This window comes from Streptomyces sp. CB02056 (assembly GCF_001905545.1).
Classification (GTDB): domain Bacteria; phylum Actinomycetota; class Actinomycetes; order Streptomycetales; family Streptomycetaceae; genus Kitasatospora.
On record NZ_LIPD01000013.1, the window covers coordinates 1 to 114163 of the forward strand.

At 73.6% G+C, this 114163-nt stretch carries 98 protein-coding genes, 1 tRNA gene, 1 rRNA gene, 1 other RNA gene, 1 pseudogene and 1 riboswitch; of the genes and pseudogenes, 74 read left to right on the forward strand and 28 right to left on the reverse strand.

Translation table 11 applies throughout. From position 1 onward, the window contains the following. The first annotated feature begins 51 nt into the window (after window positions 1-51). The 3 genes from rrf to AMK13_RS30565 all read left to right on the forward strand — a co-directional run bounded on the left by rrf (window position 52) and on the right by AMK13_RS30565 (window position 1942). Window positions 52-168 (forward strand): 5S ribosomal RNA (gene rrf / locus AMK13_RS30555). Window positions 169-368: 200 nt separating this feature from the next. Continuing rightward, window positions 369-776 (forward strand): YciI family protein, encoded by a 408-nt coding sequence (locus AMK13_RS30560; protein WP_049659240.1) that lies wholly within the window; start codon window positions 369-371, stop codon window positions 774-776. An 8-nt stretch (window positions 777-784) separates the two neighbouring features. Then, window positions 785-1942 carry an RNA polymerase sigma factor gene (locus tag AMK13_RS30565; RefSeq protein ID WP_074005000.1) on the forward strand — a complete coding sequence of 386 codons (1158 nt, stop codon included), beginning with the start codon at window positions 785-787 and terminating at the stop codon, window positions 1940-1942. Window positions 1943-1963: 21 nt separating this feature from the next. Here the strand turns inward: AMK13_RS30565 and AMK13_RS30570 are convergent, their stop codons facing one another. The 5 genes from AMK13_RS30570 to AMK13_RS30590 all read right to left on the reverse strand — a co-directional run bounded on the left by AMK13_RS30570 (window position 1964) and on the right by AMK13_RS30590 (window position 7466). Then, on the reverse strand, window positions 1964-3274 hold the full coding sequence (locus AMK13_RS30570; protein WP_074005001.1) for a DUF58 domain-containing protein: 1311 nt from the start codon (window positions 3272-3274) through the stop codon (window positions 1964-1966). Between the two features lie 79 nt (window positions 3275-3353). Continuing rightward, complete coding sequence (locus AMK13_RS30575; RefSeq protein WP_049659237.1) at window positions 3354-4364, reverse strand: AAA family ATPase; 1011 nt, start codon at window positions 4362-4364, stop codon at window positions 3354-3356. Next, window positions 4361-5602, reverse strand: a complete 1242-nt coding sequence (locus AMK13_RS30580) for a DUF4350 domain-containing protein (RefSeq protein WP_241853100.1) — start codon at window positions 5600-5602, stop codon at window positions 4361-4363. The genes AMK13_RS30575 and AMK13_RS30580 overlap by 4 nt, the downstream gene beginning before the upstream one ends. Beyond that, entirely contained in the window at window positions 5599-6285 is a 687-nt protein-coding gene (locus tag AMK13_RS30585) for a DUF4129 domain-containing protein (RefSeq protein WP_074005002.1), read from the reverse strand. Before AMK13_RS30585 ends, AMK13_RS30580 begins: the two co-directional genes overlap by 4 nt. Window positions 6286-6290: 5 nt before the next feature. Further along, window positions 6291-7466 (reverse strand): hypothetical protein, encoded by a 1176-nt coding sequence (locus AMK13_RS30590; RefSeq protein WP_074005003.1) that lies wholly within the window; start codon window positions 7464-7466, stop codon window positions 6291-6293. A gap of 297 nt (window positions 7467-7763) precedes the next feature. On the opposite strand from AMK13_RS30590, the gene mtrA reads away from it, so the two are divergent. Genes mtrA through AMK13_RS30605 form a run of 3 tightly spaced genes read left to right on the forward strand, consistent with a single transcriptional unit; the run spans window position 7764 to window position 12415 of the window. Continuing rightward, the gene (gene mtrA, locus AMK13_RS30595; protein WP_030247322.1) at window positions 7764-8441 is read left to right on the forward strand and encodes an MtrAB system response regulator MtrA; all 678 of its coding nucleotides are present in this window, start codon (window positions 7764-7766) and stop codon (window positions 8439-8441) included. Window position 8442: 1 nt separating this feature from the next. Then, on the forward strand, window positions 8443-10548 hold the full coding sequence (mtrB, locus tag AMK13_RS30600; RefSeq protein ID WP_074005004.1) for an MtrAB system histidine kinase MtrB: 2106 nt from the start codon (window positions 8443-8445) through the stop codon (window positions 10546-10548). Then, window positions 10523-12415, forward strand: coding sequence for an LpqB family beta-propeller domain-containing protein (locus tag AMK13_RS30605; RefSeq protein ID WP_143204674.1), 1893 nt, complete (start codon window positions 10523-10525; stop codon window positions 12413-12415). The genes mtrB and AMK13_RS30605 overlap by 26 nt, the downstream gene beginning before the upstream one ends. A 67-nt stretch (window positions 12416-12482) precedes the next feature. Here the strand turns inward: AMK13_RS30605 and AMK13_RS30610 are convergent, their stop codons facing one another. Continuing rightward, the gene (locus tag AMK13_RS30610) at window positions 12483-13238 is read right to left on the reverse strand and encodes a ComF family protein (protein WP_074005006.1); all 756 of its coding nucleotides are present in this window, start codon (window positions 13236-13238) and stop codon (window positions 12483-12485) included. 368 nt (window positions 13239-13606) lie between these two features. On the opposite strand from AMK13_RS30610, the gene hpf reads away from it, so the two are divergent. Further along, window positions 13607-14302, forward strand: coding sequence for a ribosome hibernation-promoting factor, HPF/YfiA family (gene hpf / locus AMK13_RS30615; protein WP_049657308.1), 696 nt, complete (start codon window positions 13607-13609; stop codon window positions 14300-14302). A 270-nt stretch (window positions 14303-14572) separates the two neighbouring features. After that, on the forward strand, window positions 14573-15325 hold the full coding sequence (locus AMK13_RS30620) for a response regulator (protein ID WP_074005007.1): 753 nt from the start codon (window positions 14573-14575) through the stop codon (window positions 15323-15325). Between the two features lie 12 nt (window positions 15326-15337). On the opposite strand, the gene AMK13_RS30625 is transcribed toward AMK13_RS30620, so the two are convergent. Next, window positions 15338-16546, reverse strand: a complete 1209-nt coding sequence (locus tag AMK13_RS30625; RefSeq protein ID WP_079272631.1) for a winged helix-turn-helix domain-containing protein — start codon at window positions 16544-16546, stop codon at window positions 15338-15340. Window positions 16547-16622: 76 nt separating this feature from the next. Further along, window positions 16623-17180: a GNAT family N-acetyltransferase gene (locus tag AMK13_RS30630; RefSeq protein ID WP_049657307.1), complete on the reverse strand. Its 558-nt coding sequence runs from the start codon at window positions 17178-17180 to the stop codon at window positions 16623-16625. A 255-nt stretch (window positions 17181-17435) separates the two neighbouring features. Between AMK13_RS30630 and secA the strand changes: the two genes are divergently transcribed. Then, a complete protein-coding gene (gene secA, locus AMK13_RS30635) occupies window positions 17436-20198 on the forward strand; it encodes a preprotein translocase subunit SecA (protein ID WP_049657305.1) in 2763 nt (920 codons plus the stop codon). 122 nt (window positions 20199-20320) lie between these two features. On the opposite strand, the gene AMK13_RS30640 is transcribed toward secA, so the two are convergent. Then, window positions 20321-20785: an Rv3235 family protein gene (locus AMK13_RS30640; RefSeq protein ID WP_074005009.1), complete on the reverse strand. Its 465-nt coding sequence runs from the start codon at window positions 20783-20785 to the stop codon at window positions 20321-20323. Between the two features lie 334 nt (window positions 20786-21119). Here AMK13_RS30640 and AMK13_RS30645 point away from each other — a divergent pair, with 334 nt between their 5' ends. The 16 genes from AMK13_RS30645 to AMK13_RS30730 all read left to right on the forward strand — a co-directional run bounded on the left by AMK13_RS30645 (window position 21120) and on the right by AMK13_RS30730 (window position 41287). Next, window positions 21120-22250, forward strand: a complete 1131-nt coding sequence (locus AMK13_RS30645; protein WP_074005010.1) for a patatin-like phospholipase family protein — start codon at window positions 21120-21122, stop codon at window positions 22248-22250. Between the two features lie 185 nt (window positions 22251-22435). Beyond that, complete coding sequence (locus tag AMK13_RS30650) at window positions 22436-22945, forward strand: DUF6912 family protein (protein WP_049653861.1); 510 nt, start codon at window positions 22436-22438, stop codon at window positions 22943-22945. Window positions 22946-22992: 47 nt separating this feature from the next. Further along, entirely contained in the window at window positions 22993-23649 is a 657-nt protein-coding gene (locus tag AMK13_RS30655; RefSeq protein WP_074005011.1) for an HAD family hydrolase, read from the forward strand. 153 nt (window positions 23650-23802) lie between these two features. Beyond that, entirely contained in the window at window positions 23803-25428 is a 1626-nt protein-coding gene (pruA, locus tag AMK13_RS30660) for an L-glutamate gamma-semialdehyde dehydrogenase (RefSeq protein WP_074005131.1), read from the forward strand. A 284-nt stretch (window positions 25429-25712) separates the two neighbouring features. Beyond that, complete coding sequence (locus AMK13_RS30665) at window positions 25713-30659, forward strand: NAD-glutamate dehydrogenase (RefSeq protein WP_074005012.1); 4947 nt, start codon at window positions 25713-25715, stop codon at window positions 30657-30659. 467 nt (window positions 30660-31126) lie between these two features. Next, the gene (locus AMK13_RS30670) at window positions 31127-32410 is read left to right on the forward strand and encodes an ATP-binding protein (RefSeq protein WP_049653847.1); all 1284 of its coding nucleotides are present in this window, start codon (window positions 31127-31129) and stop codon (window positions 32408-32410) included. Then, window positions 32407-32808 (forward strand): roadblock/LC7 domain-containing protein, encoded by a 402-nt coding sequence (locus tag AMK13_RS30675; RefSeq protein WP_049653846.1) that lies wholly within the window; start codon window positions 32407-32409, stop codon window positions 32806-32808. Before AMK13_RS30670 ends, AMK13_RS30675 begins: the two co-directional genes overlap by 4 nt. Continuing rightward, window positions 32805-33179: a DUF742 domain-containing protein gene (locus tag AMK13_RS30680; protein ID WP_049653843.1), complete on the forward strand. Its 375-nt coding sequence runs from the start codon at window positions 32805-32807 to the stop codon at window positions 33177-33179. Before AMK13_RS30675 ends, AMK13_RS30680 begins: the two co-directional genes overlap by 4 nt. Then, on the forward strand, window positions 33154-33744 hold the full coding sequence (locus AMK13_RS30685; RefSeq protein ID WP_074005013.1) for a GTP-binding protein: 591 nt from the start codon (window positions 33154-33156) through the stop codon (window positions 33742-33744). The genes AMK13_RS30680 and AMK13_RS30685 overlap by 26 nt, the downstream gene beginning before the upstream one ends. Window positions 33745-33834: 90 nt before the next feature. Then, on the forward strand, window positions 33835-35223 hold the full coding sequence (locus AMK13_RS30690) for a cytochrome P450 (protein ID WP_074005014.1): 1389 nt from the start codon (window positions 33835-33837) through the stop codon (window positions 35221-35223). A gap of 278 nt (window positions 35224-35501) precedes the next feature. Further along, window positions 35502-36773 (forward strand): cytochrome P450, encoded by a 1272-nt coding sequence (locus AMK13_RS30700; protein WP_079272671.1) that lies wholly within the window; start codon window positions 35502-35504, stop codon window positions 36771-36773. Further along, window positions 36770-37744: an enoyl-CoA hydratase/isomerase family protein gene (locus tag AMK13_RS30705; RefSeq protein ID WP_241853101.1), complete on the forward strand. Its 975-nt coding sequence runs from the start codon at window positions 36770-36772 to the stop codon at window positions 37742-37744. Before AMK13_RS30700 ends, AMK13_RS30705 begins: the two co-directional genes overlap by 4 nt. Before the next feature lie 122 nt (window positions 37745-37866). Beyond that, the gene (locus tag AMK13_RS30710) at window positions 37867-38673 is read left to right on the forward strand and encodes a hypothetical protein (RefSeq protein ID WP_143204675.1); all 807 of its coding nucleotides are present in this window, start codon (window positions 37867-37869) and stop codon (window positions 38671-38673) included. Window positions 38674-38744: 71 nt separating this feature from the next. Continuing rightward, window positions 38745-39578, forward strand: a complete 834-nt coding sequence (locus tag AMK13_RS30720) for a hypothetical protein (protein ID WP_241853102.1) — start codon at window positions 38745-38747, stop codon at window positions 39576-39578. Between the two features lie 141 nt (window positions 39579-39719). Next, window positions 39720-40352 (forward strand): RNA polymerase sigma factor, encoded by a 633-nt coding sequence (locus tag AMK13_RS30725; RefSeq protein WP_074005017.1) that lies wholly within the window; start codon window positions 39720-39722, stop codon window positions 40350-40352. Continuing rightward, window positions 40349-41287 carry a CU044_5270 family protein gene (locus tag AMK13_RS30730; protein ID WP_143204676.1) on the forward strand — a complete coding sequence of 313 codons (939 nt, stop codon included), beginning with the start codon at window positions 40349-40351 and terminating at the stop codon, window positions 41285-41287. The genes AMK13_RS30725 and AMK13_RS30730 overlap by 4 nt, the downstream gene beginning before the upstream one ends. A 42-nt stretch (window positions 41288-41329) precedes the next feature. On the opposite strand, the gene AMK13_RS30735 is transcribed toward AMK13_RS30730, so the two are convergent. Both AMK13_RS30735 and AMK13_RS30740 read right to left on the reverse strand, forming a co-directional pair. Further along, entirely contained in the window at window positions 41330-42091 is a 762-nt protein-coding gene (locus AMK13_RS30735; protein ID WP_241853103.1) for a hypothetical protein, read from the reverse strand. A 357-nt stretch (window positions 42092-42448) separates the two neighbouring features. Then, a complete protein-coding gene (locus tag AMK13_RS30740; RefSeq protein WP_074005020.1) occupies window positions 42449-43774 on the reverse strand; it encodes a tetratricopeptide repeat protein in 1326 nt (441 codons plus the stop codon). A 199-nt stretch (window positions 43775-43973) separates the two neighbouring features. Here AMK13_RS30740 and AMK13_RS30745 point away from each other — a divergent pair, with 199 nt between their 5' ends. Both AMK13_RS30745 and AMK13_RS30750 read left to right on the forward strand, forming a co-directional pair. Continuing rightward, window positions 43974-44396 (forward strand): ATP-binding protein, encoded by a 423-nt coding sequence (locus AMK13_RS30745; RefSeq protein WP_063780117.1) that lies wholly within the window; start codon window positions 43974-43976, stop codon window positions 44394-44396. 14 nt (window positions 44397-44410) lie between these two features. Continuing rightward, entirely contained in the window at window positions 44411-44962 is a 552-nt protein-coding gene (locus AMK13_RS30750; RefSeq protein ID WP_049650826.1) for a hypothetical protein, read from the forward strand. Between the two features lie 324 nt (window positions 44963-45286). On the opposite strand, the gene AMK13_RS30755 is transcribed toward AMK13_RS30750, so the two are convergent. Continuing rightward, window positions 45287-48124 carry an FHA domain-containing protein gene (locus AMK13_RS30755; protein WP_074005021.1) on the reverse strand — a complete coding sequence of 946 codons (2838 nt, stop codon included), beginning with the start codon at window positions 48122-48124 and terminating at the stop codon, window positions 45287-45289. Between the two features lie 380 nt (window positions 48125-48504). Between AMK13_RS30755 and AMK13_RS30760 the strand changes: the two genes are divergently transcribed. The 3 genes from AMK13_RS30760 (at window position 48505) to prfB (ending at window position 53134) form a co-directional block, all read left to right on the forward strand. Then, entirely contained in the window at window positions 48505-50433 is a 1929-nt protein-coding gene (locus AMK13_RS30760; protein WP_074005022.1) for a serine/threonine-protein kinase, read from the forward strand. Window positions 50434-50686: 253 nt separating this feature from the next. Beyond that, complete coding sequence (locus AMK13_RS30765; RefSeq protein WP_074005023.1) at window positions 50687-51940, forward strand: serine/threonine-protein kinase; 1254 nt, start codon at window positions 50687-50689, stop codon at window positions 51938-51940. An 81-nt stretch (window positions 51941-52021) separates the two neighbouring features. Next, the gene (prfB, locus tag AMK13_RS30770; protein WP_049653430.1) at window positions 52022-53134 is read left to right on the forward strand and encodes a peptide chain release factor 2; all 1113 of its coding nucleotides are present in this window, start codon (window positions 52022-52024) and stop codon (window positions 53132-53134) included. Window positions 53135-53201: 67 nt separating this feature from the next. Here prfB and AMK13_RS30775 read toward each other — a convergent pair whose 3' ends face one another. Then, window positions 53202-53396 carry a hypothetical protein gene (locus tag AMK13_RS30775; RefSeq protein ID WP_049653432.1) on the reverse strand — a complete coding sequence of 65 codons (195 nt, stop codon included), beginning with the start codon at window positions 53394-53396 and terminating at the stop codon, window positions 53202-53204. Window positions 53397-53747: 351 nt separating this feature from the next. Between AMK13_RS30775 and ftsE the strand changes: the two genes are divergently transcribed. From ftsE to AMK13_RS30815, 8 genes are all read left to right on the forward strand, one after another. Continuing rightward, complete coding sequence (gene ftsE, locus AMK13_RS30780; protein ID WP_049653434.1) at window positions 53748-54437, forward strand: cell division ATP-binding protein FtsE; 690 nt, start codon at window positions 53748-53750, stop codon at window positions 54435-54437. Window positions 54438-54516: 79 nt separating this feature from the next. Continuing rightward, a complete protein-coding gene (gene ftsX / locus AMK13_RS30785; RefSeq protein WP_049653435.1) occupies window positions 54517-55428 on the forward strand; it encodes a permease-like cell division protein FtsX in 912 nt (303 codons plus the stop codon). Window positions 55429-55540: 112 nt separating this feature from the next. Continuing rightward, window positions 55541-56677 (forward strand): S41 family peptidase, encoded by a 1137-nt coding sequence (locus AMK13_RS30790; protein ID WP_074005024.1) that lies wholly within the window; start codon window positions 55541-55543, stop codon window positions 56675-56677. A 44-nt stretch (window positions 56678-56721) separates the two neighbouring features. Next, a complete protein-coding gene (gene smpB / locus AMK13_RS30795) occupies window positions 56722-57198 on the forward strand; it encodes an SsrA-binding protein SmpB (protein ID WP_049653438.1) in 477 nt (158 codons plus the stop codon). Between the two features lie 86 nt (window positions 57199-57284). Next, window positions 57285-57666: a transfer-messenger RNA gene (gene ssrA / locus AMK13_RS30800) on the forward strand. A gap of 150 nt (window positions 57667-57816) precedes the next feature. Further along, window positions 57817-60120, forward strand: a complete 2304-nt coding sequence (locus AMK13_RS30805; protein WP_049653441.1) for a HelD family protein — start codon at window positions 57817-57819, stop codon at window positions 60118-60120. Window positions 60121-60471: 351 nt separating this feature from the next. Then, the gene (locus AMK13_RS30810) at window positions 60472-61944 is read left to right on the forward strand and encodes an NAD-dependent malic enzyme (RefSeq protein ID WP_049653443.1); all 1473 of its coding nucleotides are present in this window, start codon (window positions 60472-60474) and stop codon (window positions 61942-61944) included. A 508-nt stretch (window positions 61945-62452) separates the two neighbouring features. Beyond that, complete coding sequence (locus tag AMK13_RS30815) at window positions 62453-62737, forward strand: HU family DNA-binding protein (protein WP_030242980.1); 285 nt, start codon at window positions 62453-62455, stop codon at window positions 62735-62737. A 75-nt stretch (window positions 62738-62812) separates the two neighbouring features. Here AMK13_RS30815 and murA read toward each other — a convergent pair whose 3' ends face one another. Beyond that, complete coding sequence (murA, locus tag AMK13_RS30820) at window positions 62813-64153, reverse strand: UDP-N-acetylglucosamine 1-carboxyvinyltransferase (RefSeq protein ID WP_049653446.1); 1341 nt, start codon at window positions 64151-64153, stop codon at window positions 62813-62815. A gap of 300 nt (window positions 64154-64453) precedes the next feature. Here murA and AMK13_RS30825 point away from each other — a divergent pair, with 300 nt between their 5' ends. The 6 genes and pseudogenes from AMK13_RS30825 (at window position 64454) to AMK13_RS30850 (ending at window position 72030) form a co-directional block, all read left to right on the forward strand. After that, window positions 64454-65038, forward strand: a complete 585-nt coding sequence (locus AMK13_RS30825; protein WP_049653449.1) for a YqgE/AlgH family protein — start codon at window positions 64454-64456, stop codon at window positions 65036-65038. Between the two features lie 63 nt (window positions 65039-65101). Further along, window positions 65102-65380 (forward strand): DUF3039 domain-containing protein, encoded by a 279-nt coding sequence (locus AMK13_RS30830; protein WP_049653451.1) that lies wholly within the window; start codon window positions 65102-65104, stop codon window positions 65378-65380. 91 nt (window positions 65381-65471) lie between these two features. After that, entirely contained in the window at window positions 65472-67082 is a 1611-nt protein-coding gene (locus AMK13_RS30835; protein ID WP_074005025.1) for a beta-N-acetylhexosaminidase, read from the forward strand. A 357-nt stretch (window positions 67083-67439) separates the two neighbouring features. Further along, window positions 67440-68306, forward strand: coding sequence for an FAD binding domain-containing protein (locus AMK13_RS42375; RefSeq protein ID WP_049659370.1), 867 nt, complete (start codon window positions 67440-67442; stop codon window positions 68304-68306). Window positions 68307-68377: 71 nt separating this feature from the next. Continuing rightward, window positions 68378-68834: pseudogene (locus AMK13_RS42380) on the forward strand ((2Fe-2S)-binding protein); the annotation flags it as partial. Between the two features lie 868 nt (window positions 68835-69702). Further along, a complete protein-coding gene (locus AMK13_RS30850) occupies window positions 69703-72030 on the forward strand; it encodes a xanthine dehydrogenase family protein molybdopterin-binding subunit (RefSeq protein WP_079272634.1) in 2328 nt (775 codons plus the stop codon). A 96-nt stretch (window positions 72031-72126) separates the two neighbouring features. Here the strand turns inward: AMK13_RS30850 and AMK13_RS30855 are convergent. Continuing rightward, window positions 72127-72198 (reverse strand) — tRNA-Cys (locus tag AMK13_RS30855). Window positions 72199-72282: 84 nt separating this feature from the next. Continuing rightward, window positions 72283-72348: riboswitch (guanidine-III (ykkC-III) riboswitch) on the forward strand. A gap of 44 nt (window positions 72349-72392) precedes the next feature. Here AMK13_RS30855 and AMK13_RS30860 point away from each other — a divergent pair. Then, entirely contained in the window at window positions 72393-72707 is a 315-nt protein-coding gene (locus AMK13_RS30860; protein ID WP_049656934.1) for a DMT family transporter, read from the forward strand. A 94-nt stretch (window positions 72708-72801) separates the two neighbouring features. Next, window positions 72802-74241, forward strand: coding sequence for an MFS transporter (locus AMK13_RS30865; RefSeq protein ID WP_074005027.1), 1440 nt, complete (start codon window positions 72802-72804; stop codon window positions 74239-74241). A 3-nt stretch (window positions 74242-74244) separates the two neighbouring features. Here AMK13_RS30865 and AMK13_RS30870 read toward each other — a convergent pair whose 3' ends face one another. Then, entirely contained in the window at window positions 74245-75534 is a 1290-nt protein-coding gene (locus AMK13_RS30870; RefSeq protein ID WP_198959474.1) for a hypothetical protein, read from the reverse strand. Between the two features lie 405 nt (window positions 75535-75939). Here AMK13_RS30870 and AMK13_RS30875 point away from each other — a divergent pair, with 405 nt between their 5' ends. The 3 genes from AMK13_RS30875 to AMK13_RS30885 are packed head-to-tail and all read left to right on the forward strand — an operon-like array spanning window position 75940 to window position 80482. Continuing rightward, a complete protein-coding gene (locus tag AMK13_RS30875) occupies window positions 75940-76581 on the forward strand; it encodes a class F sortase (RefSeq protein ID WP_049656930.1) in 642 nt (213 codons plus the stop codon). Next, the gene (locus tag AMK13_RS30880) at window positions 76578-77903 is read left to right on the forward strand and encodes an alpha/beta hydrolase (RefSeq protein WP_074005028.1); all 1326 of its coding nucleotides are present in this window, start codon (window positions 76578-76580) and stop codon (window positions 77901-77903) included. The genes AMK13_RS30875 and AMK13_RS30880 overlap by 4 nt, the downstream gene beginning before the upstream one ends. Then, window positions 77870-80482: a rhomboid family intramembrane serine protease gene (locus tag AMK13_RS30885; RefSeq protein WP_143204677.1), complete on the forward strand. Its 2613-nt coding sequence runs from the start codon at window positions 77870-77872 to the stop codon at window positions 80480-80482. Before AMK13_RS30880 ends, AMK13_RS30885 begins: the two co-directional genes overlap by 34 nt. A gap of 145 nt (window positions 80483-80627) precedes the next feature. Here the strand turns inward: AMK13_RS30885 and AMK13_RS30890 are convergent, their stop codons facing one another. After that, entirely contained in the window at window positions 80628-81053 is a 426-nt protein-coding gene (locus tag AMK13_RS30890; RefSeq protein ID WP_049654781.1) for an SsgA family sporulation/cell division regulator, read from the reverse strand. A 312-nt stretch (window positions 81054-81365) separates the two neighbouring features. Between AMK13_RS30890 and AMK13_RS30895 the strand changes: the two genes are divergently transcribed. The 3 genes from AMK13_RS30895 to AMK13_RS30905 all read left to right on the forward strand — a co-directional run bounded on the left by AMK13_RS30895 (window position 81366) and on the right by AMK13_RS30905 (window position 85061). After that, complete coding sequence (locus tag AMK13_RS30895) at window positions 81366-83198, forward strand: DEAD/DEAH box helicase (protein WP_074005029.1); 1833 nt, start codon at window positions 81366-81368, stop codon at window positions 83196-83198. A 367-nt stretch (window positions 83199-83565) separates the two neighbouring features. After that, entirely contained in the window at window positions 83566-84216 is a 651-nt protein-coding gene (locus tag AMK13_RS30900) for an IclR family transcriptional regulator (protein ID WP_049654777.1), read from the forward strand. Window positions 84217-84254: 38 nt separating this feature from the next. After that, window positions 84255-85061 (forward strand): S16 family serine protease, encoded by an 807-nt coding sequence (locus tag AMK13_RS30905; protein WP_074005030.1) that lies wholly within the window; start codon window positions 84255-84257, stop codon window positions 85059-85061. Between the two features lie 73 nt (window positions 85062-85134). Here the strand turns inward: AMK13_RS30905 and AMK13_RS30910 are convergent, their stop codons facing one another. Continuing rightward, a complete protein-coding gene (locus tag AMK13_RS30910) occupies window positions 85135-85905 on the reverse strand; it encodes a helix-turn-helix domain-containing protein (RefSeq protein WP_049654774.1) in 771 nt (256 codons plus the stop codon). Between the two features lie 152 nt (window positions 85906-86057). Beyond that, complete coding sequence (locus AMK13_RS30915; protein WP_181970601.1) at window positions 86058-86540, reverse strand: Lrp/AsnC family transcriptional regulator; 483 nt, start codon at window positions 86538-86540, stop codon at window positions 86058-86060. A 273-nt stretch (window positions 86541-86813) separates the two neighbouring features. Here AMK13_RS30915 and AMK13_RS30920 point away from each other — a divergent pair, with 273 nt between their 5' ends. Beyond that, window positions 86814-87419, forward strand: a complete 606-nt coding sequence (locus AMK13_RS30920) for a VOC family protein (protein ID WP_074005031.1) — start codon at window positions 86814-86816, stop codon at window positions 87417-87419. A gap of 48 nt (window positions 87420-87467) precedes the next feature. Here the strand turns inward: AMK13_RS30920 and AMK13_RS43085 are convergent, their stop codons facing one another. Then, window positions 87468-88034, reverse strand: a complete 567-nt coding sequence (locus AMK13_RS43085) for a hypothetical protein (RefSeq protein WP_074005032.1) — start codon at window positions 88032-88034, stop codon at window positions 87468-87470. A 134-nt stretch (window positions 88035-88168) separates the two neighbouring features. Here AMK13_RS43085 and AMK13_RS30930 point away from each other — a divergent pair, with 134 nt between their 5' ends. The 4 genes from AMK13_RS30930 to AMK13_RS30940 all read left to right on the forward strand — a co-directional run bounded on the left by AMK13_RS30930 (window position 88169) and on the right by AMK13_RS30940 (window position 92344). Beyond that, a complete protein-coding gene (locus tag AMK13_RS30930; protein WP_074005033.1) occupies window positions 88169-88873 on the forward strand; it encodes a response regulator transcription factor in 705 nt (234 codons plus the stop codon). Beyond that, a complete protein-coding gene (locus AMK13_RS30935) occupies window positions 88870-90402 on the forward strand; it encodes a sensor histidine kinase (RefSeq protein WP_074005034.1) in 1533 nt (510 codons plus the stop codon). The genes AMK13_RS30930 and AMK13_RS30935 overlap by 4 nt, the downstream gene beginning before the upstream one ends. Window positions 90403-90595: 193 nt before the next feature. Further along, window positions 90596-90769: a hypothetical protein gene (locus tag AMK13_RS43770; RefSeq protein WP_158077763.1), complete on the forward strand. Its 174-nt coding sequence runs from the start codon at window positions 90596-90598 to the stop codon at window positions 90767-90769. Between the two features lie 174 nt (window positions 90770-90943). Continuing rightward, window positions 90944-92344, forward strand: a complete 1401-nt coding sequence (locus AMK13_RS30940) for a glycosyltransferase 87 family protein (RefSeq protein WP_107418900.1) — start codon at window positions 90944-90946, stop codon at window positions 92342-92344. A 164-nt stretch (window positions 92345-92508) separates the two neighbouring features. Here AMK13_RS30940 and AMK13_RS30945 read toward each other — a convergent pair whose 3' ends face one another. After that, window positions 92509-92925 (reverse strand): SsgA family sporulation/cell division regulator, encoded by a 417-nt coding sequence (locus AMK13_RS30945; RefSeq protein WP_049658875.1) that lies wholly within the window; start codon window positions 92923-92925, stop codon window positions 92509-92511. Between the two features lie 406 nt (window positions 92926-93331). Between AMK13_RS30945 and AMK13_RS30950 the strand changes: the two genes are divergently transcribed. Together AMK13_RS30950 and AMK13_RS30955 are read left to right on the forward strand one after the other, a co-directional pair. After that, complete coding sequence (locus tag AMK13_RS30950; RefSeq protein ID WP_074005036.1) at window positions 93332-95074, forward strand: RDD family protein; 1743 nt, start codon at window positions 93332-93334, stop codon at window positions 95072-95074. Between the two features lie 74 nt (window positions 95075-95148). Beyond that, window positions 95149-95901 (forward strand): RDD family protein, encoded by a 753-nt coding sequence (locus AMK13_RS30955; RefSeq protein ID WP_074005037.1) that lies wholly within the window; start codon window positions 95149-95151, stop codon window positions 95899-95901. Between the two features lie 36 nt (window positions 95902-95937). Here AMK13_RS30955 and AMK13_RS30960 read toward each other — a convergent pair whose 3' ends face one another. After that, window positions 95938-96210, reverse strand: a complete 273-nt coding sequence (locus tag AMK13_RS30960) for a hypothetical protein (protein WP_074005038.1) — start codon at window positions 96208-96210, stop codon at window positions 95938-95940. 233 nt (window positions 96211-96443) lie between these two features. Here AMK13_RS30960 and AMK13_RS30965 point away from each other — a divergent pair, with 233 nt between their 5' ends. From AMK13_RS30965 to mycP, 4 genes are all read left to right on the forward strand, one after another. Beyond that, window positions 96444-97157 carry an endonuclease V gene (locus AMK13_RS30965; RefSeq protein WP_049657751.1) on the forward strand — a complete coding sequence of 238 codons (714 nt, stop codon included), beginning with the start codon at window positions 96444-96446 and terminating at the stop codon, window positions 97155-97157. Window positions 97158-97256: 99 nt separating this feature from the next. Then, on the forward strand, window positions 97257-97706 hold the full coding sequence (locus tag AMK13_RS30970) for a hypothetical protein (RefSeq protein WP_049657753.1): 450 nt from the start codon (window positions 97257-97259) through the stop codon (window positions 97704-97706). A gap of 115 nt (window positions 97707-97821) precedes the next feature. Then, window positions 97822-99174, forward strand: coding sequence for a hypothetical protein (locus AMK13_RS30975; RefSeq protein WP_158077764.1), 1353 nt, complete (start codon window positions 97822-97824; stop codon window positions 99172-99174). A 200-nt stretch (window positions 99175-99374) separates the two neighbouring features. After that, complete coding sequence (mycP, locus tag AMK13_RS30980; protein ID WP_206745855.1) at window positions 99375-100463, forward strand: type VII secretion-associated serine protease mycosin; 1089 nt, start codon at window positions 99375-99377, stop codon at window positions 100461-100463. Here mycP and AMK13_RS30985 read toward each other — a convergent pair. Continuing rightward, on the reverse strand, window positions 100457-101026 hold the full coding sequence (locus AMK13_RS30985) for a GNAT family N-acetyltransferase (RefSeq protein WP_074005041.1): 570 nt from the start codon (window positions 101024-101026) through the stop codon (window positions 100457-100459). The genes mycP and AMK13_RS30985 overlap by 7 nt on opposite strands. A gap of 205 nt (window positions 101027-101231) precedes the next feature. Between AMK13_RS30985 and AMK13_RS30990 the strand changes: the two genes are divergently transcribed. Then, window positions 101232-101828, forward strand: coding sequence for a DinB family protein (locus AMK13_RS30990; RefSeq protein WP_079272640.1), 597 nt, complete (start codon window positions 101232-101234; stop codon window positions 101826-101828). Window positions 101829-101918: 90 nt separating this feature from the next. Here AMK13_RS30990 and AMK13_RS30995 read toward each other — a convergent pair whose 3' ends face one another. Both AMK13_RS30995 and AMK13_RS31000 read right to left on the reverse strand, forming a co-directional pair. Beyond that, the gene (locus AMK13_RS30995; protein ID WP_049657761.1) at window positions 101919-102359 is read right to left on the reverse strand and encodes a hypothetical protein; all 441 of its coding nucleotides are present in this window, start codon (window positions 102357-102359) and stop codon (window positions 101919-101921) included. A 654-nt stretch (window positions 102360-103013) separates the two neighbouring features. Then, on the reverse strand, window positions 103014-103673 hold the full coding sequence (locus tag AMK13_RS31000) for a hypothetical protein (protein ID WP_074005042.1): 660 nt from the start codon (window positions 103671-103673) through the stop codon (window positions 103014-103016). Window positions 103674-103929: 256 nt separating this feature from the next. Between AMK13_RS31000 and AMK13_RS31005 the strand changes: the two genes are divergently transcribed. Continuing rightward, window positions 103930-104934, forward strand: coding sequence for a hypothetical protein (locus AMK13_RS31005; RefSeq protein WP_074005043.1), 1005 nt, complete (start codon window positions 103930-103932; stop codon window positions 104932-104934). An 88-nt stretch (window positions 104935-105022) separates the two neighbouring features. Here AMK13_RS31005 and AMK13_RS31010 read toward each other — a convergent pair whose 3' ends face one another. After that, window positions 105023-105613, reverse strand: coding sequence for an isochorismatase family protein (locus AMK13_RS31010; RefSeq protein ID WP_074005044.1), 591 nt, complete (start codon window positions 105611-105613; stop codon window positions 105023-105025). A gap of 248 nt (window positions 105614-105861) precedes the next feature. Next, window positions 105862-107196, reverse strand: a complete 1335-nt coding sequence (locus AMK13_RS31015) for a nicotinate phosphoribosyltransferase (protein WP_049654311.1) — start codon at window positions 107194-107196, stop codon at window positions 105862-105864. A 139-nt stretch (window positions 107197-107335) separates the two neighbouring features. On the opposite strand from AMK13_RS31015, the gene clpS reads away from it, so the two are divergent. The 7 genes from clpS to AMK13_RS31045 all read left to right on the forward strand — a co-directional run bounded on the left by clpS (window position 107336) and on the right by AMK13_RS31045 (window position 112248). Next, a complete protein-coding gene (gene clpS, locus AMK13_RS31020) occupies window positions 107336-107629 on the forward strand; it encodes an ATP-dependent Clp protease adapter ClpS (RefSeq protein WP_049654313.1) in 294 nt (97 codons plus the stop codon). A 92-nt stretch (window positions 107630-107721) separates the two neighbouring features. Then, window positions 107722-108294: a DUF2017 domain-containing protein gene (locus AMK13_RS31025; protein ID WP_074005045.1), complete on the forward strand. Its 573-nt coding sequence runs from the start codon at window positions 107722-107724 to the stop codon at window positions 108292-108294. 269 nt (window positions 108295-108563) lie between these two features. After that, window positions 108564-110063, forward strand: coding sequence for an amino acid permease (locus AMK13_RS31030; RefSeq protein ID WP_241853104.1), 1500 nt, complete (start codon window positions 108564-108566; stop codon window positions 110061-110063). 53 nt (window positions 110064-110116) lie between these two features. Beyond that, window positions 110117-110548 (forward strand): Mov34/MPN/PAD-1 family protein, encoded by a 432-nt coding sequence (locus tag AMK13_RS31035; protein ID WP_074005046.1) that lies wholly within the window; start codon window positions 110117-110119, stop codon window positions 110546-110548. A 138-nt stretch (window positions 110549-110686) separates the two neighbouring features. Beyond that, window positions 110687-110806: a putative leader peptide gene (locus AMK13_RS46345; protein ID WP_310593142.1), complete on the forward strand. Its 120-nt coding sequence runs from the start codon at window positions 110687-110689 to the stop codon at window positions 110804-110806. Between the two features lie 118 nt (window positions 110807-110924). Then, window positions 110925-111203: a MoaD/ThiS family protein gene (locus AMK13_RS31040; RefSeq protein WP_030242903.1), complete on the forward strand. Its 279-nt coding sequence runs from the start codon at window positions 110925-110927 to the stop codon at window positions 111201-111203. 76 nt (window positions 111204-111279) lie between these two features. After that, window positions 111280-112248, forward strand: a complete 969-nt coding sequence (locus AMK13_RS31045; protein ID WP_049654320.1) for a PLP-dependent cysteine synthase family protein — start codon at window positions 111280-111282, stop codon at window positions 112246-112248. A 3-nt stretch (window positions 112249-112251) separates the two neighbouring features. On the opposite strand, the gene AMK13_RS31050 is transcribed toward AMK13_RS31045, so the two are convergent. Next, window positions 112252-112701, reverse strand: coding sequence for a type II toxin-antitoxin system PemK/MazF family toxin (locus AMK13_RS31050; RefSeq protein WP_074005138.1), 450 nt, complete (start codon window positions 112699-112701; stop codon window positions 112252-112254). Window positions 112702-112899: 198 nt separating this feature from the next. On the opposite strand from AMK13_RS31050, the gene AMK13_RS31055 reads away from it, so the two are divergent. Next, window positions 112900-113091, forward strand: a complete 192-nt coding sequence (locus tag AMK13_RS31055) for a MarR family transcriptional regulator (protein WP_079272642.1) — start codon at window positions 112900-112902, stop codon at window positions 113089-113091. A gap of 246 nt (window positions 113092-113337) precedes the next feature. Continuing rightward, complete coding sequence (locus AMK13_RS31060) at window positions 113338-114084, forward strand: MBL fold metallo-hydrolase (RefSeq protein ID WP_074005047.1); 747 nt, start codon at window positions 113338-113340, stop codon at window positions 114082-114084. The last annotated feature ends 79 nt before the right edge of the window (window positions 114085-114163 follow it).

Below are 114163 nucleotides of genomic sequence, written 5' to 3' on the forward strand. Positions count from 1 at the left end.
GAAACAACGACCCGCCCGAATTCGGGTGTGCGGTTGACAGTTTCATAGTGTTTCGGTGGTCATAGCGTGAGGGAAACGCCCGGTTACATTCCGAACCCGGAAGCTAAGCCTTACAGCGCCGATGGTACTGCAGGGGGGACCCTGTGGGAGAGTAGGACGCCGCCGAACAATTCTTCAGAAGAACCCCCATCCGGGTCCCGGATGGGGGTTCTTCGCGTTTTCAGGGCCTCTTCGCGTTGTGGGCCGGTTACGGGGCGGGCCGGAAAGAATCTTGGCCGGCCGTGTCGAGAACCCGTGCCCGGCACCGTCCCCGGAGTGGACGCGGCCACAATGGGTCGCACCAGCTCCGAGGATCCGAGGAGAAGACGATGGCCAAGTACCTGTTGCTGAAGCACTACCGGGGCGCCCCGAGCGCGGTCAACTGCGTGCCGATGGACCAGTGGACGCCGGAGGAGGTCACGGCGCACATCCGGTACATGCAGGAGTTCGCGGACCGGCTGGAGAAGACCGGCGAGTTCGTCGACGGCCAGGCGCTCGCGCCCGAGGGGACGTGGGTCCGGTACGACGGCGAGGGGCGTCCGCCGGTCACCGACGGTCCGTTCGCCGAGACCAAGGACCTGATCGCCGGCTGGATGGTGATCGACGTCGACAGCTACGAGCGGGCCGTCGAGCTGGCAGGGGAGCTGTCGGCCGCGCCCGGGGCCGGGGGCGAGCCGATCCACGAGTGGCTGGAGCTGCGTCCGTTCCTGGCGATGCCGGCGACCATCACGGAGTGACGTCCCCGATGGACGAGGCCCTGCTGAGGAGTCTCACGCCGAGCGTCATCGGTGTCCTCGTCCGCCGCGGAGCTGACTTCGCGGCGGCCGAGGACGCGGTGCAGGAGGCGCTGGTCGAGGCGGTCCGGCTCTGGCCGGCCGAGCGGCCGCGCGATCCCAAGGGCTGGCTGGTCACCGTGGCCTGGCGCAAGTTCCTGGACGCGACCCGGTCGGAGGCCGCCCGCCGGCGCCGGGAGGACCTGGTCGACCAGGAGCCGGAGCCGGGGCCCGCGGCCGCCGTGGACGACACGCTGCAGCTCTACTTCCTGTGCGCCCACCCGTCGTTGACGCCCTCGTCGGCGGTGGCGCTGACCCTGCGGGCGGTGGGCGGGCTGACCACCCGCCAGATCGCCCGGGCCTACCTGGTGCCCGAGGCGACCATGGCGCAGCGGATCAGCCGGGCCAAGCGCACCGTCTCGGCCGTCAGGTTCGATCAGCCGGGGGACGTCGCGACCGTGCTCCGGGTCCTCTACCTGGTCTTCAACGAGGGGTACTCCGGCGATCTCGACCTCGCGGCCGAGGCGATCCGGCTCACCCGGCAGCTCGCCGCGGTGATCGACCACCCCGAGGTGGCCGGACTACTGGCCCTGATGCTGCTGCACCACGCCCGGCGGGCGGGCAGGACCGCGCCCGACGGCGCGCTGGTGCCGCTGGCCGAGCAGGACCGCGGCCGGTGGGACACCGGGCTGATCGCCGAGGGCATCGGCATCCTCCAGGGGGCCCTGGCCCGGGACCGGCTGGGCGAGTTCCAGGCCCAGGCGGCCATCGCGGCGCTGCACGCCGACGCGCCCACCGCGGGGGAGACGGACTGGGTGCAGATCGTCGAGTGGTACGACGAGCTCGTCCGGTTGACCGCCAGTCCGGTGGTGCGGCTCAACCGCGCGGTGGCGGTCGGCGAGGCCGACGGTCCGCGCGCGGGGCTGGCGGCGCTCGCGGAGCTGGACGACGCGCTGCCCAGGTACGCGGCGGTGGCGGCGTACCTCCACGAGCGCGACGGGGACCTGGTGGCGGCGGCCCGGTTGTACGCGGAGGCGGCGCACCGGGCGCCCGACCTTGCCGAGCGCGACCATCTGACCCGTCAGGCGGCCCGGCTCAACACGCTTCTGAAGGGTCGTCGGACGGACTGAGTCCGGCCGGGGGAGCGGGGCTCAGAGCCGGCCGGCGGCCTTCAGCGCCAGGTAGGTGTCGGCGAGGGCCGGGGCGATCCGGGTCGGCGGGGCGTCCAGGACGGTGACGCCGTGGCGGGTGAGGTGCTCGGCGGTGGCCCGGCGGTCGGCCCGGGTCTGTTCGGCGGCGGCCGCGCCGTAGACGGCCTCCAGGGTGCCCCGCCCGGCGGCGAGGGCGTCCAGCTGCGGGTCGGCGACCGAGGCGAGGACGACCTCGTGGCGCTTGGTGAGCATCGGCAGCAGCGGTCGCAGGCCGTCCTCGACCGGGGTCGCGTCGAGGCCGGTGAGCAGCACGATCAGCGAGCGCTGCGGCGCCATCTTGAGCGCGGTGGCGACCAGTGAGCGCATGTCGGTCTCGTGCAGCGCGGGTTCCAGCCCGGCCATCGCGTTGGTGAAGGCGGGCAGCACCTCGTGGGCCGAGCTGCCGGCCACCGCGACGCGCTTGCGGGAGTCGTGGGCGAGCAGGTCGACCCGGTCGCCGGCCCGGGTGGCGAGGGCGGTGAGCAGCAGCGCGGCGTCGAGGGCGGCGTCCAGGCGGGGCGCGTCGCCGACCCGGCCGGCCGAGGTGCGGCCGGTGTCGAGGACGACGAGGATGTGCCGGTCGCGTTCGGGGCGCCAGGTGCGGACGGCGACGGTGTTGCGGCGGGCGCTGGCGCGCCAGTCGATGGAGCGGACGTCGTCGCCGGGCAGGTACTCGCGCAGGGAGTCGAACTCGGTGCCCTGGCCGCGGGTCAGGACGGAGGTGCGGCCGTCGAGTTCGCGCAGCCGGGCGAGCCGGGAGGGCAGGTGCTTGCGGCTGGCGAACGGGGGCAGCGCGCGGACCGTCCAGGGGACGAGGTGCGAGCCCTGGCGGGCGGCCAGGCCGAGCGGGCCGAGCGAGCGGACCGTCACCCGGTGGGCGTGGTGGTCGCCGCGGCGGGTGGGGGTGAGCACGGTGGTGATCCGGCGCCGTTCGCCGCCGGGGAGGGCCAGGGTGTGCCGGGAGGCGGCCTCGGCGGTGCCGGGGCGCCAGGCGGACGGGGCCCAGGCGTCGCGGACCAGGCCGCGGAGCGGCCGGCCGGACGGGTTGGTGACGGTCAGTTCGACGGTGGCGGGCTCGCCGAGCCGGACGGTGGTGTCGCCGGTCCGCCCGAACCGCAGGCCGCGGACCGGGGCGGCGAGCACCAGGTCGACCGCGACGGCGACCAGCACCGCGCCGGTGACCAGGCCGATCCCGGTCCAGGACGGCAGCAGCAGGCCCACGACGAGCGCGCCGAGTGCGGCGAGCAGGGCGGTTCGCCCGGTGAGGGCCATGCGGTGCGCTCCTTCGGAAGCCCGTGCGTCGGAACCCGTGGGCCGGCGGCCGGAACGGGGGCGGTACGGCGGGGTGGGGTCAGCGGGGTGCGGGCGTCTGGGTGAGGACGGCCTGGATGACGGAGTCGGCGGTGACGCCCTCCATCTCGGCCTCGGCGCGCAGCGCGACCCGGTGCCGCAGGGTGGGCAGGGCGAGCGCCTTGACGTCGTCCGGGGTGACGTAGTCGCGGCCGGCCAGCCAGGCCCAGGCGCGGGAGGCGGCGAGCAGGGCGGTGGCGCCGCGCGGGGAGACGCCGATGGACAGCGACGGGGACTGCCGGGTGGCCCGGCAGAGGTCGACGATGTAGGCGAGGACCTCGGGGGAGACCGTCAGTTTGGCGATCTGCTCGCGGGCGGCGGCGACGTGCTCGGGGCCGGCGACCGGGCGGACGCCGGCCGCGCCGAGGTCGCGCGGGTCGAAGCCGGCGGCGTGCCGGGAGAGCACCTGGAACTCCTGGTCGCGGTCGGGCAGCGGCAGGACCAGCTTGAGCAGGAAGCGGTCCAGCTGGGCCTCGGGCAGCGGGTAGGTGCCCTCGTACTCGACCGGGTTCTGGGTCGCGGCGACCAGGAACGGGACGGGCAGCGGGCGCGCCTCGCCGTCCACCGTGACCTGGTGCTCCTCCATGGCCTCCAGCAGGGCGGCCTGGGTCTTCGGCGGGGTGCGGTTGATCTCGTCGGCGAGCAGCAGGTTGGTGAAGACCGGGCCGGGCTGGAAGGAGAACTCGGCGGTGCGGGCGTCGTAGACGAGCGAGCCGGTGACGTCGCCGGGCATCAGGTCGGGGGTGAACTGGATGCGCTTGGTGCCCAGGCTGAGCGCGGTGGACAGGGTGCGCACCAGCAGGGTCTTGGCGACGCCGGGGACGCCCTCCAGCAGCACGTGGCCGCCGCAGAGCAGGGCGACGACCAGGCCGGTGACGGCCGCGTCCTGGCCGACCACGGCCTTGCCGATCTCGGCGCGCAGGGCGGTCAGCGCGGCGCGCGGGTCGGTGGCGGGGGTGGCGGGCGCCGTGCCGGGGACGGGGCGGAGCTGGGCGGTTGCCTGGTCGGTCACGGGTTCCGTACCTGCCTTTCGAGGGCGTCGAGGTCGTCGGCGAGCCGCAGCAGTGCGGCGTCGTCGGTCGGGGGCGGGCCGTACAGCAGGGCCCGGACGTCCCCGGCGGGCCGTTCGGACAGCCGGTCGGCCAGGGCGACGCAGAGCGCGTCGGGGTCGGGTGCGCCGGCCTGGAGCGGGACGCCCAGGGCGGGGGCGAGGCGGTGCGCGGTGGCGCCGCGCAGGGCCTCGGCGGCGCGGCCGCGGGCCTTGGCGCGCCGGTAGAGGCGGGCGCGGCCCTCGGTGGTCTCGGCGGCGCGGACCACCACGGGCAGGTTCTCGCTGACCACCGGGCCGAGCCGGCGGCCGCGCCAGAGGGCGGCGAGCACGGCGGCGACGGCGAGCTGGTAGCCGGCCCAGTGCCAGCCGCTCGGCAGGAAGTCGCCGAAGCTCTTGGTGCGGGCGCCCTCGGGGAGCGGGGCGGAGTAGTCGGGCAGGTGCCAGGTGAGGCGGGGCTGCGAGCCGAGCAGGCCGAGGGCGAGGGCGGCGTCGCCGTCCTTGGCGAGTTCGCCGTTGTGCAGGAAGGTGCCGCTGCCGAGCACGACGACGTCGCGGTCGCCGTCGCCGGCCGGGAGGACGACCAGCGGGTAGCCGTGGGCGCGCGGGTAGCAGCCGGTGCCGCGGCTGCCGCTGGTGTAGAGCATGCCGCCCTGCTGGGCGCTGCCGGCCCGGACGGCCTCGGTGAGGGCGCACTCCGGGGGAGTGGAGCGGACGGAGGCGTACGGGAGCCCGCCGGCGTCGTCGGACAGCCGGATGCCGGGGGCGAGCGCGGTGAGCGCGGCCGGGCCGGGGGCGACCAGTACCAGGCGTCGGTGCCGGGCGGCGGCGACGGCGCGCAGCTGGGCGGGGTCGAGCAGGTCGGGTTCGGGCAGCACGAGGGTGTCCGGGCCGGCCGGGGCGGTGGCCGGGTCGGTGGTGAACTCGGCCTTGAGGCCCTGGCGTTCGAGCAGGGCGACGACGGCGTGGGCGCCGTCGCGGTCGTACGAGCGCGGGTCCAGCGGTGGGTAGCGGCGGTCCTGGCCGAGGGCGGACACGGCGGCGGCGCCGATCAGCAGGGCGGCGAGGACGGCCAGGTACCAGCGGGCGCGGCGCCACAGGCCGCGGGTGGTCGGGGCGAGGCTGGTCGCGGCGGCGGCGGCGGCGGGCGGCTCGGCGACGGGCGGTGCCGCGGGTGCGGGGGCGGGGACGGTACCGGTCATGCCGCTCCTCCCGAGGACGGAGCCGGTGCGGGGAGTGCGAGGACCGGGCGGGTGCGCTCCAGCGTCCGGTCGAGCTCGTGCAGCAGCCGGTACGCGCTCTGGTCGGCGGTGCGCTCGCCGTACGCGATGTCGTCGAAGGTCCGGGCGGCCGCGGCCAGTGCGGCGGCGTGCTCGGGCAGCGCCCGGCCGGCCTCGGCGGCGGCCTCGTCGGCGGTGCGGCCGGGGCGGTTGTCGAGCAGGGTGCGCTCCTCCAGGCCGCGCACCAGGGCGCGCATCTGTTCGCGGACGGCTTCGGTCCAGCGTCCGGCGGCGGCGTGCCCGGCGGCGTCCGTCCGGTACTGGTCGGCGCTGCGCGGGCCCTCGGCGCCGTACACGTCCTGGACGGTGCGGGCGGCGCGGCGGGGTGCGCCGAGGCGCCACCAGACCGCGCCGCCGATCAGCACCGCGACGATCAGGAAGAGGACCAGCCCGGTGGTGCCGGTGGTGCCGTCGCCGGAGATGCTGTCGAGCGCCTTGGCGATGTGGTCGTAGATCCAGTCCGTGACGCGTTGCAGTACGGACGGGTCGTGCTTGTGGTACTCCGCGTCGAGCAGCTCGTCGCGGGCGGCCTCGCGCGCCGGGTCACGCGGCACGGTGACGGGTGCGCCGCCCGCGGCGAGGAGCCTGTCCCCCCAGTTAGGCATCCGGTTCAGCGCCTCGCCGGTGCCGGGTCGCCCTGCGCGCCCCAGCCGGTGCCGCTCTGCTCGGGCAGGCCGGCCGCGCGGGCGAGTTCGATGTCCAGGGCCTCGCGGCGGATCCGCTGGTCGATGTAGACCAGCACGCCGACGGCGGCGATGAAGGGGGTGGTGAAGGTGCCGGCGATGATCCCGGCGACCGCCAGCAGGAGCAGCATGGCCACGCCCTGGTCGGCGGTGTCGGGCAGGCCCTGGGCGTCGAGGCTCTCGAAGCCGAGCAGCAGGCCGAGGAACTGGAACGGGACGACCACGACCATCGCGACGACGAGCGCCAGCACGTGGCCCAGCAGGTTGATGCCGAAGACCCGCCACCAGGCGCCGCGGACCAGCCGCCGCGAGCGCGACAGCGCCGTCAGCACGCCCTGCTTCTCCAGCATCAGGGCGGGCGCGGCGAGGCTGAAGCGCATCCACAGCCAGACGGCGACCGGCACGGTCAGCAGGCCGACCAGGGTGAGCAGGCCGGCGATGGCGACGGAGCCCTGGCCGGCGAGGGTGTAGCCGATCAGCGGGGTGAAGCCGAGCAGGACCACGCCGGGGCCGAGCAGGACGGTGAGCAGGGTCAGCCCGAGCAGCTGCAGCAGCCGGGGGCGGGCGTCGCGCCAGGCCTCCCCGGCGGTCGCCGACCGGCCGAGGACGGCGCGGCTGACCACGATGGTGAGCAGCGCGGTGGCGAACACGTTGAGCAGCAGTTCGAGCGGCAGTCCGGCCAGCATCCGCAGGGTCTGGGTGGCCTCGCCGGTCTTGCCCTTGACCAGCAGGTTGACCAGGAGGCTGCCGGCCTGGGCGACCACGGCGAGGCCGAGCGAGAGCGCGAGCACGGTGCGCCAGTGCCGGCGGACGGTGGTGACGGCACCGTCGAGCAGTTCGCCGAAGCTCAGCGGGCGCAGCGGGATGACGCCCGGCTTGGGGCTCGCCGGGGCGCCCCAGCCGTACGGGCGGTGGCCGCCGGGAGGCTGCTGGCCCCACTGCTGTCCGTTCCCGGGGGCGCCGGCCGGGCCGGTCCAGCCGGGGGCGGCCTGTGGTGGTGCCGACGGCCCGGGCACGGCGGCGGGCGCGTCGGCCGGGGGCCGGGCGTCGTCGCGGGGCGGCTCGGACGAGCTGGGCGAGGCCCAGCCCGGGGTGTCGGTCATCACTGCTCCTCGGAGGGCGTCACGGGCGCGACTGCGAACGGATCTTCCGCCCGCGCGCAGCGCCCATCGTGCCATGGGGCCGGAAACCGGCCCCATGGCGATCCGGTTGCTGATCGGCAACGGTCCTCCGCGGCGGGTCGGGCGGTGGTCCGGCGCGGGTTCGCGGGGGGTCCGGAGGCGTTTCCGGGGGAGCATTCGCCCGGTATGGCCGGAATGCACCGGTGGGGGAGTTGGCCGTTCTGGAGCATTGGCACTGCTGTGCGGCAGGTCACAATCCGGTAATGAGAAGATGGACGCATGAAGGGACGCGTCCTCGTCGTTGATGACGACTCCGCACTGGCCGAGATGCTCGGTATCGTGCTGCGGGGTGAGGGTTTTGAGCCGTTTTTCGTCGCGGATGGGGACAGGGCGCTAGCCGCCTTCCGGGAGACCAAGCCGGACCTGGTCCTGCTCGACCTGATGCTGCCCGGCCGGGACGGCATCGACGTGTGCCGGCAGATCCGGGCCGAGTCCGGCATCCCGATCGTGATGCTGACCGCGAAGACCGACACGGTCGACGTGGTGGTGGGCCTGGAGTCGGGGGCCGACGACTACGTCACCAAGCCGTTCAAGCCCAAGGAGCTGGTGGCCCGGGTTCGCGCCCGGCTGCGCCGCGCCGAGGAGCCGACGCCCGAGCAGCTGACCATCGGCGACCTGGTGATCGACGTGGCCGGCCACTCCGTGAAGCGGGACGGCCGGGGCATCCCGCTGACCCCGCTGGAGTTCGACCTGCTGGTCGCGCTGGCCCGCAAGCCCTGGCAGGTGTTCACCCGCGAGGTGCTGCTGGAGCAGGTCTGGGGCTACCGCCACGCGGCGGACACCCGTCTGGTCAACGTCCATGTGCAGCGCCTCCGTTCCAAGATCGAGAAGGACCCGGAGCGCCCCGAGATCGTGGTGACCGTCCGCGGCGTCGGTTACAAGGCGGGACCCAGCTGACGTGACGGAGCGGGCAGACGACACCCCGTCGGGTTCCGCGACCGACGGGGCGGGGGCCGTGCGCGGCGACGTGCTGAGTTCGACCACCCGTCGCCGACGCGGCCCTTCCGGCGTATTCGCGCTGGTGAAGCGTCAGCTGCGCCGTCCCACGCACCGGGTGGCCGCGCTGTACCGCCGGTCGATCCAGCTGCGCGTGGTCGCGGTGTCGCTGCTGGCGTCCATCGCGGTCGTCCTGGTGCTGGGCGTGGTCGTGGTGGCGCAGGTGCGCACCGGCCTGCTCGGAACCAAGACGGACGCCGCCCGCGCGCAGGCCCGGATCGGCTTCCAGGTCGAGCAGAAGAAGATCGACGAGGCCCGGGACCAGAAGCTGCGGGGCACCGCCGACCCGACCGTCGACGAGATCGGCACCTGGCTGCTGCGGCAGGTCAACGACCTGGCCGGGAGCGGGCAGACCGTCTACTCGGTGATCGCGATGTCCCCCGGCACCGGCGCCGTCGTCCCCGACGGGGGCGGCTTCGCGCCGCGCTACTCGGGCGACATCCAGCCGATCAGCATCCCGGACACCCTGCGGGCCAAGCTGGCCGCCGAGCCCGGCCAGATGTTCGACCAGCCGACCCGGATCCAGCGCTCGCCCGGGAGCAGCGTCACGTCCGAGCCCGGGCTGGCCCTCGGCATGCAGTTCCGCGGCCCGGCGGAGACCTCGTACCAGCTGTTCTACGTCTTCTCCTTCGGCCAGGAGACCGACACCCTCAACCTGGTCACCGGCACCCTGGCGACCGCCGGGGTGTTCGTGGTGATCCTCATGGGCGGCATCGCCTGGGTCGTGGTGCGCCAGGTGGTCACCCCGGTCCGGATGGCCGCCGGGATCTCCGAGCGGCTCGCCGACGGGCACCTGGAAGAGCGGATGAAGGTCACCGGGACGGACGACATCGCCCGGCTCGGGGAGTCCTTCAACCGGATGGCCAACGCCCTCCAGGCGCAGATCCGCCAGCTGGAGGAGCTGTCCCGGGTGCAGCGGCGGTTCGTCTCGGACGTCTCGCACGAGCTGCGCACCCCGCTGACCACGGTCCGGATGGCCGCCGACCTCATCTACGACAGCCGCGAGGACCTGGACCCGATGGCGGCCCGCTCGGCGGAGCTGCTGCAGGGCCAGCTGGACCGCTTCGAGTCGCTGCTCGCCGACCTGCTGGAGATCAGCCGCTTCGACGCCGGCGCCGCGATCCTGGACGCCGAGCCGGTCGACCTGCGCGAGATCGTCGCCCGGGTGGTGGAGGCCGCCGAACCGCTCGCCGAGGCCAAGGGCAGCGCCGTGGTGATCCGCGGCGACGGCGAGCCGGTGCTGGCCGAGGTGGACTCCCGCCGGATCGAGCGCATCCTGCGCAACCTGGTGGTCAACGCGCTGGAGCACGGCGAGGGCCGCGACGTGGTGGTCCGGCTGGGCTCGGCGGACGGCGCCGTCGCGGTCGGCGTGCGCGACTACGGCATCGGCCTCAAGCCGGGCGAGGCGTCCCGGGTGTTCCACCGCTTCTGGCGGGCCGACCCGTCCCGGGTGCGGACCACCGGCGGCACCGGCCTCGGCCTGTCCATCGCGGTCGAGGACGCCCACCTGCACGGCGGCTGGCTCCAGGCCTGGGGCGAGCCCGGCGGCGGCTCGCACTTCCGGCTCACCCTGCCGCGCACCCGCGGCGGCGAGATCAGCCGGGCGCCGTTCCGGCTGGAGCCGGAGGACTCCCGCAACAACCGGGGCCTGGGCGCGCAGGGCACGCCGTACCGGCGGGCGATCAGCCCGGCCGGCTCGACGGCGACGGCCGCCGTCGAGGAGCAGGCGGAGACGCCGGAGACGGTGAGCGGCGGCCTCGGCAGCGGGCTCGGCGGGGTGCTGAACATCGGCCCCGGGCTGGGCCGGCGCAAGCTGCCGGAGGGGCCGCGTGCGGACCCCTCGGGCGTGTGGACGGCCGCCGGGTACGGGGCCACCGGCGCCCAGGTGATGGTGGACCCGACGCCGGGACGGCCGTCGGTGGCACAGCGGACGGCGGAGCCGGACGCGACGGGTGGGACGACGGACGCGGAGGGGTCGCAGCGTGCGAAGGACGAGCAACAGGACTGAGCCGCGGCTCCTCGCGGTGGTCGGCGGGCTGCTCGGCGCCCTGGTGGCGAGCGGCTGCGCGGCCATGCCGGATTCCGGCGGCATCACCAGGGTGGAGCTCTCCCAGGGCTCGGCCGACAAGGACCTGCAGGCCCGGGTCTTCCCGGTGGCGCCCGCCCGGGGCGCCAAGCCGCGCGAGCTGCTGAACGGGTTCCTGGACGCGGTGACCGCCGACGAGGGGTACGACACGGCGCGCAAGTACCTCACCGAGAGCGCCGCCGCCACCTGGAACCCGGACGCCGGGACGAAGGTGCTCTCCGCCACCGGCATCCCGGTCGGCCAGGACGTCACCGACGCGGACACCACGGCGTCGTTGCAGGTGAGCGGGCAGCTGGTGGCCGGCGTCGACGAGCGGCACTCGTACGCGCGGGTCGCCGGGCAGAACAACGACTCGTCCGACTTCACCTTCGTCCGGCAGAAGGACGGCGAGTGGCGGATCGACAGGCTGGCGCCCGGCGTGATCATGAACGAGACCAACTTCCGGAACAGCTTCCGGCAGGTCGAGCGGTTCTTCTACACCGCGCCCGACCCGTCCTCGGTGGTGTCCGGGAGCACCGGCCAGGAGGTGCTGCTCGCCGACCCGGTCTACCTGCGGCGCCGGATAGACCCGCTCACCTCGGCCGTCCGGGCGCTCGTCGACGGCCCCTCCGTCTGGCTCTCGCCGGTGGTCCGCACGGCGTTCCCGGCCGGCACCACGGTCGACAAGGTGAGCATCGACGACAACCGGGTCGCCCACGTGCAGCTCGGCAAGGCGGACACCGGCGAGCCGATGGCCTGCCGGCGGATGGCGACCCAGCTCTTCTACACCGTCGCCGACCAGGGCAAGGGCCAGATCACGCGGCTGGAGCTGAAGGGGCCGCACGGCTCCTGCACGGCCGCCCGCGGTGACTCGCCGTCCACCGGCCCCGGTGCCCTGGCCGGGTCGACGACGGCGACGCAGTACTACCAGCGTGCCGACGGAGCCCTGGTGGCGACCGACGAGGTGCGCCCCGGCGATCCGGTCCGCGGGGTCCTCGGCAAGCCGCAGTCGAACACCAAGCCGCCGCTCGGCGCCTTCGCGGTCAGCCGCACCGGCTCCCAGGCCGCCGCGATCAGCGAGGACGGCCACCAGGTCTGGTCGGTGCCGCTGTCGGACAGCGCGGTGGCCATGGGCGAGCCGGTGCTCACCTCGCCGGCCAAGGGCGGCGACAAGGAGGACGGCTTCGCCTCGCCCACCTGGGACGGCCGCGGCGACCTCTGGGTGGTGGACCGCAACAAGCAGGCCCCGCGGGTGGTGATGGTGCGCGGCGCCAAGTCGTACACCGTGCCGGTCGAGGGGCTGACCGGCCAGACCGTGCAGGCGCTGAAGATCTCCTCGGACGGCGTCCGGGTCGCCGTGGTGGCCAGGACCCCGGGCTCGGCCGTCCGCTCGCTGTGGTTCGGCCTGGTCGTGCACGACGGCACCCCGCAGGCGCCGACCGTGAAGATCACCGCGCTGCACCGGGCCGCTCCCACGCTCACCGACGTCGCCTCGGTGTCCTGGGCGGAGACCGACCAGCTGCTGGTGCTCGGCAAGGAGGCCGACCGGACCCAGCAGCTGTACTTCATCAGCACGGACGGCTCGCAGAGCACCGAGACCCAGCTGCAGAGCGCCGAGAGCATGCTGACCGTCTCGGCCTCGGAGTCCCGCGGGGACAGCCTGACCCAGACGCCGCCGGTGCTCGCGATGGGCGAGGTCAAGCAGACGGACGGCAAGCCGAGCGAGATCAAGGCCTTCCGCCTGGTCAACAACCAGTGGCGGGAGACCTCGCTGATCGACAAGCCGCGGTCCTTCTTCTACGCGGGCTGACGCCGCGTCCGAGCCTCTCCGGGGCCTCCGGCCCGGCCCGGCGGGGTGTCGGCGGCCGCGGTGACGGTCAGTCGGCCGGGCGCACCGTGGCCGCGACGGTGGCGCCCGCGCGGACCGGGAGGCCGGCGTCGGCCAGCGCCCGGGCGGCCTCGGCGAGGCTGGCCCCGGTGGTCACCAGGTCGTCCACCAGCACCGGGTGACGGCCCGCCAGGCCCGCCTGGCCGCCCGGTCCCGCCAGGCCCGCGCGCCCGGTCCGGGCGCGCGGCAGCACGGTGAGCGCGCCGTGCAGGTTGCGGCGCCGTTCGGCCGCGTTCAGCCCGGCCTGGTCGGCGACCGGCCGGGCGTGCCGCAGCAGCGGCGCGGCCCGCACGTCCAGGCCGGCCCTGCGCAGCGAGCGGGCGGCCGCCCCGGCCAGCCGCAGCGTCGGATCGTGCCCGCGGGCGCGGACGGCCGAGCGCGCCGAGGGCATCGGGACCAGCAGCAGCGGCGCGGCCCCGGCGCGCGCCCCCAGGGCGGAGCGCACCGCCCGGCCGAGGGCCTCGCCGAGGGGCGCGGCCAGCCGCAGCGCGCCCCGCTCCTTGTGGGCGAGCAGCAGCTGCCGGACCGGACCGGTGTACGGCGCGGCGGCGTGCGTCCAGGGCAGCGGGGTGGGGGCGGGCCGTGCGGTGGCCAGGGCGTGCCGGCAGGCCGGGCAGAGCTGGGTGCGCTCGCTGCCGCAGCCCGCGCAGTCGGCGGGCAGCAGGACGTCCAGCAGCCCGGCCAGTGCGTGGCCGAACGGCCCCTGGGCGGACGGCGGAGGAGCGGGGGAGGGGAACGGCGGCACGGCTGCTCCTGGCGGCGGCAGGCACGGAGAGTCAGCACAGAATCGGCCGTACGGGGGGCGTTGTCCAGGTATTTACCCTTACTTCACCCGCGAGAGGGTAGACAGGGTGGACCAGCTTGACCGCCCGACCGCAGTATCGGGTCATACCCTCCTTATCGCCTGGGGAGGCGAAAAACCCGTGTGAGGTGTTCGATAAGGCCCAGGGGGTTTCAAACGTCCCTGGTGGGGAGGAAGTGAGGTGAGGGCCAGTCGTTTCCGCCGCTGGCGGCGGGGACGGGGGGCCGGCAGTGGATGGGCTGGTCCAGCTGGGTCTCAGTCCGGTCCGGTAGCACCCGGATCGGCGTCAGCACGAGGGATCGGAGTTCTGCGTGGACATCGTCGTCAAGGGCCGCAAGACCGAGGTGCCCAAGAGGTTCCGCGAGCACGTGGCCGAGAAGCTGGAGAAGGTCCAGAAGTTCGACGCCAAGGCCATCAGCCTCGACGTCGAGGTGTCCAAGGAACACAACCCGCGGCAGGCCGACCGCTCCGACCGGGTGGAGATCACTCTCCGCAGCCGCGGCCCCGTGATCCGGGCGGAAGCCGCCGCCGGTGACCCGTACGCGGCGCTCGACCTGGCTTCCGCGAAGCTCGACGCGCAGCTGCGCAAGTCCGCGGACCGGCGTCGGGTGCACAAGGGCGGCGCGAACGGCCGCACCCCGATCAGCGTCGCCGAGGCGACCGCGGCCCTGGCCGCGCTGCCGGAGACGACGGCGCCGGAGGGCGAGACGAACGGCGCCGTCCGCAAGACCATGATGGGATCCCTGGAAGTGGAGGGCGAAGGCCCGCTGGTGGTCCGGGAGAAGACGCACCCGGCCGCCCCCATGGCGCTGGACCAGGCGCTCTACGAGATGGAGCTGGTCGGCCACGATTTTTACCTCTTCGTGGAGAAGGACAGTGGCCTGCCGAGCGTGGTCTACCGCCGGCACGGTTACCACTACGGCGTCATCCACCTGCAGACCGACCTCGCGGCCGGCCCGGGTGGCGGGGCGGGCGGCGCGATCGGCGGGGCCGACGACGAGGACTGACCGTCCGAACAGCGATGGAGGGGTGACCCCGGCGGCCGTGGCCGCCGGGGTCACCGGCGTTCGGGGGCGGTTGGGTTCGAACGGCGGCACGGTTCGAACAGCGGTGCGTCGAGGGTGCGGTGCGGTTCCAACGGCGGTGCGTCGAGGGCGGTCTCGCGCCCCGGACGGACGGGTCACCCGTTGCGGGGGAATCGGCATCGGAGCGTGACCGGGGCGGCGCCGGGGCGTGGAATGATTGGCGCACGACGACCCGCGAAGGGGGAGGAGCGGATGGGGGATCACTTCGGGCTGGGGCCCGGGGTCGGGCCAGGGCTGCCGTTGGGGGCGGAGGATGAGCCCGCGTACGAGCCGCACTGGGGTGAACCGATCCGCGTGTTGGTGGTGGACGACCACGCGCTGTTCCGTCGGGGGCTGGAGATCGTCCTCGCGGAGGAGCCGGACATCAAGGTCGTCGGCGAGGCGGGGGACGGCGCCGAGGCCGTGCTGAAGGCCGCCGACCTGCTGCCCGACATCATCCTCATGGACGTCCGGATGCCGCGCCGCAGCGGGATCGAGGCCTGCACGGCGATCAAGGACGTGGCACCGAGCACCAAGATCATCATGCTGACGATAAGCGACGAGGAGGCCGACCTCTACGAGGCGATCAAGGCGGGGGCCACCGGCTACCTGCTCAAGGAGATCTCCACCGACGAGGTCGCCACCGCGATCCGCGCGGTCGCCGACGGGCAGTCGCAGATCAGCCCCTCCATGGCGTCCAAGCTGCTCACCGAGTTCAAGTCGATGATCCAGCGCCGCTCCGACGACCGGGACCTGGTGCCCGCGCCCCGGCTCACCGACCGGGAGCTGGAGGTGCTCAAGCTGGTGGCGACCGGGATGAACAACCGGGAGATCGCCAAGGAGCTGTTCATCAGCGAGAACACCGTGAAGAACCACGTGCGCAACATCCTGGAGAAGCTCCAGCTGCACTCGCGGATGGAGGCGGTGGTGTACGCGATGCGGGAGAAGATCCTCGAAATAGGGTGAGCCGGGCGGAAGTTAGCGGTCCGCCAGCAGCTTCTCCAGGGTCGGGCGCAGCCGCTCGTCGTGCAGCGTCCCGACCCGCACCGCGTCGCAGCCGACCCAGTCGGCGGCCTCGCGCAGCGCCGTCGCCAGCGCCTCGACGTGCCGGGCGCCCCGCCCCGGACCGTCCAGGGAGACCTGCCGGGCGACCAGGGAGCGCCCCTCGCGGGCCGGGTCGACCCGGCCGACCAGCCGGCCGCCGGCCAGCAGCGGCATCGCGAAGTAGCCGTGCACCCGCTTGTGCTTGGGCGTGTAGGCCTCCAGCCGGTGCGTCATGCCGAAGATCCGCTCGGTGCGGGCGCGGTCCCAGACCAGGGAGTCGAACGGCGAGAGCAGTGTGGTGCGGTGGCGCCCGCGCGGGGCGGTGGCGAGGGCGGCCGGGTCGGCCCAGGCCGGGGCCGGGGCGCCGTCCGGGCCCCAGCCGGCCACCTCGACCGGGACGAGCCCGCAGTCGGCGAGCACCGGGTCCAACTGCTCGGCGCGCAGCCGGTGGTAGTCCAGCAGGTCGGCCCGGGTGGCCACGCCGAGCGCGGCGCCGGCCTGGGCGACCAGGGTGCGCACGCACTCCCCGTCCGACCGCTCCTGCCCCAACAGGGCGTCCGGGATGGCCTGTTCGGCCAGTGCGTAGACCCGCTTCCAGCTCCGGCGCTCGGTGCAGACCACGTCGCCGAAGGCCAGCGCCCGCTCGACCGCGATCTTGGTGTCGGACCAGTCCCACCACTCGGCGGTCTTCTTGGCGCCGCCCAGCTCGGTAGAGGTCAACGGCCCCTCGGCCCGCAGCTTGTCCAGCACGGCGCGGTAGGTCTCGGGCGGGACCTGGTGGCCCCAGAGGTGGCCGCGGTCGCGGTAGCGGCGGCGTCGGAAGGCGAACAGCGGCCACTCCTCGACCGGCAGGAGGCAGGCCGCGTGCGACCAGTACTCGAAGCTCGTGCCGCCGCCCCAGTACGCCGCCTCGACGGCCGGGCGGCCGACCGCGCCGAGGCGGGCGTACGGCACCAGCTCGTGCGAGCGGGCGAGCACCGAGATGGTGTCCAGCTGGACGGCGCCCAGGTGCCGCAGCACCCCGCGCACCCCGCTGCGGCGGTCCGGCGCGCCCAGCAGGCCCTGGGCGCGCAGGGCGATCCGGCGGGCGTCGTCCGCGCTGAGGACGGCGGCGGGGGCGGGGCGGGCGGCAGCGGCGGTCATGCCGGGGAGCGTAGTCCGGGGCACCGACAGCGCGGGCCCGGGGCCCGGACGGAGCGCCCGGGTCCGGGCGGAGGGCTCAGGCCAGGTCGGAGGGCAGCAGGGAGGCGATCCAGGAGTCGTGGAAGGCGCCGCGCTGCTCGGCGTACGAGCGCAGGGTGCCCTCGAAGCGGTAGCCGGCCTTCTCGGCGACCGCGCGGGAGCCGTCGTTCCCGACGTAGGCCAGCCACTCCAGGCGGCGCAGGCCCAGCTCGCGCAGGCCGTAGTGGGAGACGGCGCGCGCGGCCTCGGTGGTGTAGCCGCGGCCGCGGAACTCCTTCACGGCCCACCAGCCGATCTCGGCGCAGCCCGGGTCCTGGGGGCGCAGGACGAGCCCCTGGGAGCCGACCAGGGTGCCGGACTCGCGCTCGAACACGCACCAGATCAGGTTCGCCCCGGTGCGCCGGCCCTCGATGGCGAGATCGCGTACGAAGAACTCGGCGTCCTCGCGGCGGTAGGGCGACGGGACGACCGTCCAGCGCTGGATCTCCGGATCCTGGCAGGCGGCGTAGACCGCGTCGATGTCCGACTCCTGCGGGGGGCGCAGGACCAGTCGGTCGGTGGTGAGGGCGGGAAGTTCGGCGCGAAGTTCGTCCATGAACGGATTATTCCGCCAGGGGAGGAAGGCGGGCATCCGATTATTCGCCCGCCTTGGCGTCCAACTCCACGACCCGCCGACCGTTTTGTCCCGGTGGACGGTGCTATCGGGCCATGTGCTCGCCAGGGTGACACGGGAATACCGTGCTGACGCACCTCCCGGGGGGTTGGACTCCTCGCATACGATGGCCCGTGCGGTGGGGTGGACCCGCCGTGCAGTCGTCCAGTGCCAATACAGGCAAGGAGCCCGCTCATCGTGTCCGTCTTCGACAAGATCCTGCGCGCCGGCGAGGGCAAGATCCTTCGCAAGCTGCAGCGGATTGCCGCCCAGGTCAACTCCATCGAAGAGGACTTCGTCAACCTCACCGACGCCGAGCTGCGCGCACTGACCGACGAGTACAAGCAGCGGCTCGCGGACGGCGAGACCCTGGACGACATCCTCCCCGAGGCGTTCGCCACCGTCCGTGAGGCCGCCAAGCGCGTGCTCGGCCAGCGGCACTACGACGTCCAGCTCATGGGCGGCGCCGCGCTGCACCACGGGTACGTCGCCGAGATGCGCACCGGTGAGGGCAAGACCCTCGTCGGCACGCTGCCCGCGTACCTGAACGCGCTGACGGGCAAGGGCGTCCACCTGATCACCGTCAACGACTACCTCGCCGAGCGCGACTCGGAGTGGATGGGCCGGGTGCACCGCTTCCTCGGCCTCGAAGTCGGCGTGATCCTGGCCAACATGACGCCCGCCGAGCGCAAGCGCCAGTACGGGATGGACATCACGTACGGCACGAACAACGAGTTCGGCTTCGACTACCTGCGCGACAACATGGCCTGGTCGCAGGACGAACTCGTCCAGCGCGGCCACTACTTCGCGGTCGTCGACGAGGTCGACTCGATCCTGATCGACGAGGCCCGTACCCCGCTGATCATCTCCGGCCCGGCCGACCAGGCGACCAAGTGGTACGCCGACTTCTCCAAGCTGGTCCTGCGCCTGAAGATCGACCGGGACTACGAGGTCGACGAGAAGAAGCGCACGGTCGGCATCCTGGAGGAGGGCGTCAGCCGGGTCGAGGACTACCTGGGCATCGACAACCTCTACGAGTCGGTGAACACCCCGCTGGTCGGCTTCCTGAACAACGCCATCAAGGCGAAGGAGCTGTACAAGCGGGACAAGGACTACGTCGTGATGAACGGCGAGGTCATGATCGTCGACGAGCACACCGGCCGCATCCTGGCCGGCCGCCGCTACAACGAGGGCATGCACCAGGCGATCGAGGCCAAGGAGGGGGTGGAGGTCCAGAACGAGAACCAGACCCTGGCCACCATCACCCTGCAGAACTTCTTCCGCCTGTACGACAAGCTCGCGGGCATGACCGGTACCGGCACCACCGAGGCCGCCGAGTTCCACCAGATCTACAAGCTCGGCGTGGTGCCGATCCCGACCAACAAGACGCCGCTGCGCATCGACCAGCCCGACCTGATCTACAAGTCGGAGCCGGCCAAGTTCGCCGCCGTGGTCGAGGACATCGCCGAGAAGCACGAGAAGGGCCAGCCGGTGCTGGTCGGCACCGTGTCGGTCGAGAAGTCCGAGTACCTGTCGCAGGAGCTGCGCAAGCGCGGCATCCCGCACGAGGTGCTGAACGCCAAGCACCACGAGCGCGAGGCGCAGATCGTCGCGCAGGCCGGCCGCAAGGGCGCCGTCACCGTCGCCACCAACATGGCCGGCCGAGGCACCGACATCATGCTGGGCGGCAACTCCGACCACCTCGCGGCGGCCGAGCTGGCGCAGCGCGGGCTCACCCCGACGGACACCCCGGAGGAGTACGAGGCCGCCTTCCCGGCCGCGCTGGAGAAGGCCAAGGCCTCGGTGAAGGCCGAGCAGGACGAGGTCAAGGAGGCCGGCGGCCTCTACGTCCTCGGCACCGAGCGGCACGAGTCCCGCCGGATCGACAACCAGCTGCGCGGCCGCTCCGGCCGTCAGGGCGACCCGGGCGAGTCCCGCTTCTACCTGTCGCTGGGCGACGACCTGATGCGCCTGTTCAAGGCCGGCATGGTCGAGCGCGTGCTCTCGATGGCCAACGTCCCCGAGGACGTGCCGATCGAGTCCAAGATGGTCACCCGCGCCATCGCCTCCGCGCAGACCCAGGTCGAGCAGCAGAACTTCGAGATCCGCAAGAACGTCCTCAAGTACGACGAGGTGCTCAACCGCCAGCGCGAGGTCATCTACGGCGAGCGCCGCCGGGTGCTGGAGGGCGAGGACCTCCAGGAGCAGGTCGGCCACTTCATGGACGACACCGTCGAGGCGTACGTCCGCGCGGCCACCGGCGAGGGCTTCGAGGACGACTGGGACCTGGACAAGCTCTGGACCGCGCTCAAGCAGCTCTACCCGGTCACCCTGGACCTGGAGGAGCTGGAGGAGGAGGCCGGCGGCCCGGCCGGGCTGACCCCCGAGTTCCTGATCAAGTCCGTCCAGGAGGACATCCAGGGCCAGTACGGCGCCCGCGAGGACCAGCTGGGCGCGGAGATCATGCGCGAGCTGGAGCGCCGGGTCGTGCTGTCGGTGCTGGACCGCCGCTGGCGCGAGCACCTCTACGAGATGGACTACCTCCAGGAGGGCATCGGCCTGCGGGCCATGGCGCAGCGCGACCCGCTGGTCGAGTACCAGCGCGAGGGCTTCGACATGTTCACCGCGATGATGGAGGGCATCAAGGAGGAGTCCGTCGGCTACCTGTTCAACCTGGAGGTCCAGGTCGAGCAGCAGGTCGAGGAGGTCCCGGTCGAGGACGCCCAGGTGGCGCTCGACAAGCTGGAGAAGGACGCCGCCCGCCCGGAGATCAAGGCCAAGGGCCTGGAGGCCCCGAAGCCGCAGCGGCTGCACTACACGGCCCCCTCGGACGAGGTCGGCGGCGGTGTCATCGAGGGCGACTTCGACGACCTCGCGCCGGAGGACGAGGGCGACGGGATGACCCGCGCCGAGCGCCGCAAGGCCGCCAAGTCGGCCAAGGGTCGCCGCCGCAAGGGCTGAGCCGGCCGCCGGCCACCAGCCAGGACGCCACGCAGGGCGCCGTTCCCGGACCGGGACGGCGCCCTGCGCCGTTCCGTACCGCCGGGCGTGTGGTCCGTACCGGCGGGTGTGCGGCGGGGCGTTCACCGGGCCTCCACGGCGGTGCACTGCCACTGCCCGGCCGGGCCGCGCTGCTCCAGCCGGAAGGCCACCATGTGGTGGCGCCGGCCGAGGTCGACCCGCACGCAGGCCTCGACCGCGTCGGGTGAGGGCGAGCGGTCGTGGACCGGGCCGAGCCGGGGCCGGTCGGCGGGGCCGCCGCGGCGCAGCGCGCCGGCCCGGACCAGCGAGGCGAGCTGCCCGTAGCCGTCCAGGCTGGTGTGCCGCATCAGCTGGCCGGAGGGCCGGGCGCCGGTGAGCACCTCGACCAGCTGGCGGGCGAACCGGGCGGCCAGCGCCCCGGAGCCCGGCCCGGCGTTCGGCCCGGGGGTATTGGTGCAGGCGGCGCGCGGGTGGCGCGGGCGGCGGCCGGCCGGCTCGCAGCCGCCGGCGTCACGCGGACGGCGGTACGGGCGGGCGGCGGGGTGGGCGCTGTACCGGACGGTCACGGGGTGGCTCCTCGGCTGGGTGGTGCGGGTACGGACGGGTCCAGGCTGGGGGCGTCCCGCGCGGGGCGGCAACGGGTTTCCGGGGCGGCCGGGACGGGTCGCCGAATTCACCTATCCGGGGGAACCGGCCTGTGCGGCGCCGGGCCGGAGGGGCGGTCCGACGGCGCCCGGTTGACGTGCGGGGACGGGCCGTACGGTCCAAAAGGGGACGCTCCGGCTGGGCGGACCGGGTGGCGGCGCCCGGCCGCCGCATTGCGCCGTACGGGCGCGGCGCGCACCATCGGAGCCTGACCGGGAGCGGACCGCCGGGCTCCCACGACGAGGGACGGCCGGTATGACGACACGGGTGGCGGCCCCGGCGGCCGCGGGCACCGCCCCGCCCGCCGGCGAAGGCGTGCCGCGGTACGGCGTGGTGCTGGGCGGCGGCGGGATGCTCGGCGCGGCCTGGACGGTCGGCGCGCTGTGCGCCGTCGAGGAGGCCACCGGGCGGCAGCCGGGCGGGGCCGACGTCCTGCTGGGCACCTCGGCGGGCGCGATCCTCGCCGCGATGCTGGCCGGCGGCGTCCGCCCCGAGCAGCTGCGCGACCACCAGCGCGGCCTGCCGATCACCGAGGGGCCGCTGTCCGGGACGGCCTTCGACTACGACACCGCCGTCGGCGGCGCGCTGCCGCCCCGCCCCCGGGCCGGGATCGGCTCGCCCGGCCTGCTGCGGGACGCCGTCCGGCACCCGCGCGAGTACCCGCTGCTGACCATGGTCTCGGCGATCGCGCCGCACGGCCGCGGTTCGCTGGCGCCGGTCGGCGAGCTGGTGCGCGGCCTGCTCGGCGACGGCGGAGGGCCGGAGCCCGGCGGCGGGGGATCGCCGCTGCGGGTGGTGGCCGTGGACTACCGCAGCGGCCGCCGGGTGGTCTTCGGCGACCCGGACGCCCCGGCCGTCCCGGTGCCCGACGCCGTGATGGCCTCCTGCGCGATCCCCGGCTGGTTCGCGCCGGTGCGGCTGGACGGCTCGGCGTACGTGGACGGCGGCTGCTGGTCCGCCACCAACGCCGACCTGATGCTCGGCCGGGGGCTGGACGAGGTGTACGTGCTCGCCCCGATGGCCCTGCGGCTGGACCCGAGGCCGGGGCGGGCCGGGCGGCGGGGCCGGGAGGACCGGGACGGGCAGGACGGCCGGGAGGGCCGGCTCGGGGGCGGCCGCGACACCCTGGCCGCCCTGCGCGAGTGGCGCGCCCGGGACCGTCCGCGCGGCGTGCTCGCCCAGCTGGTGAGCCGCTACCGCCATGCCGTCACCCGGCAGCTGCTGCGCGAGGCCGCCCAGCTGCGGGCCGAGGGCGTCCGGGTGCGGCTGCTCGCGCCGACCCTGGCGGACCTCGCGGTGATGGGCCCGAACATGATGGACCCGGCCCGCCGCGGCGCCGTCCTGGAGAGCGCCCTGCGCACCAGCCGGGAGGCGCTCCGGGCCTAGCGCGGGCCCGGCGCGGCGCCGACGCGGGCCCGGCGCGGGCACCGCCCGGCCCCAGCCGGCCCCGGCCGCGGGCGCCCGCCCCCGGACCAGGGGTGATCACGGGCGGCCCGGCGGCGCTTATTCTTGGGGCGCTGGAGACTGTGCTGCTGGACGAACCCCGCTGGACGAACCGGAGAGTGCCCCCGATGCGCGTGTACGTGCCCACCACCCTGGCCGGCCTGGCGGCGGCGCACGAGGGCGGCGCCCTGGACCAGTCCGCCGCGTACGCGGTGACGCCCGCGCTGCGCGAGTGGTACGTCAGCGACGACCTGGAGGAGCTGGAGTACGCGGCGCTGAACCGGGCCGCCCAGTCCTCGCTGCGGCTGCTGGCCGCCGACCCGGGGGCCCCGCGCCGCCGGGTGGTGGTGGCGCTGGACGTGGCGGACGGGTCGGTGCGGCCGTTCCCCGGCGACGAGTACCAGGACCAGGCCTCGCTCGGCCGGGTGGTGCTGGCCGGCCCGGTGCGGCTGGCCAAGGCGGCCGCGGTGCACGCCGACGTGTCCGACGACGAAGTGGTCACGGACGTCGCGGCGGCGGTGGCGGCGGTGGCCGCGGCCGACGCCGGCGACCAGGACGCCCAGTTCACCGTGGACGGCGCCGAGGACCACGACCTGCTCTGGTTCGCGACCCAGGAGATCCCCTCCCTGCTCGGGTGAGTTCCGCCCTACCGGCGTGTCACCCGGCCGGGTTACCGTTTCACCCCGTGCGCACTCACATCGTTTGGGACTGGAACGGCACGCTCTTCCACGACATGGAGGCCGTGCTCGGGGCGAGCAACGCCGCGTTCGCGACCATCGGCGTCGGGCCGATGACGCTCCAGGAGTACCGCGAGCAGTACGAGATCCCGATCCCCCGCTTCTACCAGCGTCTGCTCGGCCGGACGCCCTCCGCGGAGGAGTGGCTGAGGCTCGACGACGCGTTCCACGACCGCTACCGGGAGCTCAGCCCGTCCTGCGGGCTGACCGAGGGCGTGCGCGAGCTGTTGGACGGCTGGCGGGAGGCCGGGAACAGCCAGTCGCTGCTGTCGATGTACGAGCACGACAAGCTGGTGCCGCTGGTCGACACCTTCGGCCTGAGCAGCGGTTTCCTGCGGGTGGACGGCCGCAGCGGCCCGTCCGGCGGCCAGAAGGCGGAGCACCTGACCCGGCACCTGGCCGCGCTGGGCGAGCGGGTGGACCCGGCCCGTACGGTGCTGATCGGCGACGCCGCGGACGACGCCCTGGCGGCGCTGGGCGCGGGCGCCCACGCGGTGCTCTACACCGGCGGTTCGCACACCCGGGAGAAGCTGGAGCCGGTCGGCGTCCCGGTGGTGGACAGCCTGGCCGAGGCGGTCGAGCTGGCGGGCCGGATCACGGGCTGAACCCCGGGCCCGTCCGGAAGGGGCGGGACGGGATACCGGTGGACGTGGCGGGCGCCACGTCCGCCGTCCGCGTGTCTGAGCGGGCGGATCGCGCCCCGGCTGGTCAGGCTGGTGTCACACCCGACCAGCCCCAGGACGGAGCCCGCCATGCCCATCGACGCAGTCACCGAGGTGCCGGTCCCGGTCAACGAGCCGGTGCGGGCGTACGCGCCCGGCAGTCCGGAGCGGGACCGGCTGGTGCGGCGGCTGGACGACCTGGCGGCCGAGCAGGTCCCGCTGCCGATGACGATCGGCGGCGAGCAGCGCTTCGGCGGCGGCGAGCGGATCGAGGTGGTGCAGCCGCACCACCACGCCGCCAAGCTGGGCGTGCTCGGCAACGCCACCCGGGAGGACGCCCGGGCGGCGGTGGACGCGGCGCTGGCCGCCGGCCGGCAGTGGCGCTCGCTCTCCTTCGACGACCGCGCGGCGGTCTTCCTGCGCGCCGCCGACCTGTTGGCCGGTCCCTGGCGGGAGACGCTCAACGCGGCCACCATGCTCGGCCAGTCCAAGACCGCGCAGCAGGCGGAGATCGACTCCGCCTGCGAGCTGATCGACTTCTGGCGGTTCAACGTGCGGTTCGCCCGGCAGATCCTGGCGGACCAGCCGATCTCCTCGCCCGGCGTGTGGAACCGCACCGACCACCGCCCGCTGGAAGGTTTCGTCTACGCGGTCACCCCGTTCAACTTCACCGCGATCGCCGGCAACCTGCCGACCGCCCCCGCGCTGATGGGCAACACCGTGGTCTGGAAGCCCGCGCCGACCCAGACCCTGGCCGCGTACCACCTGATGCGGCTGCTGGAGGCGGCCGGCCTGCCGCCCGGGGTGATCAACCTGGTGACCGGCGACGGCCTCCAGGTCTCCCCGGTGGTGCTCGCCGACCCGGCGTTCGCCGGGCTGCACTTCACCGGCTCCACCGCCACCTTCCGCTCCCTGTGGCAGACCGTCGGCGCCAACATCGGCGGCTACCGCACGTACCCGAGGATCGTCGGCGAGACCGGCGGCAAGGACTTCCTGCTGGCCCACCGCTCGGCCGACCCGGAGATCCTGAAGACCGCGCTGATCCGCGGCGCCTTCGAGTACCAGGGCCAGAAGTGCTCGGCGCTCTCCCGCGCCTACCTGCCGCGCAGCCTCTGGCAGCGGATCAAGGACGACTTCCTGGCCGAGGTGGACGCGCTCGCGGTGGGCGACGTGACCGACCTGTCCAACTTCATGGGCGCCCTGATCGACCGGCGCGCCTTCGAGAAGAACCGGGACGCCATCGATCGGGCGAAGGCCGATCCGACGATCGAACTGGCGGCCGGAGGACAGTACGACGACGCGATCGGCTGGTTCGTCCGGCCGACCGTGCTGGTCTCCTCCGACCACCGGGGCGAGATCTTCCGGACCGAGTACTTCGGCCCGATCCTCGCCGTCCACGTCTACGAGGACTCCCGCTGGGACGACGTGCTGCGCCGGGTCGACGCCGGCGCCCCGTACGGCCTGACCGGCTCGGTGATCGCGCAGGATCGTTACGCCATCGCGCAGGCGGTCGAGGAGCTGCGGTTCACCGCGGGGAACTTCTACATCAACGACAAGCCGACCGGCGCGGTGGTCGGCCAGCAGCCCTTCGGCGGCGGCCGGGCCTCCGGCACCAACGACAAGGCGGGCGCCGCGCAGAACCTGCTGCGCTGGACCTCGGCCCGGTCGATCAAGGAGACCTTCGTCCCGCCGACCCACCACGGCCACCCGCACATGGGCTGAGAGTGAACACCGGGCTCCGGTTTGGACATGCTGTCCAGGACGGACCCGACTTCCTGCGGGTTTGCGCCGACCTGTCCCTGTCCACCTTCGATTGATCCGGTTAGGCTGGCTGGCGTCGTCGGGTGGCTGCAGGACGAACGGAACGTCCTACCCGCTGGGAGGGCGTTTCATGCGTGCCATGAGCCCCTTTCAGTCGGATGGTGCGGCAGGATTGCGGTGACCCGTCGGTGTACATCCACACACCACCGAGTCACGCAACGGCGCGCGACAGGAGCCAAGAAGTCATGCAGACCAAGCTGGACGCAGCCAAGGCCGAACTGCTCAAGAAGGCAGCCGCAGCCGCTGAGAACAGCCAGGTGGGGGGAGCGGCGCCGGGGGAGGGTCTGAGCAACGGCGCTCTGACCGCGTACCTGCACCACTACTACCTCCACACCGCGCCCGACGACCTGGTCGACAGAGACCCGGTCGACGTGTACGGCGCGGCCGCCTCCCACTACCGCCTGGGCCTCAAGCGCCCGCAGGGCACCGCCGAGGTGCGGGTCCACACCCCCTCGGTCGAGGAGAACGGCTGGTCCTGCGGCCACACCGTGGTCGAGGTCGTCACGGACGACATGCCCTTCCTGGTCGACTCCGTCACCAACGAGCTGTCCCGCCAGGACCGCGCGATCCACGTCGTGATCCACCCCCAGCTGGTCGTCCGCCGCGACATCACCGGCAAGCTGCTGGAGATCCTGGACGTCGACGCCTGCTCCCGCAGCCAGGCCGCCGGCACCGAGTGGCCCGCCGACGCGACCGTCGAGTCGTGGATGCACATCGAGGTCGACCGCGAGACCGACCGCGAGGACCTGCGCGCCATCGAGGCCGACCTGCGCCGCGTGCTCGGCGACGTCCGCGAGGTCGTCGAGGACTGGGGCAAGATGCGCGAGAGCGCCCTGCGCCTGGCCGACGAGCTGGCCGAGGAGCCCCCGGCCGGCCTGCCCGAGCAGGAGGTCGGCGAGGCCTGGGAGCTGATGCGCTGGCTCGCCGACGACCACTTCACCTTCCTCGGCTACCGCGAGTACGACCTGGTCGAGCACGAGGGCGAGGAGGTCCTCAAGGCCGTCGCCGGGACCGGCCTCGGCATCCTGCGCTCCGACCCGCACAGCCACGACGACGCCCACCACGCCGTCAGCGAGGCCTTCGGCCGGCTCTCCGCGCCGGTGCGCGCCAAGGCCCACGAGAAGAAGCTGCTCGTCCTGACCAAGGCCAACAGCCGGTCCACCGTGCACCGCCCGGCCTACCTGGACTACGTCGGCGTGAAGAAGTTCAACGCCGCCGGCGAGCCGGTCGGCGAGCGCCGCTTCCTCGGCCTGTTCTCCTCCGCCGCCTACACCGAGTCGGTCACCCGCATCCCGGTCGTGCGCCGCAAGGTCCAGGAGGTGCTGGAGGACTCCGGCTTCTCCAGCGAGAGCCACGACGGCCGCGACCTGCTCCAGATCATGGAGACCTTCCCGCGGGACGAGATCTTCCAGACCCCGGCCTCCGAGCTGCTCTCCATCGCGACGAGCGTGCTCTACCTCCAGGAGCGCCGCAAGCTGCGGCTGTTCCTGCGCCAGGACGAGTACGGGCGCTACTTCTCGGCGTTCATCTACCTGCCGCGCGACCGCTACACCACGCGCATCCGGCTGCTGATCACCGACATCCTCAAGGAGGAGCTGAACGGCGCCACCATCGACTACACGGTGTACGCCACCGAGTCGGTGCTGACCCGTCTGCACTTCGTCGTCCGGGTCGCCCCGGGCACCGCGCTGCCGCACCTCAGCGACACGGACATCGAGCGGATCGAGAACCGGCTGGCCGAGGCCGCCCGGTTCTGGATGGACGGCTTCCACGACCAGCTGCACACCGAGCTGGGCGAGGAGCGGGCCGCCGAGCTCGGCCACAAGTACGCCAACGCCTTCCCCGACGGCTACCGCGCCGACTTCCCGCCGCGCACCGCCGTCGCCGACATCAAGCAGATCGAGTCGCTGCACGGCGAGGGCGACTTCCGCCTGAACCTGTACCAGCCGGTCGGCGCCGGCGACGACGAGCGCCGCTTCAAGATCTACCGGGTCGGCGGCCCGATCTCGCTGACCGAGGTCCTGCCGGTGCTCCAGCGCCTGGGCGTCGAGGTGCTGGACGAGCACCCGTACGCGCTGCGCCGCTCCGACGGCAGCACCGCGTGGGTCTACGACTTCGGCCTGAAGCTGCGCGAGGCCACCGAGCTCACCGACGAGGCCCGCGAGCGCTTCCAGGAGACCTTCGCCGCCACCTGGACCGGCAAGGCCGAGAACGACGGCTTCAACGAGCTGGTGCTGACCGCCGGGCTGACCTGGCGCCAGGCGATGATGCTGCGCGCGTACGCCAAGTACCTGCGCCAGGCGGGCTCCACGTTCTCCCAGGACTACATGGAGGACGCGCTCCGCAACAACACCCACTCCACCCGGCTGCTGGTCAACCTGTTCGAGGCCCGGCTGAGCCCGAGCCACCGCGCGGGCGCCCTGGAGCTGACCGAGGGCATCCTGGAGGAGCTGTCCGGCGCCCTCGACGAGGTCGTCTCGCTGGACGAGGACCGCATCCTGCGCTCCTTCCTGAACCTCATCAAGGCCACCCTGCGGACGAACTTCTTCCAGCACGCCGCCTCCGGCGAGTGGCACTCCTACGTGTCGATGAAGTTCGACCCGAAGGCCATCCCGGACCTGCCGGCCCCGCGCCCGGCGTTCGAGATCTGGGTCTACTCGCCGCAGGTCGAGGGCGTCCACCTGCGCTTCGGCAAGGTCGCCCGCGGCGGTCTGCGCTGGTCCGACCGGCGCGAGGACTTCCGCACCGAGATCCTGGGCCTGGTCAAGGCGCAGATGGTCAAGAACACCGTCATCGTCCCGGTCGGCGCCAAGGGCGGCTTCGTCGCCAAGCAGCTGCCGGACCCGGCGGTCGACCGCGACGCCTGGCTGGCCGAGGGCGTCTCCTCGTACAAGACCTTCATCTCGGCGCTGCTCGACATCACCGACAACCTGGTCGGCGGCGAGGTCGTGCACCCGGCCGACGTGGTCCGCCACGACGAGGACGACACCTACCTGGTCGTCGCCGCCGACAAGGGCACCGCGACCTTCTCGGACATCGCCAACGGCGTCGCCGAGTCCTACGGCTTCTGGCTGGGCGACGCGTTCGCCTCCGGCGGCTCGGCCGGCTACGACCACAAGGGCATGGGCATCACCGCCCGCGGTGCCTGGGAGTCGGTCAAGCGCAACTTCCGCGAGCTCGGCGTCGACACCCAGACCGAGGACTTCACCGTCATCGGCATCGGCGACATGTCCGGCGACGTCTTCGGCAACGGCATGCTGCTCAGCGAGCACATCCGCCTGGTCGCCGCCTTCGACCACCGCCACATCTTCCTGGACCCGAACCCGGAGGCGGCCTCCTCGTACGCCGAGCGCCGCCGCCTGTTCGAGCTGCCGCGCAGCTCCTGGGACGACTACGACCGGTCGCTGATCTCGGCCGGCGGCGGGGTCTTCCCGCGCAGCGCCAAGTCGATCCAGCTGACCCCGCAGGTCCGCGCCGCCCTCGGCGTGTCGGCGACCAAGCTGACCCCGGCCGAGCTGATGCGGGCCGTCCTCCAGGCCCCGGTCGACCTGTTCTGGAACGGCGGCATCGGCACCTACGTCAAGGCCTCCACCGAGACCAACGCCGAGGTGGGCGACAAGTCCAACGACGCCATCCGGGTCAACGGCGAGCAGGTCCGGGCCCGGGTCATCGGCGAGGGCGGCAACCTCGGCTGCACCCAGCTCGGCCGCATCGAGTACGCGGCCACCGGCGGCCCGGAGGGCACCGGCGGCTGGATCGACACCGACGCGATCGACAACTCGGCCGGTGTGGACACCTCGGACCACGAGGTCAACATCAAGATCCTGCTCAACCAGGTGGTCGCCGAGGGCGACATGACGGTCAAGCAGCGCAACGTCCTGCTGGCCGAGATGACCGACGAGGTCGGCCACCTGGTGCTGCGCAACAACTACGCGCAGAACGTGGTGCTGGCCAACGCCGTCGCCCAGGCGCACAGCATGGTCAACGTGCACGCCCGGATGATCAGCCGCTTCGAGTCGGCCGGCCGGCTGGACCGCGGGCTGGAGTTCCTGCCCGCCGAGCGCCAGATCCGTGAGCGCCAGCAGAACGGCCGCGGCCTCTCGCAGCCCGAGATGTCCGTCCTGCTCGCCTACACCAAGATCATCCTGGCCGAGGAGCTGCTGGCCACCGAGCTGCCGGACGACCCGTTCTTCCGCACCTCGCTGCACGAGTACTTCCCGACCGCGCTGCGGGCGAGGTTCGCCGACGCGATCGACAACCACGCGCTGCGCCGCGAGATCATCACCACGCTGATCGTCAACGACACGATCAACCGCGGTGGCTGCACCTTCGCCTTCCGCCTGAAGGAGGAGACCGGCGCGACCTACGAGGAGATCGCCCGGACGCACACCGCCGCGCGGGCCGTCTTCGACCTGGAGCCGATCTGGGCCGAGATCGAGGACCTGGACAACAAGGTCCCGGCCCGGGTGCAGACCAAGATGCGGCTGCACTCGCGGCGCCTGGTCGAGCGCGCCACCCGGTGGATGCTCAACAACCGCCGCCAGCCGCTCGACATCGCCGGCACCATCGAGTTCTTCCACGACCGGGTCAACCAGGTCTGGGCGTCGCTGCCCAAGCCGCTCCGCGGCGAGGACCTGACCTGGTTCGAGTCGATCTACGGCGAGCTCGCCGCGGCCGGGGTGCCGGAGGAGCTGGCCACCCGGATCGCCGGCCTCTCCTCGGTCTTCCCGACCCTGGACGTCGCCGAGGTCGCGGACCGCTCCGGCAAGGACGTCGCCGAGGTCGCCGACCTCTACTACGACCTGGGCGACCGGCTCCAGATCTCGCACCTGCTCGACCGCATCATCGAGCTGCCCCGCACCGACCGCTGGTCGTCGATGGCCCGGGCCGCGATCCGCGAGGACCTCTTCGCGGCGCACGCGGCGCTGACCGCCGACATCCTGGCCTGCGGCCCCGAGGGCGCGACCCCGGAGGAGCGGTACACCGCCTGGGCCGAGCTCAACGCGACCCTGCTGAACCGCGCCAAGAGCACCCTCGACGACATAAGGGGTTCGGACAACTACGAGCTGTCCAGCCTCTCGGTCGCGATGCGCGTCATCCGCACCCTGCTGCGCACCGGTTCGATGCGCTGACGGACGGCTGTACCGGAGGGGCCCGCGTCCACGGACGCGGGCCCCTTCCGCATGTCCGGCCGCCCGCCCGGAGGGCCGTCCGATGGCCCTCCGGAGAAGTCGTCCGGAGGTCCGTCCTGAGGTCCGTCAATTCCGGAGCGTGACAGCGGAATCACGCTGCGCGCGAATCGAAGTGTGGTCGGGATGTGTCCCTATGGTTAACGCGGCGTCACGAATGCCGCCATTTCTTGTCAGAGTTCCCAGCAAGTCGTGGAATTTCGCCCCAACTGCCCTTTTTGCTATCTGTTCTGACATGGCATGAGGTGCAGTAGGCTGACTCCGCGATAGGCGTCGCCGCAGGTCTCGTACCGGAACGCACTTCGATGTGGTGTGACATCGGGTGCCTTTCGGAGAGGTTCAGGCCGCCAGTCCCATTCGCGTTCCGGGGCCCGGACCGGCCCCACGCGATGCCACCTGAAGAGAGTTTCATGACGTCATTTGTGCAGGAACCCTTTTTCTGGGTCTTCATCGTGGTGATGCTCGTATCCGTCGGAGCGGCCCTCCAGGCCCGCCGGACGAACCTCGCCCTGCGACGGCGCAACGCCTCGCTGGAGGAGGAGAGCGCCCTGGCACAGCGGCAGCGCGAGGAACTCGCCGTGCTGCACGACCGCCTGCAGGGCCAGCACGCCTCCGAGCTGACGGCCGTCCGCCGGGACGCCGAGGAGGACACCAAGGCCGTCCTCAAGGCGGCGATGCGGACGCTGCAGGGCTTGGCCGACGAGCAGCAGATCGTCATCGACAAGGTGCAGCGGAAGTACGGCGACAGCCCGCAGATCCTCGCCGACCTGATGACGATCGACCACACCAACAGCCAGTTCGGCCGGCGTGCCCAGGGCATCGCGGTGCTCTGCGGCGGCTGGCTGGGCCGCCGTGAGAGCGTCGCCTCGGTCTTCGACGTGGTCCGCAGCGCCCAGGGCCGGATCCGGCACTTCGACCGGGTGCGGATCCACTCCCGGGTCAGCGTCTCGCTCGCCAGCAAGGTCGTCGAGCCGGTCGCCGTCGTGCTGTCCGAGCTGCTCGCCAACGCGACCAACTACTCCGCCCCGGACACCCCGGTGGAGGTCAGCGTCCAGGCCGTCCCCACCGGCGTCTGCCTGATCATCGACGACGCCGGCCTCGGCATGGGCCAGGAGGAGAAGGACCGCGCGTCGCTGCTCCTGAACCCGGGCGCGCCGATCAGCCTCACCAGCCTGGGCAACCCCCCGAAGTTCGGCTTCGCCGTCTCCGGCATGCTGGCCGCCCGCTACGGCTTCCGGGTCTCCGTCGACTCCGTCTCCCCGTACGGGGGCGTGCGGGCCGTGGTGCTGCTGCCGGCCGAGCTGCTGAGCAGCGAGGTCGCGGCCCCGCCCGTCGCCGAGCACACCGACTACCCCGACTACCAGGCCGCGCCGGTGGAGCAGCCCGCGCAGGCCTGGGCGCCGGGGGCCGGCCAGCGGCTCGTGTCGCTGTCCGAGCCGACGGCGCCCCTGGCCCCGGTGCCGACGCCGTACGCGGCGACGGCGGGACCGGAGACGACCGCGGACGGACTGCTGCCCCGGCGCCGCCGCCAGCGTCCCGTGTCGGTCGTCCCCACCCCGCAGGAGCCCGGTCCCGGTCGGGCCGAGGATCCGCGGGGCACCGGCCAGTACACGCCGTCCCGCCTCGGCGCGTTCCAGCGCGGCACGCTGTCCGGGCGCAACACCATGACCACGGAAGGAACCGAGATCCAGTGAGCCGCGATCTTTCCTGGGTGCTCAACGACGTACTCCAGGTACCGGGCGCCCGGCACGCTATCCTCGTCTCCGCCGACGGCCTCCTGCTCGAACGGTCCAGCGAGATCGGCCGTGACGAGGCGGAGACCAACGCCGCCGCGATGAGCTCGATGCAGTCGCTGAGCCGCGCGGTCGCCCCGTTCGTCGGCGGCGGCGCCGGGGTCTGGCGCCAGACCCTCCTGGAGTACGACCACGGCTGGATCTTCCTGATCGCGGCCGGCAGCGGCGCGTACCTGGCCGCCTCCACCGCCCCCGACGTCGACATGGAGGCGATGTCCTTCCGGATGCAGCAGCAGGTGGGCGCGCTCGGACGGGCGATGTCGGCGGCGCCGCGCCAGAGCACGCTCAGCGGCTCATGACGACCGGCGGCGAGGAACAGCGGGTCTCCGGCGGCTTCATCCGCTCCTACGTCATCACCGGTGGGCGCGCGTTACCGAGTGCGGACGACCTGTCTCTGATCACCCTGGTCACCATCGCGCCCGAGCAGGACCTCCCCGCGCTGCCGAGCCCGGAGACCCGGGCGATCTGGGAGCTGTGCTCCGGCGGCTACCTCTCGGTGGCCGAGGTCGCGGCCCGGCTGGAGCTGCCGGTGGGGGTCGTGAGGCTGCTGCTGACGGACCTGATCCGTGAGGGGCGGCTGCTGCGGCGGTCGGCCCCGCCCCCGGCCCAGGCCCCGGACCCGAGACTTCTAGAGAAGGTACTGCATGGACTTCAACGCCGGTTCGCCTGAGGACATCTACGTCCCGGGCGCGGTGACGACCGCTGTCAAGATCCTGGTCGTGGGGCACTTCGCGGTCGGCAAGACGACGCTCATCGGGGCCCTGTCGGAGATCGCCCCGCTGAGCACCGAGGAGAGCATGACGCAGGCGTCCATCCGCGTCGACGACCTCCGCGGGGCGCCGGACAAGAAGACCACGACCGTCGCCCTGGACTTCGGTCGGCTGACGCTCGGCGACGACCTGGTGCTGTACCTGTTCGGTACGCCGGGCCAGCAGCGGTTCATGCAGCTCTGGGAGGACATGGCGCGGGGGGCGCTGGGGGCGCTGCTGCTGGCCGACCCGACCCGCCTCGCGGACACCTTCCCCGTCATCGACCTGATCGAGCAGTACGGCCTGGAGTACGCGGTCGCGGTCAACAGCTTCGACCGGGAGAGCGGGTACACCGAGGACCAGCTGCGCGAGGCGCTCGACCTGCTGCCGCACACGCCGGTGGTGTTCTGCGACGCGCGGGACCAGCGCTCCTCGGCCAACGCCCTGCTGACGCTCGTCCGGCACCTGCTCGACCGCGCCTCCTGACCTCCCCACGGCTCCTCCCTCCCCCACGCCTTCCTCCCCTCACGTCTCCCGGGTCCGCACCCGCCCGGGGCCTCCTCCAAGGAACGACCCATGGAATCTCTGCAGCGACCCGTACCGCAGTCGCCTCCGCCGGGCTGCCCGATGCACGCCGGCGTGAGCACGCCGCTCTACGGGGAGATGTTCTCGGCCGACCCCGGCGCGGTCTACGACAAGCTGCGCGCCAACGGCCCGGCCGCGCCGGTGGAGTTGGCGCCGGGGGTGGACGCCACCCTGGTCACCTCGCACGAGGCCGCGCTGCGGGTGCTGCAGAACCCGGGCATGTTCGCCCGGGACTCGCGGCGCTGGGCGGCGCTGAACGAGGGCCGGGTGCCGATGGACAGCCCCGTCCTGCCGATGATGTTCTACCGGCCCAACTGCCTCTTCACGGACGGCGCCGAGCACCTGCGGCTGCGCAAGGCCGTCACCGAGAGCCTGGACCGGCTCAACGACAACCGGCTCAACCGGCACGTCGAGCGGATCGCCGGCTACCTGATCGACCAGTTCAGCGCGCTGGGCCGGGCCGACCTGCTCAACGACTACGCCAAGCTGCTGCCGCTGCTGCTGTTCAACCAGCTGTTCGGCTGCCCGGCCGACATCGGCGACCGGCTGACCCGCAGCATGTCCGCGCTCTTCGACGGCCTCGACGTGATCCAGGCCAACGAGGAGCTGACCTCCTGCCTGATGGACCTGGTCGCGCTGAAGCGCCGCCAGCCGGGCGACGACATCACCTCCTGGCTCATCCAGCACCCGGCCGGGCTGCGGGACGAGGAGCTCAAGGACCAGCTGGTCATGCTGATGGGCGCCGGCGTCGAGCCCGAGCGCAACCTCATCGGCAACGCGCTGCTCCTGCTGCTGTCCGGCGAGGGCGGTGCCGGACTGCGCATCGAGGACGCCCTCGACGACGTGCTGTGGAACAACCCGCCGATCGCCAACTACGCGACGCACTACCCGATGCAGGACCTCAACCTGGGCGGCGTCCCGATGGACGCCGGCAGCCCGGTGGTGATCAGCTTCGCCGCCGCCAACAGCGACCCGGTGCTGACCGACGCCCGACTGACCCTCAGCAAGGGGGCCCACCTGGCCTGGGGCGCCGGCCCGCACGCCTGCCCGGCCAAGTCCCCGGCCCAGTTGATCGCCCTGAGCGCGATCGAGTGCCTGCTCAACGCGCTCCCGGACGTCACGCTCGCGGTGCCCGCGGAGAGCGTCGAGTGGCGGCCGGGCCCGTTCCAGCGCGGCCTGGTCTCGCTGCCGGTGCGGTTCAGCCCGGTGGCCGCCCGCACCGCGGGGCCGGCCGTGGGCGCGGACACCGCCCCCGCCCCCGCGCCCGCGCAGGCCGCCGCCGAGCAGGTGCAGGCGTACCCGCAGGCCGCCGCCGGTCCGGCCCGGGCCCCGCAGAAGAAGGGCTGGTGGAGCTCCTTCCTGGACGTCTTCCGGGTCTGAGGCGTCCAGGGCTCCGGGCTCCCGGCCCGACCCGCCGTCGTGGGCCGTCCGGCCACCGGCCGTTCGGACCGGCTGTTCGGTCACGGGCCGTCCGGTCACGGGCCGTTCGGGTACCAGCCGTTCGGTCACCGGACGTTCGGTCACCGCGAGGTGAACGGCGTGCGACGACGGTGCAGTACGTGACGGGGGCAACACGGATCGACGCTTGAGCGCGCTGGTGCTGGGTAGTACGCCGCCGTACTGCCCGCCCGCGTGTTGAAGGAGCCCGTGTGACCGCCATGTTGGAAGCCCGCCCCGCGGAGTCGGAGCACCCTGACGGCAGGGTCGACCGCCGTGCCGCCGTCCCGCTGCTGCGGAGGCTGCGGTCGGCCGAGGGGCTCGCCGACCCGAGCCCGGTCTACGACGGGCTGCGGGCGCTCGGGGACCTCGTCCCGGCGCCCTGGGGCGGCTACCTGGTCACCGGTTACGAGGCCTGCGACCAGGTCCTGCGCGGCAGGACCTGGCTCGTCCCCGACTTCGCCTGGCAGGAGCGGCAGACCGGGACGGAGCGCTGGGAGGCCGTCGCCACCCAGGAGATGAGCCGCACCCTCTCCCGCCTCAACGCCCCCGAGCACACCCGGCAGCGGCGCAGCCTCGGCAGCCTCTTCGACCGCAACACCCTCCGGGACATGACGCCGCGGATCGAGGCCGACGCCACCGAACTGCTCGACCGCCTGGCCGAGCGAATACAGGCGGACGGCGAGGCGGACTTCGCCTCCGTGGTCAGCGAGCAGCTGCCGATCGGCACCATCGGGCGCTGGCTGGACATCCCCCGCGCGGACTACCCGCACATCCTGACGATGACCCACAACCAGGTGCACGCCCAGGAACTGCTGCCCACCAAGAGCCAGCTGGCGGTCTCCGAGCAGGCCACCATGGACCTTCGCGCGTACTTCACCCGGCTCGTCCGGGAACGCCGCGACAACGACGGCGACGACGTGATCGCCGGCTGGATCCGCACCTGGGACGCGCTGGAGTCCGACCCCGAGGCCACCGACCGGATGGTCTACCAGCTCACCATGTTCGTCACCATCGCCTCGCTGGAGACCACGGCGACGCTGCTCTCCTCACTGGTGTGGCAGCTGCTGCGGTCGCCCGGGACGTGGGAGTGGCTGCGGGAGCGGCCCGAGCACATCGACGAGGCGATCGACGAGGCGCTGCGCTACGACCCGCCGATCCGCGTCAACAGCCGCGTCGCGGGCGAGGACACCGTGCTGGCCGGAACGTTCCTCCCCAAGGACACCATGGTCCACGTGATGTACGGCGCGGCCAACCGCGACCCGCGCCGCAACCCGGACCCGCACGCCTTCGACCCGCTCCGCCGGGGCACCCACCTCACCTTCGGCGGCGGCGCCCACTACTGCCTCGGCGCGGGCCTGGCCCGGCTGGAGGCGCGGGCCCTGATCGGTCAACTGCTGGAGCGCTTCCCGACGCTGCGGGCGGTGAGCCCGCCGGAGCACGCGCCCCGGATGGTCTTCCACCGGGTGACGTCCCTGAGAGTGTCCGCATGAACGTCTCCCCGCAGGCTCCCCAGTACCCCCCGTACGCGATGCAGCCGCCGCCGTACGTCCCGCACCCGTCGACGACGACCGGCTGGTACCCGCCGGCCCCGCAGTCCGCGCCGGTCCCGCAGTCCGCGCCGGTCCCCGAAGGTGCTCCCGCTCCCGAAGGCGCTCCGGTTCCCGAAGCCGCGGTGGTCCCCGAACCCGCGCCCGCCCGTACGGTCCGTTCCGAGCTCCGGGGCGCGGTGCTCCACGTCGAGCTGGACAGCCCGGGGACGGGGAACGCCGTCACCTCGGCCATGCTGGACGAACTCCTCGCCCTCCTCGCCGTCCCCGACCCGGCCGTGCGGGTGATCGTGCTCTCCGCGGCCGGCCGGGACTTCTGCCTCGGCGGCGACCGCGACGAACTCCTCGCGGGCCTGGACGAGGACCCGACCGGCGGCCGCATACGGGCCTACGGGGACAAGGCCCGCCGGGTCTGCGACGCCCTCGTCAACAGCCCCGCCGTCACCATCGCCCGGGTCCAGGGCCGGGCGACCGGCGCCGGCTTCGCCCTGGCGCTCGCCTGCGACCTGCGGGCCGGCGCCGACAACGCCGTCTTCCGGCTGCCCGAACTGGCCCTGGGCCTGCCCGTCGCCTGGGGCGGCCTGCTGCCCCGGCTGCTGCACGAGGTCGGCGCGGCCCGGGTCCGCGAGATCATCCTGACCGGCCGCCCGGTCGGCGCGGTGGAGGCGCGGGAGCTCGCCATCCTGCAGCGCGTCGTCCCCGAGCAGGAGCTGGACGAGGCGGTGGCCGAGTGGGCCCGCCCCATCACGCGCCGCTCCGAGGCCGCCCTGCGGGTCACCAAGACGCTGCTCGCCTCCCACGCGTCCGCGACCCGGCTGGCCGACGCCGCCGTGCTGGACTCCGAGCTGATGGCCTCCGTCCTGGCCGCCGCCCACTACACCCGGAGCCTGGCCGACCGGGGGCCGGCCTCCTGACCGGTGCGTGCGCGAAGGGGCCCGCGTCCTCGGACCCGGGCCCCTTCCACGCGTGGGGGAGCCGGTTGTCGATCGTGCCCGCACGTTCGCTACCGTGTGCGGTCGACGAAGGAGAGATGATCATGGTGGGGACGACGCGCGGCGGGCGCGTGGCCGGGGCCGTACTGACGACGGCGCTGGTCATGGCCGGAGCGGCGGCCTGCGGGGGAGACGGGGGCGGCGCTGCCGAGGCGGCGGCCAGTACACCGCCGCAGCCGTTCGGCGCCGCCGGCTACCGCGGGCTCCAGCTCTCGATGACCAAGGAGGAGGCGCTCACCTCCGGAGCCCTGGAGCCGTCTCCGGTCTCGCTGCTCAACGGCTGCACCGACTACGCGTACAAGGGCGGCCCGGCGCCGGACCCGGTCCGGATGGCGGCCGAGGCGGAGGTCCGTACGAAGGCAGACAAGGCCCTGGCCAGGATCGACGAGATCAAGGCGGCCAGGAAGCCGCTCGCGTCCCCGCCGTCCGGGGCCTCGTCGAAGGAACTGCAGGAGTACCTCGCGGGCCTTCGGGAGCAGCTCGACCAGACCGAGGCGGGGCGGCGGGAGATGGCCGTGCTCTACAAGGACCTGGACCTCCTCGGGCCCGCCCGCAAGAACCGGGACCAGGCCTTCCTGACCACCGGCCGGGTCAACTTCGGCACCGAGGGCCTGCGCCAGCTGGTCGCCCCGGCGGGCGCCCGCACCGCCGAGGGCATCGGCGCCGGCTCGACGGAGGAGGAGCTCAAGCGCGCCTACGAGGGCAGGGACCTCAAGCCGATCAAGGAGGGCGGTTACGAACTCCCGTCCGAGAGCGGCAGCGGCGGCCCGGACTGGTTCTACGAGTTCACCATGGCCGACGGCAAGGTCGCCGGGCTCGCCCTGGTGAAGCACAACACCTACTGCGCCTGAGAAACCGGTTGTGGATCATGGCCGCACCCTCGGTACGGTGACCCTCGAAAGATCATGTGGGGGTTTGTGACATGGGGAAGAACCGGGCCACGGTCCGCGCGGTGGGCGTGGGCATCTCGGTAGTACTGCTGGCCGCCTCGGCGGCGGCCTGCTCGTCCGACGACAAGAAGGACTCGGCGAAGGCCGGGGGCGCCGCCGCGGCACCCTCGGCGGCGCCCACGACGAAGGGCCCGGAGGCCTTCGCGGCGGCCGGGTACCAGGGGATCAAGCCGGGCATGGCCAAGGACGCCGGGCTGGCCACCGGAGCCCTGGAGGCGTCACCGGTCTCGCTGCTCGGCGGCTGCACGGACTTCGTCTACAAGGGCGGACCGGCGCCGGACCAGGCCCGGATGGCCGCCGAGGCGGCCACCGAGGCCCGCTACAAGGACCTCAGCGCCAAGGCCGACGCGGCCAGTGGGAAGGCGCCCGCCCCGGCGGGCACCCTGCCGCCGAACGCCTCCGCCAAGGACGCGGCGGCCGCCGCCGCGGGCTCCGCTGCCGGGGCCAAGGACTCGGCCGCCGCCGCCAAGCTGATCGCCGACTCGACGATGGCCCTGGTCGACCTGAGGGTGGCGCAGGAGGCCAAGGACAAGACGTACCTGACCACCGGCCGGGTCTCCTTCGCGGAGGCGGGCCTGCGCGAGCTGGCCGCCCCGGCGGAGGCCAGGACGGCCGAGGGCATCGGCGCCGGCTCCACCCTGGAGGCGCTCCAGCAGGCGTACGGCGCCAAGGGCCTCCAGCAGGACAAGAGCGGCAGGTACGTGCTGCCGGTCGAGGGGCAGCCGGGCTGGCAGTACGAGTTCACGGTGGACGCCGGGAAGGTCGCCGGGATGGCCGCGGTGAACCGCGACATCAAGTGCGCCTGACCGTCTGATCGTCCGACCGGTCGATGAGGGCCCCGCCGAACCGTCCGGTTCGGCGGGGCCCTCTGCCGTGCTCTGCCGTGCTCTGCCGTGCTCTGCCGTGCTCCGGCGGGAACCCGGCGGCCCGTGCGGACAGGTGGGGGTGTGGAACTGTCACAGCGGGCGCGATTGAGGAGCGGCGACCAGTGGGCGTTCGGGGAGCTGTTCGATGAGACGGCGGACGATCTGTACCGGTACGCGGTGCGGGTGGTGGGGGACCGGGCCGTGGCGGAGGACGTCGTCCAGCTGACGTTCCTCGAAGCGTGGCGCCTGCGCGGCAGGCTGCGGGAGGACGACGGGCCGGTGCGGCCCTGGCTGTTCGGGATAGCCGCCCAGGTCCTGCGCAACACGACCCGGGCGGCCCGGCGGCACCGGGCGGCGCTGGCGCGGCTGCCCGACCGGGGCGTCCTGCCGGACTTCGCCGAGGAGTTGGCCGGGCGGCTCGACGACGACGCCCGGCTCGCCGCCGTGCGGCGGGCGCTGGGCGGGCTGCGGAAGGCGGAGCGCGAGGTGTTCGGCCTCTGCGTCCTGGCGGGCCTGGACTACGTGAGCGCGGCCGAGGCACTCGGGGTGCCGATCGGCACGGTGCGCTCCCGGCTCTCGCGCGCCCGCACCAAGCTGCGCGCGCTGGTGGACGAGGAGCTCCGGGGCGGGCGGGAACCCGCTCCGGACACCGGACAGGTACGGGGTGGCCGCACCGAAGCGGCCAGGTCGACGACACCGGGGAGGACCCGATGAGTCCGATGAATCCGATGAACGAGGACGAACTGCTGCCACCGCCCACGGGACCGGGGCTCCCCGCCGACCGCCGGCGGCAGCTGCGGGGGCACCTGATGAGCGAGTTCGCGCGCGGGCCGGCGGCCGCGCCCCGGCGGAAGCGGCTCGGCTGGGTGGCCCTGCCCGCGCTGGCGGGCGGCCTGGCGCTGTCCCTGGTGCTAGTCGGCGGGCCGACCGAGCGGGGCGCCGACCCCACGCGGCCGGTCGCGGCCGTGGTCCTGGACCGCGCGGCGCGGGCCGCCGAACAGCAGCCCGCCCCGGCGGCGCGCGGGGACCAGTTCGTCTACGTGAAGAGCCTGGACGACTGGGCGAAGTCGCAGGGCGAGGCGCCGCAGACCCGGGAGCTCTGGACGTCCGTTGACGGCAGCAAGCGGGGACTGCTGCTCGTGGACGGGCACCTGCCGAACCCCGGAGGAAGCGACGAGCACGGGGAGGCCGAACCCGTGCCGAACGCCGGGAGGTTCGGCGGCTACGCCTACGTCGCCGCCCTGCCGACCGACCCGGATGCGCTGCTGGCCAGGATCCACGCGGACACCGAAGGCCACGGGCCCGGCCCCGACGAGGAGGCGTTCAGGACCGTCGGCGACCTCCTGCGCGACCAGATCGCCCCACCGGCCGTCAGCGCTGCGCTCTACCGGGCGGCCGCGAAGATCCCCGGCGTCAGGGTGGTCGACTCGGTGACCGACGCGGCAGGCCGCCCCGGCATCGCGGTCGCGCGCCGGGACAGCGGTGCGAGGGCCGAGGTCCAGTGGATCTTCGACAGCACCGACTACACCTACCTCGGCGAGCGCAGCGTCGCCGTCACCGACGGCGCGACCTTCAGGAAGGGCGACATCACCAGCCAGATGGCCGTCCTCGCCCGCGCCGTCGTCGACCAGCCCGGCACCCGTCCCTGAGGAGAGGCGCGCTTCTGCAGGCGGCGATGGTGCGATGGAGGGTCAGCCGCCGACCGCCACGGCGGACGGCGACTGCCACCCCCGTAGGGCGGCGCGGGCGCGGGCGACGCCTCCGGGGGTGGCGGGCGCGCCGGTGCCGACGGCGACGGTTCTCGTGCCGAGGCCCGCGCAGGCGCGGCAGATGCCGGGGCGGGGCACCGGATCGTGGCAGCGGCCGCACTCGGCGTACGGCGTCGGTGGGGGCGCGGCTCGTTCCGGCGGCAGTTTCCGTTGCAGGCGGTCCCGGAGGATCGCCACCGGGGAGTGCATCGGCTGCGGCAGTCCGGGGAGCAGGGCGTGGGCCAACTCGGCTTCGTCGCAGCCCCGTTCCAGCCACTGTGTGACGAGTGGTGCCAGCGCGCGGGCCTCGGCCTCGCCGAGGCGCAGGCGGGGTTCGGGCCGGATCACCCGGAACAGGGTGGCCACGGCGGCCCGCGTCCGTTCATCCGGGAGGGTGGGTTCTTGTCCCGGGTCCTTTACGGGAGGGGTGACAGCGCGGCCGGAACTCCCTCCACCGGAGGCCGGGCGGGGGACAGTCGGTTCGGGCTGCGGGGTGTCGAAGACGTGGGCCTCGGACCGGACCGTCCCGTCGGGCATCCGGACCCTGTCGACCCGGTAGTACCCGGCGTCCTTCAGCTCCTTGAGGGCCCGTCGGACGGCGCCCCGCCCCTGCGGACTGCTGTCCGCCATCTGCCGCCCGTCCTCCCGCCACCCGTCGGGGCGGGAGAGCAGGTCGGCGAGGAGGCCACGAGCGGTGTAACTCAACCGCCGGTCCTGCAACAGGCCGTTCGGAAGCACGCTGAACGCGCGCGAATGAACGCTACGATGAATCCGCATCTGGAGCTTCGTTCTCCTGGTGCCTGACCCCGGGGTGTTCCACCACCGCCGGGGTCTCCTATGTTCTGTTGATGATGCGGAAAGTAGCACAGCGACTACGAAGAGTGCGAACCGTTCGAGCGTGAAGCCCAAGCCCCCCGCGCCGAGTGCGCCCCCACGCCGGGCGAGGTGTTCAGGAGCACCGAGCGAGTCGATGCGGGCCGAGGTAGTAGGACAGGGCGGCGTGCGACGGCCCGTCCGGAACCCCGCCGCTCGTCAACAGCTTCACGCCCGGTTCGCCGCTGGTCATGCCCTGGTCTCCCGTACCGTTCGCGCCGGTCCTCGGCCGCCCGCCATGGGGCGGGCGCGTTCGAGGAGCCCGCGCACGTGGGGGTTGCGGCGGTGCGGCCGGGTCGCGGAGAGCATCGAGCGGAAGCGGTCGTCGGCCCGGCCGGACTGGATGGTCGGATAGTCGTCCAGGGCGAGGTGCCAGCTCTGGACAGCCTCTTCCAGCCGGCCGGCTCCGAGCTGCCACTCGGCGAGCATGGCGAGGGCGCGTACGCGGGACCCGCGGTACACCGGGGGGCGGAGCTTCTCGGAGTGCTGGAGCGCGCGGATCGCGCCATCGCGGTCGCCGAGCTCGTAGTTGACCTGGGCGACGTGGTACGCGAGGGCGGCCGGATCGTAGCGGCCGACGACCTTCGCCTTCGACTCGGCCTGATCCATCGCGACTTCCGCTGTGCGCAGGTGGAGCAGGGCTCCGATCCTGTCCCCGGTCTGGGCGAGGGCGTGGGCCTGCTGGCCGGCGAGGAAGGCCCTCATGCGGGGACCGGCCTCCGGGGAAGCGGCCGAGGCGGCGTCCGCGAGCCGCAGGGCGCTGCTGCCGTGGCCGAGATTGACGGCTTGGACGCTCATGCCGCGCAGGGTGGTGCAGTAGGTGAGGTGGTCGCCCGCGTGCCCGGCCAGCTCCAGGGCCTTCAAGTAGTAGCGCTGGGCCAGGGAGTCGTGGCGTTCGTCCACGGCCATGTAGCCGGTCAGGTAGCAGTGGTCGGCGGCGGCCGACAGCATGGCCTTGCGGACGTCCTCACCGGCGTCCGCCCGCAGGTACGGGACGATCGTGTTGACCAGGAACGAGGCGGCCATCGGACGGGTCATCCGGCCGCCGAACTGGTCGTCCAGGTCGCTGATCCGCTCGGTCATCGCCGCGACCGCCTGGACCTCCGCCATGCCGATCCGCAGGTGGGGGTCGGTCCGCAGTCTCTCGAAGCGGCCCACCACGTCGGGCCAGCCGGGGATGGTGAGGGCCACCGAGTAGAGGCCGGCCGTGAGGATTCCGCGCCGGGACGGGTCCATATCGAGGCTCCCCAGGTCGATCAGCCCTGACACCGTATCCGTCGGCTGCTCAACAGGGGTAGGTGTCCCGCGGAATCCGGCCTCGACGGCGGTGATCGGCCGCTTGAGCCTCCGCGCCAGTGTCTCCAGGACGACCGGCAGGGCCTTCGCCGTAGGCGAGGTGCCGCTGAGCCAGTGGGAGACGGCCGAGGCGTCGTACTTCAGCCGCTGCCCGGTCTCGGTGCCGGTCCGGTTGACGGCCCGAGCCAAATCGCCGTTGCCCCAGGCGGCTTCGGCCATCAGTGAGGCGAGCCTGTGGTTCGGCCCACGGTCGGTTCGCACGACAGTTCCCCCTGGCAGGTGGGTTTCAAGGGTTTCAACGTCCGGGCGCGCCCCGACCATAGCCGACCGCAGGGCATGGATGTTGACTGTTCGTCATCGGCCAATCACCAGCCGTGGTGCGAATGGTCCCGTCCGCGTTCCCCTTCGAGGTGCCCCCATGCTGATGTCCCGCCGCCCGCGCATGTTCGTCGCACGCCTCGACGCGCGGACCGAATCCGCTCCCCTGGCCCGGTACTTGCTCCGGGCTTTCCTCTCCGGGCTGCCCTCCGGGGACCGCTACCGCGACACCGCCGAACTGCTCCTCGGCGAGCTCTTCGCCAATGCCGTCCTGCATTCCGACGCCCCCGACGACCGCCACATCGAGGTCCGCTTCGCTCTCACCGGCTCCCGCTTGCGCCTCGAAGTCCACGATGCGGGCACCGGACGGCCGATCCTCCGGACCGCCGTCCCCGACGATGAGAAGGGGCGCGGTCTGTTCCTTGTCGACGAACTTGCCGAACGGTGGGGTTGCGCCGCCCGCCCTTGTGGTATCGGCAAGTTCGTCTGGGCCCATATCGCCCCCGTCACCACCCTCGCCTGAGAGCCGCTTCTTCCATGAACCTCGTCACCCTCGCCCGGCACACCCTCTCCCGTGGGGCCACCCCGGCCGCGACCTACGCCCTCCTGGCCCGCCTCGGCCACCCGCCCCTGCCCGTCGCGCGCGCCGTCTGCCTCGCCCTCGACATCCCCCACGCCGAAACCACCCGCCGCCTGGCCGAGTGCTACGACGCCCTCCTCGCCGACCCCCGCCCCGACACCGAGACCGACACCGGCGAACTCCTCGAAGCCCTCGGCGTCTTCGACGTCCCCAAGTCGCTCACCGACACCGAACTCGCCGTCGTCGAACACTTCCTCGTCGCCATCGACGCCATGGGCGGCATCCGACCGGGCCACCACCACGGCCTCCAACGCTGGTTCACCACCGGCAACCTCATCTCCGCGTACCTCTCCCTCGCCGCCGCGCATCCCCTTCCCCGCACCGGCGACCCCGCCCTCTACTGGACCACCCTCGTCACGGCCGGCGAACTCCTCGCCACCACGCTCCCCTCCGACCGCCGCATCACCTACGCCCTCACCCGCTGCCGCGCCCGCGCAACCCACCCGTAAGCGCGAGAAGTCGGCCCGGCCGACTTCTCGCGCAGGAGTGGCCCGGCGCCGCTTCGGCAAGGCCGAAGCGGCGGCGGATGACGGGGTGAAGTGAGTGCTGCTCGGCGGCGGTTCCGGCGGCCCGGCCCTTCTCGGTCGGGCCCGCCTGGGCCTTGTCGTCCTGGCGGGCGGGCGACCTGCGGCGAGGAGCGCGGCGGTTGTGGCTCTCCCCGCACAGGAAGTCGACCTGACGACTTCCGGTGCGGGGAGTGGTGCCTGATGCCGTTGCCGCTTCGGGTCGGCCGAAGCGGCAACGGGGTGCGAGGCGAGGTGGCCCCGGAGGGGTCAGCGGGCGGCGGCGCGTTGGAGGGCGCTGGCGAGGAGGGCGAGGTCGGTGGGGCCGTTGCCGAGTTCGCGGACGGGCCGGCGGGCCGGCGGGGCGCCGAGCTGGAGCGGGTCTATCGCGACGACGGTGGGCCGCAGGGTGGCGGTGCGCGGGATGCGGCCGCTGATCCGGGCGGTCTGGAAGGCGGTGACGCCGCCGTCCGGGAGGCGGAGGTAGCCGCGGCCGGGGGTGTCCTCGGGCAGGGCGGCCGCGTCGCCGAGGTGGATCAGCAGGTCGGAGTCGGCCGGGTCCTCGGTGCGCAGGGCGATCCGCAGCAGCGCGGCCTCGTCCACCTCGGTGCCGGCGCTCTCCTCCGGGCGGCCGGTGGCGACGGCGAGGTGGACGCCGAGCGGTCCGCCGCGGCGGGCGACGGCGGCCAGCGCGCGGGCGAGCGGGCGGCCGGCGGCGGAGGTGGGGGAGAGCAGGGCGTCGTAGTCGTCGACGACGACGACCAGCCGGGCGGGGGGAGCGGCGGGGCCGGTCGGGCGGGGGCCCTCCGCGCTGCGCGGCGGGATGATCCGGGGCGTGGTGGCCGCTCCGCCGCCGACGGCGGCGGGCACCGGGACCTTGGGGTGCTCGGCGTCCGCCTCCGGCCCGTCCAGGCTCTGCCCGTCCAGGATCCGGGCGGCGTGCCAGGAGGCGAAGTCCAGCCCGTCGAACAGCCGTTCCCGCAGGGTGAGTTCGTCCTCCAGCGCCTCGGCCGCGAGCAGGGCGGCGCGCGGGTCGGCGGCGGCGTTCACCCGGCCGCTGACGTGCGGCAGCTCGGTGCAGCCGTCCAGTCCGTCCTGGCCGTCCGAGGTGGCCCGGCCCTCGATGATCGTGACGGCGAGCCGCCCGGGCCGCTCGGAGACGGCGAGCGAGGCGACCAGGGTGCGCAGCAGCTCGGTCTTGCCGGAGCCGCGGGCGCCGCCGATCAGCAGGTGCGGGCCGCCCGGGTCGGGGGAGGGGACGGTGAGTTCGGGGTCGGCGAGGTCGAGGGTGCAGAGCTCGTCCCGGGTGGTGCCGAGCAGGGCGGTGGCGGCGCCGATGCCGCCGGCGTGGGCGTCCCAGCGGGCGGACAGCTTGGCCGGGGTGACGGTGTCGAGCTGCAGCAGGTCGAGCAGCCGCAGCACGTCGGGCAGCGGGCCGCGGGCGGCCGGGGTGGCCTCGCGCAGCGGGGCGAGGACCCGGGCGAGCCGTTCGGCCCAGGCGTCCGAGACGGCGTCCAGCGAGACCTCGTGGAGGGTCTCCCGGCCGCGGGCGACCGGCCGGGACAGCGACAGCTGGGTGCCGACCTCGCCGGTGATCAGGGCGGTGGCGCCGAGGCCCCGGGGGAGCAGTTCGGGCTGCTCGGCGAGGCAGATCGGGAAGATGCCGACCGCCGGGCCCTGGCGCAGCAGCAGGTCGAGCGCCTGCCGGGCGGCCTCGGTGGCCGGGCGGCCGTCGACCACGACCACGGTGGCGGGGTGGCCGCCGAGGCCGCTGGGGCCGCTGAGCCGGGCGGTGAGCTCGGTCAGCCGGGCGGTGGCCTGTTCGTCGTCGAGGCCGATCAGCAGCCGGCAGTCCTGGCCGTCGACCGGGCGCAGGTGGGGCAGCCACAGGGCCCAGGCCCAGGTGTCGACGCGGTCCTCGGCGGCGCGGGCCGGGTCGGCGTCGACCACGACCAGGCTCAGCCCGGTCGGCGGGTGCAGCGCGGCGAGCTGGGCGACGACGGCGCGGGTGAGCGCGTCCAGGCGCTCGCGCGGGCCGCTGAGGCCGAGGCTGCCGGCGGTCTGCAGGTCGAGGGTGACCGGGACGGCGGGCAGCATGGTGCCGGGCGTGGTGCCGGGGCCGCCGGGGCGGTCGGCGGTGCCGAGCCGCAGGGTGAGCGCGTCGGGGTGGCCGGGGCCGCGCTCCCAGAGCCGGGGGCCGGGGCCGACGGCGTTGAGCAGCAGGGTGGCGAGGTCGGGCCAGCGTTCGCGCTGGGCGGCGGTCTGGCGCAGCCGCACCGCGGCGTGGTGGCGCTCGGCGCTCTCCTGACCGGGCGGTTCGGCGGCGCGGCCGGGCAGCAGGGAGAACAGGCCGCGGCCGCGGCCGGGCGCGGGTTCGGGGGCGGCGGGCGGCTCGACCACGGGCGGTGCGGGCCGGACCGGCCCGGGGGCGGCGAGCTGGAGGTGGCCGTGGCCGTCCGGCAGGGCGGCGCGGACGGCTCCGGTGGCCTCGGCCGGGTCGGGGGCGGTCACCTGGAGGGTGGACTCGCCGATCCGCAGCACGGCGCCGGGCTCCAGTGGGACGGCGGCCTCCGGCGGGACGGGCGGGACGAGCCGGCCGTCCAGGGCGGTGCCGTTGGTGGAGCCGAGGTCGCGTACGGAGATCCGGCCGTCCTCGGCGAGGTGCAGGGAGAGGTGCAGCCGGGAGACGTCCGGGTCGTCGAGCGGGACGTCGGCCTCGGCGGAGCGGCCGATCCGGATCTCCCGGCCGTGCAGCCGGTGCACGCCGCCGGCGTCGGGGCCGCCGACCACCCGCAGTTCGGCGGCGGCGGGGGCGTCGTCGGGGTCGTCGGCGGTCGGGTCGGGCTCGTTCAGGCTGAGGACGGCGCCGTCGAGCAGCGGGGGGTGGCCGAGCAGGGTGTGCTCGTCGACCCGGTGCGCCCCGGCGTACAGGTGTACGTGGGTGGCGGCCCGCGGCCCGCGCACGCCCACGGCACCCGCGAGCGCGCCCGCGATGGCGCCGAGTGCGGTGCCGACGGGCGCGGTCACCAGCACGTCCACGTAGGGAATGGCGGAGCCGGCGGCGGACGGGCCGCTGCGCGGTCGGAGGACGGTCAGCCGGATCTGCATCTCGCCCGCGGGTCCCTTCTGCTGATGTGAAGCCTGGTGCCGCTGCCCGGTGCCAAGGGCACCGTTGGGCCACACGAGTGGCGAGTGTCCATCCTGCCATCCGTCGTGGACGGTCCGCGCACCGTACCGGATTTGACGATCTTGCGATCGTGGCCGTGACCGGGGCGACGGAGAGTCAGGTCGACGGTCCTCTCGCGGGGTGCCCGGGACCTTCCCTAGGGGATCTCCCCCAACCCTTCCCCAGACCGTGCGGATGGCCTACCGACCACCTCAAAAACCCGTACGGTCACCGTTAGAGTGGCCGCAGACACGGGCCCGGCAGGCTCACCGCACCGGCGGAGGAGCGCCCCGCGCGGGCGGCACGGCGAGGAGTGCGACAGGTGCGGCCAGTCGGCAGCAAGTATCTGCTGGATGAGACCCTCGGGCGGGGTGCGACCGGCACCGTCTGGCGCGGCGTGGTGCGCGAGGACGTCCAGGTGCCGGGCTGCCCGCCCGGGCAGCGGGTGGCGATCAAGGTGCTGCGCGAGGAGCTGGCCGCCGACCCCGACGTGGTGATGCGCTTCCTGCGCGAGCGCTCCCTGCTGCTGCGGCTGACCCACCCCAACATCGTCCGGGTCCGCGACCTGGTCGTCGAGGGCGAGCTGCTGGCCCTGGTGATGGACCTGGTGGACGGCCCCGACCTGGCCCGCTACCTGCGCGCCAACGGCCCGTTCAGCCCGATCGCCGGCGCCCTGCTGATGGCCCAGGTCGCGGACGCGCTGGCGGCCAGCCACGCGGACGGGATCGTCCACCGCGACCTCAAGCCGGCCAACGTGATGCTCGCCTCCACCGTGGTGGACGGCGTCGAGCGGATGCACCCGCTGCTGACCGACTTCGGCATCGCCCGGCTCGCCGACTCCCCGGGCGTCACCCGCACCCACGAGTTCGTCGGCACCCCCGCCTACGTCGCACCGGAGTCCGCCGAGGGCCGTCCGCAGACCTCCGCGGTGGACGTGTACGGCGCCGGGATCATGCTGTACGAGCTGGTCACCGGCCGCCAGCCGTTCCAGGGCGACAGCGCCCTCGCCGTGCTCCAGGCCCACCTGGCCCAGGAGCCGCAGCGGCCCAGCACCATGCCCGAGCCGCTCTGGACGGTGATCGAGCGCTGCCTGCGCAAGGACCCGGCCCAGCGGCCCGGTGCCACCTCGCTGGCGCACGCGCTGCGGGTGGTCGCGGCCGGGGTCGGCGTGCACGCCTCCCCGGCGGCGGTGGACGAGGCGCTGGCGGTCGGCGCCCTGCTGCTGCCGGACCCGCAGCCGACGGCCGTCCCCGGCAGCGTGCCGCCGCTGCCGCCCGTGACGGTGCCGGGCGCCCTGGCCCCGGGCTTCATGGTCCCCGGTACGGCCCCCGGCGCCGAGGACCACACCCAGGTGCTGCCGCCGACCAGTGGGCAGTACGACCCGGCCGCGGCGACCGCGGTGATGGGCACCCAGCCGCCGCCCCCGCAGGGCGCCCCGGACCGCACCCGGGTGATGCCGCCCGCCGCCGTGCCGCCGCCCCCGCCCGCCGGGCCGCCGCAGGAGGAGGCGCCGCACCCGTGGCAGACCCAGCTGCGCGCGGCGCGGGACCGCAACCAGCAGACCCAGGTCGGCTACTTCGGCCCGGAGGACTACGAGGACCTCCCGCAGCCGCAGGTCGCCCCGCAGCCCTACCAGGCCGGGCAGGGGGGCCCGGCCGGACCGGGCGGCCACGGCGGCCAGGGGCACCGGCCGGGCCAGGGCGCCCCGGGTGGGCGCCCCGGCGGGCAGCAGCCCGGCGGCTACCGCCAGGCCCCGCCCCCGCCCGGCTACGCCCAGCGCCCGCCGGTGGCCCCGCCGCCCTACCAGGCGGGCCAGGCCGGCCCGGGAAGCCAGGGCGGCCAGCGGGGCCAGGGCGGCCGTCCGCAGCCGCCCGGCGGCTACCGGCAGGCCCCGGGCGGGTACGGCCAGTCGCAGGGCGGCTATCCGCCGCCGCCCGCGCCCACCCCGGTGCCGCGCCGGGCCGAGCCGCCCGCGCCGCAGTACCGGGAGGCCCCGCCGCAGCGCCGCGAGGAGCCGCCGGCCCCGGCCCGCCGCGAGCCCGGGCCGGCCCGCGAGCCGCGCCCGCGCAGCCGCAACCGGATGTACATCCCGGGGCTCGGCTGCTTCAAGGGCTGTCTGATGGTGCTGCTGGTGCTGGCCGTGGCCGGGGTGGCGCTGTGGAACTTCACGCCGCTGCCGCACTACTGGGACAACGTCGTGGGCTGGTTCGACTCGGCGCGCGACTGGGCGAACAGCCTCTTCGGCAAGTAGCGCCGCCCGGGGCCGGAGCCGATCCGGAGCCGGAACCGGTCCGGGTCCGGACGGCGTTCCGGCCTCCGGCCCGCCCGGGCGGCCACATTGACGCTATGTCGACAATTATCGAGATTTCTCGGCCGGGACTCCCGCTCCGGGCCCTTCGGGCGGCCCCCGCAGGCCCTCCGGGCGCGTAGGTTGGTCGCTGTTGTCCCGCCCCACCGAGCGCGCCGGACCCCCGGAGCGCTCCCGCGCCGCCCACGGAGCAGCATTGGCACGCAAGATCGGCAGCCGGTACACCGTCCACCAGGTGATCGGCCGGGGTTCGGCCGGGACGGTCTGGCTCGGTGAAGGGCCCGACGGCCCGGTGGCGGTCAAGCTGCTGCGCGAGGACCTCGCCGCCGACCAGGTGCTGGTCGGCCGCTTCGTCCAGGAGCGCACCGCGCTGACCAGCCTCGACCACCCCCGGGTGGTCGGCGTGCGCGACATGGTGGTGGACGGCAGCGACCTCGCCCTGGTGATGGAGCTGGTCCAGGGCACCGACCTGCGCTCCCGGCTGGAGCGGGACGGCGCGCTGCCGCCGCAGACCGCCGCCTCGGTCATCGCCGACGTCGCCGACGGCCTGGCCGCCGCGCACGCGGCGGGGATCGTCCACCGCGACGTCAAGCCGGAGAACGTCCTGCTCGACCTCGCCGCCGCCCCCGGCCCCGGCGGCGCCCCGCGCGCCAAGCTCACCGACTTCGGGGTGGCCCGCCTGGTCGACGCCCCGCGCCGCACCCGGGCCACCCGGATCATCGGCACCCCGGACTACCTCGCCCCCGAGATCATCGAGGGCCTGGAGCCGCGCGCCGCCGTCGACATCTACGCCCTCGCCACCGTGCTGTACGAGCTGCTGGCCGGCTTCACCCCGTTCGGCGGCGGCCACACCGGCGCGGTGCTGCGCCGGCACGTCACCGAGCAGGTCCCGCCGATCCCCGGCCTGCCGGACGGGCTGTGGCGGATCATCTCCGAGTGCCTGGCCAAGGCCCCGGCCTCCCGGCTGCGCGCCGCCGAGCTGGCCTCGCGGCTGCGCGAGCAGCTGCCCTCGCTGGCCGGCCTGCCGGTGCTCGCCGTGCCCGGCCAGGGCCGGGCCCCGGCCGAGGAACAGCTGACCCCCGGCGAGGCCGTCTACGCCGAGATCGACGCCGGCCCCGGCATCCACAAGCGCCGCCGCGGCCCGGCCGTCCCGCTGGTGCCCGGCGCCGCCCCGGACTCCACCCGGGACACCCACACCAGCCTGCGCCGCCCGTCGGCCGACGAGCTGGCCGCGTACGCGCTCGAGTCCCGCGCCCAGCGCGCCGCCCCGGGTCACCGCCGGGACCGCCAGGCACTGCTGCGCCGCCGCCGGCTGCTGGCCGTGCTGATCGCCACCGTGCTGCTGCTGGCGGGCGCCGCCGCGGCCTGGACGGCCTTCGCGGCCACCGTCCCGGACGGCGGCCACCCGGCCCGTCCGGCGGTGTCCGGCACGGCCCCGTGGGCGCCGTAGCCGGGGCCGTGGCCGCCGTCGTGAGGCCGGGGGGACCGGGGGTGTCGTCATGACCACTCCCGGAACCATTACCCTGGGGGCGTGGCAGCCGTCGATCCTTCCGAAGAGCTCAAGAACCTCGATACGACCATGGGGTCGATCGAGGCCGTCATCGACCTGGACAAGATCCGGGCCGACATCGCGGTCCTGGAGGAGGAGGCAGCCGCCCCCACCCTGTGGGACGACGTCGCGAACGCGCAGAAGGTGACCAGCCGGCTCTCCTTCCTCCAGGGCGAACTGCGCCGGGTCGAGGGCCTGCGCAGCCGTATCGACGACCTGGGCGTGCTGTTCGAGCTCGCCGAGGCCGAGGACGACGCGGACACCCGCACCGAGGCCGAGAACGAGCTCGTCGCCCTCCAGAAGGCGGTCGAGGAGCTGGAGGTCCGTACCCTCCTGTCCGGCGAGTACGACGCCCGCGAGGCGCTGATCAACATCCGCGCCGAGGCCGGTGGCGTGGACGCCGCCGACTTCGCCGAGCAGCTCATGCGCATGTACCTGCGCTGGGCCGAGCGGCACGGGTACCCCACCGAGGTGTACGACACCTCGTACGCCGAAGAGGCCGGCATCAAGTCCGCGACCTTCACCGTGAAGGCCCCGTACGCCTACGGCACCCTCTCGGTCGAGCAGGGCACCCACCGCCTGGTCCGCATCTCGCCGTTCGACAACCAGGGCCGCCGGCAGACCTCCTTCGCCGGTGTCGAGGTGCTCCCCGTCGTCGAGCAGTCCGACCACGTCGACATCGACGAGGGCGAGCTCCGGGTGGACGTCTACCGCGCCTCCGGCCCCGGCGGTCAGGGCGTCAACACCACCGACTCGGCGGTGCGCATCACGCACATCCCGACCGGCATCGTGGTCTCCTGCCAGAACGAGCGCTCGCAGATCCAGAACAAGGCGTCCGCGATGAACGTCCTCCAGGCCAAGCTGCTGGAGCGGCGCCGCCAGGAGGAGAAGGCGGCGATGGACGCGCTCAAGGACAGCGGCAGCTCCTGGGGCAACCAGATGCGCTCCTACGTGCTGCACCCGTACCAGATGGTGAAGGACGTCCGCACCGCGTACGAGGCCGGCAACCCGCAGGCCGTGCTGGACGGCGACATCGACGGCTTCATCGAGGCCGGGATCCGCTGGCGCAAGCAGCGCGAGACCAGCGCCGAGTAGCGGCAGACGACGACGAAGGCCCCCGACCGCAGTGGTCGGGGGCCTTCGTCGTACGTCTCGTGGGTTGTCAGGCCAGAGCCTGCCGCGCGATCAGCGCCACCGCGAGCAGCCCGGCCAGCAGGGCCAGCAGCATCGCGGGGGAGAGTGCGGCGAACGGGCTCTGCTGCTCCTGGATCCGGGCCCGGTTGGCCCGGCACACCGGGCAACGCCCGTCGCTGACGCGGCCGTTGCAGTTGGCGCACACCAGATGGTCGCAGGTCATGCGATCTCCTCCTCGCTGCTACAGCCAACGCGCCGGACGGGGCTTTGGTTCCATGTGCTGCCCTGTACGGGGGAGCGGCCGTGACGCGGTCGCCCCCTCCACTCTGCCAGGTTCCGGCGGTTCCGGCTCCCGGGCTGCGAGATGACCCCCGATTTTCGGGGCATAAACGGACATTCTCTCCCAAGGGGCGGGCGTTGTCGCGGGCGGCCCCTGCGGGCCGGATGCCGATTCGCGTATGGTCCGAGTCCGGGAGCGGCCCTCCGCGCTCCCTTCGACCGCCCCCGGGCCGGGCCCCAGGGGCGGACCGACCCAAGGACTGGCGCCGCCTAGGATGGCCTCCGTGATGCAGCCGTGATCAGATTCGACAACGTCTCCAAGACCTATCCCAAGCAGAACCGTCCCGCCCTGGACAACGTCTCGCTGGAGATCGAGAAGGGTGAGTTCGTCTTCCTGGTCGGCTCGTCCGGCTCGGGCAAGTCCACCTTCCTGCGCCTGTGCCTGCGCGAGGAGCGCCCCACCACGGGGGCGGTGCACGTGCTGGGCAAGGACCTCGGCAAGCTGTCCAACTGGAAGGTGCCGCACATGCGCCGCCAGCTGGGCACCGTCTTCCAGGACTTCCGCCTGCTGCCGAACAAGACGGTCGCGCAGAACGTCGCCTTCGCGCTGGAGGTGATCGGCAAGCCCAAGAGCGCCATCAACAAGGTGGTGCCCGAGGTGCTGGAGCTGGTCGGCCTCGGCGGCAAGGAGGACCGCATGCCGGGCGAGCTGTCCGGTGGTGAGCAGCAGCGCGTGGCGATCGCCCGGGCCTTCGTGAACCGTCCGATGCTGCTCATCGCGGACGAGCCCACCGGCAACCTCGACCCGCAGAACTCGGTCGGCATCATGAAGCTGCTCGACCGCATCAACCGCACCGGCACCACGGTGCTGATGGCCACCCACGACCAGGCCATCGTCGACCAGATGCGCAAGCGCGTCATCGAGCTCGACAAGGGGCTGCTCGTCCGCGACCAGGCCCGCGGCGTCTACGGGTACCAGCACTGACCGACCAGCGCTGACCCGTAGGGCCGCCGGCCCGAACCGCCAGTCCCGGAGCAGTACCGACCCTGGAGTTGTTTCCCGCATGCGTGCCCAGTTCGTCCTGTCGGAGATCGGTGTGGGTCTCCGACGCAACTTGACCATGACCATCGCGGTCGTGGTCAGTGTCGCGCTCTCCCTCGCCCTCGCCGGTTCCTCGCTCCTGGTCCGCGACCAGGTGAACTCCATGAAGGGGTACTGGTACGACAAGGTCGAGGTGAGCATCTACTTCTGCACCAAGGCGGACGCCCGGAACTCGCCCCAGTGCGACAAGGGTGCGGCCACCGACCAGCAGGTCCAGGACATCAAGGACCAGCTGGACAAGATGACCTCGGTGGTCCAGTCGTCCACCTACGAGAGCTCCGCCGACGCGTACAAGCACTGGAAGGAGATGAACCCGGACAACCCGCTCATCTCCGTCCTGGGCGCGGACGCCATGCCGCAGTCCTGGCGGGTCAAGCTCAACGACCCGACCAAGTACGACGTGATCCAGAGCGCCTTCGCCGGCAAGCCCGGCGTCAAGTCGGTCGAGGACCAGCGGAAGATCCTGGAGAACCTGTTCGGCCTGCTGAACGGCCTCCAGACGGCGGCCTTCGTGATCATGGTGCTGATGCTGTTCGTCGCGCTGCTGCTGATCGTCAACACCGTCCGGGTGTCCGCGTACAGCCGACGGCGTGAAACCGGGATCATGCGCCTGGTCGGTGCGTCGAACTTCTACGTCCAGATGCCGTTCATCGCCGAGGCGGCCTTCTCGGCGCTGCTGGGCGCGATGATGGCCTCCGGACTGCTGATCGGCGGGCACTTCTTCGTCCAGAACTGGCTGGCCGACCGGGTGCAGTTCATCCACTTCATCGGCCTCGGCTCGGTGCTGGCGGTGATACCGCTGCTGATCGTGGTGGGTATGGGCATGGCCGGTGTGGCGGCGTTCTTCACGCTGCGCAAGTACCTCAAGGTCTGATTCCCGGACGCCCCGACGGCCCCGGACGGCACTGCGCCGTCCGGGGCCGTCGGCGTTCCGGGGCCCGTCGTTCCGGTTCGTCCCGCTCGGAGCGGTGTCTACACTCCGGTCCATGCTGCAAACTCCGCGCAGGGCCCGCCAGGTGGCCGCGCTCAGCCTGGTGTTCGGCGCCGTGCTGCTGGCCGGCGCGGCCACCGGCGCCTGGGGCGACCCGGGCGGGCCGCCGCACAGCCCGTCCGCCGACACCGCCCGGGCCACCGGCGGGCTCCCGGCGGACCCGGCCGGCGCCGCCCTGTCCGAGCAGCAGGCCGAGCACCTGCTGGCGGCCGGCGGCGACCGCTGGGGCGCGTACTACAGCGCCCAGGAGTACGCGGAGTTCAGCCAGGGCCTGGACGGCCGGTACCCGGGCGTCGGCCTCTCGGTCGGCCGCGGCCAGGACGGCGTCACCGAGGTCTCCCAGGTCGCGCCCGGCGGCCCGGCCGCCGCGGCCGGCATCGCCCCCGGCGACCGGCTCGTACGGATCGGCCAGGACCAGGCCGACCACCTGCCGGTCACCGAGGTGGTCGCGCGGCTGCGCGGCCAGGGCGAGGAGCGCCGGGCCGGCTCCGAGGTCACCCTGGCGGTCCGGCGCGGCGAGGGGGAGGAGCGCGAACTGCGGCTGCGGCGCGTGCTGCTGGACAGCCGGCAGGTCACCGCGGAGCAGCTGGGCAAGGGCGTGCTGCGGGTGACCGTGCGCGGCTTCACTAGCGGCGTGGCCGACCAGGTGCGCGCCGCGCTGCGCGCCCCGCACGCCGGCGTGGTGCTCGATCTGCGCGGCAACTCGGGCGGGTTGGTCGACGAGGCGGCCGGCACCGCCGGGATCTTCCTGGACGGCGGAACGGTCGGCTCGTACCAGGAGCGCGGCGAGACCAGGGAGTTGACCGCCCCGCCCGGCGGCGACCAGCGCACCCCGCTGGTGCTGCTGGTGGACGGCGGCACGATGAGCGCCGCCGAACTGCTGGCCGGAGCCCTCCAGGACCGCAGCCGCGCCGTGGTGGTGGGCTCGCGGACCTTCGGCAAGGGCACCGTCCAGCAGCCCAGCCGGCTCGCCGACGGCGCCGTGCTGGAGCTGACCGTCGGCCGCTACTACACCCCGGCGGGCCGCTCCCCGGACGGCACCGGCCTCACCCCCGACGTCCCGGCCGGCTCGGGCGAGGAGGCCGACGAGCTCGCCCTGCGGGTCCTCTCGGGGCTGGGCACCCGCGCCTAAAGCAGCTGCCCGATCCGGCCTCGAAGTGCGAGAATGGCCGCGTTATGGCAAAGGAAACCGGACAGAAGCTGATCGCGCAGAACAAGAAGGCGCGACACGAGTACACGATCCTCGACACCTACGAGTGCGGCCTCGTCCTCACCGGAACCGAGGTCAAGTCGCTGCGCGAGGGGCGGGCCAACCTGGTCGACGGCTACGCGTACATCCAGAACCACGAGGCGTGGATCGACAACGTCTTCATCCCCGAGTACACCCAGGGGACGTGGACCAACCACGCGGCCCGGCGCAAGCGCAAGCTGCTGCTGCACAGGATGGAGATCCACAAGATCGAGAGCAAGGTCCGCGACGCGGGCCACACCCTGGTCCCGCTCTCGCTGTACTTCAAGGACGGCCGGGTGAAGCTCGAACTGGCGCTCGCGGTCGGCAAGAAGCTCTACGACAAGCGCCAGACGCTGCGCGAGAAGCAGGACACCCGCGAGACGGCCCGTGCGGTGGCGGCGGCCCGCCGACGCCAGGGTTAATCCGCTGGACCCTCGCCCGTCGCCTCGCGTACTATGGCGCAAGCAACACGGACGATGACCGTCCGAGCTGTTTCTCAACAAAACATGGGGATGATCGGTTTCGACAGGGGATGTTGAAACAGGGGAAGCGAGCCGAGGAACGCGGCAATGATCTCGTTAACCACGTGTCGCAAAAAAATAATCGCCAACTCTAAGCGCGATTCCCAGCAGTTCGCTCTCGCTGCCTAATAAGCACCGATAGCGCTTGGGTGTCAGACCGGGGAGTTCCCGACCCGGACCCTGGCATAATCTAGGGAACTCAACCGTCCGCCCGGGCTGCGAGGGCGGATGGGAAATCAAACAGCAGCTGGGCCTGTTGGCGGCTTGTCCGTGTGACCGCCAGGGCCGAGAAAATCACAGCGGACTGCGCTCGGAGAAGCCCTGAATTAACTCCACTGGACCCGGGTTCGATTCCCGGCATCTCCACCACCCCATGTTGACACGAAGGCCGTCCTCCGCTCCGCGGAGGGCGGCCTTCGATTTTTGTACGTTCCGGAGCAGCGCGGCCGGGGGGTCGCGGCGTAGGATCATCCGTCCGCTCGTTTTCCGGAGCCGGATTCCGCCGCTACCACCGAGGCCATGCAGAGCAACACGCCCACCACCCCCGCCACCGACCACGAGACCGTCCGCGCACGCGAGATCGCCGGTGAGCAGCAGCACCTCGACACCGTCTACCACCGGTTGGAGGAGAAGCTCGCCGAGGCCGAGTACATCCTGGAGGACGCCGCCAAGCGGGTCCAGGTCGGCACCCCCGGCGCGCTCGCCGAACGCGACGCCCAGGTCTACCGGGCCGGCGCCCACCTCCAGCGTCTGAACAACGAGTTCGAGGACTTCCTGTTCGGCCGGATCGACCTCCAGCGGGCCGACGCCCCGGAGGAGCACGGCATCCCGTCGAACACCCCGCTCGACCCGGCCGACCCGGCCGTCGCCGAGACCCTCCACATCGGCCGACTGGGCGTGCTGGACGCCGAGTACGGCCCACTGGTGATCGACTGGCGCGCGCCCGCCGCCGCCCCCTTCTACCGCGCCACCCCGGTCGAACCGGGCCGGGTGATCCGCCGCCGGGTGATCCGCTCCAAGGGCCGCAAGGTGATCGGCGTCGAGGACGACCTGCTGCGCCCCGACCTCACCCCGACCCTGGACGGCGAGGAGCTGGCGGTGGTCGGCGACGGCGCGCTGATGGCCTCGCTGGGCCGCGCCCGCAGCCACTCGATGCGCGACATCGTCTCCTCCATCCAGAAGGAGCAGGACGAGGTGATCCGCGCCGCCGCCGCGGGCGCCACCCTGGTCACCGGCGGCCCCGGCACCGGCAAGACCGCCGTCGCCCTGCACCGCGCCGCCTACCTGCTCTACCAGGACCGCCGCCGCTACGCCGGGGGCATCCTGGTGGTCTCGCCGACCGCGCTGCTGGTCTCGTACACCGAGGGCGTGCTGCCCGCGCTGGGCGAGGAGGGCCAGGTCGCCATCCGGGCGGTCGGCTCGCTGGTGGACGGCATCGAGGCGGACACCTACGACACGCCCGAGGCGGCCCGGGTCAAGGGCTCGGCCCGGATGGTCCAGCTGCTGCGCCGGGCCGCCCGCGCGGCGCTGGAGCTGGGCGCGCCGCAGGAGCTCAAGGTGGTCGCCCGGGGCGAGGTGCTGAAGCTGGACGCCTCCCGGCTGAAGGCCGTGCGCGGCAACGTGGTGGGCTCCGGCGGCACCCCGCTGAACCTGCTGCGCCCGCGCGCCCGCAGGCTGCTGCTGGACGCCCTGTGGCAGCAGGCCACCAGGGACCTGCCGAAGCCCGCCGACCACTACGCCCGCGAGCAGCGCCAGGAGGAGAAGGAGTCCTTCGACGAGTACGTCTCGGACGAGGCGTCGTTCCTGGACTTCCTGGACGCCTGGTGGCCGGCGCTGACCCCGCGCCGGGTGCTCGCCACGCTGCGCCAGCACCGGCACACCAACCGGATCGCCCGCCGGGCCGTCACCCCGGACGAGGCCAGGCTGCTGGCGGCCTCCTGGCGCCACCTGTCCGGGCGGGGCGAGGGCGCGCTGTCCGCGCACGACGTCGCGCTGATCGACGAGCTCCAGGTGCTGCTCGGCGAGCCGGCCCGCCCGAAGGTCCGCGAGGTGGACGCGGTGGACCTGCTGAGCGGCCTGGACGAGGTCACCACCTTCGCCGACCGCAGCGCCCGCCAGCGCGACCGCCAGCCGGTCGAGCGCACGGAGTACGCGCACATCATCGTGGACGAGGCGCAGGACCTCACCCCGATGCAGTGGCGGATGATCGGCCGCCGGGCCCGGATGGCCACCTGGACGATCGTCGGGGACCCGGCGCAGTCCTCCTGGCCGTTCCCGCAGGAGGCCCAGGCCGCGCTGGACGAGGTGCTCTCCGGCAAGCCGCGCCGCCGCTTCACGCTGACCGTGAACTACCGCAACCCGGCCGAGATCGCCGAGGTGGCGGCCAAGGTGCTGGCGCTGGCCGCGCCGGGCACCCCGTCGCCGAGCGCGGTGCGCCACGTCGGCGTGGAGCCGCGCTTCGCGGCCACCACCGACCCCGCGCCGGAGGCCTTCGGCAAGGCCGCCCGGGCCGAGCTGGAGCGGCTGCTGGCCGAGGTGGACGGCACCGTGGCGCTCGTGGTGCCGATGGACCGCCGGGGCGAGGCGGCCGGCTGGGCCGAGGGCCTGGGCGGGCGCGTGGTGGTGCTGGGCAGCCTGGAGGCCAAGGGCTTGGAGTACGACGCGACCGTGGTGGCCGACCCGACCGGCATCGCCGGCGAGTCGGAGGCCGGCCTGCGGGTGCTGTACGTGGCGCTGACCCGCGCGACCCAGCGGCTGACCGTGCTCTCCGGTCCGGACGACCTGCCGGACGCGGCCGGCGTGCCCGCGCTGCTGCACGGCTGACGGACCCTACGGAAGAAGGCCCCTCACCGGGTGGTGAGGGGCCTTCAGACGTTTACGACACCGACCCGCCATGCTCGCCTCGCGGCAAGTGGTCCCTCGAAGGGACGAAGGTTGGGCCCGGGGGCTTGGATCGAGCCGGTGTCCCGTCCAATGTAACGCATCGGCCGGGAGAGGCAAGGAGCGAGCGGCGGGAGCCGGACGGCCATCGGGTGGGATTGTCGGGTCCGCACACTCAATGAACGTTATTTCTGGCTACCCCTTGGAAGGTGCGACGATCGACGTCTAGCATGCGCAGGCGATGCCTTCAACAAAATGTTGAGCCTGCGGGACAGACGGAAGAAGGAAGCGTCGATGGCGACGGTGCCCAGTGTCTCCAACTCGATCACGGTACGGCTGGAGGTCCCGGCCCGGGGCAACGCCGTCAGCGCGATCACCACGGCCGTGGAGTCCTCCGGCGGATCGGTGACCGGTCTCGACGTCACCGCCTCCGGGCTGGAGGCGCTGCGGATCGACGTCACGGTGGCGGCGGCCTCGGTCGCGCACGGCGAGGAGATCGTCGAGAAGCTGCGCACGATCGACGGCGTGTCGATCGGCAAGGTCTCGGACCGCACCTTCCTGATGCACCTCGGCGGCAAGATCGAGATGTCCTCCAAGCTGCCGATCCGCAACCGTGACGACCTCAGCATGATCTACACCCCGGGTGTCGCCCGGGTCTGCATGGCGATCGCGGAGAACCCCGAGGATGCCCGTCGCCTGACCATCAAGCGCAACAGCGTCGCCGTGGTCACCGACGGCTCCGCGGTGCTGGGCCTGGGCAACATCGGCCCGGAGGCCGCGCTGCCCGTCATGGAGGGCAAGGCGGCCCTGTTCAAGCGCTTCGCCGGGATCGACGCCTGGCCGATCTGCCTGGACACCCAGGACACCGACGAGATCGTCGCCATCGTCAAGGCGATCGCCCCGGGCTTCGCGGGGATCAACCTGGAGGACATCTCCGCGCCGCGCTGCTTCGAGATCGAGGCCCGGCTGCGCGAGGCCCTGGACATCCCGGTCTTCCACGACGACCAGCACGGCACCGCGATCGTGGTGCTGGCCGCCCTCACCAACGCGTTGAAGGTGGTCGGCAAGCGGATCGGCGACATCCGCGTGGTGATGTCGGGCGCCGGCGCCGCCGGCACCGCGATCCTCAAGCTGCTGATGGCGGCCGGCGTCGAGCACGCCACCGTGGCGGACGTGCACGGCGTGGTCCACCTGGGCCGCGGGGACCTCAACGAGAACCTGCGCTGGATCGCCGAGCACACCAACCGCTCGGGCCGCACCGGCAGCCTCAAGGAGGCCGTGGCGGGCGCCGACGTCTTCATCGGCGTCTCGGCCCCGAACGTCCTGGACGGCGACGACCTGGCCACCATGGCCGAGGACTCGATCGTCTTCGCGCTGGCCAACCCGGACCCGGAGGTCGACCCGGCCATCGCCCGGCAGACCGCCGCCGTGGTCGCCACCGGCCGCAGCGACTTCCCGAACCAGATCAACAACGTGTTGGTCTTCCCGGGTGTCTTCCGCGGCCTGCTGGACGCCCAGAGCCGCACCGTCAACACCGAGATGATGATCGCCGCCGCCCGTGCGCTGGCCACCACCGTGGCCGACGACGAGCTGAACGCGAACTACATCATCCCGAGCGTGTTCCACAAGGACGTGGCCAAGACCGTCGCCTCCGCGGTGCGCGAGGCGGCCCTGGCGGGGGCCCAGGAGGACCGCGCGCCGGCCCGTCCGACCCCCGGCATCGTGGGCACCCTCGACACCGCCGCGTTCCCCACCGTCAAGCTCTGACGGACGGCTCGGGCGACGTGTCGCAGATCGCTCAAATGTGCGAATAGCGGTCATACCCGCCCAGCTCGCCCCGAACCCTTGCGACACAAGGGCGAGGGGCGTGTTTGGGCTTGTCAGTCGTAGGGCGTACCGTAGCCCTGCACGGGGCAGGCGTGTCCGACAAGTACGGAACGTCCCCCTGGTCTTCCGGCGTGTCGTCCCGACCGCCGCCCGGGTCCGGTCCGCCGGAGCCGACGGAGCGTCACACCTCCGACGGGCGGGCGATGTTCGGGTGGCTCGGCCGGGGCCCGATTGGCTTTCTCGGGGCCGGTCGGGGCAGGATTCGTACCCAGGCGGGCGGGCGGGCCTTCGACGGCTCCGGCGCGCGGCATCGGGTACGGACCCGGCCTGCGACCACGCATTGCCTGCATGAGCACAGTGTGCGGACCTGCGGCCTATCCGGGTGCCCCCCGGTGGGAGCACCGATGGGCCCCCGCGCACCGCAAGCGAACAGACCACAGGAGTACACATGAACCGCAGTGAGCTGGTGGCCGCGCTGTCCGAGCGCGCCGAGGTGACCCGCAAGGACGCCGACGCCGTTCTGGCCGCCTTCGCCGAGATCGTCGGCGAGGTCGTCGCCAAGGGCGACGAGAAGGTCACCATTCCCGGTTTCCTGACCTTCGAGCGCACCCACCGCGCTGCCCGCACCGCCCGCAACCCGCAGACCGGCGAGCCGATCCAGATCGCCGCGGGTTACAGCGCCAAGGTGAGCGCCGGCTCCAAGCTGAAGGAAGCCGCCAAGGGCGCTGCCTGAGCCACCCCTTGAACGCCCGAGAGGCCGGGCTCCCCACTGGGGAGCCCGGCCTCTCGCCGTTGAGTGCTCGGACCGTCAGGCGTCGACCAGCTGCTCGCTGGGCAGCTCGACGTGGGCGCCCAGGTCGCGCAGCTTGTCCATGAAGTTCTCGTAGCCGCGGTTGATCAGGTCGATGCCGTGCACGGTCGAGGTGCCCTCGGCCGCCAGCGCCGCGATCAGGTACGAGAAGCCGCCGCGCAGGTCCGGGATGACCAGCTCGGAGCCGATCAGCTTGGACGGGCCGGAGACGACCGCGGAGTGCAGGAAGTTGCGGGCCCCGAAGCGGCACGGGGTGCCGCCCAGGCACTCGCGGTAGAGCTGGATGTGCGCGCCCATCTGGTTCAGCGCGCCGGTGAAGCCGAGCCGCGACTCGTACACCGTCTCGTGGACGATGGACAGGCCGGTGGCCTGGGTCAGCGCGACCACCAGCGGCTGCTGCCAGTCGGTCTGGAAGCCCGGGTGCACGTCGGTCTCCAGGGCGATCGCCTTGAGCTCGCCGCCCGGGTGCCAGAAGCGGATGCCCTCGTCGTCCACCTCGAAGGCGCCGCCGACCTTCCGGAAGGTGTTCAGGAAGGTCATCATCTCCAGCTGGCGGGCGCCGCGGACGTAGATGTCGCCCTTGGTCGCCAGCGCCGCGCAGGCCCAGGAGGCGGCCTCCAGGCGGTCCGGCAGCGCGCGGTGGTTGTAGCCGTTCAGCTCGTCCACACCGGTGATCAGGATCGTCCGGTCGGTGCCCAGGGTGATGATCGCGCCCATCTTCTGCAGCACGCAGATCAGGTCGACGATCTCCGGCTCGATGGCCGCGTTGCGCAGCTCGGTGACGCCCTCGGCGAGCACCGCCGTGAGCAGCACCTGCTCGGTCGCACCGACCGAGGGGTAGGGCAGCTCGATCTTGGTGCCGCGCAGCCGCTGCGGGGCCACCAGGTAGGTGCCCTGCGGGTGCTTCTCGATGCTGGCGCCGAACTGGCGCAGCACCTCGAAGTGGAAGTCGACGGGGCGGCCGCCGATGTCGCAGCCGCCCAGGCCGGGGATGAAGGCGTGGCCGAGGCGGTGCAGCAGCGGGCCGCAGAACAGGATCGGGATCCGCGAGGAGCCGGCGTGCGCGTCGATGTCCGCGACGTTGGCGCTCTCGACGTGCGAGGGGTCGAGGATCAGCTCGCCGTCCTCGTCACCGGTGCGCACGGTCACGCCGTGCAGCTGCAGCAGGCCGCGGACCACCTTGACGTCGCGGATGTCCGGGACGTTGCGCAGTCTGCTGGGGCCCTGCCCGAGGAGGGCGGCGACCATGGCCTTGGGCACCAGGTTCTTCGCTCCGCGGACGCGGATCTCGCCTTCGAGCGGGTTTCCGCCGTGGACCAGCAGGACGTCGTCGGTCATCGTTCTCGCAATCCGGGGTGCCAGAGGAGTCGGGGGGAGGGCTCCGGGAGAGAGCCGGTGGTGGACCGGTCGTACGGGCGCGTTCGGGCCCCCGGCGAAACCGAGTCGGCACCGTATAAAGGCGTCCACCAGACGTAGATGGTAGTAGGCGTGCCGTTGGTTCCCGTGAGCCTCTCCCGTGATGGTGCTCTCTCCGGGCCCGGGCCCGCCCCCCGGTACGGCCGTACGGGTGTTCGTGGGCGTGGCCGTTTCCGGGCGTTGCGGTGTCCGAGCGGTGCGGTTCTGCGGGATCATGTGGGCATGACGGCGGCCCATTCGCACGGAGGCCGGTCCCACACCGGCCGTCTGCTCGTCGCGACGCCCCTGCTCACCGACCCGAACTTCGCGCGGGCGGTGGTGCTGCTCCTCGACCACGACGTCGAGGGGGCGCTCGGCGTGGTCCTGAACCGGCCGACGCCGGTCGAGGTGGGCAGTGTGCTGGACGGCTGGAACAGACTCGTCGGACAGCCGGCCGTGGTGTTCCAGGGCGGCCCGGTGGCGCTGGACTCGGCGCTCGGCCTCGCGGTGGCGCCGGGGGAGCCGGGCACCGGCGAGCCGCTCGGCTGGCGCCGGGTGCACGGCGCGATCGGCCTGGTGGACCTGGAGGCGCCGCCCGAGGTGCTGGCCGGCGAACTGGGCAGCCTGCGGATCTTCGCCGGGTACGCCGGGTGGTCGCCGGGGCAGCTGGAGGCGGAGCTGGAGAGCGGCGCCTGGTACCTGGTGGACTGCGAGCCGGGGGACGTCTCCAGCCCCGAGCCGGAGCGGCTGTGGCGCTCGGTGCTGCGCCGCCAGCGCGGCCCGCTCGCCCTGCTGGCGACCTACCCGGACGACCCGACGATGAACTGAGCCGACCGGCCCGGAGCCGCGACACTGGCCGGGTTTCCGGAGGCGCCCATAGACTTGGCACCCATGAGCACTCTTGAGCCCGAGCGCGGCCTCGGCACCGGCACCCTGGTCGAGCCCGTCCCGCAGGTGTCCCACGGGGACGGCGACCACGAGCGCTTCGCGCACTACGTCCAGAAGGACAAGATCATGGAGAGCGCGCTCTCGGGGTCCCCCGTGGTGGCGCTCTGCGGCAAGGTGTGGGTGCCCGGCCGCGACCCGAAGAAGTACCCGGTCTGCCCGATGTGCAAGGAGATCTACGACGGCATCGGCAAGCCGCAGGGCGGCGACGGCGACAAGAAGTAGTCCGCGGCGCCCCGCACAACGCCGTTTTGCATAGCACCAGGGTTCCCCTGGTGGTCTATGCCAATCGCCGGGGCGTGGGCAGGATGTCGGAATGGACCTCATTCCCGCACCTTCGAGTGCCGCCCGCCGCCCGGACGAGGACTATCCGCTCGACGCCGCCACCACGCTGACCGCACCCCCCGCGCTGGCCGACGCCGAGCGCTGGCTGCGGGCCACGCTGTCCGCCGCCACCGGGCTGCCGCTCGGCCCGGGCCGGCCAGGCGCGGGCATCGAGCTGGTCCAGGACGGGACGCTCGCCGCCGAGGCGTACCGGATCACGGTGCGCCCCGGCCACGCCCTGCTCGCCGCGGGCGGCCCGGCCGGCGCGCTGTGGGGCGCGCAGACCCTGCGGCAGCTGCTCGGGCCGGACGCCTACCGCCGCTCGCCGCTGCGCCACGAGGGCTGGGTGCTGCCCGGCGCCGACATCGAGGACGCCCCCCGGTTCGGCTGGCGCGGCGCGCTGCTCGACGTCGCCCGGCACTTCCTGCCCAAGGCGGACGTGCTGCGCTTCGTCGACCTGCTGGCCGCGCACAAGCTCAACGTGCTGCACCTGCACCTGACCGACGACCAGGGGTGGCGGGTCGAGATCAAGCGCTACCCGAGGCTGACCGCGCGCGGTTCCTGGCGGGACCGCTCGATGGTCGGGTACCGGGCCGGACAGCGCCGCGACGACCGCCCGCACGGCGGCTTCTACACCCAGGACGACCTGCGCGAGATCGTCGCCTACGCGGCCGCCCGCGGGATCACCGTCGTCCCGGAGATCGACCTGCCCGGCCACACCCAGGCCGCCGTCGCGGCCTACCCCGAACTGGGCAACACCGACGTGGTGGACACCGCCGCGCTCGGGGTGTGGACCGACTGGGGGGTGAGCCACAACGTGCTCAACGCCTCCGAGGAGACCCTGCGCTTCTTCGAGGGCGTGCTGGAGGAGGTCCTGGAGCTCTTCCCGTCCGAGTTCGTCCACCTCGGCGGCGACGAGTGCCCCAAGGAGCAGTGGAAGGACAGCGCCGCCGCGCAGGCGCGGATCCGCGAGCTGGGCCTGGCCAACGAGGACGAACTGCAGAGCCACCTGATCCGGCACTTCGACCGCTGGCTGGCCGAGCGCGGCCGCCGGCTGATCGGCTGGGACGAGATCCTGGAGGGCGGGCTCGCGCCCGGCGCCGCGGTCTCCTCCTGGCGCGGCTTCGGCGGCGGGATCGCCGCCGCGAAGGCCGGGCACGACGTGGTGATGTGCCCCGAGCAGCACGTCTACTTCGACCACCGGCAGGCGGACGGGCCGGACGAGCCGATCCCGGTCGGCTTCGTGCGCACGCTGGAGGACGTCTACCGGTTCGAGCCCGTCCCGAAGCAGCTGGACGAGGCCGCCGCCCGGCACGTGATCGGCACCCAGGCCAACCTGTGGAGCGAGTTCATGGACAGCGCCCGGGACATCGACTACCGGGCCTTCCCCCGGCTGGTCGCCTTCGCCGAGGTCGCCTGGTCCGCGCTGCCCGCCGAGCCGGCCGAGCGGGACTTCGCCGGTTTCGAGCGGCGGCTGACGACCCACCTGAAGGCGCTGGACGCGCTCGGCGTCGAGTACCGCCCGGCCGACGGGCCGCACCCGTGGCAGCGCTGGCCCGCGCCGGCCGGCCGGCCGATCGAGGGCCCGCCGCCGGTCCGTTAGGGCGTGTCCCGGGGGCCCTTTCCGGGGCCGCCGGGACCCCCGTGACACGCCCCGGTCGTGCTGACCGGGAACTTCTGAGCGGTCATCGGACGTCAAGAACTGATGAACATCTGCCCTGGCCCGGAGCGGGTCGGGGCAGATACCGCCCGGTATCGGTCCCAATCGGGCAGCCCCGTTCACCGGCCCCGAAATGATCATCGAGCATTGTGTGCCAGAGTTGCCCAACCCGGCCCGATCGCCCGTACCCTACGGGCCAGGCCGGGCTGCTGACGCAGGACGGCACGGCCGCAGGCCGGCGGGCGGCAGGCGATCGATGAGCAAGTGGAGCACGGTGGGACCCAGGTGAACCGGACGATCATGCTGCCGGCCTCCCTCGACGAGGCCGTCGACGCGCTGGCCGCCGCTCCGGCCGCGGTACCGGTGGCCGGAGCCACCGACCTGATGGAGGCCGTCAACGCCGGCCGCTTGCGCCCCGCCGCCCTGGTCGGCCTCGGCCGGATCACCGAACTGCGGGGCTGGCGCTACGAGGACGGCGGCACCGCCGTCCTCGGCGCCGGACTCACCCACGCCCGGATGGACCGCCCCGACTTCGCCGCGCTCATCCCCGCGCTCGCCGACGCCGCCCGCACCGCCGGCCCGCCGCAGGTCCGCAACGTCGGCACCCTCGGCGGGAACATCGTCACCGCCGCCCCGGCCGGCGACACCCTCCCGGTGCTCACCGCGCTGGAGGCCGGCGTCACCCTGACCCGGGCCGGGGGCACCCGCGAGGTGCCGGTCAGTCACCTGCTCACCGGACTCGACCCGGTGCGCCCCGGCGAACTGCTCACCTGGGTGCGCGTCCCGCTGCTGCACGCCCCGCAGGTCTTCCTCAAGGCCACCGGCCGCAGCGGCCCGGCCCGCGCCACCGCCTCCGTCGCCCTCGTCCTCGACCCGGCCAGGCGCTCGGTGCGCTGCGCCGTCGGGGCCGTCGCGCCGGTGCCGCTGCGCCCGCTGGAGGCCGAGGCCTGGGTCGCCGGCTGCATCGACTGGGACGGCAGCCGGGAGATCGACCCGGCCGCGACCGCCGCCTTCGGCGAGTACGTGGCCGCCGCCTGCGTCCCCGACGACTACGGCGCCGAGGGCGCCTGGGAGGCCGTGACCGAGGGGCCGACAGCGGCCGCCGTTCGGCTGCGGCGTACCGTATCGGTGCTGGCCCGACGGGCGCTGGGAAGGGTGCTGAAGTGACCACAGACCCCATCGAGACCCTCGACGCCGACCCGCTCGGCCTCTCCCCGCAGGTCAGCCGCGAGCTGCGCCCGTGCGCCTCGTACACGCTGCGGGTCAACGGTTTCGAACGGCCCGTCACCGACGCCTGGATCGGCGAGAGCCTGCTCTACGTGCTGCGCGAGCGGCTCGGCCTGGCCGGCGCCAAGGACGGCTGCGAGCAGGGCGAGTGCGGGGCCTGCTCGGTGCAGGTGGACGGCCAGCTGGTGGCCGGCTGCCTGGTGCCCGCCGCGCTGGCCGCCGACAGCGAGATCAACACCGTCGAGGGCCTGTCGGCCGCCGGCGGTGCGAGCGCCGTCCAGCAGGCGCTGGCCGCCTCCGGCGCCGTCCAGTGCGGCTACTGCACCCCCGGCATGGCGATGGCGGTGCACGACCTGCTCCAACGCAACCACCGGCCCACCGAGGTGGAGGCCCGTCAGGCCCTGTGCGGCAACCTCTGCCGCTGCACCGGCTACCGGGGCGTGCTGGCCGCCGTCCAGACCGTCGCGGACGCCCGCGCGCTGGAGGCCGAGCAGGCGGAGGAGGCCGCCGAGGCCGCCGCCGCGCAGGCCGCCGCCGAGGCGCCGGCCGAGCCGGTCGCCGAGCCGGTCGCCGAGCCGCCCGCCGCACGGCCGGCGGAGGCGCCGATCGAGCCCGGGCAGGCCGTCGAGCCGCCGGTCTACGCCGACGCCGGGGACTGGATCGAGCACGTCCCGCAGCAGGCCGTCGAGCAGCAGCCCGTCCCGCAGCAGCCCGTCCCGCAGCAGCCCGTCGAGCAGCACGCCGTCCCGCAGCACGCCGTCGGGCAGCCGGGCGTCGGGCCGGCCCCGGCCGGAGTGCCGTACGGCGACCCCCAGGGCGGCTACGACACCGGCGTGTACGACACCACCGTGCTGGCCCCGATCCGGGACGCCATCCCCGCCCAGGCCGCCGACGAGCAGGTGTACTACCCGCCGCAGGGCTACCCCGAGCAGCCCTACCAGGCCACCCCCGCGCACGGCACCTACCTGCCCTACCCGGACGGCCACCAGCAGCAGAACGGCTACGACACCGGGTACGACGCCCCGGTCTACGAGCCCACCCCGGCGCACGGCACCCCGCTGCCCGGCGCCGGCTACGACGGCACGCCGCCGCACGGCACGCCCGCGCACGGCACCCCGCTGCCCGGCACCGGCTACGACGGCACGCCGCCGCACGGCACGCCCGCGCACGGCACCCCGCTGCCCGGCACCGTTTACGACGGCACGCCGCCGCACGGCACCCCGTACCCCGCTCCGCACCCGCACGGTGCCCCGGCCGAGGGCGGCGCCCCGGCCGGTGTCCCGTACGGGGCCACCCCCGCCCACGGCATCCGGCTCCCCGAGGACGACCACGCATCATGACGTCGCCTACCGACATCGGCGCAGCACTCCAGCAGGACGGCGGCGAGGGCGGCGCACCGGAGCCGATCGGCCTGGGCAGCTCCCCGCTGCGCGGCGACGCGCTGCCGAAGGCGCTCGGCATCTACCCGTACGCGGCCGACCTCTGGGCCGAGGGCCTGCTGTGGGGCGCGGTGCTGCGCTCGCCGCACCCGCACGCCCGGATCCGCGGCATCGACACCTCGGCCGCGCTGGCGCTGCCCGGGGTGCACGCCGTGGTCACCGCCGCCGACCTGCCGCCCGGCCCGGACGGCACCCCCGACGGCGCCCCGGCCGGGCCGATCGTCTCCGACCGGCCGGTGCTGGCCGCCGGCGTGGTGCGCCACCACGGCGAGCCGATCGCCGCGGTGGCCGCCGACCACCCGGACACCGCCCGGCTGGCGGTCGGCCTGATCGCGGTCGACTACGAGCCGCTGGAGGCCGTCACCGACCCGGAGCAGTCCTTCACCGCGCCGCCGCTGCACCCGGACGGCAACCTGTTCCGCCACCTGCCGCTGCGCACCGGCGACCCGGACGCGGTCGGCGAGATCATCGTCGAGGGCCTCTACCAGGTCGGCCGGCAGGACCCGGCCCCGCTGGGCGCCGAGGCCGGGCTGGCCGTGCCGCGCCCGGACGGCGGCGTCGAACTGCACCTGTCCTCCACCGACCCGCACGGTGACCGCGACCGCACCGCCGCCTGCCTCGGCCTGGAGCCGGACCGGGTCCGGCTGGTGGCCACCGGTGTGCCCGGCGCCACCACCGACCGCGAGGACCTCTCGTTCCAGGTCACCCTGGCCCTGCTGGCGCTGCGCACCGGCCGCCCGGTGAAGATGACGCTCACCCGCGAGGAGTCCTTCCACACCCACACCTCGCGCCACCCCGCGCTGCTGCGCTACCGCCACCACGCCGACGCCGAGGGCACGCTGGTGAAGGTCGAGGCGCAGATCCTGCTGGACGGCGGCGCCTACGCGGACGTCTCCGCCGAGGCGCTGGCCGCCGCGACGGCCTTCTCGGCCGGTCCGTACGTCTGCCCGAACGTCTTCGTGGACGCCTGGGCGGTGCGCACCAACAACCCGCCGGCCGGCCGGATGCGCGGCGAGGGCGCCCTGCAGGCCTGCTTCGCGTACGAGTCCCAGCTGGACCAGCTGGCCGCCCGGATCGGCGTGGACCCGGTGGAGATCCGCCGCCGCAACGCGATGTCCACCGGCGACCCGCTGCCCACCGGACAGGCCGTCACCTGCCCGGCGCCGGTGCGCGCCCTGCTGGACGCGGTCGCGGCCGAGCCGCTGCCGGCCCTGCCGGTGGACGACCCGGACGCCGAGTGGCTGCTGCCCGGCGGGCCCGGCGGCGCGGGCGACCCGGCGGCGGTGCGGCGCGGCATCGGCTACGCCGTCGGCATGGTGCACATGCTGGGCGCCGAGGGCGAGGACGAGGTCTCCACCGCGACGGTGCGGGTCAGCGGCGACCACGCGACGGTGATCTGCGCGGCGGTCGACGCCGGGCAGGGCTTCGCCACGCTGGCCCGGCAGATCGTGCAGACCGTGCTGGGCGTCAGCGAGGTCTACATCGCGCCGGCCGACAGCGACCAGTCGATCGCCGGGCCGTCCGCCCGCGGCCGGCACACCTGGGTCTCCGGCGGCGCCGTCGAGCGGGCCGCGCTGATGGTCCGCCACCAGCTGCTGCAGCCGATCGCGGCGAACTTCGGGATGTCGGCGGAGCTGCTCCAGATCGCCGACGGCAAGATCACCTCGTACGACGGGGTGCTCGGCATGCCGGTCGCCGAGGCGCTGGAGGGCAAGGAGCTGTGGGCGACCGCGCAGTGCCGCCCGCACCCCACCGAGCCGCTGGACGAGTCCGGGCAGGGCGACGCCTTCGTCTCTATCTCGTTCTGCGCGATGCGCGCGGTGGTGGACGTGGACATCGAGCTGGGCGCCGTCCGGGTGGTCGAGATGACCGTCGCCCAGGACGTCGGCCGGGCGCTGAACCCGCGCCAGATCGAGGACCGGATCGAGGCGGGGGTGGCCCAGGGCGTCGGTCTGGCGCTGCTGGAGGACCTGCGGACGGAGGGCGGGGTGCTGCAGAACCCCTCGCTCACGGGCTACCGGCTGCCCACCGCGCTGGACACCCCGGAGGTGCGGATCGCCGCGCTGCTGGAGGAGCGCGACGTGGTGGCCCCGTTCGGCGCGAAGGCGGTCGGCGCCGTCCCCGCGGTGGTCGCCCCGGCGGCCGTCGCCGCGGCCGTGCGCGCCGCCACCGGCCTGCCGGTCGGCCGGCTGCCGATCCGGGCGGAGGACGCCGTCACCGCCTGACCGGACGGTTCGGAAAGGCGACGGAAAGCGGTGCAAACAGCGGAAAGGAATTGCCGGCCGACTTTTCCGGGTCGACCGGCAATTCCTTTCTCCACGAGGCCATGGCGGGGATCGAACCCGCGTGTACCGCTTTGCAGACGGTTCCCTAAGCCACTCGGGCACACGGCCAGTGAATTCATAGTGGCCGATCCGGGGAGAGCGGTCAACGCTCCTTTGTAAATTCTGTATGGCAGTGTGTGCTACCGTCGGAGACCGGTGGCGGCATTTCCGCCACCCCGGACGAGCGCGTCGTACCCGGTGACGACAAGACGGCGCAGTTCAGCGGCAATCCGGCCGCTGTGGACTGCGGAGGCACCACCGTCATGGCCTGGCTCGTTCTGATCCTCTCGGGTTTCCTCGAAACCGTCTGGGCGGTCGCCCTGGAATCGTCCAAGGGCTTCACCCGCCTCGTTCCCAGCCTCGTCTTCGGCGTGGCCCTGCTGTTCAGCATGGGCGGGCTGGCGTACGCGATGCGCACCATTCCGATCGGCACCGGTTACGCGGTCTGGGTCGGCATCGGCGCGGTCGGCACCGCGGTCTACGGCATGGCCGTCCTGGGGGACGCGGTGACCATGGCCAGGATCGGCTGCCTGCTGCTGATCGTCTCTGGCGTGGTGGGCCTCAAGGTGCTGCACTGAGCCCCGGCGGGCCCGCGGCGTAGGTCCCGGGGCGGAGTCGATCACCGACCGGGGTCAGGGGTCATCGGGGCAGACGGCTCTTACGATGTTACGTATGACCACTGCCTCCCCCACCTCGGTCGACCCTGTTCCGATACCCCTCGACGACGACCCCGGTGGCGGGGTGCTCGGCGGCCGCTACCGCGCGCTGACCCTGGGGATCGTCTCGGTGGTCCTGGTGATCGCCTTCGAGGCGACGGCCGTCAACACCGCGATGCCGACCGCGGCCCGCCAGCTGAACGGGCTCGGGCTGTACGCCTTCGCCTTCTCCGGCTACTTCACCACCACCCTGTTCGCCCTGGTCGTCTCCGGCCAGTGGTGCGACCGGAGCGGCCCGCTGAGGCCGCTGTTCAGCGGCATCGCGGTGTTCGGCGTGGGGCTGGTGGTGGCCGGGACGGCGCCCGGGATGTGGGTGTTCGTGGCCGGCCGGGCGATCCAGGGCCTGGGCGGCGGGCTGGTGATCGTCGCGCTGTACGTGGTCGTCGGCCGGGCCTACCCGGAGCGGCTGCGGCCCGCGGTGTTCGCGGCCTTCTCCTCCGCCTGGGTGCTGCCCTCGATCATCGGCCCGCTGGTCTCCGGGGCCGTCACCCAGCACCTGGGCTGGCGCTGGGTGTTCCTGGCCGTGCCGGCGCTGATCCTGCTGCCGCTGGCCGTGATGGGCCCGGCGCTGGCCCGCTCGGAGCGGGAGCGCCCGGTGGTCCGGGGCGCGGCCTTCGACCGCCGTCGCACCCTGCTGGCCGCGATGGCGGCGGTCGGCGCCGGCCTGCTGCAGTACGCGGGCCAGCGGCGCGACCTGATCGGGCTGCTCCCGGGGATCGCCGGGGCGGCGCTGCTGGTGCCGGCCGTCCTGGGGCTGCTGCCGACCGGGACCCTGCGGGCCGGGCGGGGGCTGCCGGCGGTGATCCTGCTGCGCGGGATGGCGGCCGGGGCGTTCCTCGGCGCCGAGGCCTTCGTCCCGCTGATGATGACCACCCAGCGGGACCTCTCGCCGACGCTGGCCGGCCTGACCCTGACCAGCGGCGGCCTCACCTGGGCGGTCGGCTCCTGGCTCCAGGGCCGGCCCGGGGCGGAGCGCTACCGCGAGGCGATGATCCGGGGCGGCCTGGTGCTGACCGCGGTGGCGATCGGGGGCGCCGCGCTGGTGCTGTTCCCGGCGGTGCCGGCCTGGGTCGCGTCGGTGGCCTGGGGCGTCGGCGGCATCGGGATGGGGATGGCGATCGCGAGCGTCAGCGTGCTGATGATGAAGCTCTCCACGCCGGAGGACGCCGGGGCCAACTCGGCCGCCCTGCAGATGAGCGACGCGCTGGGCAACGTGCTGCTGACCGGGATGGCCGGGGTGCTGTTCGCGGCGCTGGGCGGCGGCTCGCTCGCCGCCGCCCACGAGGGCGGCGGGGCGGCCGGCTCGCCCGGCGCCTTCGCGGTGATCCTGCTGTCGATGGCCGGGGTGGCGCTGCTCGGCGCGCTGCTGGCCGGCCGGGTGCGGGCGAAGGCCTGACGGTCAGGACCCGGCGGGGGCTCCGGCCCCCGCCGGGGCGCCGAGGAAGGCCTCCCAGCCGCCGGCCGGCGCCTGGCCCGGGGCGAGGGTCTGGAGCTTGCGCAGCACCGCCGGGTCCTGGGCGTCCAGCCAGTCGACCAGCTGCCGGAAGGAGACCAGCCGGACCTCCGGCTTGCCCGCGATGGTCCGGAGGACGTCCTCGACGGCGTTCATGTAGATGCCGCCGTTCCACTCCTCGAAGTGGTTGCCGATGACGTACGGCGCCCGGTTGCCGTTGTAGGTGCGGTCGAAGCCCATCAGGTAGGCGTCGCGGGCCTGGGTCTGGAAGCCGGGGTGGAGCGCCGGGTCGGCCTTGGTGTTGGGGCCGCACTGGTTGTACATGATGTTGTAGTCCATCGAGAGCACCTGGAAGGTGTGCCCGGGGAACGGGATGGACTGCAGCGGGAGGTCCCACAGGGCGCCGCCCTGGATCTTCTGCGGCCACACCTGGGTGCCGTTGCCGCTGCTGTCGTAGCGCCAGCCGCGCTTGACCGCGGTGGGCAGCAGGTTGCGCTGGCCCTCCAGACAGGGGGTGCGGCTGCCGATCAGCTCCTTGCGGTAGTCGAAGGGCAGCGCCGGCAGGTCGGTGAAGCCGGTGTTGGTGCGCCAGTTCGTCACGAAGTCCATCGCCTGCTGGATCTCGCTGTCCCACTCCTCGGGGGACCACTTGCCGACGCCGGTGGAGCCGCAGAAGTGGCCGTTGAAGTGGGTCCCGATCTCGTGGCCCTCCAGCCAGGCCGCGTGCACGTTCTCCAGGGTGTCGCGGATGTGCTGGTCGCTCAGGTAGCCGATGTCGGAGGCGCCGGCCCTGTGCTGCGGCGGGCGGTAGAGGTCCTTCTTGGACTCCGGCAGCAGGTAGAGGCCGCTGAGGAAGAAGGTCATCTTCGCGTCGTGCTCCTGCGCCAGCCGGCGGAAGCGGGCGAACAGGCCGTTGTCGAGCTCGCCGGCGCCGTCCCAGGAGAAGACCACGAACTGCGGCGGGCGCTGGCCGGGCTGCAGCCGGTCGGGGACCGGCTGGTGCGGCTGGGCGCCGGTGTCCGAGGTGGAGCCGTCGCCGATCAGGACGGCCTGCGGCTTGGGGGCCGGGGCCGGGGCGGGGGTGTCGCCCCGCTCGTCGGCCGCGCCGGTGGCCGGGACGACGGCTCCGGGCACCCGCACTCCGCCGGTGGCGTGGTCGCTGCCGCAGCCGGCCGCCAGGGTGGCGGCGGTGGCGGCGCCCGCCGCCAGCAGGGTGCGGCGTGAGAGGGCTTCCATGGTCACTCCGTTCGTGGGGCGGTGGGGCGGCGTGCGGGAGTGCGGAGTCCGGTCGGACAAGTGGGTGATACAACCCGTGGCCGGGTCAGCATGGCACGGGGGCGGGGCCGGTCGGAGAGGCGCAGCGCGTCGTCCGGAGCGATCGCCCGAACGCCGCAACCGATCGGGTCCGTAGAACCGTCGGTAGCTCGTGTCGGGAGTGTTCCTGCGGCGATCGTATGCGGGGGGCGGCCGTCGCGCTCCGCGACCGGGTGCCCACGGGGCGCACGAAAGAGGGCGTCAGCCCTGCCGATCGGCGGGTGCCGGTACGACCGTCGTATGGACGTGCCTTACAGTCCGTTCCGGTTGAATTGTTTCCCAGGAAACTCCCAGGAAGCGGGGTTCCGTCGGCAGAGGGGAGCGCCCGTGGGCGTCCAGCAGAGCAGGGGGCCCTGGCCGGGCACCCTGGCGGCGGGTGCCGCGCTGGTGCTCGGTGCCTGGCTCGTGCACGACGGAGGCCCGTCGCTGCCGCCCGCACCGGGGGCCGGCCAGGCCCAGGCCGGGATCACGCCGGTCTCGGTCGTCCCTCCGCTGGGCCCGTCCGCGCCGACCCGGATCCGCATCCCGGCGGTGCGCCTGGACGCCCCGGTCACCGCGCTCGGACTGGACGCGGACGGCCACCTGCAGACCCCGCCCGAGGCGGACCGCAACCTGGCGGGCTGGTACCGGGGCGGGGCCAGCCCCGGCCAGCGCGGTACCGCGATCCTGGCGGGACACGTCGACAACAAGACCGGCCCCGCGGTCTTCTATCATCTGGGCGCGCTCCGTCGGGGGGACCGGATCGAGATCGCCCGGGCGGACGGCGCCACCGCCGTCTACCAGCTCTACGCCATCGAAGTGCACGACCGAAAGGACTTCCCGGACGATCGGGTCTACCGTCAGGCCACTGACGCGCAGCTGCGGGTGATCACCTGCGGCGGCTCGTACAGCGAGGAGCACGGCTACGACGGCAACGTCGTCGCCTACGGCTTCCTGGCCGACACCACCCCGCCGGGCAAAGCCGCATGAGCACGCTGACCCTTGCCTCCCGCTGGAACCCGATCGACTGGCCGCTCACCGAGGGCCTGATCCCGCACGCCGTGCTGGCGGCCGGCTGGGCGGCGCTGATCGCGCTCGCCGTCGGCCGCGGCCGGAGCTGGTGGCGGGTCCGCCTGCCCGCCGCCCTGATCACCGCCGCGGCGCTCAGCTGGCTGCTGGACGTCGTGGTCGACGGCTGGTGGCACCCCTTCCCGGAGGGCACGCCCAAGTACGTCACCTGGTGGATAGCCATCGCCCTGACCGGGCTCTGCCTGGCCGGCTACCGGCTGCGCCGGCTCACCTGGCGGCGGCGGGGGCTCGCGCTGGGCCTGTGCGGCCTGGTGGTGCTGATGGCCTCCTCCGAGGTGAACATCGGCTTCGGCCAGTTCCCGAGCGGGCGCGTGATGCTCGCGCCGTGGCTGACCAAGACCGACGGGCTGGTCGCCGACAAGGCGGGCCAGACCGTGGCCGCCCCGCCGGGCAAGACGCTGGAGGAGGTCTGGCAGCCCCCGGCGGACCTGCCCGAGAAGGGCACCGTGTCGGTGGTGCCGATCCCCGGCACCAAGTCGGGCTTCAAGGCCCGCGACGCGTACGTCTACCTCCCGCCCGCCTACCAGGCCACCCCGCGGCCGCTGCTCCCGGTGATCGTGATGATCACCGGTCAGCCCGGCGTCCCGGGGGACTGGGTGCTCTCCGCGCAGATCAACGAGGCGCTGGACGCCTACGCCGCGGACCACGGCGGCCTCGCGCCGATCGTGGTGATGCCCGACCAGCTCGGCTCCACCTGGGCCAACACGCTCTGCCTCGACTCCAAGATCGCCAAGACCCAGACCTACCTGGCGGTGGACGTCCCCGAGTGGGTGCACCAGCACCTCCAGACGGCGGCCGGCCGGAAGTCCTGGGCGATCGGGGGCGCCTCGATGGGTGGAACCTGCGCCCTCCAGCTCGGCGTCAACGCCTCCGACGTGTACGGCACCGTCCTCGACATGTCCGGGCAGGAGGAACCGACCCTGGGCAGTCGGGAACAGACCGTCAAGGCCGCCTTCGGTGGTGACGAGAAGAAGTTCGACGCGGTCGATCCGCTCCAGGTGATGGCCCGCAAGAAGTTCCCGGACACCAACGTCGCGTTGGTCGTCGGCGAGACCGACGAGGAGTTCAGACCGCAGATGGAGAAGGTCTACCAGGCCGCGCAGGCGGCCGGAATGAAGTCCAAGTTCGAACTGATGCCGGGTGGCCACGGCTGGGTCGTCTTCCGGCCCGGCATCGCCCAGCAGCTCCCGTGGCTCGCCCAGCAGACCGGGCTGACCCGGTGACCGGGGCGGGGACGGCGCTGGCCACCGTCGGCGAGCAGCGCGGGCCGGGGCCGGACGCGGAGCGCTCGGCCGAGCGCGGCACCGACCGGGCCGACCGGGCGCCGGTCACCCGGACGCCGGAGCCGCGCCCGCAGAAGGTCCGGCGGGCGGCCGGGGTGCTCGGCGCCAGGCTGCGCTCGGCGCCGCTGACGCTGGCCCTGCTGGCCGGGCTCTGGCTGCTCGGCGCGGCCACCCGCAGCCTGGGCCACGGCCCGTCGGACCGGCTGCTGGAGCGGGCCGGCATCGGCCTGTCCACGCTGGCCGAGGGCCACTGGTGGACGCCGGTCACCTCGATGTTCTGGTGCTCGGGCCGCGGCTCGTACGTGTTCACCAGCCTGCTGCTGCTCCTGGTCGGCCCGGCCGCCGAGCACCGGCTCGGGCGGCTGCGCACCCTCGCGGTGCTGGTCGGCGGGCAGGTGGTCGGCACCCTGCTGGGCACCGGGCTGGTCGCCTTCGGCTCCTCGGCGGGGGAGCAGTGGACCGCCTCGGTGGCCGACCAGATCTCGGTCGGCCCCGGCGTCGGCGTGTTCGCGCTGGCCGGGGTCCTCGGGTACCGGCTCACCGTGCTCTGGCGCCGCCGGCTGCACCTGCTGGTGCTGCTCGTCCCGCTGGTGATGACGCTGTACGTGGGCCACCTGCAGAGCGTCCAGCGGTGCGCCGCCGCGCTGGCCGGGCTCGGCCTGGGCGCGCTGGTCAGCCGGGGCCGCCCGCACCTGCGCACGCACCGCTCCTCGCACTCGGAGACCCGGGTGCTGGTGGCGCTCTGCCTGGTCGCGGCCGCCTTCGGGCCGCTGCTGGCCTCGCTGTACGACAACGCCAGCGGGCCGTTCAACACCTTCTCCGAGCTGTACTTCTCGCACCGGCTCAGCCCGGACGAGGTGGCCGACTTCTGCGCGCAGTCGGCGCACGACTGCGCCCGGGCGCACGCCGTCGTCCGGATCTTCGACACCCCGGGCCGGATGATGGCCGCGCTGATCCCGGCGCTGCTGCTGGTGCTCGCCGAGGGGCTGCGCCGGGGGCTGCGGTTCGCCTGGCTGGTCACCGTGGCCACCGAGCTGCTCTGGGCGGCGCTGCTGTGCTGGCTCTACCTGGACGCCGGGCCGGTCAGCCGGGACGTGGTGCAGTACTTCGTCGAGGCGCTGCTGCTGCCGCTGCTGACCACCGGGCTGCTGGTGGCCACCCGCAAGCGGTTCCTGCTGCGGCTGTCCGGCCGCTCGGTGCGCCGGCTGGCCCTGGTGCTCGGCGGCGCGGCGCTCGCCTCCGCGGCCACCTACGTGGGGGTCGGGCGGCTGGTGGCCGGGGAGTTCGAGCCGGGGGCCTCCGCCCGCCGGCTGGTCGCCGGGCTGCCCGCCCAGTTCCTGCCGCCCGCGTACAACGACCTGCTGCCGGACTACCCGATCGCGGTCGGGCCGGTGGCGCGCTTCCTGGAGACGTACTGCGGGCTGGCGTTCTGGGCGGTCGCGCTGGCCGTGCTGCTGTCGGTCTTCCGCCGGCCGGTGCTGCACACCGACGCGGCGGCGGCCGCCCGCGCGCGGGCGCTGCTGGCCGAGCACGGCGGCGGGACGCTCTCGTTCATCGCCACCTGGGACGGCAACCACTACTGGTTCGACGAGGGCGGCCGGGCGGCCGTCGCCTACCGGGTGGTGGGCACCGTCGCGCTGACCACCGGCGACCCGTTCGGCGCGCCGGAGGACCGGGCCCGGGCGGTGGCCGGCTTCGCCCGGTACTGCGACGCGCGCGGCTGGACGCCGTGCTTCTACAGCGTCTGCGGCGAGACCAGGGCCGCCACCGCGCAGCTCGGCTGGCGCTCGGTGCAGGTCGCCGAGGACACCGTGGTGCCGCTGCCCGAGCTGGCCTTCACCGGCCGCAAGTGGCAGGACATCCGCACCGCCCTCAACAAGGCCGGCAAGCAGGGCATCTCCGCGGAGTGGTGGGCGTACCACGAGGCGCCGCTCGCGCTGCGGGAGCAGATTCGGGCGATCTCCGAGGAGTGGGTCTCCGAGAAGGGCCTGCCGGAGATGGGCTTCACGCTCGGCGGGCTGGAGGAGCTGGACGACCCGGACGTGCGGGTGCTGATCGCGGTGGACGAGCAGCGGGTGGTGCACGGGCTGACCAGCTGGATGCCGGTGTACGAGAACGGCGTGCCGGTCGGCTGGACGCTGGACTTCATGCGCCGGCGCTCGGACGGCTTCCGCGGCGTCAGCGAGTTCCTGATCGCCTCGGCGGCGCTCGGCTTCAAGGAGGAGGGCGCGCGCTTCCTGTCGCTGTCGGGCGCGCCGCTGGCCCGGACCGGGCAGGACGAGGAGCCCACCGGCCTGCAGCGGATGCTGGACTGGATGGGCAAGGTGCTGGAGCCGGTGTACGGCTTCCGCTCGCTGCTGGCGTTCAAGGCGAAGTTCCAGCCGGAGTACCGGCCGATGTACATGGCGTACCCCGACCCGGCCGCACTGCCCGGCATCACCAGGGCGATCGGCAAGGCGTACCTGCCGCACCTGACGGCGGCCCAGGGCGTCCGGCTGATGCGCAAGCTCTCGGGCTGACCCGCCCCTGGGGGCGCGACCGTACGGGCTTCCCGGGCCCCGGACCCGGGTCGCCGCGCGACGGACGCGGACGGACGGTTCACCACGCGGGCGGGCGCGTCACGGCCCGGAAGCACGGGGGCGCTCCCGCGGGCCGGCGCCCCCGTCAGCCGAGCAGCTGGGCGAGCGCGCGGTCGGCGTCCAGGTGCAGGTGCTCCTCGCCCTCCGGGACGACCAGCCGGCTGCGCCACAGGAAGCGGCGCAGGTCGGCGGCGTCGAACTGGAGCAGCGCGGTGCCCTCGGGCGCCCGCAGCTCGACCATGGTGCGCCGGCCGACCGCGGGCCGGACGTGGACGTCCCCGGCGCCGGACGGCAGCTCCAGACCGGCCGAGAGCAGCTGGCGCGCGAAGACCCAGACGATGTCCTCGGAGCCCCGGCGCTCGGCCGGGTCGTCCAGCGAGAACTCGGCGGGGAAGGCCATCCGGACGGCCAGCGGGTCCTCCGGCAGGTAGGAGAGCCCCACCCGCAGCCGGACGGAGCGGTGGGAGGAGAGGATCAGGCGGGCCTGGACGGTCTCTTCGACGGTGCGCACGGGCGGGGTCCCTTCGGTTCGGTGCGAGGCTGCGTGACAGCAGTGAGGGTTGCTGCGGCCTCACCCTGGTGAGAGTCCCGGGACCGGTGGTGCTTACCGGGTTCCACGAGGCAATCGGTGTGATCCGGGTCACATCGATTTCCGGCCGCGCGGGCCCGGCGCGGAGCGCCGCCTGGAGGCCCGAACGGCGCCGGACCCGGTACGCTGGGCGGGTTGTCCGATTGCCGCCCGACCGCGGGGTGAGGCCGCAAAACCGCCTCTGACCTGCGATGATCCCCCTCGGAGACCGTGAGTACTGCCGCCGCCTCCTCGATGCCGCTGTTCTCCGACGTACCGGAGCCGCAGGCGCCCGTCCGATCCGTCGGCCACGCCGCGCCCGCCGGTTCGCACCACCTCTCCCCGGCCTTCCCCGGCCGCGCCCCCTGGGGCACCGCCGGCAAGCTGCGGGCCTGGCAGCAGGGCGCGCTGGACAAGTACATCGAGACCCAGCCGCGCGACTTCCTCGCGGTCGCCACCCCGGGCGCAGGCAAGACCACCTTCGCGCTCACCCTGGCCTCGTACCTGCTGCACAACCACCTGGTGCAGCAGGTGACGGTCGTCGCACCGACCGAGCACCTGAAGAAGCAGTGGGCCGAGGCCGCCGCGCGGATAGGCATCCGGCTGGACCCGGCGTACTCCTCCGGGCCGCTCTCCCGGGACTACCACGGCATCGTGGTCACCTACGCGGGCGTCGGGGTCAACCCGATGCTGCACCGCAACCGGACCGAGGCCCGCAAGACCCTCGTGATCATGGACGAGATCCACCACGCCGGTGACTCCAAGTCCTGGGGCGAGGCCTGCTTCGAGGCCTTCGAACCGGCCACCCGCCGGCTGGCGCTGACCGGTACGCCGTTCCGCTCCGACACCAACCCGATCCCGTTCGTGGCCTACGACGCGGGCAGCGACGGCATCCGCAAGTCCATCGCCGACTACACCTACGGCTACGGGCACGCGCTCGCCGACCACGTCGTCCGCCCGGTGATCTTCCTCAGCTACAGCGGCAACATGCGCTGGCGCACCAAGTCCGGCGACGAGCTGGAGGCCCGGCTCGGCGAGCCGATGACCAAGGACCTGATCGCCCAGGCCTGGCGCACCGCGCTGTCCCCGCAGGGCGAGTGGATCCCCTCCGTCCTCCAGGCCGCCGACCGGCGCCTCACCGAGGTCCGCAAGGCGATCCCGGACGCCGGCGGACTGGTCATCGCCACCGACCAGAACGTGGCCCGCGCCTACGCCAAGATGCTGCGCGAGATCAGCGGCGAGAAGGTCACCCTGGTCCTCTCCGACGAGACCGAGGCCTCCAAGCGGATCTCCGACTACGCGGAGGGGACCTCGCGCTGGATGGTCGCCGTCCGCATGGTGTCCGAGGGCGTCGACGTGCCCCGGCTGTGCGTCGGGGTCTACGCCACCTCGATCTCCACCCCGCTGTTCTTCGCCCAGGCCGTCGGCCGCTTCGTGCGCGCCCGCAAGCGCGGCGAGACGGCCTCGGTGTTCCTGCCGACCATCCCGATGCTGCTGGGCTTCGCCAACGAGATGGAGCTCCAGCGCGACCACGTGCTGGACCGGCCGAAGAAGGAGGGCGACGGCCTCTTCGACGAGGAGGACCGGCTGCTCGCCGAGGCCGAGCGGGCCAACGACGGGCCGGACGGCGCGGGCGGCGACGAGTTCTCCTACGAGGCGCTGGGCTCCGAGGCGGTCTTCGACCGGGTCCTGTACAACGCCATGGAGTTCGGCATGCAGGCCCACCCGGGGAGCGAGGAGGAGGAGGACTACCTCGGCATCCCGGGCCTGCTGGAGCCGGACCAGGTGCAGATGCTGCTCCAGAAGCGCCAGCACCGGCAGATCCAGCGCAGCAAGACCAAGCCCGCCGAGGAGGCCGACCTGCTGGAGCTGCCGGCCGAGCAGCGGCCGGTGGTCACCCACCAGGAGCTGCGGGAGCTGCGCAAGGAGCTGAACGCGCTGGTGGCCGCCTGGCACCACCGCACCAACCAGCCGCACGGCACCATCCACAACGAGCTGCGCCGCCAGTGCGGCGGGCCGCTCACCGCGCAGGCCACCGCCAACCAGCTCAAGGCGCGGATCGTGAAGATCCGGGAGTGGGCCAACTAGTCCGGGCGGCGGCCGGCCGGGGGCGGCCGGCGGAGGGGCTTCGAAGGGCGGCGCGTCCGGTCATCGGACCGGGGGCGCGTCCGGAGCCCGACGCACCCGGCGAATCGCGGGGGTTCGTCCCGAATTCGAGGCGCTGTTGGAGTTGATCACGCCCGAATTTTGGACAACCACTTCCGTCGCGTCATTTCCTTCACTACCTTTCCCCCACGCTCTTCCGTCGGGCAACCCCCGCGGGACGGCGTCGCAGGGCCGTGCGCGTCAACGACGACGCCGTACGGCCCGAGCGCGGCCACCCCCACCTGCGCGCGACACCGACCTTGGAACGGCGCCGCCCGCCCCGCGAGCGCCGCGGAAAGGATTGCCCGTCGTGACAGCCGAGACCTCCCAGACCCTGGACCGCGGCGTCCGGGTCCTCAAGCTCCTCGCCGACTCCGAGCGCGGGCTCACCGTGACCGAGCTGGCCGCCCGGCTGGCCGTCAACCGGACCGTGGTCTACCGGCTGCTGGCCACCCTGGAGCAGCACGGCCTGGTCCGCCGGGACATCGGCGGGCGCGCCCGGGTCGGCCTCGGCGTGCTGCGCCTCGCGCACCGGGTGCACCCGCTGCTGCGCGAGGCCGCGCTGCCGGCCCTGCGCAGCCTCGCCGAGGACCTCGGCGCCACCGCCCACCTGACCCTGGTGGACGGCAACGAGGCGCTGGCCGTCGCCGTGGTCGAGCCCAGCTGGACCGACTTCCACGTCGCCTACCGGACCGGCCTGCGCCACCCGCTCACCGAGAGCGCGGCCGGCCGGGCGATCCTGGAGGCGCGCACCTTCCCCAGCCAGCGCCGGCCCGAGCAGGGCTTCGTCATCACCCGGGCGGAGGAGCAGTCCGGGGCGAGCGGGGCCGCCGCCGCGCTGGTCGGACTGAGCGGCATCGAGGGCAGCGTCGGCGTGGTGATGCTGAACGGCATGGTGCCCGAGCGGGTCGGCCCCCGGGTGGTGGAGGCGGCGACCGAGGTGGCCGACGCCCTGAGGTAGCGCCCGCACCCGGTGTCGGGTGTGTTTGGATTCCCCTTGTGTCCGACACCAAGCTCTCCAAGGCCCTCACCTCCCCGCGGACCCGCGCGCTCACGCTGTGCGGGGTGCTGGTCGCCGCGCTGTTCGGGGTGGCCGCCTTCGTCCCGCTGCCGTACACGATCACCTGGCCGGGCCTGACCGCGGACACCCTGGGCTCGTACGAGGACAAGCCGGTCCTCACGATCACGGGCGCGCCGCTGCGCACCACCGAGGGCGAGCTGCGGATGGTCACCATCACGGCGACCAACCCGGGGCAGAAGAACACCTTCTGGCGCTCGATGCAGGCCTGGTTCGACCCGAAGGAGGCCGTGCGCCCGACCGAGACGGTCTACCCGGAGAGCAACCCGGTGAAGGCCGACGAGGCGACCGCCGCGCAGATGGCCGAGTCCCAGGACGCCGCCACCGCGGCCGCGCTGAACTACCTCCGCCTGTCGCCGGACCAGGTGAAGGTCAAGGTCGACCTGGGCGCGGTCGGCGGCCCGAGCGCCGGCCAGATGCTGGCGCTGGGCATCGTCGACAAGCTGGCCGGCGACGGCAAGGGCGGCGACCTCACCGGCGGGCTCACCGTGGCCGGCACCGGCACCATCGAGGCGGACGGCACCGTCGGCCCGGTCGGCGGCGTCCCCCTGAAGACGCAGGCGGCGGCCCGGGACGGCGCGACGGTGTTCCTGCTGCCCAAGGACGAGTGCTCGGACGCCAAGGTGAACACCCCGAAGTCGCTGCGGCTGGTGCCGGTCGGCACCCTCGGCGAGGCGGTCTCCGCCCTGGAGGCGCTGAAGAGCGGCGGCAGCGTCCCGTCCTGCTGACCTCCGGCCGGCCTCGTGCGGGCCTCCGGCCGGCCGGGCGTCCCCCCGCACGGGGTCGGCCCGGCCCGCGTGGTCAGATTCCGAAGGCCACCGCGGCGAAGTCCTCGCCGAGCCGGGTGCGCAGCTCGGCGGCGATCCCGGCCAGCCGGTGGGCCTGGGCCATCGGCAGGGAGACCGAGATCGCGCCGATGCCGTTGCCCGCGACGATCGGCACCGCCGCACCCGCCGAGCCGAGCGCGTACTCCTGGAACTGGGTGATCGGGACGGCCCGCCGCGGGCCCTGGCGGGGCAGCAGCGGCAGGCAGGCCGGGTCCCGCAGGGTGTACGGGGTGAACGGCACCATCGGGTAGCGGGCCAGGTGGGCCCGGCGCTCCTCGGCGGTCATCAGGGCGAGCAGGGTCTTCCCGGCCGCGTGGGCGTGGGCGCCGACCCGCCAGCTGTGCCGGTCGATCAGCGGCGCGCCGGGGGCCTCGGCGGCCTCGATCAGCTCCACCTCGCCGTGCCGGTACCAGGTGAAGTAGACGGCGGCGGACAGCTCGTCGGCGAGCAGGCCCAGCAGGGCCCTGAGCCGGGCCCGGTCGGTGGCCGGGCCGTCGTCCCGGACCAGCCCGGTGACGGCGGGGCCGGTCAGGTAGCGGCCGCTGTGGCGCTCCAGGTAGTGGTCGTGCACCAGGGTGCGCAGCAGGTGGTAGGCGGTGCCCAGGGCGAGGTCGGTGTCCCGGGCGAGCTGCTTGGCGGTGGCGCCCTTGGGGTAGCGGGCGGCCGCCGCCAGCAGGCGCAGGGCCCGCTGGGCGGAGGCGATGAGGGTGGGGGCGGTACCGTCGGCCGCGACGGCGTTCGTCATGCGGGGGCCGACCAGGGGGAGGGCGCGGCCGCCACGGGTATCAGCGGGCCGGAGAGCGGCGCCAGGATTTGTAGAACGTTCATACATAAATCTTGCGGCCCCCGACGCCTCCTGCCTATGCCGAATCGGCGCGTGGCGTGGCGCGGACCCTCCTACTCGGCGGCGGCCTGGTCCACCAGCGGCAGGATCCGGTACGGCACCGGGTTCTCCAGCACGATCGCGGTGGACGAGCGGACGATCCCGTCGAAGCCCAGCACCCGGTCGATCACCCGCTGCAGATCGGCGTTGGACCGGGCCACGATCCGCACCAGCATGTCCCCGATCCCGGTGATGGTGTGCAGCTCCAGCACCTCCGGCACGCTCGCCAGGTGCGCCCGCACGTCCGCGCCCTGCCCCTGGGAGATCTCCAGGGTGGCGAAGGCCGTCACCGGGTAGCCGATCGCCGCCGGGTCCACCTCCGGGCCGAAGCCGCCGATCACGCCCTTGGCCTGGAGCCGGTCCAGCCGGGCCTGGACGGTGCCCCGGGCGACCTGCAGCCGGCGCGAGCACTCCAGCACCCCGATCCGGGGCTCCTCGGCGAGCAGCCGGATCAGCCGGCCGTCCAGCGGGTCGATCGTGTCGTTCGTACTGCCCACGATGGAATTCCCTTGAGGGGCAGTGGAGTTGGGGGAGCCGGGGGAGCTCGGCGAGTGGGCGGGGGGCATTCGCGGCACCGTCCTGTGGTGGGCATTCTGTACAGCGGCGCGGCCGATTCTCCCGCTCCGGGGCACAGCTTGACCAGGAGGAAACGGAACAGTTGCGCGCGGGTCGGCCCGGCGACACCCTCCAGCCACACCCCCGTGCGCAGGGCCCCACCCCCGGTGCCGGGGGCGGCCACGATGGTCCGTACGCCTACCGGGAGGGCAGTCATGACCGACACCGCCGCCGAACCCGCCCTGTTCGGGGCAGACCTCCCACCGGACCCGGCGGAGGCGGGGCCGCTGCCGATGGGCCGCGCCGACGCGGTGGTCTTCGCGGTCGCCGACGCCGAGCGGGCGGCCCGCCGCTACTGCGCCGCGCTCGGGCTGCGATGTACCGCGTACGCCGGGCCGGAGACCGGCGAGCCGGAGCTGCTCTCGTACGTGCTCGCGGCGCCGGGCACGCGGATCGTGCTCACCTCCCCGGTGCCCGCCGCCCCGCCGGGGCCCGCCGCGCCGGTGCGGACCGCCTCCCGGACCGCGCCCCGGGTGCGGACCGGCGGCCCGCGCGGCCGGGAGCTGACCGCGTACCTGGACCGGTACGGGGACGGGGTGCTGGACCTCGCGGTGAGCGTGCCGGACGTCTACTACGCCTACGACTACGCGGTGGACCGGGGCGCGCTGTCGCTGGCCGAGCCGTACGAGGCGCGGGACGACTACGGCGCGGTGGTGCTCGCCACCATCGGGGTGCCGGGCGGGACCAGGCACACGCTGGTGGACCGGGCGGGGTACGTGGGGCCGTACCTGCCGGGGTACGTGCCGTGCGACGGCCTCTGACGGGGCGTCGTGCGGCGGACCGGTTCCTGACGGTCCGCCGGAAGCGCCTCAGCGGATCGCCGTCTCCACGATCGGCGGGTGGCCGTTCCAGGAGGCGAAGACGGAGTTGGCCTCGTCGCCCCGGGTGAAGTCGACCCGCAGCCACTGGCCGTCGGTCCACACCTGCATCTGCCAGCCCGGGTCCGGGGTGGCGGAGACCAGGGTGGCCCGGTCCGGCTTCAGGTCCAGCGCGACCTTGCCGCCCGGGATCGGGTAGCTCTTCACCGTGGACGTCGTGGTGGCGGTGGGGACGGGCCGGCGGGTGGGCGGCGCGGCGGCGGTGGTGGCGGGGGCCGGGCCGTGCGGGGCGGTGGCGGTGGTGGCGGCGTTGGTGGTGCCGGTGGTCGGGGAGGCCGCCGGGGAAGGGGTCGTGGACTGTGCGGCGGAGCGCGGCTGGTCCGCGGTGGCGGGCGCGGAGTGCAGCGTGCCGTCGGCCTTCGGGGAGGGCAGCGGCAGCGCCGTGGGCCGTTCGAACGCGGCGCCGGTCAGCACCGCGTGCACGCCGAGCCAGGACAGCGCCACCGCCGCCCCGGTGGCCGCCGCCCAGGCGCCGAGCTGTACCAGTCCGTTCCGCATCGTCCGCACATCCTGCCGTATTTCCATACGGATGGAGACCGGCACCCCCGGTATTCAGCAGGGCAGTTGCACAATGTCCGGACCCACCCCCGAGGTACAGACCATTGACCGGCGATGGCGTACCGTGCAGGCCCATGGCAACAGTGCTCGTGGTCGAGGACGACCCCTTCGTACGATCCGCCCTCATCCGGCACCTGACCGACACCGGTCACGCGGTCCGCAGTGTGGGCACGGCTCTGGAGGCGCTGCGGGAGGTCGCCCAGGTCGGCTGTGACCTGGTGATCCTCGACCTCGGCCTGCCGGACCTGGACGGCAGCGAGGCGCTCAAGATGATCCGGGGCCTGACCAACGTGCCGGTGATCATCTCCACCGCCCGGGACGACGAGGCCGAGATCATCCGGCTGCTCAACGACGGCGCCGACGACTACCTGGTGAAACCTTTCTCCGGGGAGCACCTCAGCGCCCGGATGACCGCCGTGCTGCGGCGGTTCGGCAGCGGCGCGGCCCCCGTCGCCCAGGTGCTGCGGGTCGGCGGACTGGCCATCGACCTCCAGCGGCGGGAGGCCGCGCTGGACGGACGGCCGCTCGACCTGACCCGCCGTGAGTTCGACCTGCTGGCCTTCCTGGCCGCCCGGCCCGGCGTGGTGGTGCCGCGCAAGGAGATCCTCGCCGAGGTCTGGCAGCAGACCTACGGCGGCGACCAGACCATCGACGTCCACCTCTCCTGGCTGCGCCGCAAGCTCGGCGAGACCGCCTCCAACCCCCGCTACCTGCACACCGTCCGGGGCGTCGGGGTCCGACTGGAGGCCGCCGGAGGACTGCCGGAGCACCGGACATGAGGCGGTTCGGGCGCTCGCTGCGCTGGGCCCTGATCAAGGCCGCGGTGGCCGGGACCACCATGGTCGCGCTGGCCTTCCTGATCCCGCTCGGGCTGATGGTCCAACAGACCGCGCGGGACCGGGCCTTCACCGCCGCCGAACGGCAGGCCGCGGCGCTCGGGCCCGCCCTGGCCATCACCACCGACGAGGACGCGGTCAACCGGGCCCTGGCCAGTACGGACGCCGGCGGGCAGGGGCGGATGGCGGTGCACCTTCCGGCGGCCGGGCAGCCCGCCGGAGCGGGCGGCGCCGAGGCGGCGGCCGTGGGGACGGGCGGGGGCGCCCCCGGGACGGTGGCCGCGGGGACGGGCGGGGGCGGCCCTGCTGCGGCGGCCGCCGGGACCGGCGAGCCCGAGGGCCCGATGCTGGGGGAGGGGCGCGCCGCCGCGGCCGACGTGGCCACGGCCGGCGGAAAGGGCCGCTCCTTCACCGTGAAGGTGGCCGGCGGGTACGCCCTGCTCCAGCCGGTCGCGGTGGACACCGGGCGGACCGCGGTGGTCGAGGTGTTCGTGGCCGAGAGCGACCTCACCCGGGGCGTGGCCACCGCCTGGCAGGTGCTCTCCGCCGTGGCGCTCGGCCTGGTCGCCATCTCGGTGCTGGTCGCCGACCGGATGGGCAGCCGCATCGTCGCCTCCGCGCGGAAGCTCGCCGCCGCCGCCCGCTCGCTCGGCGCCGGGAACCTCGCGGTGCGGGTCCCGGTGGAGGGCCGGCTGGTCGCGGGCAGCCCGGAGGAACTGCGCGAGGCCGGCCAGGCGTTCAACACCATGGCCGACCGGGTGGTCCAACTCCTCGCCGCCGAACGGGAACTGGCCGCGGACCTGTCGCACCGGCTGCGCACCCCGCTGACCGTGCTGCGGCTCAACGCCGCCTCGCTCGGCGAGGGCGACGCGGCCGACGCCACCCGGCACGCGGTCGCCCAACTGGAGCGCGAGGTCGACCAGATCATCCGCTCGGCCCGCCGCGCCCCCGAGGACGCGCCCGTCGTCGCGGTCGGCTGCGACGCCGCCGAGGTGATCCGGGAGCGGGTCGCCTTCTGGTCGGCGCTGGCCGAGGACGAGGGGCGCCGCTGGCAGCTGGCCGGCGCCGAGCGGGCGGCGCCGGTGCCCGTCCAGCGCGGCGACCTGGCGGCCGCCGTCGACGCGCTGCTCGGCAACGTCTTCCGGCACACCGCCGTCGGCACCGCCTTCTCGGTGGACGTACTGGCCACCGACTGCTCGGTGATCGTGCTGGTCGGCGACGCCGGACCGGGGTACAGCGACCCGGCCGCCGCCCTCAAGCGCGGCGAGGGGCACGGCGGCGAGGGCTCCACCGGCCTCGGCCTGGACATCGTCCGCAAGCTCGCCGAGTCCACCGGCGGGGACCTCGCGCTTGGCCGCTCCGCGGTGCTCGGCGGCGCCGAGACCCGGCTGCGGCTGCGCACCGGGCCGCAGGAGGCGGCGCCCGCGCGGGGCGGACGGCGGCGGAGCCGGGGCGCGCTGTTCCAGAAGTGACGGCGGCTCGGGGTGGCCGGGCGCCAGGTGTGGCGGTACGGCGCCCGTGCGCTCTTCCTTAACGGCGGCCTAAGGGACCTCTACCGCTCGCTCAGCCCGCCCGCCGCGCCCCCGGCCCACCGCTAGCGTCGGTCGCGCCGACCTCCACCCCGGCGCCGACCCCACCCCGGCCGTCACCCCCACGGCGACCGGTGTGCCCGTTCCCCCGGTCGGCGCCGGGGCCGGACACACCCTGTGCGTGGACACCCCGCTCCACCCGCCGTACGACCTGGTCGCAGGGGCCAAGGCCCATGCCGACGCGACGTGCTCCAGCGTCGTCCAGCAGCAGGTGGACTTCACCCGGGCCCTGGGGGCGTACAAGGGCTGAAGGTTGTGATCGCGTGATCGCCTGATTCCCGGCCCTGGCCGTCCGTGCCCCGCTCGCGGCGGAGGACGGCTGGTCAGGGCCGGTTCGTCACGCCGGGTAGTCGATCGTGTCCGGTTCCGCCCGGGCGGCATCCGGTATCGTCGCTGGTTGGCCCAGCCGTGGACGGAGTGGACAGTGACAGCGGTGCAAGACGAGCGCAGCCCGGTGCGGACCGCACCCGACCCCTCGCCCGCCCCCCTGTCGGACCGGCTGCGCCGGGCCCTCGGCGCCCCCGTCCGGGCGCTGCGCGAGGCCCCCCGCCGCCCGCTGCTGGCGGCCTCCGCCGTCGCGCTGCTGTCCCTGCTGGTGTACGCGGTGGTCCGCCACTTCGTGCACACCTCGATGGTGGACATGATCGTCTACCGGGCCGAGGGCGCCGCCGTGGCCAACGGCACCGACCTGTACGCGCTGCGCGTCACCGAGTGGAACCTGCCCGCGACCTACCCGCCGTTCGCGGCGATGCTGTTCGTCCCGACCACCTGGTTCCCGGTGCCCTTCCTCCGGGTGGCGATCACTCTCGGCAACATCGGGCTGCTCGCCCTGCTGACCCACCTGTCCTTCAAGCTGGCCGGGTGGCCGCGCCGCGAGCTGCGGCCGATCGGCGTGATCCTGGTGACCGGCCTCGGGGTCTGGCTCGAACCGGTCTTCACCACGCTCCGTTACGGCCAGATCAACCTCGCGCTGGCCTGCCTGATCCTCTGGGACCTCACCCGTCCGGACGGGCGGCGGAGCAAGGGCGTGGCGATCGGCATCGCCGCCGGCATCAAGCTCACCCCCGGCCTGTTCGCCGTCTACCTGCTGGTCACCGGACGGATCCGGGCCGCCTTCGTGGCCGGCCTCACCTTCCTCGGCACCTTCCTGCTCGGCGCCCTGGTCCTGCCCGACGCCACCTGGGGCTTCTGGACCAAGTACCTCTACGACTCCTCCCGGGTCGGCAAGACCTGGATCGTCGACAACCAGTCGATGCGCGGCGCCTTCGCCCGCCTGCTGCACAGCGCCGACCCCGGCACCGTCGCCACCCTCGGCGCCGGCCTGGTCGCGGTGGCCGGCCTCGCCGTCGCCGCCTGGGCCGCGCGCAGCGGCCGCTGGCTGCCCCGGGCCGAGGCCTGGGGCGTCTGCTGCGCGGCCGTCACCGCCGTCCTGATCTCGCCGATCAGCTGGACCCACCACTGGGTCTGGTGCGTGCCGATGCTCGTCCTGCTCGCCGCCGAGGCCTCGGTCGAGCACGCCCGCCCGGCCGGCGTCCGCCGACTGCGCTGGCGGGCCGCCTTCTGGGCCACGCTGGTCGCCTTCCTGTCCTTCGCGATGTGGGCCGCGAAGCCGGTCGGCCTGGCCGTCCTCGACATGTCACCGTGGCGCCAGCTGCCGACCTCCGTCTACCCGTGGGTCGGACTCTGCTTCCTGCTCGCCGCCGCCGTCCGGATAAGGGCCCGACGGCGCTCGGCCGGCGCGCCGCTGGTCCGGCTGCCCGGACAGCGGGAGACCGGCGGCCCGGACGCCGCCCGCGGTCGTCAGCAGGCCCCCGCGGCCCGCTGAGCCGGCGGGGGCGCCGCTCCTGCTTCCCTGTTCCCGCGCTTGCCGTTCCTGCCGAGCCCGCTGCCCGTGCTCGTGGTCGCGGCCGCGGTCGTGGCCGTGCTCTCGCGGGTGTCCGTGTTCGTGTCGCTGCTGCTGTCCGTGCCGGTGCACGCTGCGGCGCACGCCTACGCGAGCAGCTCGGCGAGCGAGCCGTCCATGTCCAGCGCGGCCAGCTCGCTGCCCGGCGGGACCAGCCGGTGCGCCCGCTCCAGCCAGGCCGCGACGATCGGCAGCGGGGCCTCCAGCAGGGCGTCCCCGGCGGGCGAGCTCAGGGCCAGACAGAGCACGCTGCGCCGGCCCGAGCGGGTCGGCCAGATCCGGACGTCGCCCTGGCCGCACGGGCGGAAGGTGCCCTCGACCAGCAGCTCGCGGGCGAACACCCAGGTCACCGGGGAACCGGTGTCCAGGTGGAAGGTGATGTACACGGCGTACGGGTCGTGGCTGCCGTAGGACAGTCGGGCCGGGACGGGGACGCTGTGCTCCGGCGAGAGCACCAGGTTGAGCTCCAGCTCGTGCTCGACGACGCTGACGGGACGCTCCATGATCGTCTTCCTCTCTGCCTTCGGGCGGTGCCCGGTTCCGGGCCCCTGTGACCTTTGAGAGGGCGGTCCGCACCGGCTCTTACACACGTTTCCGGGATTTCTTCGGGAAGTTTGGTGAGGGGTGGTGAACGGCGGGTGGCACGGCGCGCGGGCCATCGTCGTGCGCTGGGTTCCTTACCTTGAGCCACCCTCCGCTGTCCGGGGATTCGCGAACCTTCCGTCACGGCTTCGATGAGGTACTACCCTTTGTGACTGCCCGGCGACTGTCCGCCCATCGGTGGCTCCCCCACGCGCGCCGAACGCCGGGCGCGCGCCTGGTCGTGCGCGCGGGGGGACGCGTCTGCGGTGGTCGGGCCCGGTCGGCCCGCACCGTCCTCGTCAGGCCCTGCCAGGAAAGAAGACCCCCATGACGGACCGCCCCTTCGCCGCCGCCGGCGACCCGGCCGTCGCACCCGAGCCCGGCTACTACCCCGACCCCTCCATTCCCGGCTTCATCCGGTACTGGGGCGGCTCGGCCTGGGTGCCCGGCACCAGTCGGCCCGCGCCCGCCGAGGGCGAGATGCCGGCGCCGCCCCGGTACGCGACCCGCCCTCCCGTCCCGGGCGGACCGGCGGCGCGGGCGGTGCCGCCGCCGGTGGTGCTGCTGGAGGCGGTGGCGCCGGAGGCGGGGTGTGCGGGGCCGGCGGCCCCGGAACCGGCGGCTCCGGAGCCGGTGGCCCTGGGGGCGGTGCCGCTGGGGTCGGTTCCCCCGGGGTCGGCGCCTTCCGGGGTGGCGCCCCCGGGGTCCGTGGCGGAGATGCGGGGCGGGCTGCCGGCGGGTGGGGGCGACACCGGGCCGGTGTACTTCGACCAGACCTCGGGCGGGGCGTCCTTCGTGCTCGGGCCGCGGGTGGCGGAGGTGATCGGCGGGCCGGTGTTCCGGACGGTCGACGGGCCGGGGGTGCTGTCGGGGGTTTCGCCGGGGGTGCCGTTCGGGGGGTCCTCCGGGGCGCCGTCCGGGGGGCCGTCGGGTTTCGCCGGCGCCGAGCCGCCCGGGGTCGTGGACGCGCCGGTGGCCTTCGGTGCGGTGCCCGAGGCGGCCCCGGTTCCGGGGCTGGGGCTGGGCCCGGCTCCGGCCGCCGCTCCGGTCGCCGGGGATTTCGAGTCCGGCTGGCAGGCCGATCCGCGGGCGCAGCGGGGCCTGATGGAGACGGGCGACGCGCCGCGTTGGGTCTCCTGGGGGGTGCTTCCGGAGGCGCCCGACGCGGAACAGGGGCGTGCGGAGCCCGAGCGTGCTCCGATTGCCGCGGAACTGGCCGCCGCCGGCTCTCCCGCCGTGGCGGTGGCGGTGCGGGAGGCCCCGGTGCCGGCCGTCCTGGCCTCGGGCCCGGTGCCGGTGGTCGGCGAGGAGATGCTCCGGAGCCCGCTTCAGGCCCCGGTCCCGGTTCCGGCCGCGACCGCGGCCGCCTCGAAGCCCCTGGCCGCGGCGGCGGCGACCGCCTCCGCCCACGCCGCTCCGCTGCCCGCCGTACGGGCGGTCCGGGAGACCGCCGTCCAGCCCCGCCCGTCCGCCGCCACCCCCGTCCCCGCGCCCTCCCGGGCCGCCCGGACCACCCGGGACGCCCGGACCTCCCGGGCCGCCCGGACCTCCCGGGACGCCCGGACCACCCGGATCCCCGGGCCGGCCGGCCTCGGCCGCCGACTGGCGGCGCGGACGGTGGACACCGCCGTGCTGCTGGTGGTCGCGGTCGCCGCCGGGATCCCGCTCGGCAACTCGGTCTCCGACCACCTCCGGCAGAAGGTCGACCAGGCCCGGATGGCCAGCGCTCTCGCCCGGCGTCAGGTCCAGGTCTGGCTGGTGGACGACGTGGTGCTGGGGAAGATCGCCGTGCTGATCGGCATCCTGCTGTTCGTCAGCCTGCTCTACGAGGTGCTGCCGGTCGCCCGCACCGGACAGACCTTCGGCAAGCGGATCGTCCGGATCCGCGTGGTGGACGCCGCCGCCCCCGCGGCCCGCACCAGGCTGAGCCTCGGCCGCTCGCTGCTCCGCTGGGCCGTGCGGCAGCTGGGCGCGGTGCTGCTGCTCGGCCTGGTCTGGCCGGTGTTCGACCGTACGGCGCGGCGGGGCTGGCAGGACCGCGCGGCCCGGACCCGGGTGGTGCGCGGCTGAGGGCCGGTAGAGCTCGGTGCAAAACGGACAAAATGTCCCGAACATCGAGAATGTGTGATGTTCTACTCGGGGGCATGAGCACCCACGACCCCTCAGGCCCCCAGCCGGAGGGGGGCGGTACGCCCTCCTTCGACAAGCAGCCCCCGCAGCCGGGCGGCGGCACGCCGGAAGGCGAGCCGTCGGGCCCGACCCCGTCCCACGACCCGTCCGGTGACTCGTCCGGTGACCGGTCCGGCGGCCCCGGCGCCTACCAGGGCACCTACGGCGGAAGCCCGTACGGCGAACCGACCCCCGGTCAGAACCCGTACGGCCAGAACCCGTACGACCAGCCGCCGCCCGGCCACGGCACCGGCTACGGCCCCGGCGCGTACGGCACCCCCGGCGGCGGCCCCGTCCCCGGCATGCCGCCGATCGGCACCTGGCCCAAGCGGTTCCTCGCCCGGCTGATCGACTACCTCCTGATGCAGGCCGTCGGCGTGATCATCGTGGGCCCCTTCACCGACCTCAGCACGCGCAACGGCTCCACCGAGGCGTTCTGGCTCGGCTGCGCCATCTACCTCGTCTACGAGGCCCTGATGCTCAGCCGGGACGGCCAGACCCTCGGCAAGAAGGCGATGAAGATCCGCGTCGCCATGCTCGTCGACGGGAACAAGCCCACCCAGTCCGCCGCCTGGACCCGCGCCGCCGTCTTCATCCTCCCGGCCGTGCTCTGCTGCGCCGCGCTCTGGTGGATCGTCGACGGCCTCTTCGGCGTCTTCGACAAGCCCTACCGGCAGTGCCTGCACGACAAGGCCGCGAAGACCGTGGTGGTCACCACGGAGGTCTGAGCGGCGCGGCGGGACGCGCCCGCGCCCGGCGGCGGATCAGCGCTGCCGGGCGTACGCGTGCCCGGCAGCGGTCGCGGTGGGGCGCGGCGGGGCGGCCGGGGCCCCGGAGCCCGACGCCACGGTGGCGGACCTGGCCGCGGCGGCGGACATCGAAAGCACCGTCACCACGGTGCCGAGCGCCAGCGCGAACCCCACCAGCACCACGACCGCCAGGACGCCCGAGGCGCCCGAGACGGCCAGCAGTGCCACCGTGGTGGCGACGACGGTGAACGAGCCGAGGCAGGCCTGGGCGACGGAGGGGCGCGGCATGGCGGGGGTCCTTCGCACGTCGGGGGAAACGGGCGGGAGTGGAGCCGGTTCCAGTGGTGCTACCCCGCGGGGAGGACGGGTACGTCCAGGCTAGCCCCCGGAGGCGGGGGCACAGGGGGCGCACGGGCTCACCCCGGGGTCGTCCGGCCCGCTCGGTACGGTGAGACCGGCGCCTGCCACGCACTGTCGCTGAGCACGTATCACCGAGCACCACGTACCCGGGGGAACCGACCATGCCCATCCCCGCCGACTGGCCCACCACCGAGGCCGAGGCACTCGCCGAACAGGAGCGGCTGCGCCCGCTCGTCCAGCCCCACGACGACCCGGGCCGGGACCCCGCCGCCCCCGGCACCCTGATCGCCGGTGTGGACGTCGCCTACGACGACGAACACGACCTCGTCGCCGCCGCGGCCGTCCTGCTCGACCGCGACACCCTGGACGTCGTCGAACAGGCCACCGCCGTCGGCCGGATCGCCTTCCCGTACGTCCCCGGACTGCTCGCCTTCCGCGAACTCCCCGCCGTCCTCGACGCGTTGGCCGCCCTCACCCGCACCCCCGACACCGTCGTCTGCGACGGCTACGGCCTCGCCCACCCCCGCCGCCTCGGCCTCGCCAGCCACCTCGGCATCCTCACCGGACTCCGCACCCTCGGCGTCGCCAAGACCCCCTTCACCTTCGACCACCACGAACCCGACGCACCACGCGGCTCCTGGACCCCCCTCACCGACCCCGCCACCGGCGAGGAGGTCGGCCGCGCCGTCCGCACCAGGGCCGGCGTCAAACCCGTCTTCGTCTCCGTCGGCCACCGCACCGGCCTCGACACCGCCGTCCGCACCACCCTCGACCTCGCCCGCCACTACCGCCTCCCCGAAACCACCCGGCACGCCGACTCGCTCTGCCGCCGCGCCCTCGCCGACGCCCGACGCACCGGGACGAACGCGAACTGACCATGCCCCGGGCGGGATTCGGGCCCGGTGTGTTAGACATGAGACACCGGGGCCCGGCCCCGGCCGCCAGGGGGACGGACGCACGGGGGAGGCGCCGACATGGGCACAGGAACCACCGGAACCGGATCGACCGGCGGAGCCGGACAGGGCTACCGCGTCGAGGTCGAACAGCTCCGCGCCTTCGCCGGCCAAGTACGGCTGCTGCTCGCCGACTTCCAGAAACACGCCGACGGCACCGACGCCCACGGCCGCAGCGGCATCGGCAAGACCGCCTTCGGGACCTTCGCCGAGGCCGCCGAGATCCACGGCCGCTACGGCACCATGCGGGACGCGCTGCGCGACGTCCTCAACCAGCTCCAGGAAGCCGTGAACGAGGCCCAGCAGAAGGCCGACCTCACCGCCACCAACTACGAGGAGCAGGACCAGCACACCGCCACGAAGCTCAAGCTCGGCGACGACGGCTGGTCCGTCGCCCAGCCCTCCGCGAGCAGCCAGGCCGCAGCCCAGCAGAACCGCACCCCGTCCACCCGCGGCAACGCCACCGTCTGACCGCCGCCCGCCCGCCCCGAACGGAGGCCGACCGCCCGTGGTCTACACCGACTTCACCAAGTACAGCCACGCCCAGCTCCGCACCATGGCACAGGCCCTCGACCCCGGCGCGGTGATGGCCGCCGGCGACCCCTGGCGCAAGGCCGCCGACACCCTCAAGCAGATCCGCCAGACCCTCACCAAGGCCAGCACCGAAGCCGCCACCTCCTGGGAAGGCACCACCAGCGACGCCTTCCACACCCGCATGCTCACCCTGGCCGCCAGCATCAACAACGCCGCCGCCTACGCCAACGACGCGGCCAACACCCTCCACAACACCTCCGAAGCCATGGCCAAGGCCAAGCGCGACATGCCCGAGGAACCCGGCAACTGGGACAAGGTCAAGGACACCGTCGGCGACGCCCTCTTCGGCGACGACGACGAACACATCCCCCTCGCCGACCGCAAGAAGGCCGAAGCGGCCGCCATCATGCAGACCCTCGCCATGCACTACCGCGTCGCCACCCCGGCCCTGAAGCCCCCGCCGATGACGAACCAGCGTGTCGACAAGCCCGTTGAGCAGGGATCACAGGACGACCCTGGCAACGCCGCGGCGATGGCGGCGGCGGTCATGTCGGGTACCTCGCTCGGAGCCGGGGGAACGTCCGCGCGGACCGCACCCGCCCCCGGGCCGCAGCGTCCGCAGTCCTCCCAGCCTCCGATGGCGGCCGGCTCCTCGGCCAGGAACGCGGCTGTCGCGACCGACTCCGGCATCAAGGGTGGTACGGCGCAAGCCCTGTCGAAGCCGTCGAGCACGGTGGGTCGCGGTCCCGAAGCGGGTATTTCCGGCACTCCGGTGTCCCGTCCGAGCGGTAGCGTGCCGACGCCTCCCACTTCGGGCACCCAGACCTCCGGCCTGAGCACCGGCCCGGTCACGGGCCCCGTGACCGGGCCGGCCCCGACCGGAGGCGGGCAGACGGTCGTCGGCCCGGCCGGACCGACCGCGCAGAATCCGGTGGCCCTGCCCGGGATCGGGAACGGCAGGCCCGGATACGGAGGCAGCGGGTCCACCAGTGGCGAGACACCGGTGCAGGGCGTGAGCCCGCGGGCGGGCCGGGCTGTCGCAGGTGGTGGCGGTGAGGTCAATCCGGGCTTCGGAGCCGGCGGCCGTGGAGCCACCGGAGGCAAGCAGACCGGTGCGCCTCAGGGCCGACCAGGCGGTTCCGTCCGAGGGGCGACGCCGCCCGATGCCGGGGCACACGGCAAGCAGGCGTTCACGGAAGGCGGGTCCGGGCTGGGAGTGCGGAACCGCCTCAGGGGCGAGTCCGGCGTCGCAGGTGCGAACGGCATGTCTCCTGGTATCCCGCTGACCGGTACCCAGGGACGCAAGAAGGAACGGGAGAAGGACGGCAAGCGGCCGGACTACCTCGTCGAGGACGAGGAGACCTGGGCGTCGGACAAGCCGACCAACCCGAACGTGGTGGAATGAGGCCGGTCCGTAGGCGGACTGGTGATCTGATCGCATCCCGCAGGTCGGTGGCCTGCGGGATGCCTCGCTGAGTGGGGTGACCGGGTTTGACGAGCCGCTGGTTGGCGCGTGGTACGGCGGTCCTTGCTGCCGGGGCACTGGTCTGGGGTGTTGCCGGGCCGGCGGCCTTGGCCGATCAGGTCAGGGACCAGCAATGGGCTTTGAAGACCTTCGAGGCCGAGGCCAAGGTCTGGCCGGTCAGCCAGGGCGAGGGCGTCGTCGTCGCGGTGATCGACACCGGGGTGAACCCGGACCACCAGGACCTGACCGGGCAGGTTCTTCCAGGGGCTGATTTCTCGGGTACCCAGTCGGATGGTCGTGTTGACACCAATGGGCACGGGACGGGCATGGCGAGTCTGATCGCCGGCCACGGCCACGGCACTCAGGCCGGAGTGATGGGCCTGGCTCCGAAGGCGAAGATCCTTCCGGTGAAGGTGCGGACGAACGACGAAGGCCCCATCCCCGAGCAGAACGACCTGGCGGCGGGCATCCGCTTCGCGGTGGACAAGGGCGCGAAGGTCGTCAACATCTCTCTCGGGGGGGGCTCGCGATTCGACTCGCAGACGCGAAAGGCGGTTGCGTACGGGGTGTCGAAGGACGTCGTTCTGATCGCGGGCACGGGCAACGACGGTTCAAGCAACGGCGTAGGGTATCCGGCCGCCTTCCCCGGCGTCGTGGCCGTGGGGGCGGCAGATTCCAAGGGTGTTGTGTGGGGCGATTCCACGTCCGGCCCCGAGACCACGCTCATCGCGCCAGGCGTCGGGATCAACCACGCCGGGGCGAAGTCACCGACGAGCTACCTGGTTGCGAACGGCACCTCCGATTCCACGGCCTACGTCGCCGCCACTGCCGCGCTGATTCGGTCGAAGTACCCCGACCTGTCCGCCGGGCAGGTGATCAACCGCATGATCAAAACGGCCACGCCGCCGGCCAACGGGACGGCGGTACCCGACAACCACTACGGCTACGGGCTCGTCGCGCCGGCGAAGGCCCTGGAGGCGAATCCCGCTGTGGACAACGGGCCCCGGGAGAACCCCCTGCTCGGGCGGATGGAGGCGAAGGGCACTCCGCCTCCGGTGGACGAGGAGACCGACGAGCCCGCCGTCGTGCCCATGGTCCCCGAGGGGGACAAGGGGAGCGGCGGGAACGGGGTCGGGGTGGTCGTGGGGGTGGCGGCCGGGGGGTTGGTGTTGGTGGTTGCCCTTGTCGGGGTGTTGGTGGTGCGGAGGCGGCGGGGGGCGGGTCAGTGAGTGGCGAGCCATTCGTCGCGTAGGGCGGCCATCTGGAGGACGTCCCAGTAGCGGTCGTCCCAGTGGTGGGCTTGGCGGGAGCGGCCTTCGAGGGTGAAGCCGGACTTGCGGTAGGAGTGGGCGGCGCGTTCGTTGTACTCGAAGACTTCGAGGTGGACGCGGTGGAGGCGGATGGTCTCGAAGGCGTGGCGCAGGACCAGGAGGGTGGTTTCGGTGCCGATGCCGCGGCCGGTGTGGTCCGGGGTGAGGGCGATCCGGTAGCCGGCGGAGGAGTTGTCGGGGTCGACGTCGTTGAGGGCGGCCTCGCCGAGGAAGCGGCCGGTGGCGGGGTCTTCGACGGCGAGGTCGAGGCGATCGGGCTGTTGGGCTCGGGTGGTGCACCACTGGTGGATCCGGTCGCGGGTGAAGGCGGTGCGGGTGCCGGTGAGCCGTTTGGTGGTCTCGTCGGCGCAGAGTTCCCACATCGGGTCGGTGTGCCGTTCGTCGAGGGGGACGAGTCGGATGGTGGGGCCGTGCAGGGTGGGCTTCACGGCGAGGGCGGCGAGATCGGTGGGAGCGGTCATGGCGGCCAGGATGGATGGTCGGCTTCCGGTTCGTCCACGTGTTTAGTCCTGGCGTGCGGGCGCGCACCGGTTGGGGTGCGCGCGGGGACAGGGGCGTGTGTCGGGCGGACGCGCCGGGTGAATGCGCCGGGGGTGGCAGTATTTCGGCGACCGCTGGCGTCATTGCCGCTGGTGGGGTTCCCCCGGTGGCGGAGATGCTGGGCCCATGAGCACTCCTGAGCGCACGCGGGTCGAGAGCACGTCGATCGCCGCCACGAACACCGCCGACGACGGGATCGTCCCCGACACCAAGGACTGGACCTGGGTGCTGGAACGCCCGTGCCCCGACTGCGGGTTGGAGACTCCGCGGGTGGTGCGGGAGGACGTGGCCGGGATGGTCCGGGCCAATGCGGAGGGCTGGCTGGCGGTGCTGGCGGGGGATGTGGACGGGTTGCGCCGGCGGCCGGCTCCGGGGGTGTGGTCGGACCTGGAGTACGCGTGCCACGTCCGGGACGTCTTCCGGCTGTTCGAGGTCCGGCTGAACCTGATGCTGGACCTGGAGGACCCGCTGTTCCCCAACTGGGACCAGGACGAGACGGCCGTCGCCGAGCGCTACGGGGAGCAGGACCCGAAGGTGGTGGCCGGGGAGCTGGCGGAGGCCGCTGAGACGCTCGCCGCCGCTTTCGAGCGGGTGGCGGGGGCGCAGTGGGCGCGGACCGGGAGCCGCAGCGACGGGGCGCGGTTCACGGTCGAGTCGTTCTCCCGGTACCTGATCCACGACCCGGTGCACCACCTGTTCGACGTGACGGGCGAGCGGGTCTGAAGCCGGTCCTGAAGCCGGTCCTGGAGCCGGCCCCGGGAGCGGGGCCGAGGCCCGGTCTGAGGCCGGACCGGAGGCGGCCGGGGCGCGGGGTCACCAGCCGGAGGCCTCGCGCAGCATGGTGCGGCGCAGCCGTCCGGCCACGCTGGCGGCGTCGGTGCCGATGACGTCGGCGATCTCGGGGGCGGCGAGGCCGACGACGTAGTGCAGGATCGCCAGGTCGTCGTCGGCCGGGTGGCGGTCCGGGGCGGGGGTCGCCTGGCGGGTGTGGTCGGCGACGGTGCCGCGCAGGATCTCCCAGGCGTGCGCGGTGGGGTTGGAGCTGCCCATCAACTCCCGCCAGTGCACCGCGATTTCCGCGAAGGCCTGTTGGACGGCGACGGCCGCGGCGCTGTGCTCGGTCAGCCACACGCGCGCGTAGCTGAGGTACCGGGGGCGGTGGAGTTCGCAGAACGCGGTGAACTCCAGGGGCACCTCCGCCGGCTCGCCGGGCCTCGGGGGCGGCTCGGCTGAACTCTCGTGACGGTTGGTCATCTCGGCTTCTCGGAAAGGGAGATGGGTTTCTGACGGTCGATCATCTGTGCTCACTCTACGGTAGGCCCTCGGTGCGCTGGGTGACCAATCCGATGGAATGCCCGGAACCCGCCGCCGCCAGGCCGGTTCCGGTGGCGACCGGGTGCGGCGAGGTGGCGGGACGGCCGGGCGGAGGGCCGGCGAGGGCCGGTGGGGCGGTGCTGCGCAGTGGCGCGGGAGTCGTAGGTGCGAGCGTGTCGCGGCTGGTCAGAGGGTGTGGGGCGACGGCGGCCGCAGGGCGGTTGATGTGCCACCGTAGGCCCTGTGGAGGCTGGCGTCCACGCCCAGGGCGCGAACCTGGGTGCGCACAACCACCCGCACAACCGCACTCACGATCGTGGGGAAGATCGCCACGGAAGAGGGCATGGTCGTCACCGCGATGACGTCCGCGCGGGCGGGCCGGACGGCGTGCGCGGAACGGGTGCGCCGTGGACGCGGTGGACCCGGCGCCCGCCGCGCGCCGGGGCGGAGGGCGCGCTGGTGGGGCGGCCGTTGGACGGGGTGGTCCCGCGACCGCCGGTGTGCCGCCGGGCGCGTCCGCCACACCCCGGCGGCCCGGGTCGGGCCGGGCGGAACGCCGGGGGCGGGAGGGCGGGCGGAGCGGCCGGCTGTCCGTCAGGAGGTCGTCCGGGCCTCCGTGGGGGAGATCCGGTCGACGGCGGTGTCCCGTTCGACCTGGGTGGGGAAGGCTTCGACGGCCCGTCGCCGGGCCGCCTGCGCCGCCGCGGCTGCCGCGGCCGCAGCCGCCGCAGCTGCCCCGGCGGCGGCCTCCTCGCGCTCGCACCGGTGCGCCGGGCCCGTGTGCGCCGCGCCCGTGGCGTGGGCGCCGGCGGCATGCGGACCCGCGGCGTGGGCGCTCGCCGCGTGCACACCCGTGGCGTGCGCGGCGGGGGCGTGCACGCCCCCCGCGAGCGCCCCGGGGGCGTGTCCGGTGGCCCGTCGTCGGCGGCCGAGCGCGGCTCGGGCGGCATGCTCCTCGGCGGCCTGTCTAGCGGCCAGGTAGGCCTGTACGGCCGCCATGCCGTAGACGGGCTGGATGAGCTGGTGGCCCTTGAAGAAGGGCCTGGCCGGGGCGAACCCGGCGGCGACCACGAGGTCGCGGATCTCTGCTATCTCGGCCTCACTGCGGGCGGTGAAGCGGACCTCCCAGCCCTTCTTGTACGTATGCCCCTTCTCGCCGCTGCGGCGGGCGGGGTCCGGGCGGCGGACGTATCCGGGCAGACGGCCGAGGCGGAGCTGGGCCGCGCGGAGGCCGGCGGTCTCGTCACGTGACATGACGTAAGCCTAGGCAATCCCCGGGGCGGGATTGACGCCTTGGGGGTCCCTCGCCGTATGCCTTTGATCACTCTGGGTCAGGCGACCAGGTCGGCGATCGTTTTCGATCACATATGACAACCTGATGAGCGTCAATTACTCCAAATGAGTGAGGGTATGAGGACTTTAGTGCGGGCTGATCCCGGTTTCGCGACGGTTGGGTAACAGTGCGTCAGGGTCTCGGTCGCGGGTCCGGACGGTTGGGGATGGTGTCGGCATGAGCTACCGGATTCCGTCGCCGCCGCCGTCCCTGGAGGAGCTGGCGAAGCGTCAACAGAACGTCGTCACCGCGAGCCAGCTGCGCGCCCGGGGCGTGCCGGCCCGGATCATCACCGAGCACTGCCGCCGGGGCGGCCCCTGGCGGCGGGTGCTGCCCCGGGTCTACCTGCTGCAGTCCGCCGAGCCCACCCCGGAGCAGCGGATGTGGGCCGCGCTGCTGTACGCCGCGCAGAACGGCCGGGAGGAGGGCCGCCGGGAGGGCGCGGTGATCACCGGTACGGCCGCGCTGGCGCTGTACGGCTTCACGGTTGTGCCCCGGCTGCCCGCGGTGACCGGGGTGGACGTCCTGGTGCCCCGGCAGCGCCGGCTGAAGGACGTCGGCGAGGTGCGGATCCGGCGCACCGAACGGGAGTTGGTGGCCCGCTCGGTGCACGGCCTGGCCTGTGCGCCGGTGGCCCGGGCGGTCGCCGACGCGCTGGTCGAGTGGACGGCGGAGCCGGGTGGCGCGGCGCCGGTGCGCGAGGTGCTGCGGGAGGCCGTCGCCCTGCCCGGGAACCGCTGCACGGTACGGGAGTTGGTGTCCGAGCTGACCGACTCGGGGCTGACCTGCGAACCGCGGGTTCGGGCCGCCCTGGACGAACTGCTGGCCGCCGAGCGGGACTTGGCGCTGGAGCGGATCGGCCGCCTGGTGGACGAGCGGCTGCTGCCCGCCCCGCTGAACGCCCCCGAGCTGCGGATGCGCGGCGGCACGTACATCGCAGTCCCGGACCTCTACTGGCCGGAGCGGGGCGTCGCGGTGGAGGTGGACTCGGAGCTGCGCAGCGTGAGCGAGGGCGAGGCCGCCTGGGTGCGCGGCGGGCAGCACCGGATGGAGTACCTGGGCATCCGGGTGGTGTACGTCTGCGGGGCCGCGCTGGCCGCCGACCCGGACGCGGTCGGCGGCGAACTGCGCGAGGCGTACCGGGTCGGCGGGACGGACGTGGTGGAGCTGCTGGTGGTCTGAGCGGGCGACGCCGGCCGACCGGAACACGCCGGCCGCACCCACAACACGCACCCACAACACGCCCGCACGGCACGCCCCCCGAATGCCGTTACGAACGGACCACCGGCGCGCCGACCAGCTCGACCCCGGCCGCCCGCAGCTCCGCCAGCGCGGCGGCGGTGGTCTCCGGGTTCACCCCGGCGGTGAGGTCCAGCAGCACGCGGGTGGTGAAGCCCGCCCGGGCGGCGTCCAGCGCGGTCGCCCGGACGCAGTGGTCGGTGGCGATGCCGACCACGTCGACCTGGTCGACCTGCCGCTCGCGCAGCCACTCCACCGGACCGCGGTTGTTCTCGTCCAGCCCCTCGAAGCCGCTGTACGCCGCCGAGTGGGCGCCCTTGTCGAAGACCGCCTCGACCGCGCCGGAGATGACGGCGGGCGCGAAGTTGGGGTGGAAGCCCACGCCCTCGGTGCCGGCCACGCAGTGCGGCGGCCAGCTGTCGACGTAGTCCGGCTCGGCGGAGAAGTGGTCGCCCGGGTCGATGTGGTGGTCGCGGGTGGCGAGGATGTGCCGGTAGCCGGGGGAGGACTCGGTGATCAGGTCGGTGATGGCGGCGGCCACCTCGGCGCCGCCGGCGACGGCCAGGCTGCCGCCCTCGCAGAAGTCGTTCTGCACGTCGACGACGATCAGTGCCCGGTGCATGACTCGCATCCTCGGATCTCGGGGGCCCGCGGGAGGCGGCGCCCCGGTGGGGGAGCCCTCGGGAGTACGCGGCCCGGCCGTGCCGGGCGCGGGGGGTACTCGGGGAGCTCCGGGGGAACTCGGGGAACTCTACGGCTGACTCTAGGGAGTGGCGCCCGGGGGCGGAAGCCCCGGGGCCGGTCCGGGACATCCCGTCCGCGGGGGCGGGAGCCCCGGGGCCGGTCCGGTGGTCCGGCCCCGGGTTCCGGTCAGCGGCCGGGGCCGGCCGGCAGGACCAGTTCGGTCGGCAGCACCGGGTCGCCCTTGGACAGCTGGGTGGCCGACAGCGGCAGCGCGGCGCGGGCGCGCACGTGCCGGTCGCGGGCGGCGCTGAGCGGTTCCCGGCCGACGGTCTCGCCGCCCAGGACCAGCGGCACCTGCGTCAGGTGCGGGCGCAGGTAGTCCGGGACGGGGCCGGTGCCGACCACCTCGGCCTCGGCGACGCCGTCGGCGTCGGGCCGGCGGGCCGCCCACTTGCGGCCGCCGATGCTGGTCTTGCCGCCGGCCGCGCGCTTGGCGACCGGGATCAGCGGCCCGCCGTCGGTCTCGGCCCGGGCGACCAGCTTGTAGACCATCGCGCAGGTCGGGTGCCCGCTGCCGGTGACCAGGCTGGTGCCGACGCCGTAGCCGTCGACCGGGGCGGCGGCCAGGGCGGCGATCGCGTACTCGTCGAGGTCCGAGGTGACGATGATCCTGGTCCGGTCGGCGCCGAGGTCGTCCAGCTGGCGGCGGACCCGGTGGGCCAGCAGGGTGAGGTCGCCGGAGTCGATCCGGACGGCGCCCAGGTCGGGGCCGGCCACCTCGACCGCGGTGCGCACGGCCTCGCGCAGGTCGAAGGTGTCGACCAGCAGGGTGGTGCCCTTGCCCATGGAGGCGATCTGCGCCTTGAAGGCGTCCCGCTCGCTGTCGTGCACCAGGGTGAAGGCGTGGGCGGCGGTGCCGGTGGTCGGGATGCCGTGGGTGAAGCCGGCCTCCAGGTCGGAGGTGGCGGCGAAGCCGGCCACGTAGGCGGCCCGGGCGGCGGAGACGGCGGCGTGCTCGTGGGCCCGGCGGGCGCCCATCTCGATCACCGGGCGGCCGCCGGCGGCGGCGGTCATCCGGGAGGCGGCGGCGGCGATGGCCGAGTCGTGGTTGAGGATCGAGAGGATCACCGTCTCCAGGATCACGGCCTCGGCGAAGGTGCCCTCGACGGTGAGCAGGGGGGAGCCGGGGAAGTAGACCTCGCCCTCGGGGTAGCCGTGGATGTCGCCGCGGAAGCGGTAGTCGGCGAGGAAGCGCAGGGTTTCCTCGTCGACGACGCCCTGGTCGGCCAGCCAGTCCAGCTGGGGCGAGGTGAAGCGGAAGTTCTCGACGGCGTCCAGCACCCGGCCGGTGCCGGCCATGACGCCGTAGCGGCGGCCGCTCGGCAGGCGGCGGGTGAACACCTCGAAGACGGAGCTGCGGTGCGCGGCCCCGCTGCGCAGGGCGGCCTGCAGCATGGTGAGCTCGTAGCGGTCGGTGAGCAGGGCGGTCGAAGCGGCCGCTCGCACGGAAGTGGCGTCCATACGGATGATGCTACTACCACTTAGCGTCAGAGTGACGATTTCTCGTCGAGCGTGCCGGGGCGGAATCGCCCGGGTGTCCCCCGGATGGCAGCATGGGGCATGAGTGGTTACGGACGACTGTGCAGCGAGGAGGACCGGGGTGAGCGTCGCGCCCGTGGAGATCGAGCGCCCGGAGGTCGAGGGGGTGCCGGTGACCGAGCCGGACACGCCCTGGGTGACCATCGTGCACAACGACCCGGTCAATCTGATGAGCTACGTCCAGTACGTCTTCCAGGCCTACTTCGGCTACCCGAAGGACAAGGCCCGGAAGCTGATGATGGACGTCCACACCAAGGGCCGGGCGGTGGTCTCCAGCGGTTCCCGCGAGGAGATGGAGCGCGACGTCCAGGCGATGCACGGCTACGGCCTCTGGGCGACGCTGCAGCACGACTGATGCCGGGCCGACTGACGCCGAGCCGACTGACACCGGGCCGACCGGCGCCGGCCGTACGACCGAAGACGACGAAGACGGGCTGACCGATACAGATGGCTGGGTTGTTCGAGAGCGCCGGCAGTGGTGGCGCGGCGATCGCGCTGGACGAGTGGGAGGCCTCCATCCTGCGCTCGCTGGAGGTGCAGGTGCTGGAGCTGATCGGCCCCGGTCCGGGCGGGGAGGGCGACGACCCGCTGGCCGCGCTGTTCGCCGAGGGCCCGACCGAGGCGCCCGCCGACCCGGTGCTGGCCCGGTTCTTCCCGGACGCCTACAGCGACCCGGAGGGGCCGGCGGACGAGGAGGCCGAGGTCGCGTCCGGGGAGTTCCGCCGCTTCACCGAGCTGGACCTGCGGGCCCGCAAGCGGGACGACGCGCTGTTCGTCGTCCGGGCGCTGGACGGGCTCGGCGGCGGCGGGGTGCTCAAGCTGGCCGCGCCGGACTGCCTGCGCTGGCTGGGCGCGCTGAACGACCTGCGGCTGGCCGTCGGCGTCCGGCTGGAGGTCACCGAGGACGACGAGGACGGCCTCTACGAGCTGCCCGACGAGGACGAGCGCAAGCCGCTGGTGATGGCGTACCTGTGGCTGGGCGCCCTGCAGGAGTCGCTGCTGGAGGCGATGGCGGACTGACCTGCGCGGACCGCTCCGCGCGGACCGCTCCGCGGGGGGCGCCGTATACGCACCGTGTCGCACGGATCGCCCTGCGGGGTCGATCCTGCCCGATTCCGGGCAAGCCCCGGCCGTTTTGTCCAGAATATGGACGATCAGCCGGGGCTTTTCCCATCAAAATGGGACAAAACATACCAGGTCATGCTCAAATAACGCTCAGATGGGCGCCGCTATCCGAACCCTGCGTGGTACGACTTCTCCACCCCCGAGACCGACCAGGACGGTGCACAGTGGCCGAGAAGTTGTACGACGAAAGGGTCGATACTCCACCGGATGCGGAGGGCTACGAGCGCGGGCTCGGCAGCCGCCAGATCCAGATGATCGCGATCGGCGGTGCGATCGGCACCGGTCTGTTCCTCGGCGCGGGCACCGCGATCTCCCGCTCCGGTCCCAGCCTGATCCTCTCCTACGCCGTCGCCGGCCTGGTGATCTTCGTGATCATGCGGGCGCTCGGCGAACTGCTCACCTACCGCCCGGTCTCCGGCAGCTTCGCCGAGTACGCCCGGGAGTTCCTCGGCCCCTTCGCCGGCTACGTGACCGGCTGGACGTACTGGCTGTTCTGGGTCGTCACCGGCATGGCGGAGACCACCGCCGCCGCCGTCTACGTGCGGTTCTGGGCGCCCGGCATACCGCAGTGGGCCAGCGCGCTGACCTTCCTGGTCCTGCTCTACGCGGCCAACCTGATCTCGGTGAAGCTGTTCGGCGAGATCGAGTTCTGGTTCTCCATGGTCAAGGTCACCGCCATCATCGGCATGATCCTGATCGGCGTCGGCGTGCTGACCCTGGGCTTCAGCAAGGCCGGTGACACCGCGTCACTCGGCCACCTCTGGCAGGACGGCGGCTTCTTCCCCGAGGGCATCGGCTCCACCGTGATGACCCTTCAGATCGTCATGTTCGCCTACCTGGGCGTCGAACTCGTCGGCGTCACCGCGGGCGAGAGCGAGAACCCCGAGAAGACCCTGCCGCGGGCCATCAACACCCTGCCGTGGCGGATCATGCTGTTCTACATCGGCGCCCTGGTGGTCATCCTCTCGCTCGTGCCGTGGACCGAATTCCGGCCCGGCGTCAGCCCGTTCGTCGCCGCCTTCGGCAAGATCGGCATCCCGGCGGCGGCCGGCATCATCAACTTCGTGGTGCTCACCGCCGCGCTCTCCTCCTGCAACTCCGGGATGTACTCCACCGGCCGCATGCTGCGCGACCTCGCGCTGCGCGGGCAGGCCCCGGGACGGCTCACCAGGCTCAACTCCCGCCGCACCCCGGCCTTCGCGATCACCGTCTCCTGTCTGCTGATGGGCATCGGCGTGGTGCTCAACGGCGTCGTCCCGGCGCGGGCGTTCGAGTACATCACCTCGGTCGCCACGGTCTGCGGCCTGTGGACCTGGGCGATGATCCTGATCTCCCAGATCCGCTACCGCCGGGCCTGGCGGGCCGGCCACCTGCCGCCGCCCACCTTCAAGGCGCCCGGGGGCACCTGGGTCAGCGGGGCCGCGCTCGCCTTCCTCGCGGTGGTCGTGGTGCTGATCGCGCTGGACCGGGACAACCGGATCTCGCTGTTCGTCTTCCCGGTCTGGGCCCTGCTGCTGGTCGGCGGCTACCAGGTGCTCAAGCGCCGCGACCCGCAGGCCGTCCTCGGCGCCGCGCCGGACGGGGCGCCCGCCCCCACCGGGAACGCCTCCACCGGGAACACCCTCGACGGGAACGCCCTCGACGGGAACGTGGACGCCCGCTGACCGAGCCTCGGACACCCGGCGGACGGCCGCCGGGGCGTGGCTATCCTGACCGCATGCTGACCATCACCCGAGAACTCCGCGACCGGATCGTGGCCCACGCCCGCGCCGACCACCCGGACGAGGCCTGCGGCGTGGTCGCCGGACCGGCCGGCAGCGGCCGGCCCGAGCGGTTCGTCCCGATGCTCAACGCGGCCCGCTCGCCCACCTTCTACGAGTTCGACTCGGGCGACCTGCTCAAGCTCTACCGCGAGATGGACGACCGGGACGAGGAGCCGGTGATCGTCTACCACTCGCACACCGCCACCGAGGCCTACCCCTCCCGCACCGACGTGAGCTACGCCTCCGAGCCGTTCGCCCACTACGTCCTGGTCTCCACCGCCGAGGGCAACGGCGAGGAGGACCCCTACCAGTTCCGCTCGTTCCGCATCGTGGACGGCGAGATCACAGAGGAAGACGTGCAGGTCGTCGAGGCCTACCCGGTGTGACCGGTACTGGTGCGGACCCGGCCCGCCGACCCCTCCGAGGGGGCGGCGGGCCGTCGTCGTCTCAGCCCTGGGAACGGGAACATCCGGATCCCGAGACGGGCATGTCTAAGCGAGCCCGGGAATCTATACGATGAGCCCATGCGTTCCGTCGATGTGAGCACCCAGGCCCCGGGCACCCGCCTCGTGGCGCGCCTGCACATCGACCTGTGCCGGCACGCCGGTGCGATCTGTCCCGGCACGCCCGCGCGCTCGCGCTGAGAGCCGCTTCACCACCTCACCCGGGCCCGCCGCCCCGCGGCGACGCCGGGCCCCGGGCGCCCGCCCCGCCGCGTCCGCCGCGGCCCACCCACTCCACGACTCGCACAGGAGCGCACCCATGGCCATCGAGGTCCGCATCCCGACCATCCTCCGCACCTACACCGACGGCGCCAAGGCCGTCGAGGGCAACGGCAGCAACCTCGGGGAACTCTTCACCGACCTCGACGCCCGCCACCCGGGCATCGCCGCCCGCCTGGTCGAGGGCGGCGAGCTGCGCCGCTTCGTCAACGTCTACCTGAACGACGAGGACGTCCGCTTCCTGGAGGGCATCTCCACCGCCCTCGCCGACGGCGACAGCGTCACCATCCTGCCCGCCGTGGCCGGCGGCGCCCGCTAGCGTTGACCGGTTCCCCCGTCGCCACGGCGGGGGAACCATCCCTCTCCACCCTCACCGCCGTGGCCGGAGGCCTCCCTTGCGTTACGACAGTCCGCTCGAAGCCGTCGGCAACACCCCGCTGGTCCGCCTGCCGCGGCTGTCCGCCGCCGTCCCCGGCAACGCCGACGGCCTGGTGACCCTCTGGGCCAAGCTGGAGGACCGCAACCCCACCGGCTCGATCAAGGACCGCCCGGCCCTGCACATGATCGAGCGCGCCGAGGCCGACGGCCGGCTCACCCCCGGCTGCACCGTCCTGGAGCCCACCAGCGGCAACACCGGCATCTCGCTGGCCATGGCCGCCAAGCTCAAGGGCTACCGGATGGTCTGCGTGATGCCCGAGAACACCAGCGAGGAGCGGCGCGAGCTGCTGCGCATGTGGGGCGCCGAGATCATCCCGTCCCCGGCCGCCGGCGGCTCCAACACCGCCGTCCGGATGGCCAAGGAGATCGCCGCCGAGCACCCCGACTGGGTCATGCTCTACCAGTACGGCAACCCCGACAACGCCGGCGCCCACTACACCGGCACCGGCCCCGAGATCCTCGCCGACCTGCCGACCGTCACCCACTTCGTGGCCGGCCTCGGCACCACCGGCACCCTGATGGGCGTCGGCCGCTACCTGCGCGAGAAGGTCCCCGGCGTGAGGATCGTCGCCGCCGAGCCGCGCTACGACGACCTGGTGTACGGGCTGCGCAACCTGGACGAGGGCTTCGTCCCCGAGCTGTACGACGCCGAGGTGCTCACCACCCGGTTCTCGGTCGGCTCCGCGGACGCCGTCCGCCGCACCCGTGAACTCCTCCAGCAGGAGGGCATCTTCGCGGGCGTCTCGACCGGCGCCATCCTGCACGCGGCGATCGGCGTCGGCCGCAAGGCGGCGGCGGCCGGCGAGCGCGCGGACATCGTCTTCGTGGTCGCGGACGGCGGCTGGAAGTACCTCTCCACCGGCATCTACACCGCCGAGTCCACCGAGGCCGCGGTCGAGGCGCTGCAGGGCCAGCTCTGGGCGTAGGGCCTATCCGCCCTGCAACACCTTCCGCGCCCGGGCCCAGACCTGCCGGTCCACCGTGCCGGCCCGGCGGCGGAAGTCCGCCAGCGGTACCTCGCGCAGCTCGTCGGTCTCCAGCCAGCTGGCCCGGCCCTGCCGGTCGCCCACCACGCCGGGCGGCAGCGGCAGCACGCCCGGGCGCTCCGCGTGGTGCTTGCTGGTGATCTTCGCGACGGTGGCGGTCCGGCCGTGCACCCGCAGCACCAGGCACGGGCGGTCCTTGGCACCGGGGCCGTCCTCGAACGGCACCAGCGCCCACCAGACCTCCTGCGGCCGCGGGCCGGCCCCCGTCCGCGGCCGCGGACCGGCCGGCCCGGACGGACGCGGCGCCGGACGGGCGCGCCGCACCAGCGCCGCCGCGGCGGCGGCCAGCAGCGCGACGCCCAGCAGCGACAGGACGAGCCAGGTAGCGGTCATGCCGTTCATGCGGCGAACCGTACCGGGCCGGGGGTGAACGCCACCACCGCGACGGCCGGACACCCGTCCGGGCATTTGTCCGCGCATTGCTCCCGGTTCGTCACGGAACTGCCACAATGCCCGTTCTGCGCCCGGAGCCCCGGCCGTCCCGGCAAGGCTGCGTCACGAACGTCCGCCCCCGTCCCCCGGAGGTGCCCCGTGGCCCGTGGCCCCGAGCTGTGGTCCTACGCCGAGATCGCCCGCCACATCAACGTCCGGCGCGAGACCGTCCGCAGCTACCGGAGGCACCGGCTGCTGCCCGATCCGGACGTGATCGACGGCAGCGGCCACCCGCGGTGGTACCCGTTCACCATCCGCAGCTGGGCCCGCAACCGGCCCCGCCGCCGCTGATCCCCCGGCCCGTCAACCGCCCGCGCCCCCGCCCCGGGCGTTCTGGTGATTCCGCCCACAGCCCGGCACGGGGACGGGGGCAAAGTGCCGCTCCGCCCTTACCCTCGACACACCAACGCAGTGCTACCGGCCGGTCCACCGGGCCCGGCCTGCCGTTTTCCATGCTGTTTTCCACGCTGTGCCCGTGGAGGACGGCGATGCCGTTTTCCAGCAGCAGCCAGGATGTGTCGGGGCGGAGGGGCTCGGATGAAACTGACCGTGGTGGGGTGCTCGGGGAGCTTCCCGGCCGCCGACTCGCCCTGCTCCAGCTACCTGGTCGAGGCCGAGGGCTACCGCGTCGTCCTCGACCTCGGCAACGGAGCCCTCGGCGCCCTCCAGAAGTACACCGGCCTCTACGACGTCGACGCCGTCCTGCTCAGCCACCTGCACGCCGACCACTGCGTCGACCTGTGCGCCTACTGGGTGGCCCGCAACTACCGCGCCGAGGGCTGCCCCGAACTGCTGCCCGTGTACGGCCCGGCCGGCACCGCCGAGCGGCTCGCCCGCGCCTACGACATGCCGGAGAACCCCGGCATGAAGGAGGTGTTCGAGTTCCGCACCCTCACCCCCGGCGGCTTCCGGCTCGGCCCGTTCCGGATCGACGTCGCCCAGGTCAACCACCCCGTCGACGCCTTCGCCTTCCGGCTGGAGCACGACGGCCGCTCGCTGGTCTACAGCGGGGACACCGGCGAGAGCGCCGAACTCGTCGAACTCGCCCGCGACACCGACCTCTTCCTCTGCGAGGCCGCGTACATCGACGGGCGCGACACCTACCAGGCCGTCCACCTCAACGGCCGCGAGGCCGGCGAGCACGCCGCCGCGGCCCGCGCCCGCCGGCTCGTCCTGACCCACATCCCCCCGTGGACCGACGCCGAGCACAACCGGCGGGACGCCGCGGCGGCCTACCCCGGGCCGGTCGAGGTCGCCCGGGCCGGCGCGGTGTACGAGGTCTGAGAGCGGGCCGGCGAGGCCTGAGAGTGGGCCGGCGAGGTCGGGCGGGATTCCCGGAAAAATGCTTCGGGACGACCCGCAA

Excerpts from the sequence above, each read along its gene's own strand:
- AMK13_RS30560 (WP_049659240.1), top strand. The coding sequence starts at position 369 with ATGGCCAAGTACCTGTTGCTGAAGCACTACCGGGGCGCCCCGAGCGCG.
- AMK13_RS30565 (WP_074005000.1), top strand. The coding sequence starts at position 785 with ATGGACGAGGCCCTGCTGAGGAGTCTCACGCCGAGCGTCATCGGTGTC.
- AMK13_RS30570 (WP_074005001.1), bottom strand. The coding sequence starts at position 3,274 with ATGGCCCTCACCGGGCGAACCGCCCTGCTCGCCGCACTCGGCGCGCTC.
- AMK13_RS30580 (WP_241853100.1), bottom strand. The coding sequence starts at position 5,602 with ATGACCGGTACCGTCCCCGCCCCCGCACCCGCGGCACCGCCCGTCGCC.
- AMK13_RS30585 (WP_074005002.1), bottom strand. The coding sequence starts at position 6,285 with ATGCCTAACTGGGGGGACAGGCTCCTCGCCGCGGGCGGCGCACCCGTC.
- AMK13_RS30590 (WP_074005003.1), bottom strand. The coding sequence starts at position 7,466 with ATGACCGACACCCCGGGCTGGGCCTCGCCCAGCTCGTCCGAGCCGCCC.
- mtrA (WP_030247322.1), top strand. The coding sequence starts at position 7,764 with ATGAAGGGACGCGTCCTCGTCGTTGATGACGACTCCGCACTGGCCGAG.
- AMK13_RS30620 (WP_074005007.1), top strand. The coding sequence starts at position 14,573 with ATGGGGGATCACTTCGGGCTGGGGCCCGGGGTCGGGCCAGGGCTGCCG.
- AMK13_RS30625 (WP_079272631.1), bottom strand. The coding sequence starts at position 16,546 with ATGACCGCCGCTGCCGCCCGCCCCGCCCCCGCCGCCGTCCTCAGCGCG.
- AMK13_RS30630 (WP_049657307.1), bottom strand. The coding sequence starts at position 17,180 with ATGGACGAACTTCGCGCCGAACTTCCCGCCCTCACCACCGACCGACTG.
- AMK13_RS30645 (WP_074005010.1), top strand. The coding sequence starts at position 21,120 with ATGACGACACGGGTGGCGGCCCCGGCGGCCGCGGGCACCGCCCCGCCC.
- AMK13_RS30650 (WP_049653861.1), top strand. The coding sequence starts at position 22,436 with ATGCGCGTGTACGTGCCCACCACCCTGGCCGGCCTGGCGGCGGCGCAC.
- AMK13_RS30665 (WP_074005012.1), top strand. The coding sequence starts at position 25,713 with ATGCAGACCAAGCTGGACGCAGCCAAGGCCGAACTGCTCAAGAAGGCA.
- AMK13_RS30670 (WP_049653847.1), top strand. The coding sequence starts at position 31,127 with ATGACGTCATTTGTGCAGGAACCCTTTTTCTGGGTCTTCATCGTGGTG.
- AMK13_RS30680 (WP_049653843.1), top strand. The coding sequence starts at position 32,805 with ATGACGACCGGCGGCGAGGAACAGCGGGTCTCCGGCGGCTTCATCCGC.
- AMK13_RS30685 (WP_074005013.1), top strand. The coding sequence starts at position 33,154 with ATGGACTTCAACGCCGGTTCGCCTGAGGACATCTACGTCCCGGGCGCG.
- AMK13_RS30690 (WP_074005014.1), top strand. The coding sequence starts at position 33,835 with ATGGAATCTCTGCAGCGACCCGTACCGCAGTCGCCTCCGCCGGGCTGC.
- AMK13_RS30700 (WP_079272671.1), top strand. The coding sequence starts at position 35,502 with ATGTTGGAAGCCCGCCCCGCGGAGTCGGAGCACCCTGACGGCAGGGTC.
- AMK13_RS30705 (WP_241853101.1), top strand. The coding sequence starts at position 36,770 with ATGAACGTCTCCCCGCAGGCTCCCCAGTACCCCCCGTACGCGATGCAG.
- AMK13_RS30710 (WP_143204675.1), top strand. The coding sequence starts at position 37,867 with ATGGTGGGGACGACGCGCGGCGGGCGCGTGGCCGGGGCCGTACTGACG.
- AMK13_RS30720 (WP_241853102.1), top strand. The coding sequence starts at position 38,745 with ATGGGGAAGAACCGGGCCACGGTCCGCGCGGTGGGCGTGGGCATCTCG.
- AMK13_RS30730 (WP_143204676.1), top strand. The coding sequence starts at position 40,349 with ATGAGTCCGATGAATCCGATGAACGAGGACGAACTGCTGCCACCGCCC.
- AMK13_RS30740 (WP_074005020.1), bottom strand. The coding sequence starts at position 43,774 with ATGGCCGAAGCCGCCTGGGGCAACGGCGATTTGGCTCGGGCCGTCAAC.
- AMK13_RS30745 (WP_063780117.1), top strand. The coding sequence starts at position 43,974 with ATGCTGATGTCCCGCCGCCCGCGCATGTTCGTCGCACGCCTCGACGCG.
- AMK13_RS30750 (WP_049650826.1), top strand. The coding sequence starts at position 44,411 with ATGAACCTCGTCACCCTCGCCCGGCACACCCTCTCCCGTGGGGCCACC.
- AMK13_RS30755 (WP_074005021.1), bottom strand. The coding sequence starts at position 48,124 with ATGCAGATCCGGCTGACCGTCCTCCGACCGCGCAGCGGCCCGTCCGCC.
- AMK13_RS30775 (WP_049653432.1), bottom strand. The coding sequence starts at position 53,396 with ATGACCTGCGACCATCTGGTGTGCGCCAACTGCAACGGCCGCGTCAGC.
- ftsX (WP_049653435.1), top strand. The coding sequence starts at position 54,517 with ATGCGTGCCCAGTTCGTCCTGTCGGAGATCGGTGTGGGTCTCCGACGC.
- AMK13_RS30790 (WP_074005024.1), top strand. The coding sequence starts at position 55,541 with ATGCTGCAAACTCCGCGCAGGGCCCGCCAGGTGGCCGCGCTCAGCCTG.
- smpB (WP_049653438.1), top strand. The coding sequence starts at position 56,722 with ATGGCAAAGGAAACCGGACAGAAGCTGATCGCGCAGAACAAGAAGGCG.
- AMK13_RS30805 (WP_049653441.1), top strand. The coding sequence starts at position 57,817 with ATGCAGAGCAACACGCCCACCACCCCCGCCACCGACCACGAGACCGTC.
- AMK13_RS30810 (WP_049653443.1), top strand. The coding sequence starts at position 60,472 with ATGGCGACGGTGCCCAGTGTCTCCAACTCGATCACGGTACGGCTGGAG.
- AMK13_RS30815 (WP_030242980.1), top strand. The coding sequence starts at position 62,453 with ATGAACCGCAGTGAGCTGGTGGCCGCGCTGTCCGAGCGCGCCGAGGTG.
- murA (WP_049653446.1), bottom strand. The coding sequence starts at position 64,153 with ATGACCGACGACGTCCTGCTGGTCCACGGCGGAAACCCGCTCGAAGGC.
- AMK13_RS30825 (WP_049653449.1), top strand. The coding sequence starts at position 64,454 with ATGACGGCGGCCCATTCGCACGGAGGCCGGTCCCACACCGGCCGTCTG.
- AMK13_RS30830 (WP_049653451.1), top strand. The coding sequence starts at position 65,102 with ATGAGCACTCTTGAGCCCGAGCGCGGCCTCGGCACCGGCACCCTGGTC.
- AMK13_RS30835 (WP_074005025.1), top strand. The coding sequence starts at position 65,472 with ATGGACCTCATTCCCGCACCTTCGAGTGCCGCCCGCCGCCCGGACGAG.
- AMK13_RS42375 (WP_049659370.1), top strand. The coding sequence starts at position 67,440 with ATGCTGCCGGCCTCCCTCGACGAGGCCGTCGACGCGCTGGCCGCCGCT.
- AMK13_RS30850 (WP_079272634.1), top strand. The coding sequence starts at position 69,703 with ATGACGTCGCCTACCGACATCGGCGCAGCACTCCAGCAGGACGGCGGC.
- AMK13_RS30860 (WP_049656934.1), top strand. The coding sequence starts at position 72,393 with ATGGCCTGGCTCGTTCTGATCCTCTCGGGTTTCCTCGAAACCGTCTGG.
- AMK13_RS30865 (WP_074005027.1), top strand. The coding sequence starts at position 72,802 with ATGACCACTGCCTCCCCCACCTCGGTCGACCCTGTTCCGATACCCCTC.
- AMK13_RS30870 (WP_198959474.1), bottom strand. The coding sequence starts at position 75,534 with ATGGAAGCCCTCTCACGCCGCACCCTGCTGGCGGCGGGCGCCGCCACC.
- AMK13_RS30880 (WP_074005028.1), top strand. The coding sequence starts at position 76,578 with ATGAGCACGCTGACCCTTGCCTCCCGCTGGAACCCGATCGACTGGCCG.
- AMK13_RS30895 (WP_074005029.1), top strand. The coding sequence starts at position 81,366 with ATGCCGCTGTTCTCCGACGTACCGGAGCCGCAGGCGCCCGTCCGATCC.
- AMK13_RS30910 (WP_049654774.1), bottom strand. The coding sequence starts at position 85,905 with ATGACGAACGCCGTCGCGGCCGACGGTACCGCCCCCACCCTCATCGCC.
- AMK13_RS30920 (WP_074005031.1), top strand. The coding sequence starts at position 86,814 with ATGACCGACACCGCCGCCGAACCCGCCCTGTTCGGGGCAGACCTCCCA.
- AMK13_RS43085 (WP_074005032.1), bottom strand. The coding sequence starts at position 88,034 with ATGCGGAACGGACTGGTACAGCTCGGCGCCTGGGCGGCGGCCACCGGG.
- AMK13_RS30930 (WP_074005033.1), top strand. The coding sequence starts at position 88,169 with ATGGCAACAGTGCTCGTGGTCGAGGACGACCCCTTCGTACGATCCGCC.
- AMK13_RS30935 (WP_074005034.1), top strand. The coding sequence starts at position 88,870 with ATGAGGCGGTTCGGGCGCTCGCTGCGCTGGGCCCTGATCAAGGCCGCG.
- AMK13_RS30945 (WP_049658875.1), bottom strand. The coding sequence starts at position 92,925 with ATGGAGCGTCCCGTCAGCGTCGTCGAGCACGAGCTGGAGCTCAACCTG.
- AMK13_RS30950 (WP_074005036.1), top strand. The coding sequence starts at position 93,332 with ATGACGGACCGCCCCTTCGCCGCCGCCGGCGACCCGGCCGTCGCACCC.
- AMK13_RS30955 (WP_074005037.1), top strand. The coding sequence starts at position 95,149 with ATGAGCACCCACGACCCCTCAGGCCCCCAGCCGGAGGGGGGCGGTACG.
- AMK13_RS30960 (WP_074005038.1), bottom strand. The coding sequence starts at position 96,210 with ATGCCGCGCCCCTCCGTCGCCCAGGCCTGCCTCGGCTCGTTCACCGTC.
- AMK13_RS30965 (WP_049657751.1), top strand. The coding sequence starts at position 96,444 with ATGCCCATCCCCGCCGACTGGCCCACCACCGAGGCCGAGGCACTCGCC.
- AMK13_RS30970 (WP_049657753.1), top strand. The coding sequence starts at position 97,257 with ATGGGCACAGGAACCACCGGAACCGGATCGACCGGCGGAGCCGGACAG.
- AMK13_RS30975 (WP_158077764.1), top strand. The coding sequence starts at position 97,822 with ATGGCCGCCGGCGACCCCTGGCGCAAGGCCGCCGACACCCTCAAGCAG.
- AMK13_RS30985 (WP_074005041.1), bottom strand. The coding sequence starts at position 101,026 with ATGACCGCTCCCACCGATCTCGCCGCCCTCGCCGTGAAGCCCACCCTG.
- AMK13_RS30990 (WP_079272640.1), top strand. The coding sequence starts at position 101,232 with ATGAGCACTCCTGAGCGCACGCGGGTCGAGAGCACGTCGATCGCCGCC.
- AMK13_RS30995 (WP_049657761.1), bottom strand. The coding sequence starts at position 102,359 with ATGACCAACCGTCACGAGAGTTCAGCCGAGCCGCCCCCGAGGCCCGGC.
- AMK13_RS31000 (WP_074005042.1), bottom strand. The coding sequence starts at position 103,673 with ATGTCACGTGACGAGACCGCCGGCCTCCGCGCGGCCCAGCTCCGCCTC.
- AMK13_RS31005 (WP_074005043.1), top strand. The coding sequence starts at position 103,930 with ATGAGCTACCGGATTCCGTCGCCGCCGCCGTCCCTGGAGGAGCTGGCG.
- AMK13_RS31010 (WP_074005044.1), bottom strand. The coding sequence starts at position 105,613 with ATGCACCGGGCACTGATCGTCGTCGACGTGCAGAACGACTTCTGCGAG.
- AMK13_RS31015 (WP_049654311.1), bottom strand. The coding sequence starts at position 107,196 with ATGGACGCCACTTCCGTGCGAGCGGCCGCTTCGACCGCCCTGCTCACC.
- AMK13_RS31025 (WP_074005045.1), top strand. The coding sequence starts at position 107,722 with ATGGCTGGGTTGTTCGAGAGCGCCGGCAGTGGTGGCGCGGCGATCGCG.
- AMK13_RS31035 (WP_074005046.1), top strand. The coding sequence starts at position 110,117 with ATGCTGACCATCACCCGAGAACTCCGCGACCGGATCGTGGCCCACGCC.
- AMK13_RS46345 (WP_310593142.1), top strand. The coding sequence starts at position 110,687 with ATGCGTTCCGTCGATGTGAGCACCCAGGCCCCGGGCACCCGCCTCGTG.
- AMK13_RS31040 (WP_030242903.1), top strand. The coding sequence starts at position 110,925 with ATGGCCATCGAGGTCCGCATCCCGACCATCCTCCGCACCTACACCGAC.
- AMK13_RS31050 (WP_074005138.1), bottom strand. The coding sequence starts at position 112,701 with ATGACCGCTACCTGGCTCGTCCTGTCGCTGCTGGGCGTCGCGCTGCTG.
- AMK13_RS31060 (WP_074005047.1), top strand. The coding sequence starts at position 113,338 with ATGAAACTGACCGTGGTGGGGTGCTCGGGGAGCTTCCCGGCCGCCGAC.